The 115343-nt window shown below is 70.5% G+C and carries 101 protein-coding genes and 1 tRNA gene (2 of these 102 cut by a window edge); 68 read left to right on the top strand and 34 right to left on the bottom strand.

The window, feature by feature from the left end; all coding sequences use genetic code 11:
• Nucleotides 1–185, top strand: the 3' portion of a protein-coding gene (locus AB1285_RS09735; RefSeq protein ID WP_187663643.1) for a PH domain-containing protein. It extends 382 nt beyond the left edge of the window; only the last 185 of its 567 coding nucleotides appear in the window; its start codon lies beyond the left edge, outside the window; it ends in the stop codon at nt 183–185.
• Between the two features lie 7 nt (nt 186–192).
• On the opposite strand, the gene AB1285_RS09730 is transcribed toward AB1285_RS09735, so the two are convergent.
• Nucleotides 193–1026 carry a CPBP family intramembrane glutamic endopeptidase gene (locus tag AB1285_RS09730; RefSeq protein WP_370428702.1) on the bottom strand — a complete coding sequence of 278 codons (834 nt, stop codon included), beginning with the start codon at nt 1024–1026 and terminating at the stop codon, nt 193–195.
• Nucleotides 1027–1127: 101 nt separating this feature from the next.
• On the opposite strand from AB1285_RS09730, the gene typA reads away from it, so the two are divergent.
• The 4 genes from typA to AB1285_RS09710 all read left to right on the top strand — a co-directional run bounded on the left by typA (nt 1128) and on the right by AB1285_RS09710 (nt 6891).
• Complete coding sequence (typA, locus tag AB1285_RS09725; RefSeq protein WP_187663645.1) at nt 1128–3041, top strand: translational GTPase TypA; 1914 nt, start codon at nt 1128–1130, stop codon at nt 3039–3041.
• Nucleotides 3042–3227: 186 nt separating this feature from the next.
• Nucleotides 3228–4112, top strand: coding sequence for a phospholipase (locus AB1285_RS09720; protein WP_370428703.1), 885 nt, complete (start codon nt 3228–3230; stop codon nt 4110–4112).
• Between the two features lie 107 nt (nt 4113–4219).
• The gene (gene glsA, locus AB1285_RS09715) at nt 4220–5269 is read left to right on the top strand and encodes a glutaminase A (protein ID WP_370428704.1); all 1050 of its coding nucleotides are present in this window, start codon (nt 4220–4222) and stop codon (nt 5267–5269) included.
• Nucleotides 5266–6891 (top strand): MFS transporter, encoded by a 1626-nt coding sequence (locus AB1285_RS09710; protein ID WP_259962796.1) that lies wholly within the window; start codon nt 5266–5268, stop codon nt 6889–6891. The genes glsA and AB1285_RS09710 overlap by 4 nt, the downstream gene beginning before the upstream one ends.
• Before the next feature lie 3 nt (nt 6892–6894).
• Here AB1285_RS09710 and AB1285_RS09705 read toward each other — a convergent pair whose 3' ends face one another.
• Nucleotides 6895–7443 (bottom strand): helix-turn-helix domain-containing protein, encoded by a 549-nt coding sequence (locus AB1285_RS09705; protein WP_187663649.1) that lies wholly within the window; start codon nt 7441–7443, stop codon nt 6895–6897.
• Nucleotides 7444–7548: 105 nt separating this feature from the next.
• On the opposite strand from AB1285_RS09705, the gene AB1285_RS09700 reads away from it, so the two are divergent.
• The 6 genes from AB1285_RS09700 to AB1285_RS09675 all read left to right on the top strand — a co-directional run bounded on the left by AB1285_RS09700 (nt 7549) and on the right by AB1285_RS09675 (nt 11953).
• Nucleotides 7549–8259, top strand: a complete 711-nt coding sequence (locus AB1285_RS09700) for an AzlC family ABC transporter permease (protein WP_280571781.1) — start codon at nt 7549–7551, stop codon at nt 8257–8259.
• Nucleotides 8256–8570 (top strand): AzlD domain-containing protein, encoded by a 315-nt coding sequence (locus AB1285_RS09695; RefSeq protein WP_187663650.1) that lies wholly within the window; start codon nt 8256–8258, stop codon nt 8568–8570. The genes AB1285_RS09700 and AB1285_RS09695 overlap by 4 nt, the downstream gene beginning before the upstream one ends.
• A gap of 40 nt (nt 8571–8610) precedes the next feature.
• Nucleotides 8611–9021, top strand: a complete 411-nt coding sequence (locus tag AB1285_RS09690; protein ID WP_232089204.1) for a histidinol dehydrogenase — start codon at nt 8611–8613, stop codon at nt 9019–9021.
• 9 nt (nt 9022–9030) lie between these two features.
• Nucleotides 9031–9351 carry a ferredoxin gene (gene fdxA / locus AB1285_RS09685; protein WP_017203330.1) on the top strand — a complete coding sequence of 107 codons (321 nt, stop codon included), beginning with the start codon at nt 9031–9033 and terminating at the stop codon, nt 9349–9351.
• Nucleotides 9352–9360: 9 nt separating this feature from the next.
• On the top strand, nt 9361–10473 hold the full coding sequence (dapC, locus tag AB1285_RS09680; protein WP_187663651.1) for a succinyldiaminopimelate transaminase: 1113 nt from the start codon (nt 9361–9363) through the stop codon (nt 10471–10473).
• Nucleotides 10474–10663: 190 nt separating this feature from the next.
• Nucleotides 10664–11953 carry a citrate synthase gene (locus AB1285_RS09675; protein ID WP_259953090.1) on the top strand — a complete coding sequence of 430 codons (1290 nt, stop codon included), beginning with the start codon at nt 10664–10666 and terminating at the stop codon, nt 11951–11953.
• Between the two features lie 79 nt (nt 11954–12032).
• Here AB1285_RS09675 and AB1285_RS09670 read toward each other — a convergent pair whose 3' ends face one another.
• A complete protein-coding gene (locus AB1285_RS09670; RefSeq protein ID WP_370428705.1) occupies nt 12033–13406 on the bottom strand; it encodes a DEAD/DEAH box helicase in 1374 nt (457 codons plus the stop codon).
• A gap of 237 nt (nt 13407–13643) precedes the next feature.
• On the bottom strand, nt 13644–14597 hold the full coding sequence (gene dapD, locus AB1285_RS09665; RefSeq protein ID WP_370428706.1) for a 2,3,4,5-tetrahydropyridine-2,6-dicarboxylate N-succinyltransferase: 954 nt from the start codon (nt 14595–14597) through the stop codon (nt 13644–13646).
• A gap of 66 nt (nt 14598–14663) precedes the next feature.
• Here dapD and dapE point away from each other — a divergent pair, with 66 nt between their 5' ends.
• The 3 genes from dapE to AB1285_RS09650 all read left to right on the top strand — a co-directional run bounded on the left by dapE (nt 14664) and on the right by AB1285_RS09650 (nt 17202).
• On the top strand, nt 14664–15737 hold the full coding sequence (gene dapE / locus AB1285_RS09660) for a succinyl-diaminopimelate desuccinylase (RefSeq protein WP_187663654.1): 1074 nt from the start codon (nt 14664–14666) through the stop codon (nt 15735–15737).
• Nucleotides 15719–16936, top strand: a complete 1218-nt coding sequence (locus AB1285_RS09655) for a hypothetical protein (RefSeq protein ID WP_292793596.1) — start codon at nt 15719–15721, stop codon at nt 16934–16936. The genes dapE and AB1285_RS09655 overlap by 19 nt, the downstream gene beginning before the upstream one ends.
• 92 nt (nt 16937–17028) lie before the next feature.
• Nucleotides 17029–17202, top strand: a complete 174-nt coding sequence (locus AB1285_RS09650) for a DUF3117 domain-containing protein (RefSeq protein ID WP_071328210.1) — start codon at nt 17029–17031, stop codon at nt 17200–17202.
• Between the two features lie 81 nt (nt 17203–17283).
• Here the strand turns inward: AB1285_RS09650 and AB1285_RS09645 are convergent, their stop codons facing one another.
• A complete protein-coding gene (locus AB1285_RS09645; protein ID WP_268777750.1) occupies nt 17284–17922 on the bottom strand; it encodes an O-methyltransferase in 639 nt (212 codons plus the stop codon).
• 89 nt (nt 17923–18011) lie between these two features.
• Between AB1285_RS09645 and AB1285_RS09640 the strand changes: the two genes are divergently transcribed.
• Nucleotides 18012–18386, top strand: a complete 375-nt coding sequence (locus tag AB1285_RS09640) for a twin-arginine translocase TatA/TatE family subunit (protein ID WP_268777749.1) — start codon at nt 18012–18014, stop codon at nt 18384–18386.
• Nucleotides 18387–18396: 10 nt separating this feature from the next.
• On the opposite strand, the gene AB1285_RS09635 is transcribed toward AB1285_RS09640, so the two are convergent.
• Genes AB1285_RS09635 through AB1285_RS09620 form a run of 4 tightly spaced genes read right to left on the bottom strand, consistent with a single transcriptional unit; the run spans nt 18397 to nt 21821 of the window.
• A complete protein-coding gene (locus AB1285_RS09635) occupies nt 18397–18891 on the bottom strand; it encodes a YcxB family protein (protein ID WP_268777748.1) in 495 nt (164 codons plus the stop codon).
• A gap of 22 nt (nt 18892–18913) precedes the next feature.
• Nucleotides 18914–20035, bottom strand: coding sequence for an Mrp/NBP35 family ATP-binding protein (locus AB1285_RS09630; protein WP_315638447.1), 1122 nt, complete (start codon nt 20033–20035; stop codon nt 18914–18916).
• Entirely contained in the window at nt 20032–20553 is a 522-nt protein-coding gene (locus AB1285_RS09625; protein WP_259953101.1) for a DUF1003 domain-containing protein, read from the bottom strand. Before AB1285_RS09625 ends, AB1285_RS09630 begins: the two co-directional genes overlap by 4 nt.
• Nucleotides 20553–21821, bottom strand: a complete 1269-nt coding sequence (locus AB1285_RS09620; RefSeq protein ID WP_259953103.1) for a magnesium transporter MgtE N-terminal domain-containing protein — start codon at nt 21819–21821, stop codon at nt 20553–20555. Before AB1285_RS09620 ends, AB1285_RS09625 begins: the two co-directional genes overlap by 1 nt.
• 87 nt (nt 21822–21908) lie before the next feature.
• On the opposite strand from AB1285_RS09620, the gene AB1285_RS09615 reads away from it, so the two are divergent.
• Nucleotides 21909–22625, top strand: coding sequence for a general stress protein (locus AB1285_RS09615; RefSeq protein WP_370428707.1), 717 nt, complete (start codon nt 21909–21911; stop codon nt 22623–22625).
• Nucleotides 22622–23299 carry an alpha/beta hydrolase family protein gene (locus AB1285_RS09610; protein ID WP_370428708.1) on the top strand — a complete coding sequence of 226 codons (678 nt, stop codon included), beginning with the start codon at nt 22622–22624 and terminating at the stop codon, nt 23297–23299. The genes AB1285_RS09615 and AB1285_RS09610 overlap by 4 nt, the downstream gene beginning before the upstream one ends.
• A 30-nt stretch (nt 23300–23329) precedes the next feature.
• Here AB1285_RS09610 and AB1285_RS09605 read toward each other — a convergent pair whose 3' ends face one another.
• The gene (locus AB1285_RS09605; protein ID WP_370428709.1) at nt 23330–24751 is read right to left on the bottom strand and encodes an aminopeptidase P family protein; all 1422 of its coding nucleotides are present in this window, start codon (nt 24749–24751) and stop codon (nt 23330–23332) included.
• Between the two features lie 36 nt (nt 24752–24787).
• Nucleotides 24788–25810, bottom strand: coding sequence for an endonuclease/exonuclease/phosphatase family protein (locus AB1285_RS09600; RefSeq protein WP_268777745.1), 1023 nt, complete (start codon nt 25808–25810; stop codon nt 24788–24790).
• Between the two features lie 115 nt (nt 25811–25925).
• Here AB1285_RS09600 and AB1285_RS09595 point away from each other — a divergent pair, with 115 nt between their 5' ends.
• Both AB1285_RS09595 and AB1285_RS09590 read left to right on the top strand, forming a co-directional pair.
• A complete protein-coding gene (locus tag AB1285_RS09595; protein WP_259953115.1) occupies nt 25926–26789 on the top strand; it encodes a PHP domain-containing protein in 864 nt (287 codons plus the stop codon).
• Nucleotides 26790–26851: 62 nt separating this feature from the next.
• Nucleotides 26852–27781 (top strand): DUF817 domain-containing protein, encoded by a 930-nt coding sequence (locus tag AB1285_RS09590; protein ID WP_370428710.1) that lies wholly within the window; start codon nt 26852–26854, stop codon nt 27779–27781.
• On the opposite strand, the gene AB1285_RS09585 is transcribed toward AB1285_RS09590, so the two are convergent.
• The gene (locus AB1285_RS09585; protein WP_259953118.1) at nt 27768–29288 is read right to left on the bottom strand and encodes a DEAD/DEAH box helicase; all 1521 of its coding nucleotides are present in this window, start codon (nt 29286–29288) and stop codon (nt 27768–27770) included. The genes AB1285_RS09590 and AB1285_RS09585 overlap by 14 nt on opposite strands.
• A gap of 196 nt (nt 29289–29484) precedes the next feature.
• Here AB1285_RS09585 and AB1285_RS09580 point away from each other — a divergent pair, with 196 nt between their 5' ends.
• On the top strand, nt 29485–30198 hold the full coding sequence (locus AB1285_RS09580) for a ferritin-like fold-containing protein (protein WP_060923156.1): 714 nt from the start codon (nt 29485–29487) through the stop codon (nt 30196–30198).
• Nucleotide 30199: 1 nt separating this feature from the next.
• Here the strand turns inward: AB1285_RS09580 and AB1285_RS09575 are convergent, their stop codons facing one another.
• Together AB1285_RS09575 and AB1285_RS09570 are read right to left on the bottom strand one after the other, a co-directional pair.
• On the bottom strand, nt 30200–30487 hold the full coding sequence (locus AB1285_RS09575) for a hypothetical protein (protein ID WP_187663666.1): 288 nt from the start codon (nt 30485–30487) through the stop codon (nt 30200–30202).
• A gap of 7 nt (nt 30488–30494) precedes the next feature.
• Nucleotides 30495–30719, bottom strand: a complete 225-nt coding sequence (locus AB1285_RS09570) for a DUF3107 domain-containing protein (protein ID WP_025102974.1) — start codon at nt 30717–30719, stop codon at nt 30495–30497.
• Nucleotides 30720–30870: 151 nt separating this feature from the next.
• Between AB1285_RS09570 and AB1285_RS09565 the strand changes: the two genes are divergently transcribed.
• Entirely contained in the window at nt 30871–34080 is a 3210-nt protein-coding gene (locus tag AB1285_RS09565) for an ATP-dependent helicase (protein ID WP_370428711.1), read from the top strand.
• Nucleotides 34077–37550, top strand: coding sequence for an ATP-dependent DNA helicase (locus AB1285_RS09560; protein WP_370428712.1), 3474 nt, complete (start codon nt 34077–34079; stop codon nt 37548–37550). Before AB1285_RS09565 ends, AB1285_RS09560 begins: the two co-directional genes overlap by 4 nt.
• On the opposite strand, the gene AB1285_RS09555 is transcribed toward AB1285_RS09560, so the two are convergent.
• Nucleotides 37496–38848: a phosphotransferase gene (locus AB1285_RS09555; protein ID WP_370428713.1), complete on the bottom strand. Its 1353-nt coding sequence runs from the start codon at nt 38846–38848 to the stop codon at nt 37496–37498. The two genes, AB1285_RS09560 and AB1285_RS09555, sit on opposite strands and share 55 nt — an antisense overlap.
• 64 nt (nt 38849–38912) lie before the next feature.
• On the opposite strand from AB1285_RS09555, the gene nudC reads away from it, so the two are divergent.
• Nucleotides 38913–39794: an NAD(+) diphosphatase gene (nudC, locus tag AB1285_RS09550; protein WP_259953135.1), complete on the top strand. Its 882-nt coding sequence runs from the start codon at nt 38913–38915 to the stop codon at nt 39792–39794.
• Nucleotides 39791–41512 carry an ATP-dependent helicase gene (locus AB1285_RS09545; protein ID WP_187663671.1) on the top strand — a complete coding sequence of 574 codons (1722 nt, stop codon included), beginning with the start codon at nt 39791–39793 and terminating at the stop codon, nt 41510–41512. The genes nudC and AB1285_RS09545 overlap by 4 nt, the downstream gene beginning before the upstream one ends.
• 826 nt (nt 41513–42338) lie before the next feature.
• On the opposite strand, the gene AB1285_RS09540 is transcribed toward AB1285_RS09545, so the two are convergent.
• Nucleotides 42339–43751 carry a zinc-dependent metalloprotease gene (locus tag AB1285_RS09540; RefSeq protein WP_187663672.1) on the bottom strand — a complete coding sequence of 471 codons (1413 nt, stop codon included), beginning with the start codon at nt 43749–43751 and terminating at the stop codon, nt 42339–42341.
• Nucleotides 43752–43869: 118 nt separating this feature from the next.
• On the opposite strand from AB1285_RS09540, the gene AB1285_RS09535 reads away from it, so the two are divergent.
• The 3 genes from AB1285_RS09535 (at nt 43870) to AB1285_RS09525 (ending at nt 49118) form a co-directional block, all read left to right on the top strand.
• Nucleotides 43870–44961: a YlbL family protein gene (locus AB1285_RS09535; RefSeq protein WP_280569061.1), complete on the top strand. Its 1092-nt coding sequence runs from the start codon at nt 43870–43872 to the stop codon at nt 44959–44961.
• Nucleotides 44962–45034: 73 nt separating this feature from the next.
• Entirely contained in the window at nt 45035–47938 is a 2904-nt protein-coding gene (locus tag AB1285_RS09530) for a UPF0182 family protein (protein ID WP_187663674.1), read from the top strand.
• A 337-nt stretch (nt 47939–48275) separates the two neighbouring features.
• Nucleotides 48276–49118 carry a universal stress protein gene (locus AB1285_RS09525; protein WP_259953142.1) on the top strand — a complete coding sequence of 281 codons (843 nt, stop codon included), beginning with the start codon at nt 48276–48278 and terminating at the stop codon, nt 49116–49118.
• 22 nt (nt 49119–49140) lie between these two features.
• On the opposite strand, the gene AB1285_RS09520 is transcribed toward AB1285_RS09525, so the two are convergent.
• Entirely contained in the window at nt 49141–50016 is an 876-nt protein-coding gene (locus tag AB1285_RS09520; RefSeq protein ID WP_370428714.1) for an aminoglycoside phosphotransferase family protein, read from the bottom strand.
• Between the two features lie 87 nt (nt 50017–50103).
• Nucleotides 50104–50177: transfer RNA gene (locus AB1285_RS09515), tRNA-Met, on the bottom strand.
• Between the two features lie 78 nt (nt 50178–50255).
• On the opposite strand from AB1285_RS09515, the gene AB1285_RS09510 reads away from it, so the two are divergent.
• Nucleotides 50256–51065 (top strand): carbon-nitrogen hydrolase family protein, encoded by an 810-nt coding sequence (locus AB1285_RS09510; protein WP_366236494.1) that lies wholly within the window; start codon nt 50256–50258, stop codon nt 51063–51065.
• 10 nt (nt 51066–51075) lie between these two features.
• Here the strand turns inward: AB1285_RS09510 and AB1285_RS09505 are convergent, their stop codons facing one another.
• Nucleotides 51076–52278, bottom strand: a complete 1203-nt coding sequence (locus tag AB1285_RS09505) for an aminotransferase class I/II-fold pyridoxal phosphate-dependent enzyme (RefSeq protein WP_370428715.1) — start codon at nt 52276–52278, stop codon at nt 51076–51078.
• Nucleotides 52279–52373: 95 nt separating this feature from the next.
• On the opposite strand from AB1285_RS09505, the gene AB1285_RS09500 reads away from it, so the two are divergent.
• Genes AB1285_RS09500 through AB1285_RS09490 form a run of 3 tightly spaced genes read left to right on the top strand, consistent with a single transcriptional unit; the run spans nt 52374 to nt 56677 of the window.
• Nucleotides 52374–53945, top strand: a complete 1572-nt coding sequence (locus AB1285_RS09500; protein ID WP_259953155.1) for a S1C family serine protease — start codon at nt 52374–52376, stop codon at nt 53943–53945.
• Nucleotides 53946–53990: 45 nt separating this feature from the next.
• Nucleotides 53991–55244, top strand: a complete 1254-nt coding sequence (locus AB1285_RS09495; RefSeq protein ID WP_370428716.1) for a CDP-glycerol glycerophosphotransferase family protein — start codon at nt 53991–53993, stop codon at nt 55242–55244.
• Nucleotides 55241–56677, top strand: a complete 1437-nt coding sequence (locus tag AB1285_RS09490; RefSeq protein WP_370428717.1) for a CDP-glycerol glycerophosphotransferase family protein — start codon at nt 55241–55243, stop codon at nt 56675–56677. Before AB1285_RS09495 ends, AB1285_RS09490 begins: the two co-directional genes overlap by 4 nt.
• A gap of 10 nt (nt 56678–56687) precedes the next feature.
• On the opposite strand, the gene AB1285_RS09485 is transcribed toward AB1285_RS09490, so the two are convergent.
• The gene (locus AB1285_RS09485; RefSeq protein ID WP_280569657.1) at nt 56688–57713 is read right to left on the bottom strand and encodes a glycosyltransferase; all 1026 of its coding nucleotides are present in this window, start codon (nt 57711–57713) and stop codon (nt 56688–56690) included.
• 146 nt (nt 57714–57859) lie between these two features.
• Here AB1285_RS09485 and AB1285_RS09480 point away from each other — a divergent pair, with 146 nt between their 5' ends.
• The 6 genes from AB1285_RS09480 to AB1285_RS09455 all read left to right on the top strand — a co-directional run bounded on the left by AB1285_RS09480 (nt 57860) and on the right by AB1285_RS09455 (nt 63779).
• Nucleotides 57860–59143, top strand: a complete 1284-nt coding sequence (locus tag AB1285_RS09480) for a CDP-glycerol glycerophosphotransferase family protein (RefSeq protein ID WP_370428718.1) — start codon at nt 57860–57862, stop codon at nt 59141–59143.
• Nucleotides 59140–59910 carry a biotin--[acetyl-CoA-carboxylase] ligase gene (locus tag AB1285_RS09475; RefSeq protein ID WP_370428719.1) on the top strand — a complete coding sequence of 257 codons (771 nt, stop codon included), beginning with the start codon at nt 59140–59142 and terminating at the stop codon, nt 59908–59910. Before AB1285_RS09480 ends, AB1285_RS09475 begins: the two co-directional genes overlap by 4 nt.
• A gap of 94 nt (nt 59911–60004) precedes the next feature.
• Nucleotides 60005–60517, top strand: a complete 513-nt coding sequence (locus AB1285_RS09470; protein ID WP_259953269.1) for a PH domain-containing protein — start codon at nt 60005–60007, stop codon at nt 60515–60517.
• Between the two features lie 94 nt (nt 60518–60611).
• On the top strand, nt 60612–61736 hold the full coding sequence (locus tag AB1285_RS09465; protein ID WP_259953161.1) for a 5-(carboxyamino)imidazole ribonucleotide synthase: 1125 nt from the start codon (nt 60612–60614) through the stop codon (nt 61734–61736).
• 124 nt (nt 61737–61860) lie between these two features.
• Nucleotides 61861–62328, top strand: coding sequence for a 5-(carboxyamino)imidazole ribonucleotide mutase (purE, locus tag AB1285_RS09460; protein ID WP_259953271.1), 468 nt, complete (start codon nt 61861–61863; stop codon nt 62326–62328).
• Nucleotides 62325–63779 (top strand): LCP family protein, encoded by a 1455-nt coding sequence (locus tag AB1285_RS09455; RefSeq protein WP_370428720.1) that lies wholly within the window; start codon nt 62325–62327, stop codon nt 63777–63779. Before purE ends, AB1285_RS09455 begins: the two co-directional genes overlap by 4 nt.
• A gap of 176 nt (nt 63780–63955) precedes the next feature.
• On the opposite strand, the gene AB1285_RS09450 is transcribed toward AB1285_RS09455, so the two are convergent.
• Together AB1285_RS09450 and AB1285_RS09445 are read right to left on the bottom strand one after the other, a co-directional pair.
• Nucleotides 63956–64522: a hypothetical protein gene (locus tag AB1285_RS09450; protein WP_187663685.1), complete on the bottom strand. Its 567-nt coding sequence runs from the start codon at nt 64520–64522 to the stop codon at nt 63956–63958.
• Nucleotides 64523–64664: 142 nt separating this feature from the next.
• Nucleotides 64665–66428 carry a DUF4012 domain-containing protein gene (locus tag AB1285_RS09445; RefSeq protein WP_187663686.1) on the bottom strand — a complete coding sequence of 588 codons (1764 nt, stop codon included), beginning with the start codon at nt 66426–66428 and terminating at the stop codon, nt 64665–64667.
• A gap of 122 nt (nt 66429–66550) precedes the next feature.
• Here AB1285_RS09445 and AB1285_RS09440 point away from each other — a divergent pair, with 122 nt between their 5' ends.
• The 13 genes from AB1285_RS09440 (at nt 66551) to AB1285_RS09380 (ending at nt 82709) form a co-directional block, all read left to right on the top strand.
• Nucleotides 66551–67624 carry a glycosyltransferase gene (locus AB1285_RS09440; protein WP_370428721.1) on the top strand — a complete coding sequence of 358 codons (1074 nt, stop codon included), beginning with the start codon at nt 66551–66553 and terminating at the stop codon, nt 67622–67624.
• A gap of 101 nt (nt 67625–67725) precedes the next feature.
• Complete coding sequence (locus AB1285_RS09435) at nt 67726–70800, top strand: hypothetical protein (protein ID WP_259953167.1); 3075 nt, start codon at nt 67726–67728, stop codon at nt 70798–70800.
• A 51-nt stretch (nt 70801–70851) separates the two neighbouring features.
• Entirely contained in the window at nt 70852–71847 is a 996-nt protein-coding gene (locus AB1285_RS09430; protein ID WP_187663690.1) for a GDP-mannose 4,6-dehydratase, read from the top strand.
• Nucleotides 71844–73001: a LegC family aminotransferase gene (locus AB1285_RS09425; protein ID WP_187663691.1), complete on the top strand. Its 1158-nt coding sequence runs from the start codon at nt 71844–71846 to the stop codon at nt 72999–73001. The genes AB1285_RS09430 and AB1285_RS09425 overlap by 4 nt, the downstream gene beginning before the upstream one ends.
• Entirely contained in the window at nt 72998–74167 is a 1170-nt protein-coding gene (gene neuC, locus AB1285_RS09420) for a UDP-N-acetylglucosamine 2-epimerase (protein WP_187663692.1), read from the top strand. Before AB1285_RS09425 ends, neuC begins: the two co-directional genes overlap by 4 nt.
• The gene (neuB, locus tag AB1285_RS09415; protein ID WP_187663693.1) at nt 74157–75254 is read left to right on the top strand and encodes an N-acetylneuraminate synthase; all 1098 of its coding nucleotides are present in this window, start codon (nt 74157–74159) and stop codon (nt 75252–75254) included. The genes neuC and neuB overlap by 11 nt, the downstream gene beginning before the upstream one ends.
• Nucleotides 75247–75891 (top strand): acetyltransferase, encoded by a 645-nt coding sequence (locus AB1285_RS09410; protein WP_187663694.1) that lies wholly within the window; start codon nt 75247–75249, stop codon nt 75889–75891. Before neuB ends, AB1285_RS09410 begins: the two co-directional genes overlap by 8 nt.
• Entirely contained in the window at nt 75888–76931 is a 1044-nt protein-coding gene (locus AB1285_RS09405) for a nucleotidyltransferase family protein (protein WP_259953168.1), read from the top strand. Before AB1285_RS09410 ends, AB1285_RS09405 begins: the two co-directional genes overlap by 4 nt.
• Entirely contained in the window at nt 76928–77626 is a 699-nt protein-coding gene (locus AB1285_RS09400) for a cytidylyltransferase domain-containing protein (protein WP_268776552.1), read from the top strand. The genes AB1285_RS09405 and AB1285_RS09400 overlap by 4 nt, the downstream gene beginning before the upstream one ends.
• Entirely contained in the window at nt 77623–79098 is a 1476-nt protein-coding gene (locus tag AB1285_RS09395; RefSeq protein WP_370428724.1) for a hypothetical protein, read from the top strand. The genes AB1285_RS09400 and AB1285_RS09395 overlap by 4 nt, the downstream gene beginning before the upstream one ends.
• Nucleotides 79099–79150: 52 nt before the next feature.
• Nucleotides 79151–80086 carry an ABC transporter permease gene (locus AB1285_RS09390; protein WP_232089212.1) on the top strand — a complete coding sequence of 312 codons (936 nt, stop codon included), beginning with the start codon at nt 79151–79153 and terminating at the stop codon, nt 80084–80086.
• Nucleotides 80083–80817, top strand: a complete 735-nt coding sequence (locus AB1285_RS09385) for an ABC transporter ATP-binding protein (RefSeq protein ID WP_187663698.1) — start codon at nt 80083–80085, stop codon at nt 80815–80817. Before AB1285_RS09390 ends, AB1285_RS09385 begins: the two co-directional genes overlap by 4 nt.
• Nucleotides 80814–82709, top strand: coding sequence for a DUF6541 family protein (locus tag AB1285_RS09380; protein WP_268776550.1), 1896 nt, complete (start codon nt 80814–80816; stop codon nt 82707–82709). Before AB1285_RS09385 ends, AB1285_RS09380 begins: the two co-directional genes overlap by 4 nt.
• 3 nt (nt 82710–82712) lie before the next feature.
• Here the strand turns inward: AB1285_RS09380 and AB1285_RS09375 are convergent, their stop codons facing one another.
• Together AB1285_RS09375 and AB1285_RS09370 are read right to left on the bottom strand one after the other, a co-directional pair.
• Nucleotides 82713–83078 carry a DUF2304 domain-containing protein gene (locus AB1285_RS09375; protein WP_187663700.1) on the bottom strand — a complete coding sequence of 122 codons (366 nt, stop codon included), beginning with the start codon at nt 83076–83078 and terminating at the stop codon, nt 82713–82715.
• A gap of 3 nt (nt 83079–83081) precedes the next feature.
• Nucleotides 83082–83780 carry a glycosyltransferase family 2 protein gene (locus AB1285_RS09370; RefSeq protein WP_187663701.1) on the bottom strand — a complete coding sequence of 233 codons (699 nt, stop codon included), beginning with the start codon at nt 83778–83780 and terminating at the stop codon, nt 83082–83084.
• 76 nt (nt 83781–83856) lie between these two features.
• Here AB1285_RS09370 and AB1285_RS09365 point away from each other — a divergent pair, with 76 nt between their 5' ends.
• Genes AB1285_RS09365 through AB1285_RS09350 form a run of 4 tightly spaced genes read left to right on the top strand, consistent with a single transcriptional unit; the run spans nt 83857 to nt 87755 of the window.
• Nucleotides 83857–85020, top strand: a complete 1164-nt coding sequence (locus tag AB1285_RS09365; protein WP_187663702.1) for a glycosyltransferase — start codon at nt 83857–83859, stop codon at nt 85018–85020.
• 46 nt (nt 85021–85066) lie between these two features.
• On the top strand, nt 85067–85678 hold the full coding sequence (locus AB1285_RS09360; protein WP_232089213.1) for an acyltransferase: 612 nt from the start codon (nt 85067–85069) through the stop codon (nt 85676–85678).
• Nucleotides 85675–86772, top strand: coding sequence for a DegT/DnrJ/EryC1/StrS family aminotransferase (locus tag AB1285_RS09355; protein ID WP_370428725.1), 1098 nt, complete (start codon nt 85675–85677; stop codon nt 86770–86772). The genes AB1285_RS09360 and AB1285_RS09355 overlap by 4 nt, the downstream gene beginning before the upstream one ends.
• The gene (locus tag AB1285_RS09350) at nt 86769–87755 is read left to right on the top strand and encodes a Gfo/Idh/MocA family protein (RefSeq protein WP_187664128.1); all 987 of its coding nucleotides are present in this window, start codon (nt 86769–86771) and stop codon (nt 87753–87755) included. Before AB1285_RS09355 ends, AB1285_RS09350 begins: the two co-directional genes overlap by 4 nt.
• 54 nt (nt 87756–87809) lie before the next feature.
• Here AB1285_RS09350 and AB1285_RS09345 read toward each other — a convergent pair whose 3' ends face one another.
• The gene (locus AB1285_RS09345; RefSeq protein WP_370428726.1) at nt 87810–89042 is read right to left on the bottom strand and encodes a glycosyltransferase; all 1233 of its coding nucleotides are present in this window, start codon (nt 89040–89042) and stop codon (nt 87810–87812) included.
• Between the two features lie 47 nt (nt 89043–89089).
• On the bottom strand, nt 89090–90865 hold the full coding sequence (locus AB1285_RS09340; protein ID WP_187663706.1) for an ABC transporter ATP-binding protein: 1776 nt from the start codon (nt 90863–90865) through the stop codon (nt 89090–89092).
• Nucleotides 90866–91031: 166 nt separating this feature from the next.
• On the opposite strand from AB1285_RS09340, the gene AB1285_RS09335 reads away from it, so the two are divergent.
• The 7 genes from AB1285_RS09335 (at nt 91032) to AB1285_RS09305 (ending at nt 98573) form a co-directional block, all read left to right on the top strand.
• Nucleotides 91032–92336, top strand: coding sequence for a glycosyltransferase (locus tag AB1285_RS09335; protein WP_370428727.1), 1305 nt, complete (start codon nt 91032–91034; stop codon nt 92334–92336).
• 50 nt (nt 92337–92386) lie between these two features.
• A complete protein-coding gene (gene wecB / locus AB1285_RS09330; RefSeq protein ID WP_370428728.1) occupies nt 92387–93454 on the top strand; it encodes a non-hydrolyzing UDP-N-acetylglucosamine 2-epimerase in 1068 nt (355 codons plus the stop codon).
• Between the two features lie 54 nt (nt 93455–93508).
• Nucleotides 93509–94456: a glycosyltransferase family 2 protein gene (locus AB1285_RS09325; RefSeq protein ID WP_370428729.1), complete on the top strand. Its 948-nt coding sequence runs from the start codon at nt 93509–93511 to the stop codon at nt 94454–94456.
• A 72-nt stretch (nt 94457–94528) separates the two neighbouring features.
• The gene (locus AB1285_RS09320) at nt 94529–95824 is read left to right on the top strand and encodes a nucleotide sugar dehydrogenase (RefSeq protein ID WP_259953199.1); all 1296 of its coding nucleotides are present in this window, start codon (nt 94529–94531) and stop codon (nt 95822–95824) included.
• 49 nt (nt 95825–95873) lie between these two features.
• Nucleotides 95874–97010, top strand: a complete 1137-nt coding sequence (gene glf / locus AB1285_RS09315) for a UDP-galactopyranose mutase (RefSeq protein ID WP_187663711.1) — start codon at nt 95874–95876, stop codon at nt 97008–97010.
• Nucleotides 97011–97020: 10 nt separating this feature from the next.
• A complete protein-coding gene (locus AB1285_RS09310; protein WP_187663712.1) occupies nt 97021–97839 on the top strand; it encodes an ABC transporter permease in 819 nt (272 codons plus the stop codon).
• On the top strand, nt 97839–98573 hold the full coding sequence (locus tag AB1285_RS09305; RefSeq protein WP_187663713.1) for an ABC transporter ATP-binding protein: 735 nt from the start codon (nt 97839–97841) through the stop codon (nt 98571–98573). Before AB1285_RS09310 ends, AB1285_RS09305 begins: the two co-directional genes overlap by 1 nt.
• 22 nt (nt 98574–98595) lie before the next feature.
• On the opposite strand, the gene AB1285_RS09300 is transcribed toward AB1285_RS09305, so the two are convergent.
• The 3 genes from AB1285_RS09300 to AB1285_RS09290 are packed head-to-tail and all read right to left on the bottom strand — an operon-like array spanning nt 98596 to nt 102066.
• Nucleotides 98596–99195: a hypothetical protein gene (locus AB1285_RS09300; RefSeq protein ID WP_259953201.1), complete on the bottom strand. Its 600-nt coding sequence runs from the start codon at nt 99193–99195 to the stop codon at nt 98596–98598.
• Nucleotide 99196: 1 nt separating this feature from the next.
• Nucleotides 99197–100159 carry a glycosyltransferase family 2 protein gene (locus AB1285_RS09295; protein ID WP_187663715.1) on the bottom strand — a complete coding sequence of 321 codons (963 nt, stop codon included), beginning with the start codon at nt 100157–100159 and terminating at the stop codon, nt 99197–99199.
• The gene (locus tag AB1285_RS09290) at nt 100156–102066 is read right to left on the bottom strand and encodes a glycosyltransferase (RefSeq protein WP_187663716.1); all 1911 of its coding nucleotides are present in this window, start codon (nt 102064–102066) and stop codon (nt 100156–100158) included. The genes AB1285_RS09295 and AB1285_RS09290 overlap by 4 nt, the downstream gene beginning before the upstream one ends.
• A 147-nt stretch (nt 102067–102213) precedes the next feature.
• On the opposite strand from AB1285_RS09290, the gene galE reads away from it, so the two are divergent.
• The gene (gene galE / locus AB1285_RS09285) at nt 102214–103203 is read left to right on the top strand and encodes a UDP-glucose 4-epimerase GalE (RefSeq protein ID WP_187663717.1); all 990 of its coding nucleotides are present in this window, start codon (nt 102214–102216) and stop codon (nt 103201–103203) included.
• Between the two features lie 13 nt (nt 103204–103216).
• Here galE and AB1285_RS09280 read toward each other — a convergent pair whose 3' ends face one another.
• Together AB1285_RS09280 and AB1285_RS09275 are read right to left on the bottom strand one after the other, a co-directional pair.
• Nucleotides 103217–104512 carry an O-antigen ligase family protein gene (locus tag AB1285_RS09280; protein WP_259953211.1) on the bottom strand — a complete coding sequence of 432 codons (1296 nt, stop codon included), beginning with the start codon at nt 104510–104512 and terminating at the stop codon, nt 103217–103219.
• A complete protein-coding gene (locus AB1285_RS09275) occupies nt 104509–105924 on the bottom strand; it encodes an O-antigen ligase family protein (RefSeq protein ID WP_370428730.1) in 1416 nt (471 codons plus the stop codon). Before AB1285_RS09275 ends, AB1285_RS09280 begins: the two co-directional genes overlap by 4 nt.
• A gap of 68 nt (nt 105925–105992) precedes the next feature.
• Between AB1285_RS09275 and manA the strand changes: the two genes are divergently transcribed.
• The 4 genes from manA to AB1285_RS09255 all read left to right on the top strand — a co-directional run bounded on the left by manA (nt 105993) and on the right by AB1285_RS09255 (nt 112094).
• Complete coding sequence (manA, locus tag AB1285_RS09270) at nt 105993–107114, top strand: mannose-6-phosphate isomerase, class I (protein WP_370428731.1); 1122 nt, start codon at nt 105993–105995, stop codon at nt 107112–107114.
• Nucleotides 107115–107275: 161 nt separating this feature from the next.
• Entirely contained in the window at nt 107276–107593 is a 318-nt protein-coding gene (locus AB1285_RS09265) for a WhiB family transcriptional regulator (protein WP_149084934.1), read from the top strand.
• A gap of 80 nt (nt 107594–107673) precedes the next feature.
• Nucleotides 107674–110715 (top strand): glycosyltransferase, encoded by a 3042-nt coding sequence (locus AB1285_RS09260; RefSeq protein WP_370428732.1) that lies wholly within the window; start codon nt 107674–107676, stop codon nt 110713–110715.
• Nucleotides 110712–112094, top strand: coding sequence for a DUF5719 family protein (locus tag AB1285_RS09255; RefSeq protein WP_370428733.1), 1383 nt, complete (start codon nt 110712–110714; stop codon nt 112092–112094). Before AB1285_RS09260 ends, AB1285_RS09255 begins: the two co-directional genes overlap by 4 nt.
• Before the next feature lie 9 nt (nt 112095–112103).
• Here AB1285_RS09255 and AB1285_RS09250 read toward each other — a convergent pair whose 3' ends face one another.
• Entirely contained in the window at nt 112104–112529 is a 426-nt protein-coding gene (locus tag AB1285_RS09250) for a hypothetical protein (RefSeq protein WP_259953229.1), read from the bottom strand.
• A 78-nt stretch (nt 112530–112607) separates the two neighbouring features.
• Between AB1285_RS09250 and AB1285_RS09245 the strand changes: the two genes are divergently transcribed.
• Entirely contained in the window at nt 112608–112814 is a 207-nt protein-coding gene (locus AB1285_RS09245; RefSeq protein WP_025103036.1) for a DUF3499 family protein, read from the top strand.
• Between the two features lie 21 nt (nt 112815–112835).
• Here AB1285_RS09245 and AB1285_RS09240 read toward each other — a convergent pair whose 3' ends face one another.
• A complete protein-coding gene (locus tag AB1285_RS09240) occupies nt 112836–113645 on the bottom strand; it encodes an RDD family protein (protein ID WP_187663722.1) in 810 nt (269 codons plus the stop codon).
• Nucleotides 113646–113661: 16 nt separating this feature from the next.
• Between AB1285_RS09240 and AB1285_RS09235 the strand changes: the two genes are divergently transcribed.
• Nucleotides 113662–114654, top strand: coding sequence for a stage II sporulation protein M (locus AB1285_RS09235; protein ID WP_292797254.1), 993 nt, complete (start codon nt 113662–113664; stop codon nt 114652–114654).
• A gap of 16 nt (nt 114655–114670) precedes the next feature.
• Here the strand turns inward: AB1285_RS09235 and AB1285_RS09230 are convergent, their stop codons facing one another.
• Nucleotides 114671–115343, bottom strand: partial view of a DUF58 domain-containing protein gene (locus AB1285_RS09230; RefSeq protein ID WP_370428734.1) — the 3' portion only. The gene runs 635 nt beyond the window's last position; only the last 673 of its 1308 coding nucleotides appear in the window; its start codon lies off the right edge, out of view; the stop codon is at nt 114671–114673.

The following is a 115343-nucleotide window of genomic DNA, read 5'->3' as shown; positions in this document are numbered from 1 at the left end:
AGGACGCCGAGCCGGAGGTGCCGTCCGCGCTCCGGGTGCTCACGGGCATCCGCGATCTGTGGACCGCGGCTCCCTCGACGGCGGACGCGCCGATCCGACGCAGCTGGGACGGCCCGGCCCTCATCGCCCTCGCGGTGATCGTGCTGTGGGCCGTCGCGGCGCTCGTCGTCGTCAACCTCGGCTGAGCGGGCCTCAGCCGGGAAGACCGAACAGGGCGGGCCAGGTGGCCGCGGCCCAGGGGTAGCCGACGAAGGCCGCCGCGTCGATGAGGAAGTGCGCCACCAGGAACGGCAGTAGCCGACCGGTGCGGTGGTAGAGCCATCCGAAGAGCAGCCCCATCGCGAGGTTGCCGATGAAGGCGCCGGGCCCCTGATAGAGGTGGTACGTCGCGCGGAGCACCGAGGTCGAGACGATGATCGTCCATGGCGACCACCCCAGCTGCCGCAGGCGGGCGAACAGGTACCCGAGCACGACGAACTCCTCCTGCAGCGACGCGCGCGCGGCGGCGAGCAGCAGGATCGGCACGGCCCACCAATGGGCGTCCAGGCCCGCGGGGTTCACGGCGACGAAGAGTCCGAGGGCCCGGCCGCCGAAGTAGAGCGCCAGTCCCGGCACGCCGATCGCGAGGACGAGGAGCGCGCCGCGGCCGATGTCGCCCGCCACCCGGGTGCCGTCGAGTCCCAGCCGCTCCAGGTGGGGGCGGCGGCGCTGCCACAACAGGAAGCAGACGAGGAGCACAGGCACCAGCCCGAAGCCGATCGACAGCACCTGATAGATGAGGTCGAACACCTCCCGGTCGCTGCGGGAGGGGTTGAGGGTGGCCGTCTGATCCGCGAGGGGCGTGTCGTCCGTGAGTCGATAGGCGAGCTGCACGATCGCGTAGATCGCGGACTGACCGAGACCCAGGGCCAGCACGATGGCGATCTCCCACCACAGCCGCCCTGAGCCTTCGCGCGGCTCGTCGCTCCGCCTCGGCGCGGTCGAGGACGTCTGCGGGACCGGGGGAGTCGGGTCGGGGAGGGTCACGGGACGATGGTACGACGTGCGTTCAGGAACCCGATCCGCGCGTACGTTATCCTGGAACGTCGGCTTCCCGGCGCAACCCCACACTCTTTGAGGACCCTTGTATGGCGCACGCCCTCCGCTCTGACCTCCGCAACGTCGCAATCGTCGCCCACGTCGACCACGGCAAGACCACGCTCGTCGACGCGATGCTCCGCCAGACGGGCTCCTTCGGCGACCACTCGCACGTGGAGGAGCGCGCGATGGACTCCAACGACCTGGAGCGCGAGAAGGGCATCACGATCCTCGCCAAGAACACGGCGATCACCTACAAGGGCAAGCACGCCGATGGCAAGGAGATCACGATCAACGTGATCGACACCCCCGGCCACGCCGACTTCGGTGGTGAGGTCGAGCGCGGCCTGTCGATGGTCGACGGCGTCGTGCTCCTCGTCGACGCGAGCGAGGGCCCGCTGCCGCAGACCCGCTTCGTGCTGCGCAAGGCGCTCGAGGCCAAGCTCCCCGTCATCCTCCTGGTCAACAAGACCGACCGTCCGGACGCCCGGATCGCCGAGGTCGAGGAGGAGGCGCACGACCTGCTGCTGGGCCTCGCCTCCGACCTCGTCGACGACGTGCCGGACCTCGACGTCGACGCGCTGCTCGACGTGCCGGTGGTCTACGCCTCCGGTCGCGCCGGCGCTGCATCGCGGAACCGTCCTGCCGACGGAGCGCTGCCCGACAACGACGACCTCGAGCCCCTGTTCGAAGCGATCCTCGAGCACGTCCCCGCTCCGGCGTACGACGACGAGGCTCCGCTGCAGGCCTGGGTCACGAACCTCGACTCCAGCCCGTTCCTCGGCCGCCTCGCCCTGCTGCGCGTCTTCAACGGCACGCTCAAGAAGGGCCAGACGGTGGCCTGGGTGCGTGCCGACGGCACCACGAGCAACGCGCGCGTCACCGAGCTGCTCAAGACCCGCGCTCTCGAGCGCTACCCGGCCGAGTCGGCCGGCCCCGGCGACATCGTCGCGATCGCCGGTTTCGAGAACATCACCATCGGCGAGACCATCGCCGACCCGGAGGACGTCCGCCCGCTTCCCGCGATCACGGTCGACGACCCCGCCATCTCGATGACGATCGGCACCAACACCTCGCCCCTCATGGGCAAGGTCAAGGGGCACAAGCTCACGGCGCGCATGGTCAAGGACCGTCTCGACAAGGAGCTCATCGGAAACGTCTCGCTCAAGGTCGTCGACATCGGGCGCCCGGATGCGTGGGAGGTGCAGGGCCGCGGCGAGCTGGCCCTCGCCATCCTCGTCGAGAACATGCGTCGTGAGGGCTTCGAGCTCACCGTGGGCAAGCCGCAGGTGGTCACCAAGAAGATCGACGGCAAGACCTATGAGCCGTTCGAGCACCTGACGATCGACACGCCGGAGGAGCACCTCGGCGCGATCACGCAGCTCCTCGCGAACCGCAAGGGCCGCATGGAGAACATGACCAACCACGGCACCGGCTGGGTGCGCATGGAGTTCATCGTCCCGTCGCGCGGTCTGATCGGCTTCCGCAGCGAGTTCCTCACCACGACCCGCGGCACCGGCATCGCGAACGCGATCTCGCACGGCTACGAGCCGTGGGCCGGTTCCATCACGACGCGCCAGAACGGCTCGATCGTCGCCGACCGCCAGGGTGTCGTCACCCCGTTCGCGATGATCGCCCTGCAGGAGCGCATGTCGTTCTTCGTGCAGCCCACGCAGGAGGTCTACGAGGGCATGGTCATCGGCGAGAACTCCCGCGCCGACGACATGGACGTGAACATCACCAAGGAGAAGAAGCTCACCAACATGCGTGCGGCCAGCTCCGACACGTTCGAGTCGATGACGCCCCCGCGCGTGCTGACCCTCGAGGAGAGCCTCGAGTTCGCCCGTGACGACGAATGCGTCGAGGTCACGCCCGAGGTCGTCCGCATCCGCAAGGTGATCCTCGACCAGACCGTCCGTGGTCGCGAGGCCTCGCGCCTCAAGCGTCAGGACGCGAACGCCTGATCGTCTCGCACTCCTCTCGAGAGGGCCCCACGCCGCCATCTGGCCGCGTGGGGCCCTCTCTCATGAAAATCCCAGGTGAGGGCTAGTTTTCGTTCAGGTTGATGGCGCAGACTCGTTCACTTGCGCCCGGGGCGAGCTCCCGATGAGTCCCCTGAAAGGGCGTACGACGACCCGAAAGTCACAGCCTTGCTTCAGAAGACCCGTGCGCTTCGGCGCGCCTCCGACGCGGCAGCCGCTCGCGCCACTGTCACCCGTACACCCCTGATCGCCCTCGGTGCCGCCACGGCCGCGCTCGTCGGCATCACCCTCAGCGTCGGCCTCGCCTCCGCCCCGGCAGCCGGGGCCGAGCGCTCCGACACCGCCTCTGCCGTCACGAGCCAGAACCTGGGCTCCGTGCCCCTCACCCGCATCGCCGACAAGGCCGTCATGACGGTCTCTGACGGAACCGACGCGGTCGCCGCGGCGAAGAGCCTGACCGCGGAGGTCGCCGAGTCGGGCCTCGACGTGAGCGCCGCGGCGCCCGTCGACACCACCGCGCTCGAAGACGACCTGGAGACCCTCGCCGACCGATCCACGCTCCCGCTGGTCCTGATCACCGTGACGGCCGAGCAGGCCGAGGCGGAGACCGAGAAGGTCGTGACCGCCACGGCTGACCTCCAGAAGGCCTTCACCGCCGCGCAGGAGAAGAAGGCGGCCGACGACGCCGCCCGCGCGGCCGCGGAGAAGGCGGCGGCTGCGGCGGCTGCACTCGCCTCCGCGAACACCCCGGACGGCGCTCGGGCCACGGCGCAGCAGATGATGGCGGACCGCTACGGCTGGGGTGGCGACCAGTTCTCCTGCCTGAACTCGCTGTGGAACAAGGAGTCCGGCTGGAACTACCAGGCGTACAACAACGACGGGGGAGCGACCGGCATCCCGCAGGCGCTGCCCGGCAGCAAGATGGCCACGGCGGGCGCCGACTGGCAGACGAACGCCGCCACCCAGATCGCCTGGGGCCTGAAGTACATCGCCGACGCCTACGGCACTCCGTGCAGCGCCTGGGGACACTCCCAGGCCATGAACTGGTACTGAGCCGCAGAGCCGGCTCCTCGCGGAGGATCTGCCCCTAGCCGTCACCCGACACGGGCGCTACCGTGTCAGGGAGACGGCTGGGGGCGTCGCGATTCCGAGGAGGAGTGGTGCTCGATCCCACCGTCTGGCTCGATGTCCCTCAGGAGGTCTCCACGGGCACGCTGCCCGGGTGGGAGCGGGTGGACGAGCTCGTCCGCGAGGCCCACGCCCGGTACGCGGACGAGGTGTCCGGCCAGGTGGCGGACTACATCCCCGTGCTCGCCGCGGTCGATCCGGAGCTCTTCGGGCTCGCGGTGATCGAGGTGGGCGGCGGCATCCACGACGCCGGAGACGCCCTGCACCCGTTCTCCATCCAGTCGATCTCGAAGATGTTCGTCTATGCGCTGGCCATCCAGGAGCACGGCCACGAGCGGGTCCGCGAGATCGTGGGTGTGAACAACACCGGGCTCGCCTTCAACTCGGTCGTGGCGCTGGAGCTCAACGACGGGCATCCGCGCAACCCGATGGTCAACGCCGGGGCGATCGCCACCACGGCGCTCATGCCGGGCGCCACGGCGGTGGAGCAGTGGGAGCGTGTCCGCGAGGGGCTGTCCGCCTTCGCCGGACGGCCCCTGAGCCTGGACGGGGAGGTCTACGCGTCCGAGGCGGGGTCGAACGAGCGCAACCGGGCCCTGGGCTGGTTGCTGCGCAGCTACGGCCGGCTCGCCGGCGACCCCGATGAGATCGTCGACGTCTACACCCGGCAGTGCGCGCTGGCGGTCACCGCGCACGACCTCGCCGTCATGGGGGCCACGCTCGCCGACGGCGGAGTGAACCCGGTGACGGGGGAGCGGGTGGTCTCCGCGGACGTCTGCCGTGACACGCTGGCCGTCGTCGCGGCGAGCGGGCTGTACGAGCGGTCGGGCGACTGGCTGTTCGAGATCGGTCTGCCCGCCAAGTCGGGTGTCGCCGGCGGCCTCGTCGCGGTCTCTCCTGGCAAGGGCGCCGTCGCCGGGTTCTCACCCCGCCTGGACGAGGCGGGCAACTCGATCCGGTCGCAGATGGCGATCGGACACCTGTCGCGGTCGCTCGGGCTGAACCTCTTCGCCTCCGCGCCCGCCCGTGAGCATGCCGGCGGGGCGGGCGCCTCGTCGTCGTCGGAAGGAGAGCGCTTATGACCCGCACGGCTCCCGCACCCGTGAAGACGTCCTGGCTGCCGATGGTCAGCCTGTTCCTCGCGCAGGTGCTCATGTCCTTCAACGTCGCGGCGCTGCCGATCTCGCTCGGCGGCATGGTGGCCGACTTCGGCGTACCGCCGACCATCGCGAGCACGACGATCGTGATGTACGGCCTCGCCGTCGCCGCGCTCGTGATGACCGGTGCCAAACTCGGGCAGCGCGTCGGCTGGGTGCTGATCTTCCGCGTCGTCGTCGCGCTCTTCGCCGGGTCCGCCGTGATGATGCTCCTCGCCCCGACCGTCTGGTGGGCCATCGCCGGGCAGGCTGTCGCGGGTGCGGCCGCCGCGATCATCGTCCCCTCGATCGTGGCCCTGATCGCCGAGAACTACCGGGGACCGCAGCAGGCGACCGCGATCGGAGCGATCGGCTCGGCACGCGCGATCTCCGGCGTCAGCGCCTTCCTCATCGGAGGGACGCTCGGCACCCTCGTCGGGTGGCGTCCGCTGTTCGTCATCGTGCTGGCGATCGCCGTGGCGGTCTTCGCCCTGAGCTTCACGCTGCGCGGCGACCGCGGGGACGCGGCGATCCGCATCGATCTCGTCGCCGCCCTCCTCATCGGCGCGGCGATCGTGCTGCTCACCCTCGGGTTCAACAACCTGAACAGCTGGGGAGCACTCGCGGCGGCGCCGTCCGCGCCGTTCTCCGTCCTCGGACTCTCGCCCGCCCCGATCTTCATCGTCCTGGGCATCATCCTGGGCCAGGGGTTCTTCCTGTGGACCCGGCGGCGGATGGCCGAGGGGAAGGTGCCGCTGATCGACCTGACCGTGCTGGGCTCGTCGCGGGAGCGCGCCGCGGTGTACGCCATGTTCATCGTCGTCGCCCTCGAGGCCTGCGTGAACTTCACGGTGCCGCTGTACATCCAGATCGTCCAGGGGCGCACGCCGTTCGATACGGCCCTGGCGATGATGCCGTTCAACCTCACGGTGTTCATCACGGCGACGCTCGTCGTGCGCTTCTACAGGCGATACCCGCCGCGGACGATCGGCGTGTTCGGGTTCATCCTCACCACGGCGGCGCTCGTCTGGCTGTCGGTCGTGGTGACGAACAACTGGGAGACGGTGCCGACCATCGCCGGGCTCGTCGTGTTCGGCATCGGCCAGGGCGCCCTCGTCACCCTGGTGTTCAACGTACTGGTGACGGCGGCGCCGCCCGAGCTCGCCGGCGACGTCGGGTCGCTGCGCGGCACCACGCAGAACCTGGCCTCCGCCGTGGGGACCGCGCTCGCCGGGGCGCTGCTGGTGTCCCTGCTCGCGCTCAACGTCGGCCGCGCGGTCGTGGAGCATCCCGAGCTGCCGCCGTCGCTGGTGTCGCAGGTCGATCTGAACGAGGTGAACTTCATCAGCAACGACGAACTGCGCGCGGTGCTGGAGACCACGGACGCGACGCCGGAACAGGTCGACGCCGCGGTCGCCGTGAACGAGGAGTCGCGGCTGCGCACGCTCAAGCTCGGCCTTCTGATCCTCGCCGCGGTGAGCGCGCTCGCGATCCTGCCCGCGTCGCGCCTGCCGCAGTACCGACCGCACGAGATCCCCGACCCGTCGCCGACGGGGCCGGGGGAGTGAACCTCAGCGCAGCTCGGAGATGAGGACGGCGCTCGTGCCGGGCTCGACCGCCTCGAAGACGTGCGCGACGTCGCCGGCATAGGTCAGGTAGTCGCCGGGGTTCAGCACCACGGCATCGTCGGGGGGACCGACCCGTGCCTGCCCGGCGATGAGGATCACGTGCTCGACCGTGCCCGCGTGGTGGGGGTCGGACCGGCGGGGGTCGCCGGGCTCCGCCTGGATCAGGTAGACGTCCCTCCGGGCACCCGGAGGGCTCGCGGAGAGCAGGGTGGCGCTGTAGGCCGCGGCGGAGGACGGCACGCCCGCGAGGTCGTCGGCGCGGATGAGGGTCGGGGCGTTGGCCTGCTGGTCGACGAGCACCGCGAAGGGCACGCCGAGCGCGACGCCCAGCGCCCACAGCGTCTCCACGCTCGGATTGCCGGCACCGCTCTCGAGCTGCGAGACCGTGGCCTTCGAGATCCCGGCCCGTCGGGCGAGTTCGGAGACGGACAGGTTCGCGGCCTCGCGCTCGCGGCGGAGCGTGCGGGCGATGCGGGTGCGGAGATCCTCCATGTGTTCATCATGGCAAACGATCGTTCGCTTGACTATACGGATCGCCATGTTCAGAATGATGATCGTGTGTTCAGTGAAGCGAACGTCGCGGTGGAGTGGGACCCGGTGACCGCTGAGCGTGAGGTATGGCGCGAGGCGCTCGGCGTCGTGCTCGCCACGAGCGCCTACGGCATCTCCTTCGGCGCGCTCGCCGTCGCCGCGGGACTCGACGTCTGGCAGACGTGCGTGCTCAGCCTCCTGATGTTCACCGGGGGATCGCAGTTCGCGTTCGTGGGGGTGTTCGCCGCCGGTGGCCTGGCCGCCCTGCCTTCGGCGATCGCATCGGCGGCACTCCTCGGCGTGCGCAACGTCGCCTACGGGATGCGCATGTCGCCGCTCATCGGGGGCGGACCGGCACGGCGAGCGGCCGCCGCGCACTTCACCATCGACGAGTCCACCGCCGTGGCGATCGCGCAGGACGATCAGCGCCTGCGCCGGGTGGGCTTCTGGGTCACGGGGGTCGGCATCTTCCTCGGCTGGAACCTCACCACCCTCGTCGGCGCGCTGGTCGGCGACGTGCTCGGCGACCCGAAGGCCTGGGGGCTGGACGCCGCGGCGGCTGCGGCCTTCCTCGCCCTGCTGTGGCCGCGTCTGCGTCAGCGGCAGGCCGTCGCCGTCGGGATCGCGGCCGCCGTGATCGCGGCAGCCCTCACGCCGTTCCTCATGCCGGGGCTCCCGGTGCTCGTCGCCGCTGTCGTCGCGATCGTCGTCGGGTGGTTGAACTGGCTGGGGACACCGCGTCCCGCGAGCGTCGGCGAAGGGGAGGGGGGCGCATGAGCCTCTGGAGCGCCATCCTCCTCGCCGCCCTGATCTGCCTCGCGCTGAAGGCCGTGGGCTATCTCGTGCCGCCGAAGGTGCTCGAGGCGCCGCGCCCCGCCCGCATCTCCGACCTCCTCACCGTCGCGCTGCTCGCCGCCCTCGTCGCGGTGCAGTCCCTCGGTGACGGGCAGGCGATCACCGTGGACGCGCGCGTGCCCGCCCTGCTCGTCGCGGCGGGACTCCTCTGGCTGCGGCAGTCGTTCCTCGTGGTGGTGGCGTCCGCCGCCCTCGTCGCCGCGCTGCTGCGGCTGTCCGGTCTCGCCGCCTGAGCCGTCGTCTCGCCGGGCACCGCCCGGGTAGGATCGGGGGGTGCGCGGGAAGTGGTTGTCGAGGGTGCTGTCCTGGGTGGCCGCTGCCCTGGTGGGCGGGGTCTACGGCGTCGCGGGAACCATCGCGCACAGCGTCATGTGGGGGCCGATCCCGATCGGCCTGATCGTCGCCGCTGTCGCATGTGCCGCGATCCTCATCGCCGTGCGGGCGCTCACCCACGACCGGGGGGCCGCGGTCGCCGCCGGTCTCGGGATGCTGGCCATGATCGTGCTCATCTCGGGCGTCGGTCCCGGTGGCTCCGTCGTCGTGCAGGACACCCTCGCCGGGCGCATCTGGACCTATCTCGCCGCCGGCATCGTGCTGCTCGTCATCGCGTGGCCGTCGTTCTCCCGGCAGCCGGTCCGCCCCGCCACGCCCTCCGCGGAGGAACCCGAGGTCCACGGGTCGTAGACTGAGGGGGTGACGTATGTGATCGCCCTCCCGTGCGTCGATGTCAAGGATCGCGCCTGCATCGACGAGTGCCCCGTTGACTGCATCTACGAGGGCGAACGGTCGCTCTACATCCACCCGGACGAGTGCGTGGACTGCGGGGCGTGCGAGCCGGTGTGCCCCGTCGAGGCGATCTACTACGAGGACGACCTCCCCGACGAGTGGCAGGACTACTACAAGGCCAACGTCGAGTTCTTCGACGAGATCGGCTCGCCCGGCGGCGCCGCCAAGGTCGGCGTCTACCCGTTCGACCACCCGATCATCGCCGCGCTCCCGCCGCAGGGCGAGTAGGCACGCTCCGTGAGCGTCCGCGACCTCGCCGACTACCCCTGGGACGCCGTGGTCCCCTACCGCGAGCGCGCCGCCCGGTACCCGGACGGTCTCGTCGACCTCTCCGTCGGCTCGCCGGTCGATCCCACGCCGGAGGTCATCCGTCAGGCCCTCGCCGAGGCGACCGACGCCCATGCCTATCCGCAGACCGTCGGCACCCCCGCGCTCCGGGAGGCGATCGTCGACTGGTACGCCCGCCGCCGCGACGTCCCGGACCTCCGGGTCGACAACGTGCTGCCGACGATCGGCTCCAAGGAGCTCGTCGCGCTCCTGCCCACGCTGCTGGGGCTCGGTGCCGGAGACATCGTCGTGCATCCCCGCGTCGCCTACCCGACGTACGAGGTCGGCGCGCGGGTGGCGGGGGCGACGCCCCTGGCGGCCGACGACCCGGCGGAGTGGCCGGAGGGCGCGAAGCTCATCTGGATCAACACCCCCGGCAACCCGGACGGCCGCACGTGGACCGTCGACGAGCTCGCCGTGGCCGTGCAGCGGGCTCGGGAGCTGGGCGCCGTGCTGGCGAGCGACGAGTGCTACGCCGAACTGGGATGGGACGGCCCCTGGGCGGACGAGCCCATCCCGTCCGTGCTCGACCCCCGGGTGACCGGCGGCACACGGGCGAACCTCCTCAGCGTCTATTCGTTGAGCAAGCAGTCCAACCTCGCGGGATACCGCGCGGCCTTCGTCGCCGGATGCGCCCGCGTGGTCGGCGAGCTCCTCACCGCGCGCAAGCATCTCGGCCTCATGCCGCCTGCGCCCGTCCAGCAGGCGATGGTGGTCGCCCTCGGTGACGAGGCGCACGTCGTGGCGCAGAAGGAGCTCTACCGTGAGCGGCGCGCCCTGCTGCTCCCCGCCGTCGAGGCGGCCGGCTTCCGCATCGACGGGTCGCAGGCCGGGCTCTATCTCTGGGCGACGGAGGGACGCGACGCCTGGGAGTCGATGGCGCGTCTCGCCGACCTCGGGATCCTCGCCGGACCAGGGCACTTCTACGGAGCGTCGTCCCCCGAGCATGTGCGGCTGTCGCTGACGGCGCCAACGGACCTCGTCGCCGAGGCGGCTCGGCGTCTGCGCGGAGCGGATCTGTAGGAACCCTCCCTGCTGTGCCGATCCCTTTGGCGGTTGTCACAGTAGGCCTGTGTGACGACTAGGCTGTAAAGGCGATTCGGTCGGCACCCGGCCAGGCGCTCAGCGCCCGAGAGATCGCCAGTTCCGGCTTGATCAAGAACTTGCTGACGCCCGCGACGCCGGGGCGATCAGACAGAAGGAGGAGGTCCGCGTGAGCGCTGCGGCAGACCAGACGGCGAAGCTGACGATCGGCGACACCACCGCCGAATTCCCCCTGGTCCGCGGCACCGCGGGCCACGACAGCATCGACTTCTCGACGCTGACCCGTCAGACCGGCCTCACGGGGCTCGACTACGGCTTCGTCAACACGGCCTCCACCAAGTCGGACATCACGTTCATCGACGGTGACAAGGGCATCCTGCGGTACCGCGGCTATCCGATCGAGCAGCTCGCCGGCAGCACCAGCTACCTCGAGGTCGCCTGGCTGCTCATCTACGGAGAGCTGCCGTCCGCCACGGAGCTGGCCGAGTTCGACGAGAAGATCCGTCGCCACACACTGCTGCACGAAGACCTCAAGCGCTTCTTCTCCGCGCTGCCGCACACCGCGCACCCCATGTCGGTGCTGTCGTCCGCCGTCGCCGCTCTGTCGACGTACTACGAGGGCCAGACCGACCCGCACAACCCCGAGCACGTCGAGCTGAACACCATCCGCATGCTCGCCAAGCTCCCGGTGATCGCCGCCTACGCGCACAAGAAGAGCGTCGGCCAGGCGTTCCTCTACCCGGACAACTCGCTCGGCTTCGTGGAGAACTTCCTGAAGCTGAACTTCGGCGTGAACTCCGAGCCGTACGAGATCAACCCGACGATGGTGAAGGCCCTCGAACTGCTGCTCATCCTGCACGAGGACCACGAGCAGAACGCCTCGACCTCCACCGTCCGTCTCGTCGGCTCGACCGGCGCCAACCAGTTCGCCTCCGTCTCGGCCGGGATCCAGGCCCTGTCCGGACCCCTGCACGGCGGTGCGAACGAGGCGGTCCTCACCATGCTCGGCCAGATCCGCGACTCGGGTCAGAGCGTCTCCCGGTTCGTCGAGCGGGTGAAGAACAAGGAAGAGGGCGTGAAGCTGATGGGCTTCGGGCACCGGGTCTACAAGAACTACGACCCGCGCGCCAAGCTCGTCAAGGAGGCCGCAGACGAGGTGCTGAGCTCGCTCGGCGTCACGGATCCGCTCCTGGACCTCGCGAAGGAGCTCGAGGAGATCGCCCTCGCCGACGACTACTTCCGTGAGCGGCGCCTGTATCCGAACGTCGACTTCTACACCGGCGTGATCTACAAGGCGATGGGATTCCCCACGCGCATGTTCACCGTCCTCTTCGCGATCGGCCGTCTTCCCGGCTGGCTCGCCCAGTGGCGCGAGCTGCAGCTCGACCCGCAGACCAAGATCGGCCGCCCGCAGCAGCTCTACACCGGGTCGCCGGAGCGCGCGTTCCCGACCCGCTGAGCGCTGCGCCGCAGACGCTGAAGGCCCCCTCGCACCGGAGTGCGAGGGGGCCTTCGCTGTTGTCAGGCACGAGCCGGGATCAGCGTCCCTGGGCTCCACGCGTGCCCTGACGGCCCTGGCCGCCCTGACGCTGCGAGCCCGGCGCGCCGCCCTGGCCCGCGGGGCGGGGACGACGACGGCGGCGGGACGGCGGGGTGGTCGCGGTGCTCCTCTCGCCACCCGCCGGCCGCTGCTTCGCGGAGCGCTGCTGCTGCTGCGGCTGCGGGGGCGCGGGCCGCACGTGCGGTGCCCGCTCCGGGACGAGCTCGGTGACGGCGTCGGTGGTGAGGTTCTCCAGCGGTGCCGTGATCGCGGCCTTGCGCAGGAGATCCTTCACGTCGCGGCGCTGCTCGGGCAGGACGACGGTGACGACGGTGCCGGCCGCGCCGGCCCGAGCCGTGCGTCCGGAACGGTGCAGGTACGCCTTGTGCTCGACGGGCGGGTCGACATGGACGACGAGGTCGACGTTGTCGACGTGCACACCGCGGGCCGCGACGTCGGTCGCGACGAGGACGCGGACGCCGCCGTCCTCAGGAGCGGCGGAGAAGGCGCCGAGGTTGCGCTCGCGCGCGTTCTGGGACAGGTTGCCGTGCAGGTCGACGGCCGGGATGCCGGCGGCGGTGAGCTGCTTGGCGAGCTTCTTCGCCTGGTGCTTGGTGCGCGTGAAGAGGATGCGGCGGCCCGTGCCGGAGGCGAGGTCGCGCACCAGCACGGTCTTGTTCTCCGGGGAGTCGACGACGAGCACCCGGTGGGTCATCTCGCCGACGGGCACGCTCGCCTCGTCGACCTCGTGGCTGACGGCGTTCGTGAGGAACCGGCGGGCGAGGGTGTCGATGCCGCGGTCCAGCGTCGCGCTGAACAGCAGGCGCTGACCGTCGGCGGGGGTCGCTGAGAGGATGCGGGTGACGCCGGGGAGGAAGCCGAGGTCGGCCATGTGGTCGGCCTCGTCGAGCACGGTGACCTCGATCGCGCTGAGACGCACGATCTGCTGCTTCATGAGGTCTTCCAGACGGCCGGGGCAGGCGACGACGATGTCGACGCCGCCCTGCAGCGCCTGCTCCTGCGGACGCTGGCTGACGCCGCCGAACACGGTGGTGACGCGCAGCCCGACGGCCTCGGCCAGGGGGGCGACGGTCGCGGCGATCTGGGTGGCCAGCTCGCGGGTGGGGGCGAGCACGAGGCCGCGCGGCAGGCCGGAGCGGCGCTTGTGGCCGGACGCAGCCAGGCGGGCGACGAGCGGGAGCGCGAAGGCGATGGTCTTGCCGCTGCCCGTGCGTCCGCGGCCGAGGAGGTCACGGCCGGCGAGCGAGTCGGGCAGGGTGTCGCGCTGGATGGCGAACGCCTCGGTCTTTCCGGAGGCGGCGAGAACGGTGGCGAGCTCGGCGGGAACGCCGAGATCGAGGAAGGAAGACATGCAGAGAACTCCGTCAGCGCACGAGAACGGCGCGGGATAGTGGGGTGAGGTGGGCGAAGACGCAGCGAGTGCGCGTCCGTTCGCCGTGCGAATGGCCAGTTCGGGCTGGAGAGGGGAGCGCAGGCGCTCGCTTCGGTCCTCGGAGACCCCTAGACGACGACGATGCTGACCGGCCGGCGGCGCGGGCAACGACCCCAGTCTACCAGCGGCGACCGGTCGAAGGCTGCAGGTGCGCTGTCAGGCGTGGAGCGCTTCGTTGAGCGTCACGCCGACGCCGGCCCGGCGGACGGCCTCGACGGCGCCCGTGAGGGAGTTGCGACGGAAGAGCAGGCCGTCCTCACCCGAGAGATCGGCGCCCTTGACGGTCTTCCGTCCGCCGTCGGCGGTCGCGGGGCCGTCGGCGAGGACGATCTTCGTGCCGGCGGTGACGTAGAGCCCGGCCTCCACGACGCAGTCGTCGCCGAGGGAGATGCCGATGCCGGCGTTCGCGCCGAGCAGCGTGCGGGCGCCGATCGACACACGGTGCGACCCGCCACCGGAGAGCGTGCCCATGATCGAGGCCCCGCCGCCGATGTCGCTGCCGTCGCCGACCACCACGCCCTGCGAGATACGACCCTCGACCATCGAGGCGCCGAGGGTTCCGGCGTTGAAGTTCACGAAGCCCTCGTGCATGACGGTGGTGCCCGGGGAGAGGTGGGCGCCCAGCCGCACGCGCGAGGCGTCGGCGATGCGCACCCCGGCGGGCTGCACGTAGTCGGTGAGGCGGGGGAACTTGTCCAGACCCTGGATCTGGATCCCGGCGCGCTGGAGCTGCGGGCGCAGGCGCGCCGCATCGGCGGGGCGCAGGGGGCCGGCATTGGTCCAGGCGACGTTCGGCAGATGACCGAAGATGCCGTCCAGGTTGAGGGCGTTCGGCCGCACGAGCAGGTGCGACAGGGCGTGCAGGCGCAGATAGGCGTCCGCCGTGGAGGCCGGAGCCGCGTCCAGATCGATCGTGAGCTCGACGACCGCGATGGTCACGTCGCGCCGCTCGTCCTGGCCCGTCTGCGCGTCGAGCGCGGTGCGGGCGGTGGCGACCTGGTCCGCGGACGGCGCGGACGAGCGGACCTCCGGGTACCACGCGTCGAGGACCGTGCCGTCGCTCGCGGTGGTCGTCAGGCCCAGTCCCCAGACAGATCGTGCGTCGCTCATGCCTCCACGGTATCGCGCCGACGACGGTGTCCCGTCCCGCATGACGGGCATCAGTAGGCTGGGGGCATGGTGCTCGATCTGACCGCGTCCTCCGCCGACATCACCCGCGCGATCTGCGACGTCCCGAGCGTCTCCGGCGATGAGAAGACCCTGGCCGACCTGATCGAGGAGGCCGTGTCCGGTCTGCCGCACCTGGAGGTCATCCGCCACGGCAACACGGTGGTCGCCCGCACGGATCTCGGCCGAGCGCAGCGCGTGGCGATCGCCGGGCACATCGACACCGTGCCCCTCAACGACAACCTGCCCACGCGCGACGTCGAGATCGACGGCGTGCCGCATCTGTGGGGAAGGGGCACCGTCGACATGAAAGCCGGGGTCGCGGTGCAGCTCAAGCTCGCCGCCGAGCTCACCGACCCCGCGATCGACGTGACCTGGATGTGGTACGACAACGAGGAGGTCGCGGCCTCCCTGAACGGCCTCGGGCTTCTCGCCGCGGCACGGCCCGACCTGTTCCAGGCCGACTTCGCCATCCTCGGGGAGCCGTCGAACGGACAGGTCGAGGGTGGGTGCAACGGCACGCTGCGGGCGATCGTGCGGACCACGGGCGTCCGCGCGCACAGTGCCAGGGCCTGGATCGGCGAGAACGCGATCCATCGCGCGGCCCCCATCCTCACGCGACTGTCCGAGTATCGGGCGCGCGAGGTGATGGTCGAGGGTCTGCTCTACCGGGAGGGGCTCAGCGCGGTCCGCATCGCAGGAGGGGTCGCGGGCAACGTCATCCCGGACGCCTGCGAGGTCGAGGTCAACTACCGCTTCGCGCCGAACAAGTCCGCGGCCGACGCCGAGGCCCACGTCCGGGCGGTCCTCGCCGGATTCGACGTCGAGATCACGGATGCCGCCGAGGGCGCGCGCCCCGGTCTGGACGCCGACATCGCGCGCCGCTTCGTCGCGGCCGTCGGCGCGGAGCCGCAGCCGAAGTACGGGTGGACCGACGTGGCCCGCTTCTCGGCCCTCGGCATCCCGGCCGTGAACTACGGACCCGGCGACCCGCATCTCGCCCATCACGACGAGGAGCGCGTGCCGCTCGCCCAGATCGACGCCGTCGAGCGGGGTCTGCGCGCATGGCTCACGTCGCACTGACGCTCACGCGGCGCTGGGCGCGGATGCCGCTCGCCCTGCGCATCGGCATCGTCTACGTCCTCGCACGGGTCGTGACGACCGGATTCCTCATCGCCGCGGCCTCCCTGTCCACGGTGTTCTCCCGCTTCGGCGACGACGCGGGACTCATCGACTTCGTCCTCGGATGGGATGCGCAGTGGTACTGGCAGGTGGCCGTGCACGGCTATCCCTCGGACCTCCCGCTGACCGACGACGGGCAGGTGGCCGAGAACGCCTGGGCGTTCATGCCGGTGTTCGCGTACGCCGCGAAGGCGTTGGGCTTCGTGCTCGGTTCCTGGGCGGCCGGCGCCCTCGTGCTCTCGCTCGGTGCCGGCTACCTGGCCTGTCTCGCCCTGCATCGGCTGCTCCGCGACCGCGTCGGGAACGCGGCCGCGTTGTGGGCCGTCGTCTTCTTCGCATCCGGTCCGCTCGCCGCCCTGTTCCAGGTCGGATACGCCGAGACGCTCTTCCTGCTGCTGCTGTTCCTCGCCCTGGACGCGACGATCCGGCGGAACTACGCCTGGCTGTACGTGCTGATCCCCGTTCTGGGGTTCACCCGTCCCGGCGTGCTCGCCTTCGCGCTGTACCTCGGCCTGCACGGGATCCTTCGCTGGAGGCACCGCCGCACCGATCCGCTGGGCGCCAGGGAAGTGGTGCACATCGTGGCACTCGGCGCGCTGGCGACGGCCACCGGATTCGCCTGGCAGCTGATCGCGGGCGTCGTGACCGGAGACCCCGGCGCCTACCTCGCCACGGAGCTCGCGTGGCGACGGCACTGGATCGTCGGCGGCGTCGAGGGCTTCGTGCCCTTCGAGGGATGGGTGCAGGCGTCGCACTTCTGGTTCGAGCTGTGGGGTCTGCCGTCGGGATGGGGGCCGGTCGCCCTCGTCGTGCTCGTGGTCGCCGCGGCCGCCGCGCTGCTGCGGTCCCCGCAGGTGCGCGCGCTCGGCCCGGATCTGCGTCTCTGGAGCGCGAGCTACCTGCTCTATCTACTCGCGGTGTTCTTCCCCCAGTCGAGCACCTTCCGCCTCTTGCTGCCGCTCAGCCCGGCGTGGGGAGCGGTCGCGGTACCGCGCTCCCGTGCCTGGCGGCTCGGCGTGCTCGCGCTGTGCCTGCTGGGTCAGTGGGTCTGGATCTATCACGTGTATGCCCTCGGCAGTACGTTCTGGCAGGTGCCCTGACGACGCGGCGACGCGGATTGTGTCCGGTGACGTCCACGGCGCGGCCGCACCCGATAAACTCGTCCCATACCACCGGAGGAAAGGGAGCCACGATGGCAGCGATGAAGCCGAGGACCGGAGACGGACCCATGGAGGCCGTGAAAGAGGGACGACTCATCATCGTGCGTGTTCCGCTCGAAGGAGGAGGCCGCCTGGTCGTCTCCGTGAACGACGCCGAGGCCAAGGAGCTTCACGACGTGCTCGGTGCCGTCGTGGCCCCGGCCTGATCGAATCTGGTCCGCTGCGGCGGAACCGAGAGGGCGATGGATCCGCGGATCCCTCGCCCTCTTCGCGTGAGCGGCGTCCGATCAGGCGCGGTCGTCGAGGCGGATCAGCTGCAGCAGACCCTCGCCCGCGGGGGAGACGGTCGCCAGCACCGCCGACGACTCCTGGGTCTCCTGCACGAGCGACCGGTAGGCGGATGTGATGTCGTCGCGCTGGACGGGGTCGGCCACGCGGCCCCCCGCGAGGATGCGGGGCACGAGCACCAGGCCGCCCGTGCGGGCGAGGCGGAGGCCGTGCGAGACGTACTCGATGACGTTCTCGGGGTCGGCGTCCACGAAGACGATGTCGTACGACGCCTCGTTCATCCGGGGGAGCACGTCGATCGCGCGACCGGCGATGAACCGGGCACGAGTGGCGGGCACCTTCGCGTCCGCGAACGCCTGGCGGGCGGCGGCGAGGTGCTCGGGCTCGTTGTCGATCGAGGTCAGCACCGCGGTCGGCGCGCCGCGCAGCAGCCAGAGTCCGGAGACGCCGGCGCCGGTGCCGATCTCGACGATGGAGCGGGCGGTGCCTGCGGCGGCGAGCACGGCGATCTGCGAGCCGACGACCGCGCTGATCGGGGCGGCCCCCAGCTCGACGGCGTGGGCGCGAGCGCGGGCGATGGTCTCCGGCTCGACGATGGACTCCCGAAGGAAGCGCGCGTTGGCGTCGTGCTCGCTCATGACCTGCCTCTCCTGCGTGCATGGCTGATGTGTCCAGGGTATTCGCTCACCGCGCGCAGAGCCTGCAGGCGCGGCGGTAGCCTGGTCACATGACGTTCGGCCTCACCTTCGAGAAGCTGCTGCTCATCGGCCTGATCGCCGTGCTGATCATCGGCCCCGAGCGTCTGCCGCGTGCCGCGGAGGGCTTTGCGCGGATCGTGCGCAAGGCCGGTGAATACCTCCGCGACACGAAGTCCCGCGTGCGCGAGGAGATGGGTCCGGAGCTCGACGACGTGGACTGGCGCAAGCTCGACCCGCGGCAGTACGACCCTCGGCGCATCATCCGCGACGCGCTCCTGGAGGAGCCGGAGCCCGCGACCCCCGCGCAGGCCACGGCGACGATCGCGGAGCCGGTGGCCCCGCGCACCGCGCCGCCGACCTTCAGCGCGGAGAACCGTCCGCCGTTCGACACCGAGGCGACCTGAGCCGCCCGGGTCACGAGATCCGCGTCCGCAGCGTCGCCAACTCCTCGTCGCTGAAGAGGGAACGCGGAATGGCGGTGGCGACGGAGGCGTCGCGGACTTTGAAGATCACCGCGTCCCGGCCGACGCGCAGGCTCTGGAACGTGCGGTAGGGGATCTCGGAACGGCGGCGATCGCTGCCCAGCTGCAGACGATCCTCGTCGAGCGCGACCCACACCACGCTCTCCACCGGCATTGCGGCGCGCACGGCCCGACGGGCGCTCGAGGTGGTGAGGATCACCGCATACGCTCCCAGAGCGATGGTCACCGCGGGCATCCAGGCGACGAGCGCGCTCACCTCCTCTCCGGCGGCGAGACGGTCGTTGAGGGTGAGGACGGAGAGCACGAGGCCCGCCGTCAGCGCGACCCACATCACGATCGCGACAGGCCTGGTCAGCGCGTAGACGGCCGCGTCTCTGGCCATCCTCCGCAGAAGCCCTTCATCCACGGTCACGGAGCGATGCGGCATCCGTCCATCCTCCCACGCGCCCTCACCCGATCGACATGGGCAGCGTTCGGCCGGCCAGGCCTCGCCCTCGACGCGCGAGCGCCTCCGCCAGCGCGCGGATCGCCCCCGCGGCGGCATCGTCCGGCGCAGAGGTGACGACCGGAACGCCCTCGTCCCCGCCCTGGCGGAGGGCCGGGCTGAGCGGGATGGAGGCCAGCAGCGGCACCGCAGCGTCGGGCACGGACAGGGCCTCCGCGACAGATGCGCCGCCGCCGGCCCCGAAGAGATCGACGACGGTGCCGTCGGGGAGCGTGTATGCGGCCATGTTCTCGACCACGCCGATCACGCGCTGTCCGGTCTGGCGTGCCACGAGCCCGCTGCGGATGGCCACGTCGGAGGCCGCCGCCTGGGGTGTGGTGACCACGAGCACCTCGGCGTGGGGGAGGAGCTGCCCGATCGAGATGGCGATGTCCCCGGTGCCAGGGGGCATGTCGATGAGCAGGACGTCGAGGTCGCCGAAGAAGACGTCGGTGAGGAACTGCGAGACCGTGCGGTGCAGCATCGGTCCGCGCCAGGCCACCACGGACTCCCCGTCGCGCAGGAACATCCCGATCGAGATGGTCTTCACCCCGTGGGCCACCGGCGGCAGCATGAGGTCGTCGATGCGCGTCGGCTGCGTGCCGGAGGGGATCCCGAGCAGTCCGGGGATCGAGAAGCCGTGCACGTCCGCATCCACCAGGCCGACGGCGAGGCCCTGGTCGGCGAGGGCGACCGCGAGGTTCGCGGTGACCGTCGACTTGCCGACGCCGCCCTTCCCGCTGGAGACGAGGATCACGCGGGTGAGCGAGTCGGGCCCGAACGGCATGTGCCGCGCCGGGCGGCCGGCGCGGAGCCGTTCGGTGAGGGCCTTGCGCTCGGCAGGCGTCATCACGCCCACCTCGACCGCGACGTCCGTGATGCCGGGGACCGCGGCGGCGGCGCCGCGCACGTCGCGCTCGATGCGGTCGGCGGCGGGGCATCCGACGATCGTCAGCACGATGCCCACACGCGCGACCCCGTCCTCGACCGAGATGTCGCGCACCATGTCGAGGTCGCCGATCGGTCGCCGCAGCTCCGGGTCGGTCACCGCCGCCACTGCGGCTCTGACGTTCTCGGCCGCGGTCATGAGGCGGTGCCGCCCGCGGACTTCTCCTCGGTGTCGCCCAGCTCAGCCAGCAGGGCACGGAGCTCCTGCCGCAGCACGTCGCGGGTGACCACCTGCGCGTTGCGCTCCTCCAGCGACATCCGCAGCGCGACGATCTCGCGGGCCAGGTACTCGGTGTCCGCGAGGTTCCGCTCGGCGCGCTGCCGGTCCTGCTCGATCTGCACGCGGTCGCGGTCGTCCTGGCGGTTCTGCGCGAGGAGGATGAGCGGCGCGGCGTACGACGCCTGCAGCGACAGCATGAGGGTGAGCGCGGTGAAGCCGAGCGCGGCGTCGTCGAAGCGGACCTCGCGCGGCATCAGCGTGTTCCAGCCGATCCAGAGGATGCAGAAGAGACTGAGGATGACGAGGAACGCGGGAGTTCCCATCGCGCGGGCGACCCACTCCGTGAAGCGGCCGAAGCGGTCGCGCGAGGTGGAACGGGGGCGGGTGCTCGTCCGTCCTGGCGCGTCGAGGCGGGCGGCCCGCTCCTTGCGCGCCATCAGTGCGCCTCCGTCACGGGCGGCGCCACGTCGTCGCTGTCGTGGGTGCGCCAGTCGTCCGGCAGCAGGTAGTCGAGGACGTCGTCGATGCTGATCGCGCCGACGAGGCGGTGCGCGGCGTCGATGACCGGCAGCGAGACGAGGTCGTAGCTGGCGAGCATGCGGGCGACCTCGGCCGCGGAGGCGGTGACCGGCACCGGCTCGAGGCTGTCGTCGAGGATGGCGCCGAGACGCTCGTGCGGCGGGTAGCGCAGCATCCGCTGGAAGTGCACGAGCCCGAGCAGGCGGCCGGTGGGGGTCTCGAACGGCGGGAGCGTGACGAACACGGCCGCGGCGAGGGCCGGATGCAGCTCGTGACGGCGGATGAGCGCCAGCGCCTCGGCGACCGTGGCGTCGGCGGAGAGGATGATCGGCTCCGGGGTCATCAGACCGCCCGCCGTGTCCGGGCCGTAGCGCAGGAGCATCCGCACGTCCTCCGCCCTCTCCGGCTCCATCCGCTGGAGCAGCTCCTCCAGCTGGGTGGGTGGGAGCTGGGCCAGGAGGTCGGCGGCGTCGTCCGGCTCCATCTGGTCGAGGATGTCGGCCGCGCGCTCCTCGCCGAGGCGGTCGAGGATGTGCACCTGCTCGTCCTCGGGCATCTCCTCGAGGGCGTCGGCGAGGCGGTCGTCGGAGAGCTCCTCCGCCACCTCGATCATCCGCTGCTGCGGGAGGTCGAGGAGCGTGTTGGCGAGGTCGGCGGCGTGCAGCTCGGAGTAGGAGGCGACGAGCTGCTCGGCGGACTGGGACTCGCCCGGCGCCTGTTCCTCGGTCACCTCGCTCCAGGCGGCGAACGTCGTCGGGCCCTTGGCGAACGGCGACGCGCCGGTCTTCGGGCGACGCAGGAAGAGCTGGCTGATCGCCCACTCGCCGAGGCGGTTGGGTTCGATCGCCACGTCCTCGATCACGGCCGTGCCGCTGCCGTCGGTGAGGCTCACCCGTCGGCCCAGCATCTCGGCGAGGACGCGCACTTCGCCGGCGCGCGGGGAGAAGCGGCGCACGTTGATGAGGCCGGTGGTGATGACCTGCCCGGACCGGATGGACGTCACCCGGCCGATCGAGAGGAACACGTGCCGGCGGCCGGGGATCTCCACGACCAGCCCGATGACACGCGGGGCCGCGGTACTTCGATAGACGACGACGACATCCCGGACCTTGCCGAGGCGGTCGCCGACGGGATCGAAGACGGCGCACCCTGCCAGGCGCGCGGCGAAAACCCGTTGTGTGCTCACTCGACCAGCGTAGCCCGCGGCGTGCCGGGGCGGCGGCTGCGGCGGTCGCTCGGCCGGCCGCGGGGCACGACGTGGAAGAATAGCCGGATGAGCATGCTGAATCGCCCCGCGAGCGGCACGGACACCGGTGAGATCGTCGCCTCCATGCGCGACTACGAGAGCGCGCAGAAGGCGGTGTCGAAGCTGATCGCCGGAGAGGTCCCCGCGCGCGACATCGCGATCGTCGGGCAGAGCGTGCGGACGGTCGAGCGGGTGACCGGACGACTCGGCTACGCCGCCGCCGCGCGCTCGGGAGCGATCAACGGGGTGCTCATCGGACTCTTCCTGTCGGCGATCCTCGTCCTGGGTAACCCCGAGGTGCCGATCCAGCTGTTCGTCGGCTTCGTCCTCATCGGCGTCGCGGTGGGCATGCTGCTCAGCCTCATCACCTACGCCATCGTGCGCCGCCGCCGGGACTTCGCGAGCGTGACGCAGTTCGCCGCGGATCACTACGAGGTGACCGTGCAGCCCGGCTCGCTGGCGAAGGCGCGGCAGGTCCTCGGCGCGCAGCGGGTCGCCCCCGTGCGTCCTCCGGTGAACCTGGACGAGCCGCCGAAGTACGGCGAGCGGATCCCGCAGGGCGCTCCGGCTCCCGCTCCTGAGCCTGCTCCCGCTCCCGCTCCCGACCCGGCACCGGCTCCCGCTCCCGAGCCTGCCCCCGCTCCGGAGCCGGCACCGTCTCCGGAGCCGGCACCGGCTCCCGAGCCGGGTCTTCCGCCGCGGCCGGCCGACCCGGAGACGGGCACCCCCGGGTCCGTGCGGTGACCACGGGGGCCACCGCCCTGCGCATCGAGGTCGCTCTGCCCGCCGGGGCGACCACGGTGTCCGCCGAGTGGACGCCGGGTACCCGTGATGACGTCGTCCTGATCGCGCACGGGGCGGGGGCCGCGAAGGACCACCCGTTCCTCGTCGGGTTCGACCGCGCACTCGCGGCGCTCGGGTACTCGACTCTGCGCTTCAACTTCCCGTACATCGAGCAGGGGCGTCGCATGCCCGGTCCTGCCGCCCACGCGGTCGCGGCCTGGGAGGCCGCGGTCGCCGAGGCCCGCGCGCGGGCGCCGCGATCCGCCGTGTGGGCCACCGGGAAGTCCTACGGCGGCCGCATGGCGTCCATGGCCGTCGCCGAGGGCCTTGCCGTGGACGGCCTCGTCTACCTCGGCTATCCGCTGCATCCGCCGGGCCGCCCGGATAAGCCCCGCATCGCCCACCTGCCATCGATCACCGTCCCGCAGCTCTTCGTGGAGGGCACCGCGGACCCGTTCATCCAGCCGATCGCCCAGCTCGACGAGGCCGTCGCCGGCTGTCAGGACGCGCGGGTGCACTGGGTCGAGGGCGGCGGGCACTCCTTCGAGGTGAAGGGGCGGAGGCGTCCGCCGGCGGAGGTCGCTGCGGACCTCGCACCGGTGGTCGACGCCTTCGTCACCGGGCAGCGGGACTGAGCGGGGCCGCCGCCCCGCTCCCGCCCGTCGTCAGCCCTGCAGACGCGCCATCCACGCCTCGACCTCGTCGGCCGTGCGGGGGATGCCCGCGGAGAGATTGACCGGGCCGTCCTCGGTCATCAGGATGTCGTCCTCGATCCGGACGCCGATCCCGCGCAGCTCGGCGGGAACCGTGAGGTCGTCGATCTGGAAGTACAGTCCCGGCTCGATCGTGAAGACCATGCCGGGCGTGAGGATGCCGTCGTAGTACATCTCGCGGCGCGCCTGCGCGCAGTCGTGCACGTCGATGCCGAGGTGGTGCGACGTGCCGTGCACCATGTAGCGACGGTGCTGGCCGCCCTTGTCCGCGTCCAGGGCTTCCTCCGCGGTGACGGGGAGGAGGCCCCACTCCGCGGTGCGCTCAGCGATCACGGCCATGGCCGCCGCGTGCACGTCGCGGAAGCGGACGCCGACCTTCGCCGCCGCGAGAGCCGCGTCCGCGGCCTCGCGCACCGTCTCGTAGACCCGGCGCTGCACCTCGGTGAACGTTCCGGACACCGGGAGCGTGCGGGTGATGTCGGCGGTATAGAGGCTGTCGGCCTCCACACCCGCATCGACGAGGATGAGGTCTCCTGGCACGACGGCGCCGTCGTTGCGCGTCCAGTGCAGGTAGCAGGCGTGCGGTCCGGACGCGGCGATCGTGTCATAGCCTTCGCCGTTGCCGTCCTCGCGGGCGCGGCGGTGGAAGACGCCCTCGACGACGCGCTCGCCACGGGCATGTGCCACCGCGGCGGGGAGCTCGCGGATGATGTCGTCGAAGCCCTGCGCCGTGATCTCCACGGCCCGACGCATCTTGGCGATCTCGAAGTCGTCCTTGATGAGGCGCAGCTCCGAGACGACACGGGTGAGGGTCTCGTCCTCCTCGAGGACCAGCTCGCCCTCGACCGGGGCGAACTCGTGCAGGTGCGCCGTGGCCAGCTGCAGGTCGGCGGCGACACCGGCGAGCGACGGACGCGGCCCGATCCAGAACTCGCCGACCGTGGCGTCGGCGTAGAACTCCGTCGTGGTGCGGTCGGCGCGCTCGCGGAAGTACAGCGTGACGTCGTGCCCGTCGTCGGTCGGCTCGAAGACGAGCACCGAGTCCGGTTCGGCGTCGGACGCCCAGCCGGTGAGGTGCGCGAAGGCGGAGTGCGCACGGAAGACGTAGTCGGTGTCGTTGCTGCGCTGCTTGAGCGAACCGGCGGGGATCACGAGCCGCTTGCCGGGGAACGCGGCCGAGACGGCAGCGCGGCGGCGCTCGGCGTACGGAGCCTGGGCGCGCGGCGCGGGCAGCGTCTCCGGACGCTCGGCCCACCCGGTGGAGATGGTGTCGAGGAAGCCCTGCGGGAAGGGCTGCTTGCGATTGGTCGAGCTGTTCTCGACGGGGGTTTCGACGGTCTCGTCAGCGATCGTGTCGTTTTCTCCGGTGCTCATCCGTCCAGTCTCTCACCTGGAGGCCGCGCAGCGTGATCAGCCGGCCGGCTCGAGCTGCACGATGAGGGCGCGGTGGTCGCTCCCGCCGGCATCCTCGAGGACGGCAGAGCCGGTGGGGCGCCAGTTGGCGGACGCCATCACGTGATCGATGGGGGCACCGGCGAGGGCGGGGAACGAGCTCGGCCAGGTGCCGGACATCCCGTTGCCGGTCCGGGAGGCGACGTCCCGGCAGTAGCCGATGTCGCCGCCGTCGACGCCGAGGGAGGCCATGTGATCCACGGTCGCGTTGAAGTCTCCGGCGAGGATGAAGTCACCCGCAGGGCACTGGTCGGCGATCCACTGCAGATCGCTCTGCCATTGCTGCATCTCCTCCATGCGCGGCGCGACGGCGTGCACGGCGACGATCGTGGGGCCGTCCCCGTCGATCGGCATGAGCACGGCGCTCGGCACGGATCCGGTGTTGTTGCTTCCGTCCTTGGAGGACTCGATCACGGAGTACTCGCCGAGCTCGGGAGCCACCAGGACCGTGGTCTGCCACGACTGCGGGCCGTCCTCCACGTCCGGGCGGAACTGCACATGGTGCACCCACATCGGATGGCCCTGCTCGCGCAGCATGAGCGCGATCCGCTCGCCGACCTCTTCGGTGGTCTCCGGCAGCGCCACCACGTCGGCCTCCTGCTCGAGGATCTCCCGGGCGATCTGCTCGGCGGAGACGGCCTCACCCGCCGTGTTCCAGGTGAGCACCCGCAGACTCGTGTCCGTCCGCTCAGGCAGGGCCGCCACCCCGAAGCCGCGGGTCGCTCCGATCGCACCCGTCGCCGCAGCACCGAGGAGGGCGACGATCAGGACCGAGGCCGCGAACCCTCGCAGCGGTCGGGCGAGGAGCAGCAGCAGCGCCAGCACCGCGATGACCAGGAACCCGCCGAGCACGAGGCCGCGGGCGGCGACGAGCTGAGCGAACGGGTAGGTCTGCTCGAGGTGGAAGAACTGCGGCCACACCACGATCGCCGACGCGATCGCGAAGAGCACGGTGAGCAGGATCCCCAGGAGACGAAACATCCCCTCCAGCCTAGAAGCGCCGCCTGTGAAGTCCCTGCCTCGCATCGCCGGTCCGTCCACGCGATCCGGGTCCGGTTTCCGCGCCACGCGCGTCGACGCTCGGTACGCTCGGAGGATGCCCGTTCCACCCGCCGGTCCTGCCGACCTGCACCTGCACTCCAACCACTCCGACGGCACCGAGTCGCCCGCCGAGGTCATGAGGCAGGCGCATCGGCACGGCGTACGGACCGCCGCGCTCACGGACCACGACCGCACCACGGGCTGGACGGAGGCCGGCGACGCCGCCGTCGCGCTCGGCATGACCTTCCTCCCCGGGATGGAGCTGTCAGCCAAACACGAGTGGCGCAGCGTGCACGTGCTCGGCTATCTCTTCGATCCGGAGGATGCGGCGCTGCGGGCGGAGACCGACCGGATCCGGAACGACCGGATCGGACGAGCGGAGCGCATCGTCCGCAACATCGGCCGCGATTACGACCTGCACTGGGATGACGTCCTCGCCCAGACGACGCTCGACGCGACGGTCGGTCGGCCCCACATCGCGGACGCGCTGGTGGCGCGCGGCATCGTTCGGGATCGGGGCGAGGCCTTCGACGGCATCCTCCATCCGCGGGAGGGCTACTACGAGCCGCACTACGCCCCGGACCCGCTGACCGCCGTGAGGCTTCTCACCGAGGCGGGCGGCGTGGCGATCATCGCGCACCCTGTGACGGCGGGCCGTGATCGGATGATGCCGGTGCCGTACATCGAGCGTCTGATCGACGCGGGGCTGGCCGGATTCGAGGTGGACCACCGGGAGAACACCGCCGCCGGCAAGCGGCTGCTGCGCGAACTGGCAGCCCGGCACGACCTCATCGTCACCGGGTCCAGCGATTACCACGGCACCGGAAAACCGAACGTGCCGGGGGAGAACACCACCGCGGCGGACATGGTCGCCCGGATCATCGATCGCGCCTCCGGCTCCGGCCCGCGGCGTCCCTGACCCCGGCGGACTGTCGGCGGTCTCCCGGCATTCTGTCGAGGCGGACCGATACGGTCCGAGGCATGCAACGTGCCACCTCCCTGGAGCGCCGCGTCGACGCGATCGCTCGCCGACTCCTCCGTGCGGTGCCGACATCGGGCTTCCGCGCCGGGCTGGCCGAGTTCCTCGTCTTCGTGCTGAAGCAGGCCTGGGCCTGCGTGTTCGGTGCGGCGCTGCTGGTGGTGATCGTCGCCGCCCGCCTCTGGTACCCCGACGACGCCGCGCTCGCCCGCAACGATGCGCTGACGATCGCGGCCGTGCTCATCCAGGTGGCCATGCTCGTGTTCCGCCTCGAGAGCGGGCGGGAGCTCTGGGTGATCGTGCTCTTCCACATCACCGGCACGGCGATGGAGCTGTTCAAGACCGACGTCGGTTCCTGGGCGTATGCCGCGGACGGCATCCTCCGCATCGGGGGAGTCCCGCTGTTCAGCGGGTTCATGTACGCGGCGGTCGGCTCCTACATGGTGCGCGTGTACCGGCTGTTCGACCTCGGGTTCACCCGCTACCCGCGCCGGTGGTTGACGGCCGTCCTGGCCGCCGCCATCTACGTCAACTTCTTCACCCACCACTGGTGGTGGGATGCCAGGTGGCTGCTCCTCGCCGGGGTGGTGGTGCTGTGGCTGCCCACCGTCATGCACGCCCGCGTATGGCGCCGCACCATCCGGCTGCCGCTCCTCGCGGTCTTCGCCGGGGTGGCGGTGTTCATCTACCTGGCCGAGAACATCGGCACCTGGGCAGGCGCGTGGGCGTATCCCGACCAGGCGGCGGGGTGGCAGCCCGTGTCCCTGAGCAAGCTCAGCTCCTGGTTCCTGCTGATGATCATCTCGGTGGTGCTCGTCGCCTGGGTCTACCCGCCGCAGGTTCCGGCCGACCTCCTGCACGACGAAGGGCGCCCCACGGTAGACCGTGCGGGCGCCCCTCGGACGACGATGACGCGGGTCAGGCGCCGGTGACGGGTGCCGCCCCGGTGCCGGAGCCGCCGCGACGACGGCGGCGACGGCGGGCGGGGGCGGGCTTGCCGTCGTGGTGCTCCTTGCCGGCGCCGTCGTGGGTGCCGGCACCCTCGGCGCCGCGGTCGGCGGTCTGCGCGGCGGAACCCTCGCCGGACGACCCTTCGGGCGTGCCCTCCGCGAACGTGGAGCCGACAGACGACGAGCCGGTGCGGCGGCGGCGACGGCGGCGCGTGCCGCCCTCTCCGGTGCCCTCTTCGGCGGCGTCCGCGGCGCGCTCCGGACGACGGGTGCGCTCCGTCTTGACCGCTTCCTTCTTCGGCGCGCTCACGAGCCGCCCCTTCGTCCCCTCGGGGATGTCGAGGTCGGTGTACAGGTGCGGGCTCGACGAGTAGGTCTCGACCGGCTCGGGCTGACCGAACTCGAGCGCGCGGTTGATGAGGGCCCACTTGTGCAGGTCCTCCCAGTCCACGAACGTCACCGCGATCCCGGTCTTGCCCGCGCGGCCCGTGCGTCCCGCGCGGTGGAGGTAGGTCTTCTCCTCGTCGGGGATGGTGTGGTTGATGACGTGGGTGACGTCGTCGACGTCGATACCGCGGGCTGCCACGTCCGTCGCCACGAGGACGTCCTTCTTGCCGGCCTTGAACGCGGCCATGGAGCGCTCACGCTGGTCCTGTCCCATGTCGCCGTGGACGCCGCCCACGTTGAAGCCGCGGTCGCTCAGCTCGTCCACCAGACGCTGCGCTGCGCGCTTCGTGCGCGTGAAGATGACCGTCTTCCCCCGGCCCTCGGCCTGCAGGATGCGAGCGATGACCTCGTCCTTGTCCAGCGAGTGGGCGCGGTAGACGAGGTGCTTGATGTTCGCCTGCGTCAGGCCCTCGTCCGGGTCGTTGGCGCGGATGTGGATCGGGTTGGTCATGAACCGCCGTGCCAGCGCGACGATCGGACCGGGCATGGTCGCGGAGAACAGCTGCGTGTGCCGCACCGCGGGGACCTTCTGGAAGATCTTCTCGATGTCGGCGAGGAAGCCGAGGTCGAGCATCTTGTCGGCCTCGTCGAGCACGACCTCGGTCGCGTTCGAGAGGTCGAGGAGGCGCTGGCCGGCGAGGTCGATGAGACGCCCCGGCGTGCCGACGACGATCTGCGCTCCGGCCTTGAGCTGGTCGATCTGCCCTTCGTACGCCTTGCCGCCGTAGATGGCGACGACGCTGGTGGAGCGGTTGCTCGTGAGCAGATCGATGTCCTCGTAGACCTGCACCGCGAGCTCGCGGGTCGGGACGACGATGAGGGCCTTGACCCCGTGCTCCGGATCCTTCCCGAGGCGCTGCACGACCGGGATGCCGAAGCCGAAGGTCTTGCCGGTACCGGTCTTCGCCTGTCCGATGATGTCCTGCCCCGGGAGCCCGAGGGGGATGGTCTGCTCCTGGATCGGGAAGGCATCGACGATGCCCTTCGCGGCCAGTGCGTCGACGATGTCCTGATCGATGCCGAGTTCGGCGAAAGTTGTCACTGTTGTTCAGATGCCTGTCCGGCGACCATGCGCGATCGCCTCGTAAACGGAGCCACGCCGTCTCGTGTGCCACAGGCGCGGGGCCCCGCTCCGACGGCGGGGACACGCCCAGCCTACCGGAGGGGCGGCTCCGGGCAGGGAGGACGTCTTCTGCCGAGTATTGTGAACGACGTGGCCGACTCGGGAGGAACACCTCGTGGTTAAGTGGTTCTGGCAGCGCGACGCCGCGCCGCGACGCACCCTGGCGCTGCGCAGCCGCGGCGAGCAGAGCGATGCGACGCGTGTCGACTTCGCGGAGCTGGCGCCGGAGCTCGACCGATTCCTCGGCCAGGCGGCCTACCTCCAGCTCGGCTACTTCGAGACGCTGACGCGGCTCATCCGCGCGACTCCCGAGCTGGCCGAGAAGGAGTCGCTGTCCCGGGCCGCCGGTGCGGCGCTCACCAAGCACCGGGGCATCGTCGACATCATCGCGGCGCGCGGTCAGGACCCGACGCAGCTCATGCTCCCGTTCCGCGAGCACCTGGACGCGTTCCGGCGCAAGACCATCGGGGCGCGCCCGCGCGAGACCCTGCTCGCGGTCTACATCACGGCGGGCATGCTCGACGACTTCTATCTCGCGCTCGCTTCGAGCTACGGCGAGACGGGGCGGCGGGTCGCGGAGATCCTGCGCGAGGACGACGCGCGCCACGAGATCGTCGCGATCATCCAGGAGACGATCGAGAGCGACGAGGAGTGGCGCTCGCTGCTGTCCATGTGGGCGCGGCGTCTCGTGGGCGACACGATCCTCGTCTGCCGCGCGGCCCTGCGGCCGGAGCTCCTCGCCGTGGAGGAGGCCCGCATCGAGCCGGTGTACACCGAGCTCATGGGGGCGCACGCCCGGCGCATGGACGCGATGGGCCTCGCGTCCTAGCTCAGATCCCGAGCGCGGCTCTCCGCTGCTCGTCGCCGCGTCGACGCGCTGCGGTGAGAGCCGCGGCGGCGAGCGCCGCGACCGCGGCGGCTCCGAGGGTGCTCGCCAGCCACAGCCAGACGCTGTCCTCGCCCACGCCGGACCACTGCAGAGCCGTGTAGACGATCGCCGAGACGGCCGTCGCGATCGCCGGGGCGAGTGCGACGCCGCGCCGTTCGCGACCGCCGATCAGGAAGTGCGCGGCGATGCCGAGCACGCAGGCGCCGACGAGGGCGAGGAGGATGTACATGCGCGGGTCAGGCGACGAAGCCCACGCGACGCGACTCCTCGGTGCCCAGCTCGATGTAGGCGAGGTTCGCGGTCGGCACGATGTAGGAGTTGCCCTTCACGTCGGCGAAGCTCAGGTGCGAGGCGCTCTGCTCGAGCGCGGCGGAGACCTGGGTGCGGACCTCGTCCGCCGTGGCAGCGGTGTCGAAGCTCAGCTCGCGGCCGGTGTTGATGATGCCGATGCGGATTTCCACGGGTGCTCCTTGCAGGTCGTCGGACTCGGCCAACTCTATCGCGCACCGAGCGGGGGAGACCGGCGGCGTCGGTCGTTTCGCCCTGAGCGCACAACCCGCGAGGAGGTTCGCCCTCGACGCCGATGTCCGCGCCTCCCGATAGCGTGGAGGGATGATGTCGGATGCCGCGCAGCGAGCCGTGATCACGGCGCCGCCGACCGCGTCGGGCGTCGTGATCGGTGCCCCCGGCACCGGTAAGACGCGCACGCTCGTCGACCGTGTGGTGCAGCTCCTCGAAGTCGAAGGGCTGCGGCCGGAAGAGGTGCTGGCGCTCACGCCGAGCCGACAGGCGGCCACCGCGCTGCGCGACCGGATCGGCGTGCGCATCGGCCAGGCGACGCCGGGACCGCTGGCCCGGTCGCTCGGGTCGTTCGCGTTCCAGCTCGTCCGCGGCGCGATGGTGAGGGAGGGCGCGGAGCCGCCGGCTCTGCTCACCGGCGCCGATCAGGACCGCATCATCGCCGAACTGCTCGCCGGCGATGCCGAGGACGCCCGCATCGCCTGGCCTCCGGCGCTCAGCGAGCCCGTCCGCGCCTCGAAGGGCTTCCGCTCCGAACTCCGCGCCTTCCTCGCGGAGTGCACGGAGCTGGGGGCGAGCCCGGCCGAACTGCGCGCCACCGGCGATGCGGTGTGGACGGCGGCGGCCGACTTCGTGGAGGAGTACCGCGCAGTGCTCGATGCCCTACGGGCCGCGCACCGCGACGCCGCCGATCTGCTCAGCGAGGCAGCGGGGATCCTCCGCACGGCTGACAGCGCGACCCTCGGGCCGCTGTCGCCCCTGCGGGTGGTGCTCATCGACGACGCCCAGGAGCTGACGCGCGGAGGCATCGGCGTGGTGCAGGCGCTCCTCGACCGGGGCATCGCGGTCCACGCATTCGGCGACCCGGACATCTCCTCCGGTGCCTTCCGCGGAGCCAGCCCCGAGCTGTTCGCGCAACTCGCCGGCGCGCTCACCACCGTGCACGTGCTCGACGGCGCCCACCGTCAGCGCCCGCTGCTGACCGCGTTGACGCGCACGGTGACGCAGGCGATCGGCGTCTCGGGACGCGTCGAGCATCGGCGCGCCCCGGCGCCCACCGCGGGGGACGACAGCGCGGAGGTCTCGACCTTCCTCGCGCCGTCGCCCTACGAGGAGTTCGACCGCATCGCGGGAGTCATGCGCGACTGGCATCTGAGCGCCGGCATCCCGTGGGAGCGGATGGCGGTCATCGCCCACGACACCCGTCAGGTCACAGCCTTGGAGACCGAGCTGGCCGCGCGCGAGATCCCGACGAGGGCCGCCGGGGTGCAGCGCCCGCTCGGGAGCGAGGGGATCGTGCGCGACATCGTCGGCATCGTGCGGCTCGCGCTGACTCCGGACGAGGACCGCACCGTGCAGGCCTGGGAGGAGGCGCTGCGGACGCCGTTCGGCGGAATGGACGCGATCGCGCTCCGTCGGCTGCGCGCGCGGCTCCGCCACCTCGAACTCGGTCAGGGCGGGTCGACTCCCGCGCGCGAGCTGCTGCGCGCGGCGATGTCGGCGCCGGCCACCCTCACGCTCATCGATGCACCGGAGTCGCGGACCGCCGAGCGCTTCGCCGAGACGGTCGCCGGCGTCGCTCGTGCGGCGGCGGAGGGGGAGACGATCCACGACCTCCTGTGGCGCATCTGGGAGCAGGCCAGGGCCGTCGACGGGCGGCGGCTGCAGGTCGCGTGGCGGGAGATCTCGCTGCTGCCGACCGGAGCCGAGACGGCGCGATCCCTGGATGCTCTCGTGGCTCTGTTCGACGCGGCCAAGCGCTTCGTCGAGCGCACACCCGACGAGCGCCCCGAGGTCTTCGTGCGCGACATCCTCGACAGCGAGGTGCCGGAGGACACGCTGTCGTCCCCGGACCGGCCGGGGACGGTCACCCTTCTCACGCCGGCCACCGCGCTCGGCACGGAGTTCGACGCGGTGGTCGTCGCCGGTGTGCAGGACGGCGTCTGGCCCAACGTACGGCTGCGTGGCGGGCTGCTCCAGACCTGGCGGCTCGCCGACGCGCTGACCGCGGCGCGCTCCGGCCTCCCGGCGGAGGTACCGGGCGTGCTCGACCGGCGTCGGGCGGCGCTCCACGACGAGTTGCGGCTGTTCGTGCGGGCACTCTCGCGGGCGCGCCATCGCCTCCTCATCACCGCGGTGGACGATGACGACCTGTCACCCAGCGCCTTCTTCGGATTCCTTCCCCCTCCGGAGCCGCCGGAGCGTCATGCCTCCGCGGAGCACCCGCTCACGCTGCGCGGGCTGGTCGCGCGGCACCGTCGGGTGCTCACCACGACACACGCCGAACCCGCGAGGCGCGAGGCGGCCGCCCAACTCGCCGTCCTCGCCCGGGAGGGCGTGCCGGGAGCGCATCCGCACGACTGGTACGGCGTCACGGCGCCCTCGACGGCGGCGCCGCTGCGCGATCTCGCTGCGAGCGGAGCCCGGGTGTCGCCCTCGGCGGTGGAGTCGTACGAGGAATGCGGGCTCAACTGGGTCGTCTCGGCTCTCGGCGGCGACACCGTCATGCCGCCGACGGCGGGCATCGGCACGATCGTCCACGAGGCGATGGAGCGCGTGCCGGACGGCGACCTCGCGCGCATGCGGGAGATCGTCGAGGAGCACTGGCCGGAGCTCGACTTCGAGACGGCCTGGATCGGGCGCAAGGAGCGCCGTCGCGCCGACCTGTTCGTCGACCGGCTGCACAGCTACCTCGGTGAGGTGACGAGGGACGGCGGGCGCGTCCTCGGCAGCGAGGTGGAGTTCCGGTTCGCCGTCGACGTGTCCGGCGAGACCGCCGAGCCGAGCGTCTACCCGGTGGGGGAGGACCGCGGTCACCGCGCCATCGTGCACGGCTACATCGATCGGGTCGAGGCGTATCCGCCCGGCGCGGGCGAACACGGACCGGCGCGCGGCCGCGGCTGGCAGTCGATGGCCGGCGGGCCGGAGGGGACCACGGTGGTCGTCGACCTCAAGACCGGGAAGACCGATCCGGAGGCGGACGGGGGCGTCGTCGACCATGCCCAGCTCGCGGCCTATCAGATCGCTGTGCAGGAGGGGCTCGTGCCCGGTGCCGCGCCCGGTTCGCTCGGGGGCGCGCGTCTGGTGATCGTCTCGAAGACCCTGGCGAAGAGCGACTACCGCGTCGCGCACCAGCACGCCTTGGACGCCGAGGCCCGGTCGCAGTTCCTGCACCGGGTCGCCGAGGTCGCCCGCGGCATGTCGGCGGCGAGCTTCACCGCACAGGTCGAGGCGCACTGCGCCGACACGCAGCGCCGGGTCCATCCCTGCCGCATCCACACCGTGCCGGCGGTGAGCGCATGACCGCAGGAGCCCCGGACGCCGTGCTCTCGGCGACCGACATCGCCGCCGCGCTCGGACTGCCGACCCCGACGCCCGCCCAGCAGCAGGTGATCGAGGCGCCGCTGGAGCCGGCGCTCGTCGTCGCCGGGGCGGGCAGCGGCAAGACGGAGACCATGTCGGCCCGGGTGGTCTGGCTCGTCGCGAACGGGCTCGTCCGCCGGGACGAGGTCCTCGGCCTCACGTTCACCCGCAAGGCGGCGGGGGAGCTCGCGGAGCGCATCGGCGCCCGCCTCGCCGTCGTCGACGAATACGGTCGGCGGGGCCTGCTCCCGCATCTCCCGGAGATCGTCGCCGGAGGGGCACTGCGTCGAGTGGCGGAGGCCGCGCCGGGGCGGCAGCGCGAACTCGTGCGCAGCCATGTCCTCGACGAGCTCGCCCAGCACTACGGCACGGCCGGGGAGCCCGGGGCGCTCCGCACCGCCGACGACCTCCTCATCCGTCCCCGCGTCTCGACCTACAACGCCTTCGCCGACGGCATCGTGCGTGAGCACGCCGCACGCATCGGCCGGGATCCCGATGTGGCGATGCTCAGCCAGGCGGCGTCCTGGATGCTGGCGCGGGAGGTCGTGCTCCGCAGCGATCTGCCGGAGCTGGAGGAGGTCGACTACGCCCTCGGAACAGTCATCGACGCCGTGCAGCGGCTCGCCGGCGCGGCGCTCGACCATCGCGTCGACCTCGCCGAGGCCGAGCGTCTCGCGGCAGCACAGGCCGCGGCGTTCGAGCCCTACCGCTCCCATGCCGATGTCGAGAAGGCGGCGGTCAACCTGCGCACCCTCCCGACTCTGACCAGCCTCGTGCGCGACTACATCGCCGAGAAGGACCGGCGCGGCGTGCTCGACTTCGCCGACCAGGTGTCCGGAGCGTACGACATCGTCGAGTCCGCGCCGGACGTCCGCGCCGAGCTCCGGGAGCAGCACCGGGTCGTGCTGCTCGACGAATACCAGGACACCTCGGTGATCCAGACGCGCTTCCTCGCGGAGCTGTTCCGCGACACGGCGGTCATGGCCGTCGGCGATCCGCACCAGTCGATCTACGGCTGGCGTGGAGCCAGCGCCGACAACCTCTACGCGTTCCCCCGATCCTTCTCTAGCGCCGGAGAGGTACGCACCTACAGCCTCATGACGAGCTGGCGCAACGACTGGCGGATCCTCGACGTCGCGAACCGGGTGCTGGGGCCCCTGCAGCGCCCCGGACTCGACGTCCCGCCGCTGGAACCGCGGCCCGGCGCCGGGGAGGGTACGGTCGCCGTGCGCTACCCGTTCACCGTCGACGACGAGGCCGCCGAGGTCGCGGCCTGGTTCGCGGAGCGTCGTGCCGCCCACGAGGAGACCTCCGACTCCCCGCACACCGGCGCCATCCTGTTCCGGTCCAAACGCCATATGCAGACCTTCGCCGGCGCGCTCGCCGCGCGAGGCATCCCGCACCGCATCCTCGGACTCGGGGGCCTGCTCGCCACGCCCGAGGTCGTCGACGTGGTCTCGACCCTGCGGGTGGTGCACGACCCGACGGCCGGTTCGGCGCTGATCCGGCTCCTGACGGGCCCGCGCTTCGGCGTCGGGGTGGCGGATATGGCGGCGCTGTACGAGCTGGGACGCGCGCTCGCGGAGCGCGACACCGCCCTCATGCCCCTGCCGGAAGAGGTGCGGGCGCGGCTGCGCTCCTCCCGCGGTGCCGACGAGGCCGTCTCCATCGTGGACGCGGTCGACATCGTGCGCGCGGTCCGCGACGACTATCGCCTGCTGGAGGGCATCACCCCGGAGGGCCGCTCACGGATCCGCGCCGCGGGGGAGATGCTGGAGCGCCTGCGTCGCGCGTCGTCCCAGCCGATCCCGGAACTCATCCGGCTCATCGAGCTGGAGCTGCGATTGGATATCGAGCTCGCCGCCAACGAGACCCGGGGACCCGCGCGGGTCGCAGCCACCCAGCTGCGGGCGTTCGCCGACGAGGTGCGCGCGTTCCTCGCCGCCGACGAGCGCGGCACGATCGGCAGCCTGCTGGCCTGGCTCGACAAGGCGGAGAGCACCGACGAACTCATGCCCCGACCGGAGCCCCCGGAGCCCGGGGTCGTGCAACTGCTCACGATCCACGGGTCGAAGGGCCTGGAGTGGGACGCCGTCGCGGTCGTGCGCCTCGTCGTCGACGAGCTGCCGGGGCGGGTGTCCGACACCTCGGGATGGTTCGGGTTCGGCGTCGTGCCGTTCGCGCTGCGCGGAGACCGCGACGCGCTCCCGCGTTTCGTCTGGGACCCGGAGGAGGCGATGGAGGGCGAGGCCGACCCCGGCAAGCGGCAGAAGCTCGCACAGGCGTCGCTGTCGGGCGGGGCGACGAAAGCGAACCCCCACGGCGGCGCGCTCAAGCGCTTCAAGGACGCCTACCGGGAGTATCAGCGCCAGGAGGAGCGTCGTCTCGCCTACGTGGCGATCACCCGCGCCAAGAGCGACCTGCTGCTGAGCGGCGCCCACTGGGCGGGTCAGAAGGCGCCGCGCACGCCGAGTCCGTACCTCCTGGAGGCCATCGACGTCCTCGGGCTCGACGCGATCCCTCCGGTCGACCCGGACGAGAACCCGTACGACGGTCCCGGCGCCACGCTGCACTGGCCGCTCGACCCGCTCGGCGGACGGCGCCCCGTGGTGAGCGCCGCGGCGGCGGTCGTCGAGGAGGCCCTCCAGGGCGATACCCTCGAGCCGACCGAGGAGTTGCGCCGGCTCCTCGACGAGCGCGCCGCCCGCCAGCGCGGGACGGACGCGGAGGCACCCACGCGAGTGCCCGCCTCCCGGTTCAAGGACTACGTCACGGACTACACCGGGACCCTGTCCTCGCTCGTGCGCCCGATGCCCGAACAACCGTACCGCCAGACCCGTCTGGGGACCCTGTTCCACGCGTGGGTCGAGCAGCGCTCCGAGCTCGTCGGTGTCGGAACCCGGGTGGACGAGGCGCTCTGGGAGGTCGACGAGGACGACGGTGCACCGGGTGCTCCGGCATCCGGTGCCGCTGCGGACGCCGCCGACCTCGCCGCACTGCAGGAGACCTTCGAGCGGAGCGAGTGGGGGCTGTTGCAGCCGCTCGCCGTGGAGATCGAGATCGACTTCGCGCTGGGAGCCGGTCTCCCCGGAGTGCGCCCCGACGCGACGGAAGCCCACATCGTCATCTGCAAGCTCGACGCGGTGTACCGACGCGCCGACCGCGGCGGACGGATCGAGATCGTCGACTGGAAGACCGGGCGGGCGCCACGCACACCGCAGGAGCGCGAGGAGCGCATGCTGCAGCTGGCCCTCTACCGGCTCGCGTACCACCGGCGTTTCGGCGTCCCGCTCGAAGAGATCGACGTGGCGCTGTACTACGTGGCCGACGACCTCGTCATCCGCGGGGACCGCGTCTACTCCGAGGAGGAGCTCTTCCAGCGCTGGAGCGCCGCCCGCGCCGCGCGCTGAGCCTCTTCGGAATCGTCGTCGTCCGCCGAGGGGGAGGAGGGGAAGGAAGTCTCGACCCGTCCGCTTCCGCGCGTCTCGGCGAACGCGTGCGCGACGCCGGAGAGGTCCTCGGTCTCGATGCTCGCCACGGCGGCACGATGTTCCGCGTCGGACTGCGACGGCGCGCCCGCGGGCTCGCCCGCCCCCGCCACCGACGACCCGGTGCGCGCGGCGTCGAGATCCACGTCGTCCGCCTCCGCCGCCCAGAGCTCTTCCGGGTTGTAGGCATCGGTCTGCATCGAGGTGTCCACCTCGGGAGCGGCCGCCACCGGCACGCGGTCGAGCGCGTCCATCGCCGAGTCCACGTCCGAGCGGCGATCACCGGGCACGCCGAGATCGTCGTGGCGCAGGCCGTCGGCGAGAGCCTCCAGCAGCGCGGCCGCGTCCTCCACGATGTCCTCGCGCCGCAGCGCGTCCCCGTGGACGAGCCAGCGGGCGAACTCCAGCTCGGCGAGCAGCCGCGCACGGATCTCGAGACCGGCGTCGGGAGTTCGATCCATCGCACGGGCGTACGCGCCGTGCACGTCGGCCGCGGCGTCGGGCGCGGCCGACAGCCAGGACAGGTCGAGCGCCGGATCGCCGACCGCGAGACCGTGCCAGCCGATCACGCCGGTGACCTCGGGGCCGCGCTCGGGATGATCGTCGAAGAGGAACGACGTGGCCTGCGCGCCGCCGAGCACGACCGTCGACTCGAAGCGCCACAGGTCGTCGTCGGCGACGGCCTCCCGCCACCGCACCGTGAGGCGGGCGGGGACGCGTCCCGTGGCTGCGGCGGTGTCGACGAGCCGTTCCAGCTCGGCGCGGCTCTCCTCCGCACTGCGCATCACGAGTCCGGCACCGCGGACGACCGACGTCGGCAGCGCGTGCACGGCGGCGATCGCGGCCCCCATGGACTCCGCGGCGCCGCGTCCGGCGGGAACCATCGACGCCTCGATCTGGAAGCCGGGGAGCAGTTCGGTCACGAGCGCTCGGCCCTCGCCCACCCTCGTCTCGCCGACGTATCCGGGAGCGCGGAACGGGAGCATGGCGCGCGCGCCGTCGGTGAGGGCGCGGAGCGCGAGGGCTTCGGCCGCCAGCTCGCGCGCGGCGTCATCATCGTCCGCCACGCGGATCGCGAGCTCCCGGCCGTCGGCGAGGGAGGCGACGGCGGAGTCGAAGCGCCCGTCGCCGTTCGCGGTGAGCGCCCGGGTGCCCGTGACCTCCGCGCCGGGAAGTGCGGCCGTCACCGCCGCGGCTAGAGTGAATGGAGAGCGTCCCATGCCCCCAGGGTAGGTCGGCTCAGGGGCGGTCCCGCCTCCGCCACGCCCGTGAGAGAGGGAGTCGATGAGCATTCCGCGCCCGTTCTTCGACCGCGCCGCCGAACTCCGCGAGGAGGAGGGCGTGATCGAGCGTCTCCGCGGCCTCGCGGCCTCGCGCGTCATCGTCGTCCGGGAGGGGCGTGTGCGCGTCGCGGCCTCGGCGCTGCTGCGCGTCTCGGCGGACGACGTCACGGACGGGACATGGGCGCTGCTCGGTCGGGAAGCCGACGGCTCCGCGCTCCTGCTCGCCGCGCTGCCGCCGGAGACCGATGCTCTCGACACGGCGCCGGACGAGATCTGGCTCGGCCTCCGCGACCTCGGCGGGCGCCTGGACGCCGGGGAGTCCGAGGTGCTCGTCGCCGCGGTCGCGCTGGCCGGCTGGCTCCGCGACGCCCCGTTCTGCCCCACCTGCGGCGGAGGGACGGAGCTGCGCAACGCGGGCTGGTCGCGGCGGTGCCTGGTCTGCGGCCGCGAGCACTTCCCGCGGACCGACCCCGCGGTGATCGTCGCCGTCGAGAGCGCGGACGGCGAGCGGTTGCTGCTCGGTGCCAATGCGAACTGGGGCGGTCGCATGTACTCCTGCTTCGCCGGTTTCACGGAGGCGGGCGAATCCCTCGAGGCCACCGTGCACCGGGAGATCGAGGAGGAGTCCGGCGTGCGCCTCTCGACGCTGCGCTACATCTCCTCGCAGGCGTGGCCCTTCCCCCGCTCGCTCATGGTCGGGTTCCGCGCCGCGGTCGAAGACGAAGCCGCGGCCAGACCCGACGGCGAGGAGATCATCGACGTGCGCTGGTTCACGCGGGAGGAGATCGGCTCCGCGCTCGCCGGGGACGGTCCCGTCGGGTTGCCGGGACCCGCCTCGATCGCGCGCGCTCTCATCGTCGACTGGTTCGAGGAGCGCCCGTGAGCGCACTCGATGCCCTCGACGAGCGGCAGCGAGCGGCGGCTTCGGTCCTGCGGGGGCCGGTGGCGGTGCTCGCGGGTGCCGGAACCGGGAAGACCAGAGTCATCACGCACCGCATCGCGCACGGGGTGGACACCGGTGCCTACTCGCCGTCCCGGGTGATGGCGGTGACGTTCACCGCGAAGGCCGCCGGTGAGCTCCGCGGACGCCTCCGTGCACTGGGCGTCGAAGGCGTCGCCGCCCGCACCTTCCACGCGGCCGCGCTCGCTCAGCTCAACTTCTTCTGGCCCACGCTGGCGGGGGCCCCCGCGCCGTCGATCATCGACAACAAGGTGCGCATGCTCGGTCAGGCCGCCGATGCCCTCCGCCTGCGTCCCCGCACGGCGACCCTGCGCGACATCGCCTCGGAGATCGAGTGGCGGAAGGTGTCGATGATCTCGATCGACCGGTACGCCGAGCTGGGCCGTCCGATCACCGGGATCGACCCCACCCAGCTCGTGGAGCTGATGCGCGGCTACGAGGCGCTGAAGGACGAGCGTCATCAGCTCGACTTCGAGGACGTGCTGCTCGCCTGTGCGGGGATGCTGGAGACCGAGCCACGGGTCGCAGCCGCCGTTCACGAGCAGTACCGGCACTTCACCGTGGACGAGTTCCAGGACGTGTCGCCGCTCCAGAACCGGCTCCTGGAGCTGTGGCTGGGCGATCGGCACGACATCTGCGTGGTGGGCGACGCCAGCCAGACGATCTACTCGTTCGCGGGGGCGGAGCAGCGGTTCCTCCTCGAGTTCGAAAGGCGGCACCCCGACGCGACGGTCATCCGGCTGGAGACGAACTACCGGTCCCAGGCCCCCATCCTGACGGCGGCGAACGCGCTGATGCACGGTCGCCCCGGGGCGCTGGAGCTGGTCCCCGCGCGGGAGCACTTCACCGCCGAGCCGCCGACGGTCACGGCGTACGACTCGGAGTCGGAGGAGGCCGCGGGGATCGCGGCCGGTGTCGCGGCCCGTATCGCCGACGGCGCCTCCCCGTCCGAGATCGCCGTGCTGTATCGGGCCCATGCGCAGTCCGCGGTGCTCCAGCAGGCGCTCGCCGCCGAGGGGATCGCCACCTCGGTGCTCGGCGGCACGCGATTCTTCGCCATGCCGGAGGTACGCCAGGCGATCCTCGCGCTCCGTGCGGCGGCGGTCGCGCCGACCGAGCACGGATTCCTGCCAGGGGTGCGGCGGGTGCTTCGCGAGCTGGGACTCACCGAGGAGCCGCCGGCCGCCGGGGGAGCTCAGCGCGACGGCTGGGAGGCGCGACGGGCCATCCTGCGGCTCGCGGAGGATGCCGGTCCGGAAGCGACCCTGCGATCGTTCAGCGACGAGCTCATGGCCCGCGCGAAGGATCAGCACGAGCCGACGATGCGGACGGTGACACTGTCGACGCTGCATGCGGCCAAGGGCCTCGAATGGCCGCACGTCTACCTCGCGGGGTGGGCGGAGGGGTCGCTGCCCATCTCGTATGCCACGACGTTCGAGGCCGTGGACGAGGAGCGTCGCCTCGCCTACGTGGGGGTCACGCGGGCTGCGCGCACGCTGGAGCTGTCCTGGGCACGATCGGCGGGGCGCGGCGAACGGGCGCCCTCGCGGTTCCTGGCGGAGATGGGGACGACGGGTCGCGGCACAGGCATTCTGCGCGAAATCGCACCGAACGCCACCCGATCACGCCGTCCGCGCTGATCCGGGCGATGCGGGCGGCCTCGGGGTCCGCGAGGAGACGCGCAGCGACCGCTCCGGCCGCAGCCACCCTGGCGAGTGTGATGCGCCCGGGGTCGCGGCCGACGAGCTGACCGTGGAGCAGCGGCCAGGCAGGGTCCCGAGCGGTGTCCTCGGCATCCCGGCAGGTCAGACACGGCGTGAGCCCCGGCACGACCAGCGGTCCCACGGTGATGCGCGCCGGCTCGACGGCGATCGGCAGGTGCGGGGAGTCCGTGCGCAGGAACGGCGCGAACTGCACGGCGGCCGCCGCACCGGGAACGAGGACGACGGCGACCACCGTCGATGCCGGCGCCGAGGTCGTCGCGAGCGACACCCCTTCGTCGGCGAGCGCCTCGCACAGCCGCCCTTCGGCGCGGGTGTCGGTGAGCCCGAGCGTGGACACCCGGGCGGCGAGCGGGCGGGCGGGCTCGTCCTGCAGTGCCGGTTCGACGATGGCCAGCAGCCGTCTGGCCTCCTCCCGCGGCGCTCCCGCGCGGTGCGCGATGACATCGAAGGCGCTGCGTCGGAACCCTCGGCGCATGCGGCTGAGGAGCCGTTCGACCCAGGGCTCGGACGCCGGGACCCGGATGGCGGGATCGTCGCCGACCTGGAGGGTCATCCCGTCGCGCCAGAGCAGCGGGAATGCGGGGTCGAGACGGGTCAGGGTCGTCGGGGTGAGCGGCACCCCTCGATTCTGCGGAGCATCGTGGAGCCGCAGGCCGATTCGGGGGATCGGTGGAGAAGTCGGCGGTCCGTCCGTGGTCGGGGAGGGAGAGTGATCGTCCGTCCCCGACCCGGATGGCCGGACTCAGACCGGGCGCTCGCCCTCCGGAGTGTCGTCGTCGCCGTCGGTGCGCGGATCCGTGTCGCCGTCCTCGGCGGGCGCCTCCGCGGAGAAGTCGTCGCCGTCCAGCAGGCGGGCGAGCGCCTCATCGAATTCGTCGGCCTCGGGCTGCTCCCCGCGCTCCGCGGCCTGCAGACGCGCGATCAGGGCCGTCGGGTCGTCGATGTCCTCGGCGGTGGGCATGAGGTCCGGGTAGTCCCAGAGGGAGTCCCGGGCGGCGACGCCGACCGCGTCCGTGACCGCCCGCCACATGGCCGAGGCCTCGCGGATGCGTCGCGGTCGGAGCTTGAGCCCGACCAGCGCACCCAGAGCGTCCTCCGCGGGGCCGCCGACGGCACGGCGACGACGGGCCGCCTCGGCGATCCGGCCGCCGTCCGGCAGTCGGGAGGTGGCCTCCGCCGTGACGACGTCGACCCACCCGTCGATCGTCGCGATGAGGTTCTCCAGGCGGGCGAGGGCCTCGCGCTGCGCCTCGGTCTGGGTCGGGAGCAGGGCTCCGCCCTCGATCGCCGCGCGCAGCTCCTCGGGGTTCGAGGGGTCGAGGCGGCTCGCCACGTCCTCCAGGGCATCGACATCCACCGTCACGCCGCGGGCGAAGTCGGTGATCTGCGCCATCACGTGCAGGTGCAGCCACTTGGCGTGCCGATACAGGCGGGCGTAGGCGAGCTCGCGCGTCGCGACGTAGAGGGCGATCTGGTCTGCCGGGATCTCGAGCCCCTCGCCGAACGCGGTGAGGTTCTGCGGGATCACGGCGGCCGTACCCGCGGGGAGCACCGGGATGCCCACGTCGCCCCCGGAGACGACCTCGAGGGAGAGGTTGCCGAGGACCTGACCGAACTGGGCGGCGAACACCGATCCGCCGAGGCCCCGCATCAAGCGTCCCGCGCCCTGCACCACGCCGCGCATCTCCTCGGGCACCTGGGTGTCGAGGGCGGACGTCAGCGCGTCGGCGATGCTCGTCGAGACGGGGCCGGCGATCTCCTTCCACACCGGAAGGGTCCTCTCGACCCACTCGCCGCGGGTCATCGCCACCGGCGGCTCTGCGAGCTCGGAGATGGTGGTCGCCTCGCTCAGCCAGAGACCTGCGAGTGCGAACGAGTCTGCGAGGGAGGAGCGGGAGCCGTCGCCGATGCCCTGACCCTCGCGGTTGGCGATGTGCAGGGCCTGCCGGAGCGAGTTCTCCCAGGGATCACCGCCGAAGGCGCCCTGGAGCTGCGACATGATCGTCTGCATCATCGCCGGGTCGAAGGCGAAGCCGTCCATCCCCTGGAAGGCGCCGCGCAGCGCCTCGGGGTCGATGTCTCCACCGCCCTGGTTCGAGAGCATCCGTCGCAGGAACTCCTGGAAGTCCTCCGGGTTCGGTTCGTTGTCTGCCATGTCGCTCGCCCTCTCAGCACGTCTGAAGCCGTGGCATCTACGCTAGTCACAGGTTTCAGTGCGCGTCCCCGAAGCGGGCAGATCGCTGTACGCCGCTCGCGAACGACGGAGGATTGCTGTGGAACGACCGCGTGCAGGGAAGCTCGGACTCGGGGTCTGGGCGCTGGTGGTCGCGCTCGCCGCGCTCGCCGTCCTCACCTTCCTGCCCTCGCCGTACGTGATCCAGCGTCCGGGCCCGGTGTACGACACCCTCGGTACCGCGAAGAACGCGGACGGCGAGCAGGTCCCGCTCATCAGCGTGGAGGGGACCGAGACGTACGAGACGGGCGGCACGCTCGACCTGACGACCGTCCAGGTCGTCGGCAACAGGGAGCGCACGCCGAGCTGGTTCGAGCTCGCGCTCGCCTGGACGGACGCCTCGCGCGCCGTCGTGCCGCTGGACGCGGTGTTCCCCGAGGGCGTCACGACCGAGCAGCGCGACGAGCGGAACGCGATGCTCATGGTCGACTCACAGCACGAGGCGACGGCCGCTGCGCTGAACGAGCTCGGCTACGACACCGGAGCCGAGGTCGTGGTGGTCGACGCGGTCGAGGGCTCTCCTGCCGACGGCCTGCTCGAGGCGGACGACGTGATCACGGCGATCGACGGCACGCCCGTGACCTCGGCGACCGCGCTGCGCGAGGCCATCCAGGAGGCGGGCGGGGATCCGGTCGCGCTCACGGTGCGCCGCGACGGCGCGGAGCAGACGGTCGAGATCACGCCGGAGGAGCAGACCCAGGACGGCACGACGACGTGGCTGATCGGCATCACGCTGCGCACCGATTACGACTTCGAGGTCGACGTCACGATCCAGCTCGACAACGTCGGCGGCCCCAGCGCGGGCATGATGTTCGCCCTCGGGATCATCGACACCCTGACCCCGGGCGAGCTGAACGGCGGCAAGGAGGTCGCGGGCACCGGGACGATCGACGCCGAGGGGACCGTCGGACCGATCGGCGGCATCCGCCAGAAGCTCTACGGCGCCCGTGACGCCGGCGCGGACTACTTCCTCGCACCGGAGGCGAACTGCGACGAGGTCGTGGGGCATGTGCCGGACGGCCTGCAGGTCATCCGCACCGCGACCCTCGACGAATCCCTCGCGGCGCTCGAGGTCATCGCGGAGGACGGCGACGTCGACGCGCTGCCGACCTGCGACGTTCCCGCCACCTGAGCCCGCGCGGTCGTGACCCCGCCGTGACCGGTGTGACAGCCCGCCCACAGCGAGCGGTGCCTAGGATGGAGGGGTGACCTCGACCCCAGCCCAGCCCCCGGCCACGCCTCGAACCTCCCGACGCATCCTCGGCATCTCCCTGGTGATCATCGCCGCGCTCATCGCGGCGTTCTTCGTCTTCGCGTCGCTCTACACCGAATTCCTCTGGTTCGACCAGGTCGGGTTCACCGGCGTGCTCACCACGCAGTGGATCGCGACGGCGGTGATGTTCGTCATCGGCTTCCTCGGCATGGCGGTTCCGCTGTTCGTCGTCATCCAGCTCGCCTACCGGCTCCGTCCGGTCTACGTGCGGCTGAGCTCCCAGCTCGACCGCTACCAGGAGGTCATCGAGCCGCTGCGCCGCCTCGCGATGTGGGGCATGCCGATCTTCTTCGGCCTCTTCGCGGGATTCGCGGCGGCCGGCAACTGGAAGACCGTGTGGCTGTGGGCCAACGGCGTCGCCACCGGTGAGGTCGACCCGCAGTTCGGCGTCGACACCGGTTTCTACATGTTCGCGATGCCGTTCTACTCGATCCTCCTCGCGTTCGTCTCGGCGGTCCTGCTGCTGAGCCTTCTCGTCACCGCGCTCGTGTCCTACCTCTACGGCTCCGTGCGCATCGGCCAGGGCGAGCTGCGCATCTCGAAGCCGGCCCGCATCCAGCTCGCGGTCATCGCAGGGCTGTACCTGCTCGTGCAGGCGGCGAGCCTGTGGCTGGACCGCTACAAGACCCTCGTCGAACCGGACGACCGGATCACCGGTGCCGCCTACACGGGCGCCAACGCGACCATCCCCGGCCTCGGCATCCTCGCGATCATCGCCGCCGTCGTCGCCATCCTGTTCTTCATCACGGCCGTCATCGGCCGCTGGCGCTTCCCCCTCGCGGCGACCGCGCTGCTGATCGTGGCCTCGCTGGTCATCGGCATCGGCTACCCGTGGGTGGTCACGACCTTCCAGGTGAAGCCGAACCAGAACGCCTATCAGGCCGAGTACTACCAGCGGAACATCGACGGCACGAAGGAGGCCTACGGCGTCGCCGACCTGGAGACCACGGCCTTCGAGGCTGAGACGGACGCCGAGGCCGGTCAGCTCCGCGCGGACGCGGAGACCACGGCGTCGATCCGCATCATGGACCCGAAGGTCATCCCGCCGACGGTCCGCCAGCTCGAGCAGTACCGCGGCTACTACCAGTTCCAGACGACCATGGACGTCGACCGCTACGAGATCGACGGCGTGAAGCAGGACACGGTCGTCTCCGTCCGTGACCTCGACATGTCGGGTCTGGGCGACGGTGACAACTGGAACAACCGCGTCGCGGTCTACACGCACGGCTATGGTCTCGTCGCCGCGGCCGGAAACCAGCGCACGACGGACGGCGAGCCCGTCTTCCTCGAGCGCGGCATCCCGACCTCGGGCTTCCTGTCCGAGCAGGGCGACTTCGAGCCGCGGGTCTACTTCGGCGAGAATTCCCCGGAGTACTCCATCGTGGGCGCCCCCGAGGGGGCCGACCCGGTCGAGATCGACTACCCGCGGGGCAAGGACGGTTCGAGCGAGACGAAGACCACGTTCTCCGGGAACGGCGGACCGAAGATCGGCGACAGCTTCACCAAGCTGCTCTACGCGCTGAAGTTCCAGTCGGAGCAGATCCTCTTCTCCAACCTCGTCAACGACGACTCGCAGATCCTCTACGACCGCGACCCGAAGACCCGCGTGCAGAAGGTCGCGCCGTACCTCGAGCTCGACAGCGACCCGTACCCGAGCGTCGTGGACGGCCGCATCGTCTGGATCGTGGACGGGTACACGACCAGCTCGACGTACCCGTACTCGACGAGCGTGAGCCTGTCCGACGCGATCGCCGACTCGAACGTGCCGACGCCGTCGCTCGCGATCGACGACATCAACTACATCCGCAACTCGGTCAAGGCCACGGTCGATGCCTACGACGGCTCGGTCACGCTGTACGCCTGGGACGAGGAGGACCCGGTCCTGAAGACCTGGCAGAAGGTCTACCCGTCGACCCTCAAGCCGATCAGCGAGATGTCCGGGGAGCTCATGAGCCACGTCCGGTACCCGACCGACCTGTTCAAGGTGCAGCGCGACATCCTCGGCATCTACCACGTCGACAAGGCCGGCTCGTTCGCCCAGCAGGACAACCGCTGGCAGACGCCGAACGACCCGCGCAGCGACGCGATGCTGCAGCCGCCGTACTACCTGACCATGCAGATGCCAGGGCAGGAGGAACCGCGGTTCTCGATGTTCTCGACGTTCATCCCCGCCTCCCAGGGCGCGGGCGGCAGCCGCGACGTGTTGATGGGCTACCTGGCCGTCGACTCGGATGCGGGCGCCGAGAAGGGCGTCAAGGCCGAAGGTTACGGGCAGCTGCGCATGCTGGAGATCGACACCGACACCACGGTGCCCGGTCCCGGCCAGGTGCAGAACACCTACAACTCGGATACGGCCGTGGTGCCGCAGCTCAACCTGCTCCAGCAGGGGGAGTCCGAGGTCATCTACGGCAACCTGCTGACTCTGCCCGTCGGTGGCGGTCTGCTCTACGTCCAGCCGGTCTACGTGCAGTCGTCCGAGGGGACGCAGTTGCCGCGTCTGCAGAAGGTGCTCGTCGCCTTCGGTGACCGGGTGGCCTTCGAGAACACCCTCACCGAGGCGCTGGACACGCTGTTCGGCGGCGACTCCGGCGCGACCGGTGGCGATGACGAGGTCGAACCCACCGACCCGGAGGCGACCGATCCCGACACGGGGGAGACGCCGACCACGCCGACGCCGACGGATGAGCAGGCCGACGCCCTGGCGAAGGCGCAGCAGGCGCTCCTCGACCGCCAGGCGGCCCTCACCGAGGGTGACCTGGAGAAGTTCGGCGAGGCGGACAAGCGGCTCACCGCGGCCGTCGAGAAGCTCCTGGAGCTGGAGGCCGCTGCAGAGTAATCTCGCCACGCACACGAAAGGGCACCCCCACGGGGTGCCCTTTCGCATTCCCCGTCGCTCCCGCGTCTCTGACGCGCGTCCGCCGCATCAGGCGCTCGCGCCGTTTCAGGCGACATCCTGCAGGCGTGCCTGCTGTCGCGCGGGTGCCTGCGTGCGCGCGTGGCGCGCCGGGACAGGCGTTCTCGCGGCAGCAGGCGGGCGCGCGAGGTCAGGCGCCCTCCTGATAGGAAGCCTGATCTGGCGCGAGTGCCTGAGCCGGCGGAGGGTTTTGTCCGGGACGAACCGTCGCGCGAGGAGGGGCTGGCATGGGAGGGTGGAGGCGAACAGGGAGGTCGCCGTGGCTGAGCGCATCGTTGTAGGAGTGGTGGACACGTCGGCGGGACGACGAGCACTGGAGTGGGCCGCACATCGCGCACGGTCGCGGAAGGCCACTCTGCTCCTCGCGAGCGTCGTCGGCGGAGCGGTCGGTGCCGTCGGGGAGGGCCCTGTGGTGGACGCGGCGATCGCGGCCGCGCGGAGTCTGCTGGAGGAGCACGCGGAGACGCTGAAGGCCCAGGGCCTGGACGTCGACATCGTCGTGCTCCGCGGCGACCCGGTCCGCCAGCTCGTCTCGACCACCGCGGGCGCGAACCTCCTGGTGATCGGAAGCGACTTCCGACCCGATGACGCGGACAGCCCGCGGCGCGGGGCGCACGGGCTGCGCATCGTCGCCGACTCGTCCTGCCCCGTCGTGGTGATCCCGGATATCGAGGCGGGAGACCGCCGCGGTGTCGTCGTCGGAGTGGACGGGTCGCCGATCTCGGAAGCCGCCGTCGCCTTCGCCGCTGCCGAAGCCGACCGCCTCGGCGAGCCCCTCATCGCGGTGACGGTATGGACGCCCGTGCCCCTTCCGCGCGGAGCGAGGTCGTACCCCGAGCAGTACCTCTCCTCCATGCAGGAGCTGGCCGAAGAGACTCTCGCCGTCGCTCTCGCCGGGCTGCGCCAGACGTATCCGGATCTCGAGCTGCAGCCCCGGGTCGAGCGCGGGTACCCGTCCGAGGTCATCAACCGGGCGGCCGCCGCCGCGAGCCTCGCCGTGGTGGGCTCACACGGGCGGGGGGCCGTCGCCCGGTTCCTGCTCGGGTCGATCAGCCACGAGGTCCTCGCGGCGCTCGTCGCGCCCACCGCCGTCGTCCGCTGACCGGCGGGACGGCATCCGCGGCCTAGAGCGGGCTGGTCAGCACCTCGTGAAGCACGCGTCGGCTGTCGTCTCCGCCCGGTCCTGACCCGCCCGAGAGGGTCACCAGCGCTTTCCAGAGCGCCCAGCCGCGAGCCCGTCGCCACGTCGCGTCGTCGAGTCCGACAGCGTCGCGGAACGCGTCACGCGCGTCCCCCTCGAAGTACGTCCACGCCATGACGAGGTCGCAGGCAGGATCGCCGACGCCGCAGGTGCCGAAATCGATGATCGCCGACAGGCTGCCGTCGCTGATGAGGAGGTTCCCGACGGCGACATCGCCGTGGAACCAGACGGGCGAGGACTCCCAGACGCTGCTCGTCGCCGCGAGCCAGACGCTCCGGCAGTTCTCCGTGTCCACGGTGTCGTCCAGCCGCTGCAGCGCGGCGTGGACGTCATCGCTGTAGACGCTCGGATGCGAACCGCGCAAGAACGAGTGCCGGCCGGCGGCCTGCCCCGCGTGCACGGGAAGAGACCTCAGGACGCGGAGGAGGCCCCCGAGATCGACGGCGAGGCGGACACGATCGAGCCCCGCGACGCGGTCGACCGTGTCGCCGTCGAGCCACCGGCGGATGGACCACGGAAACGGATAGCCGCGGCCGGGTTCGCCGAGCGCAACGACGGAGGGAACGGCGACCGGGAGCCGTCCGGCGAGGAACTCGAGCGCTCTGCTCTCCTTCTGCACGGCCGTCGCGTAGGAATCGGCAACGGGAAGGCGAACCGACAGATCCTCACCCAGGCGGAAAGTCCTGTTGTCCCACCCCTGACGCGCCACGGCGCGGACGGGCAGGTGCGCCCAGCGGGGGAACTGCTCTTCGACGAGCTCAGCTACCACGGCTGCATCGATGTCGACTGGTCGGCTCACCCCTCGATACTCCCAGAGGTCGGCTCCCGCAACATGCGAAAGGCCCTCTGGCCTGGGATTTCTCCCGGCCAGAGGGCCTTCCATTTGTTGCGGGGACAGGATTTGAACCTGCGACCTCCGGGTTATGAGCCCGGCGAGCTACCGAACTGCTCCACCCCGCGGCACAAGAGATAACTTATCACGGATCTGGAGAGGCGTCGAATCGAGCGCGGCAGCGACGGGTGCGAGAGGATGGCGTCATGCCTGAGAACGCCGCCGTCCCCGTCGCCGTGTGCCAGTTCGCTCCCACCGATTCGCGCGAGGCCAACAGGGAGCGGATCGCCGAGCTCGCGACGGACGCCGCCCGACTGGGGGCGAAGCTCATCGTGTTCCCGGAGTACTCGAGCTTCTTCGTCGATCCGATGGACGAACGCCTCGCGGCGAATGCGGAGGGTCTCGACGGTGAGTTCGTGACCGGACTGATCGGCCTGGCCGCGGAACTCGCCGTCGTCATCGTCGCGGGCGTCACCGAGAGGGCCTCGGACGAGGGGCGCGTGCGCAACACGGTCGTCGCCGTGCGCGGCGACGGCATCCTCGCGGTCTACCGCAAGCAGCACCTGTACGACGCGTTCGGGCAGAGCGAGTCGGACTGGGTGGAGCCGGGGGAGATCGGCGAGCCCGCGGTCTTCGAACTCGGAGGTCTGCGCTTCGGGCTGATGACCTGTTACGACCTGCGGTTCCCCGAGCTGTCGCGGCGCCTCGCGGTCGCCGGTGCCGACGCGCTCGTGGCGCCGGCGGAATGGGTGCGCGGGCCGCTCAAGGAGCACCATTGGACCACGCTGCTCGCCGCGCGGGCCATCGAGAACACGGTGTTCGTCATCGCCGCCGACCACCCGGCGCCGATCGGTGTGGGGCACTCGCGCATCGTGGACCCGCAGGGCGTCGTCCGCGCGGGGGTCGGGCCCGAGCCGGGGGTGGCACTCGGAGTCGTCGACGGAGCGGCGATCACCAGGGTCCGGGAGACGAACCCCTCGCTGCGTGCACGGCGTTACGACGTGGTCCCGCGCTGACCGACCCGCTTCAGGCGCGCAGACCGGAGAGACGGGCGGCCGCCTCCTCCAGGACATCGGCGCGTTTGCACGCCGCGAAGCGGACGAGGCCCGCGTACGCCGGGCGTCGCGCGGGGGACACGAAGGCGGTGAGGGGGATCGCCACGACCCCGGCCCGTTCCGGAAGCGCGCGGCAGAAGGCCGCCGCATTGGCGCCGCCGAGAGCCGTCGCGTCGGCCACCGTGAAGTAGCCGCCCTGTGGGGCATGGACGGTGAAGCCGGCCGCGCGCAGACCGTCGCCGAGGATCGCGTGCTTGCGGGCGAGCAGGGAGGCGGCATCGGCGAAGAACGCATCGTCGAGGCGCAGGCCCACGGCCACGGCGGGCTGGAAAGGCGCGCCGTTGACGTAGGTGAGGTACTGCTTCACCGTCAGCACGGCCGTGATGAGCGCGGCGGGGCCGTGCACCCAGCCGATCTTCCACCCCGTGGTCGAGAAGGTCTTCCCGGCCGAGGAGATGGTCAGCGTCCGCTCCGCAGCGCCGGGCAGCGTGGCGATGGGCACGTGCGGGCCGCGGAAGGTGAGGTGCTCGTAGACCTCGTCGGTGACGATCACGGCATCGTGCTTCTCGGCCAGACGCACGACCTCCCGGCGGACCTCCTCGTCGAAGACCGCTCCCGTGGGGTTGTGCGGGTCGTTGACGAGGATGATCCGCGTCCGATCCGTGACCGCCTCCGCGAGCTGCTGCAGGTCGGGCTGGAAGTCCGGCGCCCGCAGCGGCACGGTCCGGAGCCGAGCGCCCGCGAGCGCGACCGCGGCGGCGTACGAGTCGTAGTAGGGCTCGAAGACGACGACCTCGTCCTCCGGCCCGTCGATGAGCGCGAGCAGGGTCGCCGTCAGCGCCTCGGTCGCCCCGGCCGTCACGATGACCTCGGTACCCGGGTCGACGGCGAGCCCGTAGAACCGCTGCTGATGCTCGGCGATCGCCTGCAGGAGATCGGGGGAGCCGCGCCCCGGCGGGTACTGGTTGACGCCCTCGGCGATCGCGGCGCGTGCGGCGGCGAGGACCACCTCCGGGCCGTCCTCGTCCGGGAAGCCCTGCCCCAGATTGATGGAGCCGGTTCTGACCGCCGCGGCGGACATCTCTGCGAAGATGGTGGGCGCGACGGTACCGTCCGCGTCGAGCAGACCGGCACCGGCCGCCGTGCGACGCCATGCGCCGGGGATGACACTCATGAAGAACAGGCTAAGGCCATAGCTGAAACTCAAGCTCGGCATAAGGAACGCACAGGGATGCGGGGCATCCTGGAGGAGCGTTGAAGGAGCACACCATGAACCAGGACAACCCGCAGGACCGCCCGGCACCGGCGTCGGACGACGCCGTGTCGGCCGGACACACCCCCCAGACCCCTCAGACCCCCGAGGCCGCGCCGAGCGCGCCGTCTCCGGCCGCCGACGGCACCCTCACGGGCACCCCGGCCGCTTCCGCCCCGGTCGCCCCGCAGGGCCACCACATGCCGCCGACGTTCGCGTCGCACGCCGCCGGTGCCCCGACCGTGGCACCCGTGCCGCACGGGCTGGCCGCGCCCGGTCCCGCCGCGGCGGGCGTCCCCGGCGCCGCATTCGGCGTCCCGGCGCACGACACCCGGCCGCTCGACGGCACGGTGCCGCCGGCCGAGGGCACCCCGACCGCGACGAAGGAGAAGTCGCGCGGCGGCACCCGCGTCGCGGCGTTCATCGTCGCAGCCGCCCTCGTCGGCGGCGTCGCCGGCTTCGGCGGAGGCGCGTTGCTCACCGGGCTGCAGGACTCCCCGTCCTCCGGCACGGCGCAGGGACCGCAGACCGTCACGGTCAACAACCCCGGCTCGGTCAACGAGACCACCGCGGTCGCGACCGAGGCGCTTCCCTCCGTCGTCACCATCGAGGTGGCCGGGTCGCAGGAGGCCGGCAGCGGCTCCGGCGTCATCATCAGCAAGGACGGCTACGTCCTCACCAACACCCACGTCGTGACCCTCGGCGGCGCGGCGGCTGATCCGACGATCCGCGTCACGACCTCCGACGGCCGCATCTACGAGGCGACCGTGGTCGGCACCGACCCGATCTACGACCTCGCGGTGATCAAGCTCACGGACGCCGAGGGCCTGACTCCGATCGAGTTCGCCGACTCGTCGAAGCTCAACGTCGGCGATACCGCCGTGGCGCTCGGCGCCCCGCTGGGCCTGGCCAACTCGGTCACCACCGGCATCGTGAGCGCGCTGAACCGCAGCATCCAGATCGCCTCCTCCGCGCTGCCCGACTCCTCTTCCGAGGACGCCCCGCAGGAGCAGGCACCGGAGGACGGCCAGGGCGAGGGGCCCTTCCAGTTCGATCTGCCCGGCAACAGCGGGCAGCAGGCCACCGAGTCGATCTCGATCGCCGTGATCCAGACCGACGCGGCGATCAACCACGGCAATTCCGGCGGTGCCCTCGTCAACAGCAAGGGCGAGCTGATCGGCATCAACGTCGCGATCGCGAGCTCGGGCAACTCGGAGGAGTCGGGTTCGATCGGCATCGGCTTCGCGATCCCGTCCAATATCGCCCAGCGCGTCGCTGATGAGATCATCGCCGATGGCGCGGCCACGCACGGCCTCCTGGGCGCCTCGGTCCGCGATGCCTCCGGCGTCGAGGGCGCGACGGTGGCCGGCGCCTACATCGCCGAGGTCACCGACGGGGGCGCCGCCGAGGCCGCCGGTCTCCAGGCCGGTGACGTCGTGACGCGTTTCAACGGCGTCCCGATCACGAGCGCGACCGATCTCACGGCGCAGGTGCGCGCAGCGGCCGCCGACAGCAAGGCCGACGTGACCTACGTCCGCGACGGCAAGGAGAGCGACATCGAGGTGACGCTCGGCACGCTCGCCGGCTGATCCCCACGTCAGAGAAGGACGCCACCTGCGCGATAGGCTCGCCGGGTGGCGTCCTTCTCTTTCGGCACCGGCAACGCGGCCAAGCTGCTCCGGATCCCGCTGTACGCCCTCGGCCGTCTCGGCACCCTTCTCGTGCCGCGCGGTCCGCGCTGGGTCTTCGGATGCGGCGCCGGCGTCGGGGACGGCGCCCTCGCCCTGCAGCGGTACGCAGCGGAGGCGGGCCATGACACCCTGTGGCTGGCCGGGTCCCCGCGCGAAGCGGCGGACGCCGCGGCCCTCGGTCTGCGGAGCGTGCCACGGGGCGGTCTGCGCGGCTGGTGGGCGACCGCGCGCGCCGGGGTGCTGATCGTGACCCACGGCCTCGGCGACGTGAACCGCTACGGCAACGGCGGCGCGTTCGTGGTGCAGCTCTGGCACGGCATCCCGCTCAAACGCATCGGCCTCGACTCTCCCGCCACGACCCAGGTGCCGGCCGTGCCCGGTGCACCGGTCCTGCGTCGGCTCGTCGGCTGGATGTACCGGGGTGCCGCGCAGCGCATCCGGGTCCTCCCTGCCGCCTCGCACCGCGCCAGAGCACGCCTCGAGTCCGCGTTCGGGCTGGGCGATGATCGCGTGGTGGTGACCGGGGAGCCGCGCGTCGACGTGCTCTCGAGCGGTTCGCCCGAGGAACGCCGCGCCCGTGCACGGGGGCTGCTCGCCGAGGCCGTGGGCGCGATCGGCGACACCGACCGGGTCGTCCTCTACGCGCCGACCTGGCGCGACGGCGCTCCCGACCCCTCCGTCCCGACGGCCGAGGAATGGGTGCGGATCATCCGGGTGCTCGAAGACCACGACGCCGTTCTCCTCGTGCGCTCCCACCCCCTCGGCGACGGCAGCTACGCGCCGCCGGTGCCGACGACGCGGGTGCGGGCGCTGCCCAGCACGGTCGTCAGCGATGTGACGCCGGTGCTGCCCGCCGTCGACATCCTCATCACGGACTACTCGTCGCTCGCGTACGACGTGGGGCTCCTCGCCCTGCCGGTCGTCTTCCTCGCACCGGATGTCGCCGAGTACGCCCGCACCCGCGGCTTCTACGGCCGCTTCGAGGAGGTCGCCGCGTCCGGCGTCGCCACGGGGTGGGAAGACGCCCTCGTCCGGCTGGCGTCGCTGCTCGGCGATGCGGCCGCGTTCGACGAGGCCGCCGAGCGTTCCGCTACGCTCAGCGCGGAGATGCACGCGTTCCGTGACGGTCAGAACACTCGTCGGGTATACCGGGCGATCCGTGCGCGGGGGGTCCCCGCGCCGAAGGGAGCAGCATGACGACGGCCCGCATCGATGACACGGCACAGGCGCTGGTCATCGCAGGGACCGGGCAGCGTCCGGAGAGCGCCGAGCTCACCGGACCGCGGGCGCGGGTGAAGGCCCGCCTCACCGGTGGGGGGAAGACCTGGAAGGCGACGTTCGCGCTCCGCGCGTCGCGATGGGGCGGTCCGGAGCTGCCTCTGCCGTCCGGGGAGTACGACCTGCGGATCGACGGCGTCGATCTGGCCGAGCTGCGTCTCGCGCCGGTGCTCCTCCCGGGGGTGCGGATCGCCGTCGACGGTGCCGTCGTCCACATCGCGGCGCCCGTGGACCCCGTGTACGACACCGCCGAGGGGCGTTCCACGCTCGAGGAGCGCTACGTGGCGCAGGCAGGCGGCACCGAGAACGCCGTGTTCTTCGAGAGCTTCTACGGCCGGAGCGTCGGCTGCAACCCGCGCGCCATCGATCGGGAGCTCGCACGGCGCGCGCCGGGAGTGCGCCGGTATTGGAGCGTCGCCGACCTGTCGGTCGAGGTGCCGGACGGAGCGATCGCCGTGATCGAGGGCAGCCCGGAATGGTGGCACGCCCGCGGGGCCGCGCGCCTGCTCGTCGTGAACGACTGGCTGCGACGGCGCTTCGCGCGGAAGCCCGGGCAGAAGGTGGTGCAGACCTGGCACGGCACGCCCCTCAAGCGCCTGGCGCTGCACCGCCCCGGGTTCGATCCCCGGCGGATGGCGGCGGTGGTCAAGGAGTCCCGGCGGTGGGACGTGCTGCTCGCGCAGAACACGTACGCCGCGCGGATCCTGCGCAAGGCTTATGCGTTCTTCGGGCGGCCGATCTGGGTCGACGGCTATCCGCGCAACGATGCGCTGCGTACCGGGGACCCGGTCGCCGTTCGCGCGGCGCTCGGCATCGGGGCCGACGAGCGCGTCCTCCTCTACGCCCCGACCTGGCGCGACGACCGGGCGGAGATGGTCGACTTCGTCGATCCCGAACTCCTCGCGCGGCAGACGAACGCCGTCGTGCTGGTGCGCGGCCACTCGCGCACGCTGGGCGAGGGCAGGGATCGCGCCGGCGCCCGGGTGATCGATGTGACGGGCTACCCCGAGACGTCGCAGCTCCTGCTCGCCGCCGACGCCCTCGTCACGGACTACTCCTCCGTCATGTTCGACTTCTCGGTGACCGGCAAGCCGATGTACTTCCTCGTGCCCGACCTCGACCACTACCGCGGTCAGCTCCGCGGCTTCTACTTCGATCTGGCGGAGCGGGCGCCGGGGCCCTTGCTCGGTACGCAGGACGAACTCGTGGCCGCGCTGGAGGATGCGGGGCACCGGGAGAGGTACGCCGAGCGCTATGCCGCCTGGCAGCGGCAGTTCAACACCCTCGACGACGGTCGGGCCGCGCAGCGGGTGGTCGACCGGATCCTCGACCTCGGATTCGTCACGCCGTAGTCGTCGGACGTCAGGGCAGGGGGGTGTTCCGCGTGCCGAGCCGGGACGCGTCCACCGTGTCGCCGGCTCCGCGCAGCACGCCGCCGAGGAAGCCGAGACCCCACGAGAGGTGCATCGTGGGCAGCACGAGGAGCGTCCACAGGCGTTGCCGCACGCCGCCCCCGCCGGGAGCGAGGGCCACGCCGACCACGAGCAGCACGTAGAGCGCGAGCGGGACGTAGACCAGGCACGAGGCGATGAGGGAGGCGGTTCCCGACACCGCACCGGACAGCTGCAAGGCCCCGAGGACCACGGCGAGTGCGACGAACAGCAGCAGGACCGGCGGCGCGAAGTAGCGAAGACCGTTGCGACGACCGAAGCGCCGCACCAGCTCCCCTCGCCAGGCGCCGGTCGCGCGGAACTGCCTGGCCAGGCGCGGCCAGCTCTCGCGGGGCCAGTAGGTCACCGACAGCTCGGGGTCGAACCACACGCGGTGCCCGGCCTGGCGGATGCGCAGGTTCAGCTCCCAGTCCTCGCCGCGGCGGATCGTCTCGTCGAACAGACCGACCTCGTCGAGGACGTCCCGACGGATCACGCCGAGGTAGGCGGACTCCGCCTCTCCTTCGACGCGGCCGCCGTGATACGCCCCGCCGCCGAGGCCGACGGGGGAGTTGTACAGCCGGGCGACGGCCTTCTGGAAGGGCGTCCGGCCCTCGGCGTGCATGACGCCGCCGACGTTGGCGGCCCCCGTGCGCTGCAGGGTCTGCAGGGCCCTGGCCGCGTAGCCGGGAGCGAGCTCGGAGTGGGCATCGACCCGGATGACCGTGGGGTAACGGCTGGCCCGGATCGCGGCGTTGAGGCCGACCGGGATGTGCGCGGCCGGGTTGTCCACGAGACGGATCCGGTCGTCGGCCGCGGCCAGTCGGCGGGCGAGGGCGGTGGTGCCGTCCGATGACGGTCCCAGCGCGAGGATGAGCTCGGCGGGGACGCCGACCTCCTGGGCGAGCACCGACGCGACGGCGTGCTCCAGGTAGGCGCGTTCGTTGAGCACCGGCATCACGAAGGACACCCCGGTGACGGGGGTGGGGGATCCGTTGGCTGGCACACGTCGATCATGTCACGCCGCTCCTGCCGCTCTCTCTCAGGCGGCGTCCGCCTGTCCGCCGCCGCGGATGCCGGGACAGGACGAACTATCCTGGAGGGATGGGTGCACTGTCTGACGCGAAGAAGGCCTACCGTCTCCTGCAGCGGGCGCTCGCTTCGCGCTCGGCGGTGCAGCGCGTCCGCCGCCGGCTGGCGGATCAGGTGCTGTACCCGGCCGAGCACTTCCAGGTCGCGGTGTACTTCGCGGACGGCGCCGTGAACATGTACCAGATGCGGCAGTGGTACCGCCCGCTGGCCGCGCTCGCCGAGCGGTGGCCCGTCGTGGTGCTGGCACGCCAGGCGACCGGCGCGGAGAAGCTCCTCGAGGAGGACGGCCCGCCCGTCGCCTTCGTGCCGAAGGTGCGCGATCTCGAGCGCTTCCTGGCCACGCAGGACATCCGCGTGGTGCTGTACGTGAACCAGAACACCCGCAACTTCCAGATGTTCCGGTACGGCCGCCGGTGGCACGTGTTCATCAACCACGGCGAGTCCGACAAGATGTACATGACCACGAATCAGTACAAGGCCTACGACTACGCCTTCGTCGCCGGTCAGGCGGCGAGGGACCGGCTGTCGCGGACGCTGTGGGACTACGACGTGGAGAGCCGGACGATCGAGATCGGACGCCCCCAGGCGGACCACTACTCCGGCTCGCTCCCGTACACACCGGACGACCGTCTCGTCGTGCTGTACGCGCCGACCTGGGAGGGAGACCGGCCCAGCGCGCACTACGGCTCCATCGCCTCGCACGGCGAGCGCCTCGTGGCGCGACTCCTCGCGACGGGGGAGCACCGCGTCATCTACCGTCCGCACCCGCGAAGCGGTGTCGTAGACGAGGCCTACGGGGCGGCGCACCGGCGCATCATCGCGGCCATCGCCGCCGCGAACGCGGCCGATCCGACCGCCCAGCACGTGTACGACGACGGTCCGGAGCTCGGATGGCAGCTGGCCGCCGCCGACGTCGCCGTCGTGGACATCTCGGCCATGGTGTACGACCGCCTCGCGGCGGGAAAGCCGCTCATGATCACGCGACCGGTCGACGAGGAGGCCGCCGTCGACACCACCGGCTACCTCTCGGACTGCGAGTGGCTGTCCGCGGAGGCGGCGGACGACATCGTCGCCGAGGTGGAGCGCGTGCGGCAGGACGAGGCGGCCGTCGCGCGGCTGCAGATGTGGGTGCGCCACTACTTCGGCGACACCACCCCCGGTGTCGCGACGCAGAAGTTCCGCGCGGCCGTCGACCGTCTCATGGGGGAGTGGGAGCGGTGGCGCGATCGCGAGATCGGCGCCGTCCGCGGTGACGCGGACGATGACGACGACGAAGCCGACGACGAGGACGTATGAGCGGCGACCTCCCGCGCTCCGCCGCGCTCGCACCGCGTCTCGAGGTGGTCGACGCGGCGGGGTCGACGAACGCCGACCTCCGTGGGCATGCGGACGACGCCCACGGCTGGCCGCACCTCTCGGTCCTCCTGACCCGGCACCAGACCGCCGGACGGGGGCGACTGGATCGCCGGTGGGTGGCCCCGGCGGGGTCGGCGCTCGCGGTGAGCGTCCTCCTCCGCGATCTGCCCGCCGAACCCGCGGCGCGAGGCTGGATCCCGCTCGCCGCCGGAGCGGCCATGACCGAGGCCGTCGCCGCGCAGCTGCCCGCCGCCACCGTCGCCCTCAAGTGGCCGAACGACGTCCTCGTCGACGGCCGCAAGATCTGCGGCATCCTCGCCGAGGCGACCCCGCACGCTGTCATCGTCGGCGCGGGGGTCAACACGTCCATGACCGCGACGCAGCTTCCGGTGCCCACGGCCACCTCGTTCGCGGTGCACGGCGTGGTCGTCGACGAGGACGAGCTGCTCCGCTCCTACCTCTCGGCGCTCGACGGTCACCTGACCGCGCTCACCGCGGCGGACGACGCGATCGCGAGCGGTCTCCATGCGGCGGTCGCCGCACGGTGCGCGACGGTGGGACAGGCCGTGCGGGTCTCGCTCCCCGGCGGCTCCCTGCTCGACGGCACGGCCGTCGGCATCGACGCCGAGGGACGCCTGCGCGTCGAGGCGGAGGGCACCGTGCACGCGGTCTCGGCCGGCGACGTCGTGCACGTCCGCCCCGCGTGAGGCGGGGACACGCCGCCGCACGGACGGTGTTGTCGGCGATCCCGGGCACAATGGGGGTGTGACCCAGCCCGTGACGCTCGGCGGACGCCCGCTGATGCCGCCGCCCGGCACTCCCGCCGAGGAGTTGCTGATCGCGCGCTTCCGTGGCCACGCGCGTCGGCTCTTCTGGTCGGCGCTCGTGCTCATCGCCGTCTTCGGGGCCACCGCCTACTTCTACGGCAACCTGCCGGCCGGCTTCGAGGACTGGATGCTGCTCGCGGCTGCCGGGACCGTCGTCCTCGTCGCCGTCGTGATCCCCTTCATCGTCTGGTACTCCCGGACGACGACGATCACGACCCGTCGCGTCATCGCCGCCCAGGGCCTGGGCGCGCGCAACCGCCGCGAGATGTCGCACGCACGCGGTTACACGATCGGCGTCCGTCGCGGCCCGCTGCAGCGGATGTGGGGCTGCGGGACCATCACGCTCTCGAACGGCGTGGACGCGCCTCTGCGTCTGGTGAACGTGCCGAACGTCACCCTCGTGCACGAGACCCTCGCCGACCAGATCGAGGTCGGTCAGATCCTGGCCCACCGCGACGCCCAGGCGAGCGGCGACGACTTCGCCTGAGCTCGGCCGACGTGCCCGGTCCGTCCGGGGCGTACCTGCGTTCCCCGGGCGCTCGCGCGTGCGGAAGAATGGGCATGACGAATGGAGGCGGCACATGGCGCTGCGCGTGGGCGTGATCGGCGGAGGACAGCTGGCACGGATGATGATCGCTCCGGCGGTCGAGCTCGGTCTCGATCTGCGGGTGCTCGCCGAAGAGGAGGGTATGGCCGCGGGCCTCGCCGCCACAGCGGTGGGTGACTACCGGGACCTCGAGACCGTGCGTGCCTTCGCCGCCGACGTCGACGTCATCACGTTCGACCACGAGCATGTGCCGCAGGACGTGCTCCGCGCTCTCGTCGCCGAGGGCGTCGCCGTGCACCCCGGCCCGGATGCGCTCCAGTTCGCCCAGGACAAGCTCGTCATGCGCTCCCGGCTGGCGGAGCTCGGCGTGCCGCAGCCCGAGTGGGCTCCGGTCCGCTCCGCTGACGACCTGCAGCGCTTCCTCGACGAGCACGACGGTGCCGCGGTGGTCAAGACGCCGCGGGGCGGGTACGACGGCAAGGGTGTGCGGGTGGTGCGCTCGGGCGCCGAAGCGCAGGACTGGCTCGATGCGCTGCAGGGCTCTGACGCCCTGCTCGTCGAGGAGCTCGTCCCCTTCGTCCGCGAGCTCGCCCAGCAGGTCGCACGCCGACCCGGGGGAGAGATGATCCCGTATCCGGTCGTCGAGACGGTGCAGCGCGACGGCGTCTGCGCCGAGGTGATCGCCCCGGCGCCCGCGGCGACCGAGCGTCTCGCCGAGGTCGCTGAGGACATCGGCCGTCGTATCGCGGAGGGCCTGGGCGTGACCGGGATGCTCGCGGTCGAGCTCTTCGAGACGGACGACGAGCGCATCCTCGTGAACGAGCTCGCCATGCGACCGCACAACAGCGGACATTGGAGCCAGGACGGAGCCGTCACCGGACAGTTCGAGCAGCATCTGCGTGCCGTGGCGGATCTGCCCCTGGGGAACACCCAGCCCCGCGCGGCCTGGTCGGTCATGGTGAACATCCTCGGCGGCCCGACGGACGGCACTCTCGGAGACCGTTTCGAGGCGGCGATGACCGCGCACCCCGATGCCAAGATCCACACGTACGGCAAGGCGCCGCGGCCCGGCCGCAAGGTGGGGCACGTGAACGTCGCCGGGGACGACCTCGACGACGCGGTGTACGAGGCCAGGGCCGCCGCAGCGGCCTTCGCCTGAGGATTCCCGCGGCGGCACACGGAAAAGACGTGTGCCGCTCGGGGGTTCTCCCAGCGCGAGACCGTAGCCTGATCTGGTGACCGAGCCACTGCACTCCTCCGCCGCTCCTCTGGTCGGCGTCGTCATGGGATCCGACTCCGACTGGCGCGTCATGAGCGACGCGTCCCAAGCGCTCACCGACTTCGGGGTCCCTCACGAGGTCGAGGTGGTCTCGGCCCACCGTACGCCGGACAAGCTCATGTCGTACGCGCGTGAGGCGCGGTCTCGTGGCCTGCGCGTCATCATCGCGGGCGCCGGCGGTGCCGCCCACCTGCCCGGCATGCTCGCGTCGATGACGGCGCTCCCGGTCATCGGCGTCCCCGTGCCGCTCGCGTACCTGGACGGCATGGACTCCCTGCTGTCGATCGTGCAGATGCCCGCGGGTATCCCGGTCGCGACGGTGTCGATCGGCGGCGCGCGCAACGCCGGCCTGCTCGCGGCCCGGATCCTCGCTGCCGCGGACGACGATCTGGCGGACCGCGTCGAGGCCTACGCCGCCGACCTCGAGGCGCAGGTCGAGGAGAAGAACGATCGGCTGAAGGGCTCGCTGTGACCCTTGCGCCCCCGCGCGCGACACGACGTCCGCTCATCGAGACGCGGCCGCTGCGACACCCGGACCCGGCCGATCCGGGCCTCATGTCGAAGCGCGCCTGGTGGCTCGTCGGGCTCAACCTCCTCATCCCGGGCTCCGCGCAGGTGCTCGCGGGCAATCGCCGCCTGGGCAGGTTCGGACTCGGCGTCACGCTGACGACGTGGGTCCTGGCCGTCGTCGCCCTCGCCCTCGCCCTGTTCGCGCGCCCCGTCTTCCTCTGGCTCACGATCGGCGGTGGCTTCGTGTCGGCGGTGCTGCTCACCCTCGTGCAGGTGCTGCTCGTGGGTGTCGTGGTGCTCTGGATCGTCCTCACCTTCGACACGCTCCGGCTCGTCCGTCTGGTCAAGGTCCCCGCGCCGTCGCGCTTCGTCCTCCCGGTCGTCGCCCTCCTCCTGTTGGGGCTGGTCGGCGGCATGACCGGGTACGCGGCCACGGCGGTGGGCTCGGTGCGGGGCAGCGTCGGGGCCATCTTCGGGCAGAGTGGGCCGAGCCTGCCACCCAGCGACGGCTACTACAACATCCTGCTGCTCGGCGCGGACAGTGGAGACGGTCGCGACTCGATGCGGTTCGACAGCATCTCCGTCGTCTCCGTCAATGCCGAGACCGGCGCGGTCACCATCACCGGCATCCCCCGTGAGCTCCCGCATGCGCCGTTCAGCGACGGCAGCCCGATGCAGGAGCTGTATCCCGACGGCTTCCAGGGACAGGGCTCGTCCACCTGCGGCTGGAACGGCTGGATGAACCATGTGCGCAACGCCGCGGAGGTGTGCCGGGAGGACAAGGGGACCGGGCTCTATCCGGACGCGGACGCCACGGGCTCGGCACCGGGCATCGAGGCGACCAAGGACGCCGCGGAGGGCGTGCTCGGCATCGAGATCCCGTACTACGTGTTCGTCGACATGCACGGCTTCGCCGACCTCGTGGACGCCCTCGGCGGCGTGGACATCACCGTCACCGAGCGCCTCCCCAAGGGCGGTCCGCCCGAGGGGTGGTCCGGGACCGACGTGAACGAGTGGGCGATCGGGTGGATCGAGCCCGGGCAGCAGCACATGGATGGCGACACCGCGCAGTGGTACGCCCGCTCGCGGTACACGACCAGCGACTGGGACCGCATGAAGCGGCAGCGCGAGCTGCAGGAGGCGATCCTCGCCCAGTTCACGCCGCAGACCGTGCTCACGCGTTTCAACGAGGTGGCTGCCGCGGGCACGGCGCTCATCGACACGGATCTTCCGCAGGGCAAGCTGCCGGAGTTCTTCGATCTCATGCTCAAGGCCAAGGAGCAGCCGGTCCAGACGGTCGAACTGACGCCGGAGAACGGTGTCGACGAGTTCGACCCGAACTACGACTTCATCCACGAGCTCATGCAGCAGAAACTGCATCCGCCGACGGACACCCCCACCCCCGCCCCGTGAGTCCGCGGGGGACGACGCAGCCCACGGGCGATGTTCCCGGGAACATCGCCCGTGGGCCGTCCGGTGCATGACCGGATTCGCCAGACGACGGTGATCGGAGGGGGAGGGATCACCGTCGTCCAGCCGGCCACCGCACAAGGCGGCGACCTGGCTCAGGCGCGCGTGCGGCGCGCGACTCAGGCGCGCTTGCGGCGCGCGGCTCCGACGGCGACGAGGCCACCACCGGCGACCAGAGCGACTGCGGCGCCGCCGACGATCCACGGCGACACCGATCCGCCGGTGAGGGCGAGCTCCGTGCCGCCCGTGAGCGGCAGCTCGGTCCCGGCGGGAGCAGCGGTGCCGGGGTCGTGGTCGCAGCTGGAAGCGGCGGCGTTCCCGTGCGAGACCGTCACCGTGGCGGTGTATGCCCGAGAACCGGCGAAGTCGAGGGCGTAGGCCCCCTGCCCGTCGGAGGGCGGGCGGAACGTGACCCTCAGGCTGCCGTCGGACGCGGCGGTGTTGCCCGAGATGGCGGCGGCGCCGGCGTTCTGTCCCGAGACGGACACTCCGACGGTCTCCGAGGGCTCGAAGTACCCGGCGCCGAAGGCGACGGTCGAGACCTCACAGGTGTCGATGATCGCGTCGCCCACCTTCGCGCCCGGAGGCGAGGGGTAGGAGTCGCTCGGTGCCGCAGAGGCGACGGTCGGCGCGGCCAAGATGAGCGCGCCAGCGGTAAGGCTGATGGCAGCCAGTTTCTTCAGCATGATTTCTCCCCAGAATTTCACGCGGAATCGCCTCCGGACACACCCCTGCGTCCGACTGCGCGAGATCCTCTGCCCCCACGGCAGGTTCACGGACCCCGGTTATTCCCCAGTGAGATGACAGTACCTCATCCGTCGGCGATTGTCACGAGCCGCACTGCAGGGTGTCGCGGGTCAGCTTCGGACCCACGATCAGCGGGGTGTGCTCGACCTCGGTGAGACGTGCTCCGGCGCCGTCGCCCTGGAACTCCACGGTGATCGTCGTGGAGGCGCCGGGGGCGAGGAGCACCTCGTGCTGCACGACGGAGCGATCGCCGATGGTCGTCGTCTGCACGCCCTCTTCCGAGCCGTCCCGGTCGATGTGCGACGGCAGGGCGCCTTCCGGACCGTAGACGGCGATCAGAGTGCGCACGCTGCCGGCCGGCACGCCGTACACGCCGTCGCCGGTGACGTACGGGGGCAGGGAGGTGGCGGCGTCGGCGGGGGCCGTGTTCGACCACGTGACGCGCACCTGGGTCGTCGGCACCCCTGCGCAGGTGCCCACCGCCGTCGCGATGGACGCGCGGGTGTAATAGTCCATCTTCCCGCCGGTGCCGTCGTTCATCAGGACGCCGACCACCGCGGCGTCCTCGTCATCCTGCGGCATGGCGCCGCCGAGCGCGCTGGCGGCGAGGAGCGACTCCTCCGCCTCATGCGCGCTCCAGATCCGGATGCGGCCTTCGCCGGCGGCGTCGGCGAGCGCGCGGACGAGGGCCTGCGGCTCGGCATGGGACAGAGCAGCCGAGAACAGTCCGCCGGCGGCCTGAGCGAAGATCGCGTCCTGAGCCGCGGGATCGGGGATCGCTGCGTAGATCTCGGAGAGGAGCAGGTCGGTCACGGTCTCCGCGGTCGCCGTGAACGGCCCGAAGGACAGGTCTCCGGTGGCCCGCATGAGGTGCGCGGCCACCACGGCGTCCACCGCGATCACCCCGTCGACCTTTCCCCCGTACCGCCCTTCCCACCGGGCGGCGATGGTCTGCCCGGCCTCCCGGAAATCGGGGATGCTGGTGATGTTCTGCAGATAGCGGCCGGGGCGGTCCTCGAAGAGCGCGACGGTGCTGTCGCTGAGCGGGAGCGCCGTGTCCAGCGGGGGGAAGTCGCGCGTCGACGCCTGCCGCTGCAGCGTGACCTTGCCGTTCTCCGCGCGCAGGAGCGCGATCGATCCGATGATGCCGCCCGACGACCGCAGCTCGGCGTTGTTCTGCATCGCGAGCACGTAGGTGCGCGGGCCCTCACCGCCGAGCATGGTCGGCAGCAGGACCGAGGCGCCGTGCAGCGCCCCGACCGCCGTCGCGGCCTGGGTGACGGCCCCGCGCATCTCCCGGACGGCGTCGGCCAGAGGGGGGAGGGTGGCGTCGGCATCGATGCGCCGCGCCCGCTCCTCCGCGGCAGCCAAGGCCGAGCTCGCGGTGCCGAGTGGCTTCTCGACGGTCGCGAAGGGGGCGAGGTCGATCGCCCCGCCCGAGAAGCCGAGGCTCGTGATGTCGACGTCGGCGGCGACGTCGAGCAGCGGACCGAGCGCGTCCGTGGAGACGTCGTCGGCGATCTCGGCGACATCGCTCACCGCGCGGAAGTTGGGCCCGATCCAGGGCAGCACCCCGAAGGCCTGCCAGACCGGGTCCCCGGTCAGCGACCGGGCCGACTCCGCGTTGCGGGAGATGCGGTCGGCGATCGGGGCCGCCCCGTCGAGATCTCCGTCGGCGATGGACTGCTTGAGCTGACTGGTCGCCTTCGCGATCTGCTGCAGGTTGTCGACCGCGCCGATGCCGCGCACCGTGACCCAGCCCAGTGCGAGGACGAGGAGCACGAGGACGAGGCCGACGGTCCACCCGACCCATCGGCGGCGGACGGGAAGGCGACCATCGCTCACCCTGGCATTCAAGCACGGCGAAGCTGCCGGGCGCGCTCCCGATGCTGTGGGAACGCTGAGTAGCGGTGCGGACAGGTGATGCGCTCCCGGGGTCGTCGGCATCCCGCGGCTAGCCTGATCGCATGGGTGCTCGACTGCGTGTTGTTCTGGATCAGCTCGTGCACGTCGTCGACCCCGATCAGGCGGCGGCATCGCGAGATCTCGCCGCCGGGCTCGTCCAGACGGCGCCGCCGAACTGCACGGTCGATGCGATCGTGCCCTCGGGGGCAGAGGTGCCGCTCCGCGGGATCGGAGAAGTGCGCACGCTCGCGGTCGGACGGCGCGAGCTCGCCGCGTCCTGGCAACTCGGTATCGCCCCTGGCGTCGGCGGCGGCCTCATCCACGCGCCGACGCTACTCGCCCCACTGGTCCGCCACGACCGGGTGCACGACAACGATCAGACCACCGTCACGCTGTGGGACCTGCGGGCCTGGGAGGCGCCGTCTCAGCTGTCGCGCGGCGCCGTCGCCTGGCAACGAGGCATGCTCCGACGTGCCGTGAAACACGCAGATGCCGTGGTCGTTCCGTCCCACTCCATGGCGGAGCGCCTGTCCGGTCTCGCGAAGCTCGGTGACCGCATCCGCGTGATCGCCGGCGCGCCACCTCAGGACCTCCGGCGTCCCGCGGACGTCGCCTCGCGTCGGGACGACCTCGGTGTCCCCGCGGACTACCTCGTCCTCTCCGGGCCGGAGGACGCGCTGGCCGCCGGTTTCCGCGGCGCCGTCGCGGCGAACCTCGACGCCGTGGTGATCGGAGCGGCCGAGGGGGCGGAACCGCGAATCGCCGAGATCGCCGCCGCCGCCGGGCTGCCCGAGCGGCGCGCGCACATCCGGGGGACGCTCGAGGTCTCGGATCGCGCCGCCGTCGTCGCCGGGGCGCGCGTCTTCGTGTCGACCGATGCCGTCTCCGGATGGCCGTGGCGTGCCGTGGAGGCGATGTCGCTCGGCGTCCCCGTGGTCGCCGTGGAGTCCGGGTGTCATCACGACGTCCTCGCCGACGGGGGAGCGGTGGTCAGCGAGAGTGCTCTGCCGGAGGCCGTGGAGGACGCGGCGACGACAAGGAGGGAGCGCCTGCGCGTGCTCGCCGCCGACCGGTCGCGGGCGTTCTCCTGGGCGAGTTCGGCGGAGCGCGTGTGGAGTCTGCACGCGGACCTCTGATCACCTGAACGCCAGCTTCGCATCGGCGCGACACGCCGAGAGCTGATCGCATTTCTGTGGCAACAGTGGCATCATCCCGCAACTTCCGTCACACTGGTCACATGTCTCGACGTGCCCCACGCTCTCGAAACACCACGAAGGTCACCCGCCTTCTCACCTGTTTCCTCGCTGCCTCCGCCCTGGTGATCGGCACGGTGGTCCCCGCCACCGCCGCCTCCGCCGCGACCTCCGTCGCACCGACCGTCGCGCGTACCGCCGCCGATCCCGCGCAGACCGGGCTGGCCAAGACCACTCTGGTCGGGTTCACGCCGGGCAACATCATCAGCGACGCCGTGTTCACCAACAAGAGCACGATGACCGAAGCGCAGATCCAGACCTTCTTCAACAGCAAGGTCTCCCGCTGCCTCGGCGGACGGGACGAGAACAACGAGCCGATCGTCTGTCTCAAGGACTTCCGCATGAACACGGTCACCCGTCCGGGGGACCAGTACTGCAGCGGATACTCCGGTGCTGCGAACGAGTCCGCTGCGCGCATCATCTATCGCGTGGCCCAGGCCTGCAACATCAACCCGCAGGTGCTCATCGTCATGCTCCAGAAGGAGCAGGGGCTCGTGACCCACACCTGGCCGAGCGCCTGGCGGTACCGGATCGCGCTCGGGCAGGGCTGCCCGGACACCGCGCCGTGCGACCCGAACTACATCGGCTTCTTCCACCAGATCTACGGTGCCGCGCGCCAGATGCAGATCTACATGGAGGGCAAGTGGTTCCAGTGGTACGCGCCGGGGCGCACCTGGAACATCCTCTACAACCCCAACAGCTCCTGCGGATCCTCGCCGGTCTACGTCGCGAACAAGGCGACGTCCGCGCTGTACTACTACACGCCGTACCAGCCGAACGCCGCAGCGCTGCGGGCCGGCTACGGAAAGGGTGACGGGTGCTCCGCGTACGGTAACCGGAACTTCTACAACTACTTCACGGACTGGTTCGGCTCGACCCAGAAGCCGGTGGTGGACCCGCTCGGCGACATCCGTCGCCTGCACACCTCGCTCGGCGGGGCGACCGGCGTTCTCGGCGCCGCGAAGACGACTCCGGCCTGTACGGCAACGACCGCGCGGTGCACCGTGACGTACGTCAACGGCATCATCACCTGGACGAAGGCGCTCGGCGCGCGACAGGTCTACGGTGAGGTGTATAAGGAGTACACGGCTCAGGGCGGTCTCGGGGGAAAGCTCGGATACCCGAAGACCACGCCCACGGCTGTCACGGACCCGAACGGCAACGGGACCGCGCAGCAGTTCGACGCCGGGTGGGTTCATTCGTCGGTGGCGGGGACGTTCGCGTCGTCGAACACGATCATGACCGCGTACAGCAAGGCGGGATGGTTGCGTGGCAAGCTCGGGTGGCCGGCGGGTGTGGAGACGTGCTCGGCGACGTCGTGTGTGCAGGCGTTCCAGGGCGGCTCGATCGGTTATCAGAAGGGGAAGGCGGCGGTTCCGCTGGTGGGCGTCGAGGCGGACGCGATCGATGTGGTGTTCGCGGCGCAGGGCGGCAGCTCGGGGGCGCTGGGTGCGCCGGTCGGGCAGTTGACGGTGGTGTCGGATCCGCAGGGCAATGGTCTCGTCCGTCAGTTCGCGAACGGGTGGATTCACGCGTCGGCGGCCGGGGCGTTCGTGACGTCGAACGCGTCGATGAAGGAGTACAGCGCGTCGGGGTGGCTGCGGGGGAAGCTGGGATGGCCCACGAGTGCGGAGTCCAAGGTGACGGATCCGAACGGCGACGGGGTCGCGCAGAGCTTCCGGGGTGGGTGGATCCACTCTTCTGCAAAGGGTGCGTTCGCGACCTCGACGCGGATGATGTCGGGATATAGCAAGGCCGGTTGGGTGAGGGGTTCACTCGGATGGCCGGTGAGCGCTGAGGTATGCACGGGCGCTTCGTGTACCCAGGCGTTCGCCGGGGGTGTCCTCTCGTTCACGGGCACCGCTGAGCCGACGAGTGCGGTGGGTGTCTCGGCCGCGGCCATCGCGAAGGTTCGCGCTGATCCGGCCAGCAGTCCGGTCGCGCTCGGCGGAGCTGTCGATCCCGTACCTTCGCTCGTGGCGGACCCGAACGGTGGCGGTATGGCGCAGAAGTTCTCCGGTGGGTGGGTTCATTCGTCGGTGGCGGGGACGTTCGCGTCGTCGAACACGATCATGACCGCGTACAGCAAGGCGGGATGGTTGCGTGGCAAGCTCGGGTGGCCGGCGGGTGTGGAGACGTGCTCGGCGACGTCGTGTGTGCAGGCGTTCCAGGGCGGCTCGATCGGTTATCAGAAGGGGAAGGCGGCGGTTCCGCTGGTGGGCGTCGAGGCGGACGCGATCGATGTGGTGTTCGCGGCGCAGGGCGGCAGCTCGGGGGCGCTGGGTGCGCCGGTCGGGCAGTTGACGGTGGTGTCGGATCCGCAGGGCAATGGTCTCGTCCGTCAGTTCGCGAACGGGTGGATTCACGCGTCGGCGGCCGGGGCGTTCGTGACGTCGAACGCGTCGATGAAGGAGTACAGCGCGTCGGGGTGGCTGCGGGGGAAGCTGGGATGGCCCACGAGTGCGGAGTCCAAGGTGACGGATCCGAACGGCGACGGGGTCGCGCAGAGCTTCCGGGGTGGGTGGATCCACTCTTCTGCAAAGGGTGCGTTCGCGACCTCGACGCGGATGATGTCGGGATATAGCAAGGCCGGTTGGGTGAGGGGTTCACTCGGATGGCCGGTGAGCGCTGAGGTATGCACGGGCGCTTCGTGTACCCAGGCGTTCGCCGGGGGTGTCCTCTCGTTCACGGGCACCGCTGAGCCGACGAGTGCGGTGGGTGTCTCGGCCGCGGCCATCGCGAAGGTTCGCGCTGATCCGGCCAGCAGTCCGGTCGCGCTCGGCGGAGCTGTCGATCCCGTACCTTCGCTCGTGGCGGACCCGAACGGTGGCGGTATGGCGCAGAAGTTCTCCGGTGGGTGGGTTCATTCGTCGGTGGCGGGGACGTTCGCGTCGTCGAACACGATCATGACCGCGTACAGCAAGGCGGGATGGTTGCGTGGCAAGCTCGGGTGGCCGGCGGGTGTGGAGACGTGCTCGGCGACGTCGTGTGTGCAGGCGTTCCAGGGCGGCTCGATCAGCTATGTGAAAGGCAAGGCGGCGACGGTCGCCTATCGCTGAGGCGCGGCCGTCGCCGCGGGCAGTTCGCGGGGATCGGATAGACTCGAACGCATGAAGGTACTGCTCACAGGAGCTGACGGATTCATCGGATCGCACCTCGCGGAGCAGCTCGTCAGAGATGGTCACGACGTCCGAGCCCTGGTGCTGTACAACTCGTTCGACTCGCGCGGTTGGCTCGATGGCATCGCGGACGAGGTCGCCCAAGAGATCGAGTTCCTGCCTGGTGACGTCCGTGATCCTGCGCTGATGATGTCGGCGGTGAGTGACCGTGATGCGGTCCTGCACCTCGCCGCGCTCATCGCCATCCCCTACTCGTACGCGGCTCCTGACCTGTATGTGCAGACGAACATCCAGGGCACGCTCAACCTGCTCAATGCAGCGCGTGCCGCCGACGTGAGCCGCTTCATCCACACGTCGACCAGCGAGGTCTACGGCACCGCCCGGTACGTGCCGATGGATGAGGGGCACCCGCTGCAGGGGCAGTCGCCGTACTCCGCATCCAAAATCGCGGCGGACCAGATGGTGAACGCGTACCACTCGTCGTTCGGGCTCCCCGCGGTGACGATCCGCCCGTTCAACACCTTCGGGCCGCGGCAGTCCGCCCGCGCCGTGATCCCCACGATCATCAGCCAGCTCGCCGCCGGCAAGCGGGAGGTCCAGCTCGGGGCACTCACTCCGACCCGCGACTTCACCTATGTCCCGGACACGGTCGCCGGATTCACGACGGCGCTGACCAGCACCGCCGGCGTCGGAGAGGTGATCAACCTCGGTGTCGGCTTCGAGGTATCCATCGGGCAGACGTTCGATCTCATCGCCGAGGTGATGGGCGTCGATGCTGTGGCCACCGAGGATCCCGCGCGGCTGCGCCCGGCGAACTCGGAGGTGGAGCGGCTTTTCTCCGACAACGCGAAGGCGCGCGAGATCCTGGGGTGGGCGCCCCGGTACGACGGTGTGGACGGCTTCCGCGAGGGCCTGCGCGCCACCGCCGAGTGGTTCACCGACCCGGGCAACCTGGCGCGCTACCGCACCGACGCGTACGTCGTATGATCACCCCCGCAGATTTCGTCCGCACGATCCGCCGCGTGGTGGGCGATGAGCCTTTCGTCGGCCTGCACGTCCCCGACATCACCGAGGTCGAGAAGGTACGGGTGCAGGAATGCCTCGACTCGACCTTCGTCTCGAGTGTCGGCGCTTTCGTGACCGAGTTCGAGCGGGGCATCGCCGAGTTCACCGGTGCCCGTCACGCGATCGCGGTGTCCAACGGAACGTCGGCCTTGCAGGTCGCGCTCGAACTGGTCGGAGTCGGCGCGGGCGACGACGTGATCGTCCCGACCCTGTCCTTCGTGGCCACCGCGAACGCGGTCTCGCATGCGGGCGCCCAGCCGTACTTCGTCGACAGCGATGAGATGTCCGCTGGGTTGTCTGTCGATGCCGTCTCGGACGTGCTCCGCTCCGCGCGATCCACGTCCGAGGGCCTGGTGAACGCCGTCACCGGACGACGCATCGCCGCCATCGTGCCGATGCACACGCTCGGCCACCCGATGCGCATCGTCGAGCTCGTCGCGCTCGCGACCGAGTACGGCGTTCCCGTGGTCGAGGATGCCGCCGAGTCGCTCGGCAGCCGGGTCGACGGCGTCCACACAGGCAGGTTCGGCCGGATGGGCATTCTCAGTTTCAACGGGAACAAGATCCTCACGACCGGTGGCGGCGGGATGATCCTCACCGACGACGACGAGCTCGCCCACAGGGCGCGCCACCTCACCACGACGGCGAAGCTGCCGCACCGCTGGGAGTTCGAGCACGACGAGGTCGCGTACAACTACCGGATGCCCAACCTCAACGCCGCCCTCGGCGTCGCGCAGCTCGAACGCCTGCCTCGCTTCCTCGCCGACAAACGCCGGCTGGCGGCTCGCTACCGCTCCGCCTTCGCCGACGTCGATGGCATCGAGTTCCTCGACGAGCCGGAGGGGACCGTGAGCAACTACTGGCTGTGCGCGGTTCGCGTGGACGGCGACATCGCGCGCCGCGATGAGTTCCTCGAGGCGACCAACGACGCCGGCCTGCAGTGCCGGCCGTTCTGGAATCTGCTGCACGCCCAGGCGCCCTATCGTCAGCTGCCCCACGCCCGGGTGCCCGTGGCTGAAGCCCTGCACGCGTCCGTCGTGTGCATTCCGAGTTCGCCGGCGCTGGCAGCGGCATGAGGACGATCGCCGTCGTCACCGGCACCCGTGCGGACTACGGGCTGCTGCGCGGATTGCTCCGGGCGATCGATGACGACCCGCAGCTCGACCTGCGGATCATCGTCACGGGCACTCATCTCACGGATTCCTTCGGGAGGACGGTGTCCGAGATCGAGCGGGACGGGTTCACCGTCGCCGCGGCGGTTCCGATCTGGTCGGGCGACGATAGCGCTCTCGCCGCCGCCGCGGACGTCGGCCGCGCCCTGCCCGAGTATGCGCGGGCGCTGGCGGATATCGGCCCCGACGTGGTCGTGGTGCTGGGGGATCGTCTGGAGGCCTACGCCGTCGCGACGGCCGCGACGATCCTCTCGGTTCCGGTCGCGCACATCCATGGCGGGGAGCTCACCGAGGGGGCGATGGACGACGCACTCCGCCACTCGATCACCAAGATGTCGTACCTGCACTTCACCTCGACACCTGAGCACCGCACGCGGGTCATCCAGCTGGGGGAGGACCCGCGACGGGTCTTCTTCTTCGGCGCGCCGATCGTCGACATCCTGGAGACCTTCGAGCCGATGCCGCGCCGTGACGTCGAGGAACGGTTCGGCATCCGGCTGCCCGAGCCGACGGCGCTCGTCACCTTCCATCCGGCGATCATGGACGTGGCACCGGCCGAGCACCTCGTCGAGGAGCTCCTCGACGGATTGCTCGCGGTGGACGAGCTCCACATCGTCATCACGGGGTCAAACTCGGACATCGGCACGGATGCGGTCCGGGAACGGATCGCGCGCTTCGTGTCCGAACACCCCGAGCGCGTCGACTATGTCGAATCGTTCGGACAGCGCGGCTATCTCAGCGCCATGAGGGCGGCTGCCGTCGTCGCGGGGAACTCGTCCAGCACCGTCTTGGAGGCGCCGGTCCTCGGGACCCCCTCTGTGCTGATCGGCGATCGCCAGAAGGGCCGACCGATCGCCGCGAGCGTGGAGGTGCCAGAGCCCACCGCCGCGGCGATCGCCGCCGCCATCCGCCGGCAGCTCGCCGCCCCGCCTCTCGCCGATCCGGAGAGTCCGTTCGGTCGGCCGGGCTTCGCCGCCCGCACGGCGGCGACGTTGCGAGACGCGGAGATCCCCCGCCCGCCGAAGAAGTCCTTCCACGATCTCGAACAGGGAGATGACCATGGCCGCTGATGTGTTCGTGATCGCAGAGGCGGGGGTGAACCACAACGGTTCGCTCGACGTCGCCAAGGAGCTCGTGGACCTCGCCGCCGACGCGGGGGCGGACGCGGTGAAGTTCCAGACCTTCTCCGCCGATGCGCTCGCGCTCGAGACGGCAGAGCTCGCGGACTATCAGCGGGTGTCCGACCAAGACGCGCGCAGCCAGCATGACCTCCTCCGCGGGCTGGAGCTGAGCCGTGAGGAGTTCCGAGCCCTGCGGACGCACTGTGACGAGCGCGGAATCCGGTTCCTGTCCACGGCCTTCGATCTCGACGGTCTCGACTTCCTCATCGACGAGCTCGGCATCCCTCTCGTGAAGATCGCGTCGGGTGATCTCACCTTCGCCCCGCTCCTGGTCAAAGCGGGCCGAAGCGGGCTGCCGGTGATCCTGTCCACGGGGATGGCCGATCTGGAGGAGATCGCCAGGGCGCTGCGCTTCCTCGCCGCGGGACTGGGGCAGCGTCACGGTGTGCTTGAGCCCTCGGAGCGCCTCACCGAGAGCGCGCTCGCCAGGGCGTGGGAGGCACGGAACGAGCGCATCCGGTTCGACGAGCACGTGACGATCCTGCACTGCACGACTGAGTACCCGGCAGCGGACGAGCACCTGAACCTGAGAGCGATGCCGACGATCGCGAGCACGTTCGGGCACAGGGTCGGCTACTCCGATCATTCGCTCGGCTCGCTGGCCTCCGTGCTCGCCGTCGGGCTCGGCGCGACCGTCCTCGAGAAGCACTTCACATTCGACGTCGCCGCGGAGGGACCTGATCACGCGGCCTCGCTGGATCCCGACGGCCTGCGCGACTACGTCGCGGCGGTCCGCCGCGTGCCGGCGATGCTCGGATCGCCGGAGAAGCGGGCGCAGAGCGTCGAGGAGGGGAACCGCGCGGTCGTGCGGCGCAGTCTGGTGGCCGCGCGGGACATCCCCTCCGGCGCCGTGATCAGGGAGCAGGACCTCGCGTGCTTCCGCCCCGCGACGGGTCGCACCTCCTTCGACTTCTGGGAAGTCGTCGGCGGCTTGGCGTCCCGGGCATACCGACGCGGTGAGCTCATCGATGAGTGAGCTGGTCCTGCTGGGCGGCGGGGGACACGCGAAGTCCGTGCTGGCGGCCGCACGCGCTCTGGGGCTCGGAGTGCGCGGGTATCTCGCGCCGGAGGCCGGAGATCTGGGCGAGGACTGTCCGTACCTCGGCGACGACGACCTGCTCTCGTCGCTCCGCGCGGATGACGTGCTCTTCGTCAACGGGCTGGGCTCGACAGCGTCGACGCGGGCCCGGCGCGCTCTGTATGAGCGGGCCGTCGCATACGGTTTGCGGGCGGCGCAGATCGTCCATCCTCGAGGTTTCGTCGACCCGGGGGCCCGCCTGGCGGCGGGGGTTCAGGTGCTCGCCGCGGCGCTCGTGAACAGCGGGGCCGTCATCGGGGAGAACGTGCTGATCAATTCCGGGGCGATCATCGAGCACGACGTCCTGGTGGACGCCCACGCGCACGTCTCTCCCGGTGCGGTGATCGCCGGCGGTGTCCGGATCGGCGAGGGTGCCCACGTCGGTCTCGGTGCCCGTGTCAGCCAGGGACTCACGCTGGGACCCGGGAGCGTCATCGGTGCCGGCGCCGTCGTGATCAGGGACGTCCCGGCGGGGGCTGTGGTCGCGGGCGTGCCGGCCAGGGTCATCGAATCCGAGAGAAGGGAACCGGCATGAGCTCGAACGCCGACCTGTCCGTGCACCCGGAGACGAGCATCCGCGACGCGCTCTCCCAACTCGACCGGAGCCGACGCCAGGTCGTCTTCGTCGAAGATGACGGAGGGCGACTGGTCGGAGCGGTGAGCGACGGCGACATCCGTCGTGGCCTCCTCGCCGGAGCATCGCTCGAGGACCGTGTCGACCGGGTGATGAACGCGAGCCCGGCCACGGTGCCTCCGACGGCGACTCAGGACGCCGTCGACGAGCTGAAGGCGAGACGCGGCATCCGCGTCGTCGCGGTGGTCGACGACGGGCGCATCGTCGACGTCGTCGGCGAGGGCGAGCGCATCGCCACGCCGCTTCCGACGTCCGTGGTACTCATGGCCGGCGGCCGGGGGCAGCGGCTCTACCCGATCACGAAGGACATCCCGAAGCCTCTCGTCCCCCTGGGCGACAGTCCGATGATCGACATCATCCTCGGCAGGCTCCGCAGTCAGGGGTTCCGCCGCGTGCACGTGTCCGTCAACCACCTCGGGCATCTCATCGAGGAGCATCTCGGCGACGGCAGCGCGCACGGGTTGGACGTCACGTACCTGCACGAGCCGATGCCGCTCGGCACAGCCGGCGCGATCGCCCAGCTGCGCGGCGAGATCACCTCGCCCTTCGTGGTGATGAACTCGGACCTGCTCACCGACGTCGATCTCCGGCGCATGCTCGGCTTCCATCGCGATGCGCGGGCGACCGCCACGATCGGAGCGCGCGAGTACGGCTTCGAGATCCCGTACGGCGTCATCCGTCGTGACGGCCACCGTGTCACCGGGCTCGCCGAGAAGCCGTATCACAGCGAGCTCGTCAGCGCCGGGATCTATGTTCTCGATCCGGACGCCCTGCAACTGCTCGAACAGGACGAGTACTGCGACATGCCGACGCTGTTGTCGCGCCTCATGGAGGTCGATCGTTCGGTCGCCGCCTATGAGATCCGCGAAGAGTGGATCGATGTGGGCAGACCGGAAGATCTCGAACGCGCCAGGGTGGCGTGGGAACGGAGAACCAGATGAGGATCTGCACGATCACCGTGCGCGCCGGTTCGAAGGGAGTCCCGGGGAAGAACCTCCGCATGGTCGCGGGGCGGCCGATGTTCGCTCATTCGGTGGCGCAAGCTGCGGCGACAGGACTCTTCGACGAGGTCGTCGTCTCCAGCGACTCGGAGGAGATCCTTGCTCTCGCCCCGCAGTACGGCGCGACGGGCGTCGTGCGCCGACCCCCGGAGATGGCTACCGACACGGCGGGCAAGGTCCCCGCCATCGCCCACGCCGTGCGCACCACGGAGCAGCGCACCGGTAGGACCTACGACGTGTGCGTGGACCTCGACGCGACCAGTCCGCTCCGCACCTTGGACGACATCCGCGCGGCCGTGCGGATGTTCGAGGAATCGGAGGCCGCGTCACTGATCACGGGTGCGGAAGCGCGGCGCAATCCGTACTTCAACCTCGTCGAGGAGCAGCCGGACGGCACCGTCGCCGTGAGCAAGCAGCCCGACGACGCGGTGCTCCGGCGGCAGGACGCGCCGCGGTGCTTCGACATGAACGGCTCCATCTACGTGTGGAAGCGGCAGGCGCTGGTGGAGGACCAGGTCGTCTTCCTGCCGTCGACCATCCTGTACGAGATGCCCGCTGAACGTTCCGTCGACGTGGACAGCGAGTTCGACTTCCGCATCGTCGAGTGGCTGATGGAGCAACGGGAGGATCTGTGACCGCCGATTCGCGCAGCCTCGACGCGCGGACGTCCGATGCGGTACGCCGGTTGCTCGACCTCGAGGACGATGCCCCCGACGTAGTGCGGGAGACGCTGCCCGGAGCATCGGTGCCCTTCTGGGCCCAGGTCCGCATGCGGGTGGCCTGGGCGCTCTCCGCACAGCAGACCGGCAGTGTCGATGTGACACCCGGTACGTGGAACCGATGGAAGCAGGCCCGGCGCATCGCGAGGGCCCAGCTTCCGGACCGCTGGGATGCGCCGCGGCGCGCTCGACGCCACGATGTCTGCTTCTACGTCGGAGGCGGCACGCTGGCCGCCTCGGACGGCACAGCGCTGAACTGGCTCGTCGACGATTTCGCCGGGGCGGCCGGGGATGCGGTGGTGGTGCAGCAGCAACCTCTGCCGTCCCCTCTGGGACGGCCGTCGTTCCGTCCGACGCTGACCATGGATGCCGCGAACGCGCGGGTGACCATGCGGGTGCGCGGCGCGCATCCGTCCGATGCGGTAGGGCGGTCGATAGAGTCGCTGCTCGCCGATTTCGCCCGACGGCTGGGGCAAGAGCCCGGTGCGTTCGCGAAGATCGCGCAACGCGCGGTCCGGGATGAGAACTATCGCCGACCGCAGCTCGACGAACTTCGCCGCCTGATCGACAGGGTCCGTCCGCGCGTCGTCCTCTTCGACAACGGCTCGTACACGTATCACGGCGAATCGGTGGGATTGTTCAAAGACGCGGGCGCGTACGTCGCCGAGCCGCAACACGGCTGGATCGGCCCGTCCCACGCCGCATACAACTACGGGCGGTTGTTCCGGGAGCCTGCGCTCCGCCGAGCGCTGCCGGACGAGGTGCTGACGTTCGGCGATTTCTGGTCCGACTCGATCCGTCATCCCGGGCGGGTGACGGCGATCGGAAAGCCGCATCTCGAGCGGCAGGCCGCATCCGCGCCGGCGTCCCGACGCCCGCAGGTCCTCGTGGTCTCCTCTCGCACGGACCCTGAGCGGACCGATGCGCTCGTCATCGAGCTGCGGGGGCTGCTCGATGACAGCTGGTCGGTCGTCTTCCGTCCGCATCCGGGCGAGCGCTACGAGACCGGGGGGAGGTACCCGCGGCTCTCTGCGCACCCGGGAGTGACGGTTGACGAGCAACCGGACGTCTACGAATCGTTGAAGCAGACGACGGTGGTGGTCGGTGAGGCGAGCACGGTGCTGTTCGAGGCCCGGGCCTTCGGGTGCGAGGTGATCCCGCGGGACAGTGCGTTCGCGGCCGCAGTAATCGGCGATGCGTTCGGGGATCGGGTGCAGGACGCGCGACAGATCGCAGATCGCATCCGCAGCAGTGTGGGGCATCGGACGGCGGCGAGGGTCGACGACAGCATCTGGGCAACGCACGCAGTCCAGAACTTCCGAGACTGGCTGGCCGCAAGCCTCGACTCGGAGGACAGTCCGCGTGCAGGAAGCTCCGAACCCGCCTGATCTAGAATGATGGAGTCGCGGCACAGGCCGCCGTGCGTCGAATGAGTGGACTGTGACTGAAACCCGAGATCTCTTCGCTGCCATCCCACGCACCGAGTTCGACACCCCCGGCACGAGCCACGGGCTGATCGATGTGGTGCGCTGGCGGTATCTGCTGAGCCTCCTCGTCCGTACCGGCGTGACGACCCGGTACCGCAACTCCGTGCTGGGCTGGGTGTGGTCGTATGTCCGCCCAGCGGCGCAGTTCCTGGTCTTCTGGGTCGTCCTCGGGATATTCATGAACCTGGACCGTGTCCCGAACTACGCCGTGTACCTCTTCTCCGGCATCGTCGTCATCAACCTCTTCTCCGAGGGGTTCAAGAACGCGACGGGGTCGATCGTCGGGAATGCGGCGCTGGTGCGGAAGGTGTTCCTGCCGAGGCAGCTCTTCGCGGTCTCGGCGGTGCTGGTGTCTTTCGTGCACTTTCTCCCTCAGGTCGGGCTCCTCCTGCTGGTGTGCGCGCTCATGGGCGGATTCGCGCACATGACGGTGCTCGGCGTGCTCGCGGCGATCGCCGGAATGCTCATCGTGATGGTCTTCGCGCTCGGCACCGGTCTCTTCTTCGGAGCAGTGAACGTGAGGTTCCGTGACGCGGAGAACATCGTCGAACTGCTTCTCCTGCTGGCGACGTGGGCGTCGCCAGTGCTCTATGCCTGGACCATGGTGTACGAAGCGGTGGTCGACAAGCTGGGCTGGCCGTCCTGGCTCGTCGAGGCCTACATGCTCAATCCGATCACCCAGGGCGTGGAACTCTTCCACTACGCGTTCTGGCGCCCCGCGAGTCAAGACCTCGTCCAGTCCGCCGGGTACGCCGGTGAGGCGCTGACCCCGATCCCGCCCGACCTCGGCATGAATACGCTGTGGACCGCGCTCATCGCCGTCGGCGCGCTGCTGCTCGGGCAGCTCGTGTTCCGACGCCTGGAAGGAAAGTTCGCACAGGACCTATGAGTGATACCGCGCTCCGTCCGAGCATCATCGTCGAGGGTGTTCGCAAGACGTTCACGTTGAACCATGCGTTCTCGCTGAAGGACACCGTGGTGTCCTGGATCCGGCGCCGGAAGTTGACGTCGACGTTCGAGGCTCTCCAGGGTGTCGACCTCGTTATCCAGGAAGGTGAGTCGGTCGCCATCCTCGGGATGAACGGCTCGGGGAAGTCGACACTGCTCAAGATGATTTCCGGCGTCATGGACCCGGACGCCGGTGAGGTGCTCACCCGAGGACGCGTGGCGGGGCTCATCGAGGTCGGGGCGGGTTTCCATCCCGAGCTCTCCGGCCGAGAGAACGTGTTCTTGAACGCTGCGATCCTCGGGATGAAGAAGCACCAGATAGAGGAGCGCTACGACGAGATCGTGGCGTTCAGTGAGATCGAGGAGTTCATCGATCAGGAGGTCAAGCATTATTCGTCAGGGATGTTCCTCCGCCTGGCGTTCGCCGTGGCGATCCACGTGGAATTGGACGTGCTCCTGATGGATGAGATCCTCTCGGTCGGCGATGTGCCGTTCCGGGAGAAGTGCCGACAGAAGTTCGAAGAGCTCGTGGCTGCAGGCAAGACCCTCGTCGTGGTGAGTCACGACATGGAGATGGTCCGCCAGCTGTGCACGCGGGGCGTGGTCATCAGCAAGGGCAGGGTCGTCTACGACGGCGAGCTCGAGGGCGCCATCGCGCTGGTGGACGCGTGAGCGCCGACTGGCTCGGGCAGATCCCGGCCTTTCTCGTCGCATGCGCGCTGCTGACCCTCCCCGGTCTTCCCTCCGCGTTGCTGCTTCGTCTCCGAGGCGTGACGGCTCTCGGAGGCGCGATCGTCCTGTCGTTGGCGAGCGTCGGTGCGGCCACGCTGTTGGCACCCGTCCTCGGTCTGCGCTGGTCGCTTTTGCCCGTGCTCATCGCGGCGGCAGCAATCATGGTGGTGGCCGCTGCGCTCTGGTTCGTCCGGCGATCGGCCGTCCAGCCGTTGGGTGGGGGTGCCGGCCGGAGTGTATGGCTGGGGGTCGGCGTCGGCGCACTCGGCTGGATACTGATCTTGATCGTGGGCATGTCGGGTGCGGGACATCCGAGTCAGCTCTTCGACGGCCTGTTCCATCTCAACGCCGTCGAGTTCGTCATGGAGAACGGCGATGCATCGCCGTTCCACATGACCATGGTGATGCCGGGCGTCGCGAGCACGTTCTACCCGACCCTGTGGCATGCGCTGGTCTCTCTGGTCGTACCCTTCAGCTCTGGAATCGTCCCCGCGACGAACGTCATGACGATCGCCGCGATCGCCGTCGTGTGGCCGGTCGCCCTCGCCACCCTGACGAACGTTCTCTTCGCGCGCTATCGCGCCGCGGCGGCGTGGGCTCCGCTGGTCGCATTCGGCTTCAGCGTCTTCCCCCTCGGTTTCCTGAACTGGGGAGTGCTGTATCCCAACCTGATCGGGACGCTTCAGATCCCGCTGTTGCTCGCGTTCGTCGTCCTGGCCTGCCGTCCCGGCCTGACGTGGGGCCAGCGCACCGGTCTCGTCCTGACCGCCATCGCCGCGATGGGCGCGACCGCCCTCGGCCACCCTTCCGCGCTGCTCGGGGCGATCGCTCTGCTGGTGCCGTTCGCCGTATGGGGCGCTTGGAGGGTGGCGAAGGCGGGGAGCACCCGTACGAGGGTGCTCGTCGTGATCGCGGTCGCCGTCGCAACGGTGGCACTGGTTGCCGTGTGGAGACTCGCCAACGTGACGACTCACGAATGGCTCCCGGGCTCGACCCTCGGCGCGGCCCTCGGCGAGGTCGCCTTCCTCAGCCCCGTCGGTCGGGCGACCGGTCTGCTCGTGGGACCGCTGGCATTCGTCGGGATCTGGACCGTCGCGAAGAGCCGTCGATGGTGGATCCTGGGGAGTTATGGGGTCGCGATCATCCTGTTCCTCGTGTCGACCTCGCTCTCGATTCTCGGGCTCCGAAGCGCGTTGGTGGGAATCTGGTACGACGACACGACTCGTGTGGCAGCGCTTCTCGGAGTGCTGGGCGTGCCGCTGGCAGCACTCGGGGCAGCCGTGGTCTGGAGCTGGATCCGGACACAGTGGAAGCAGAGGCGCAGCGTGCGCGCTGTTGCGGTGGTCGTCCTCGGTGTGCTGCTCGCCGCCACACACCTGAGCGCGCTGGTCAACGATCTGCGGTACATGCGCAATGTGAGTTTCCGCTTCGACGCTCATTCGCAGGGGCTCTCCGCGGACGAGGCCGAGCTCTTCGCCGAAGCATCCTCTCTGCTCGGACCGGACGCTCTCGTGCTCGGTGATCCGCTCACCGGCGCGGCACTGCTCTATGCATACACAGGCCACGACGTCGTGTTCCCGCACGTCACCGGGCGATACGACGCCGACGCGTTGCTGCTGGCTCGATCGTTGAACACCGCCTCGACCGAGGTCTGTTCATCGATCGACCGCCTGGGGGTCACGCACGTGCTCGATTTCGGGGACAGGCAGCTCTATGAGAACCACTACGTCACGTACAACGGTCTGCACGACCTCGCCGGGTCCCCGATCCTGACCGAGGTCGCCAGCGTCGGCGACAGTGCTGCGCTCTATCAGGTCACCGGCTGCCCGTAGACCTCAGGGGCGATCGCCCTCGACCGGGTGCTCTCGTGACTCGTGTTCCTCGGCCTCCAGCAGAGCGATCTTGCGCGAGAGTCGTGTCAGCTGACGCTGCTGTTGGGCGTTTCGCCGATACTGCGTGTATACGAATGCGAGGAACATCACGATGAGTCCGTACAGCACGAGATCGGTGCCGCGTCCGACGCCGACGAGCTGAGCGAGCCACGAGAGCCACTGGGGGAAGAGTACCGAGAGCACCGCGACGACAACGAACAGGCCCATCAGGATGCGGCGGATGGCCAGATGGCTGTCGGCGCCGGTGCGCCGCATCATGAAGGCGGCGAGCACGACGATCGCCGCGATGAGAAGGAACTGGATCCACATGGGTCACCTCACCACCAGATCGACGAGGATGTTGACCGAGTTCAGCACACTCTGTCCTTTGGCTTTCGAGTAGTCGGTGTAGAGCAGCTCGACCGGATACTCCCGCCAGGGCAGGCCGGTGCGGCCGAGCTCGAGCACGATCTCTGTGGCGTGCGCCATGCGGTCCTGCTTCAGATCGATCTGCTCGGCGGCGTCGCGGCGGATCACCCGGAGGCCGTTGTGCGCGTCGGTGAGCTTCAGACTGGTGGTGAGGTTCGTCACCCACACTGCGGTCTTCAGCATGACCTTCTTGATCCAGCCGGGGTTGGTCCGGTCGTCGAGGAAGCGCGAGCCGAAGACGATCGCGAGGTCCTCCGCACGCGCTAGCTCGAGCATCCCGAGGGCATCTTCGATACGGTGCTGGCCATCGGCGTCGAAGGTGACGATGTACTCGCACTCCGAGTGGCTGAGCGCGTAGGTGATGCCGGTCTGCAGTGCGGCACCCTGACCCAGGTTGACGGGGTGCTGGACGAGCATCGCTCCGGCCTCCGTGGCGATCCGTGCGGAAGCGTCGCTGGAGCCGTCGTCGACGCAGATGACGTGGGCGAACTCCTGACGCAACTGGGTGATCACACTGCCGATGACGCTGGCTTCGTTGTACAGGGGGATGACGATCCAGGCTCGCCGATCGGGCGTTCGAGGTGAGGGGACGCTCGGGGACATGATTCCATTGTGTCAGGTGTCTTTCCGGTCACCGTGAACCCCGAGCCCGTTGGACGAGATGACGAAACGAAACAGAGTGATCGTCGCGACCCGGCTGTACACCCCGGAGGTGACCGCCGCGAGCTTCCGGATGGAGGCGCTCGTGCAGGCCATGACGACGAGCGCGGACGTGACCGTGCTCACCACCCGGCCGCCAGCCGGCAGCGTCGCGCGCGCTGAGGACACCGCAGCCAGGATCAAACGGATGCCCGTGCTGCGTGACCGCTCCGGCGCGATCCGCGGGTACGTGCAGTACCTGTCGTTCGATATCCCTCTGTTCTTCCGTCTGCTCGTGAACCGTGCCGACGTTATCGTCGCGGAGGCGCCACCTACCACGGGGTTGGTGGCTGCCGTCGCCGGCATGCTCACCAGGCGACCGGTTGTGTACTACCCGGGGGACGTGTGGTCGGATGCCGTGGCCTCGACGGAGGCGCCAGGACTGGTGGTGCGACTGATGACAGCGGTCGAGCGCTTCGTGCTCCGGCGTTCCGCGCGGTCGATCGCCGTGTCGGCGGAGGTCGCCGAACGTCTGGTCGCGGTCGGTGCGCTGCCCGAGCGCGTCGTCGAGGTGGGCAACGGCATCGACACGGATGTGTTCCGCCCCGATGTGTCACCCGCCGCCGCCGAGCGTCCGTACTTCGTGTACACGGGAACGATGTCGGAGTGGCAGCAGCCCGACGTGTTCGTGCGCGCATTGGCCGAGCTGGACGACGTCGACGTCGATATCCGGTTCTTCGGCCAGGGATCCGTGGAGGCGGAACTGAAGGCGCTGGCGGACACGCTGGTGCCCGGCCGCGTGCACTTCGGTGGGCTCGTGCCGCCTGCAGGCTCGGCGTCCTGGATCAGGGGAGCGGTGGGTGCGCTCGTGAGCATCGTGCCCGGGATCGGCTACGATTTCGCGCGACCGACGAAGACGTACGCTGCGGCCGCCGTCGGCACCCCCGTGCTCTTCGCGGGGGCGCAGACGGGCGCCGAGGTCGTTCGGGCCGCGGGTCTCGGTGAGGCCAGCGACTTCACGGTCTCCGAGGTCGCGCAGGCGATGCGACGACTCGTCGCCCAGGCACAGGACGGGACGACGGAGCGCGAGCGTCCGCGTCGAGCGCAATGGGCCGTCGACACGGTGTCCTGGAGCACGGTCGGTGGGAAGGCCGCCGATGTCGTGCGGAGCGTGCTTGACGGTCTGCGCGGCCGACGCCGGTAGAATCGCCTGTGGTGCCGCCACGTCCTGGCATCATGCAAGGAGCGCTGTGACCGAATCATCCCGCGTGCGGATCGTCGAATCCGCTGATGTCTCCTCGGATGCCTCCATCGGCGACGGCTCCTCGATCTGGCATCTCGCACAGGTGCGGGAGCAGGCGCAGCTCGGCGAGAACTGCATCATCGGGCGGGGGGCCTACGTCGGCACCGGCGTCGTCATGGGCGACAACTGCAAGGTGCAGAACTACGCGCTCGTCTACGAGCCGGCGCGGCTCGGCGACGGTGTCTTCATCGGGCCGGCCGTGGTCCTCACCAATGACACGTATCCGCGGGCCATCAACCCGGACGGCTCGATCAAGAGCGCGCACGACTGGGAGCCCGTCGGCGTCACGATCGAGACGGGCGCGGCGATCGGTGCCCGGGCGACGTGCGTCGCCCCGGTCACCATCGGCGCGTGGGCGACGGTCGCCGCGGGAGCGGTGGTCGTCAAGGACGTCCCGGCGTATGCACTCGTGGCGGGTGTGCCCGCCAAGCGGATCGGCTGGGTCGGCGAGTCCGGCGTACCGTTGACCGCCGGTGCCGAGGCCGGTGTATGGATTTGCCCGCAGAGCGGCGAACGCTATGCGGAGAACGATGGAACCCTGACCAAGGAGGCAGTGTGAGCGAGTTCATCCCCCCGGCGAAGCCGATCATCGGCGACGAGGAGCGCGAGGCCGTCGACCGGGTGCTCCGCAGCGGCATGGTCGCCCAGGGGCCGGAGGTCGCTGCCTTCGAGGCGGAGTTCGCCGATCACTTCGTGCAGGGGCGTCCGTCCGTCGCCGTCAACAGCGGCACCGCCGGCCTGCACCTCGGGCTGCTGGCTGCGGGCGTCGGTGCGGGCGATGAGGTCATCGTTCCGTCGTTCACATTTGCCGCGACCGGCAACTCCGTCGCACTCACCGGCGGCACGCCGGTCTTCGTCGACATCGAGCCGGAGACCTTCTCCCTCGATCCGGCCGCCGTCGCCGCCGCCATCACCCCGAGCACCAAGGGCATCCTGCCCGTGCATCTTTACGGGCACCCGGCCCGCATGCGCGAGCTCGAGGCGCTGGCCGCTGACCGCGGTGTCGCGCTGTATGAAGACGCCGCGCAGGCGCACGGCGCTTCGCTGGACGGCCGCCCTGTCGGCACGTTCGGACAGTTCGCCATGTTCAGCCTCTACCCGACGAAGAACATGACCAGTGGTGAAGGTGGCATGGTCACGGCGGAGAACGCCGAGATCGCCCGGATGCTGAAACTGCTCCGCAACCAGGGCATGGAGCGTCAGTACGAGAACGAGATCGTCGGCTTCAACGCCCGTATGACCGACATCCACGCCGCCATCGGGCGTGTGCAGCTGACGAAGGTCGACGCGTGGACGGCTCAGCGCCAGGCGAACGCCGCGTTCCTGGATGCCGAGCTGCGAGGCGTCATGACGCCTCCGGTCGCCGAGGGCGCCGTGCACGTCTACCACCAGTACACGATCCGCGTCCCCGAGGACCGTGACGGCTTCGTCGCGGCTCTCAAGGCGGAGCACAATGTGGGCTCGGGCGTCTACTATCCGATACCGAATCACCGCCTGCCGTCGCTCGCACCCTACGCACCGGATCTGGACCTGCCCGAGACCGAGCGCGCCGCCCGCGAGGTGGTGTCGCTGCCGGTGCACCCGTCGCTGTCGCAGGACGACCTCGATCGCATCGTCACCGCAGTGAACACCCTCGCGGGAGCGGGCGCCTGATGGTGTTGCGGGCGGGTCTGCTCGGCGTTGGGATGATGGGACGCCATCACGCGCGCGTCCTGCGTGAGGTGGACGGCGTCGACCTGGTCGCTATCGCCGACCCCGGAGGAGACCCGCACGGTGTCGCCGGCGACCTCAGCATCCTGCCCGACATCGAAGCCCTCATCGATGCGGGCATCGACCTCGCCGTCGTCGCCGTGCCGACGCGTTTCCACGAGGACGCGGCGCTCAAACTGGCCGCCGCCGGAGTGCACACGCTGGTGGAGAAGCCCATCGCGCACAGCATCGAGGCCGGACAGCGCATGGTGGACGCGTTCGAGAGCGCGGGCCTGGTCGGCGCGGTCGGTCACATCGAGCGCTTCAACCCCGCGCTGCAGGAGCTGCGCCGTCGGATCGAGGCCGGTGAGCTCGGTGCGGTCTACCAGGTGGCGACGCGCCGGCAGGGGCCGTTCCCGTCCCGCATCGCCGACGTCGGAGTGGCGAAGGACCTCGCCTCGCACGACGTCGACCTCACGGCCTGGGTCGTGCAGTCCGACTACGAACGCGTGTTCGCGCAGACGGCGTTCAAGAGCGGCAGAGAGCATGAGGACATGATCACGATCACCGGGCGCACCATGTCGGGTGTCATCGTGAATAACATCGTCAATTGGCTCTCGCCCATGAAGGAGCGGTTGACCGTGGTCACAGGCGAGAAGGGCGCGTTCGTCGCCGACACCTCGACCGGCGATCTCACGTTCTACGCGAATGGCACCATTCCGCTGGAGTGGGAGTCCGTGTCGACGTTCCGTGGCGTGTCCGAGGGCGACGTCACCCGCTACGCCTTCGCGAAGCGGGAACCCCTGCGCGTCGAGCACGAGGCGTTCCGCGACGCGGTCCTGGGAGCCGACAGCGACGTGGTGACGATGGCCCAGGGCTTGCGCACGCTCGCAGTCGTCGAGGCCGCGCTGGAGTCCGCGCGCACGGGCAGCTCGATCACGATCTGAGGCCCGAGGGGTCCGGAGGGATGACTCCGCACGAGCTCCTTCCGGATCTCGGGCTCAGACGATCGCTTCCAGAGCGTCCAGGAACACCCGGCTCTGGGCGTCACGCGTGAACTGCGTGCCCTCGGCGAGCGATGGGGCCTGTACGCGTCCGGTGCGCGACTTCTCCTCGGCCATCGCGTATAGAGCGTCCGCGATCGCCGCGGGGTCATTGCTGACGACGCCGAGCCCGTTGTCGCGTATCAGGTCGCCGGCGGCGCTGTCCTCGAGCCCGGTCATGATGATCGGGCGCGCAGCTCCGATGTACTCGAAGACCTTGCCGCTCAGCACGCCCTTCTCGCCGGGGTCGTTCCACAGCAGAAGCAGCAGCGCGTCGGAGTCGGCTTGGATCTGCAGCGACTCCGCGTGGCTCACCTTCCCGTGCTGGCGGACGGCGGCATTGAGCCCCAGCGACTCGATGGCGGCAGCGACCTCGGCCGAATGCGGACCGTAGAAGTCGACGGAAATGCGGGTGTCCGGGTGCGCACGCAGCAGCTCCGCAACGCCGCTGAGGAACGGCAGGGGATCGCGTCTTTTAGGGATCACCCAGCCGCAGTAGGCGATGCGCAGTTCGGAAGAGGACGGGTGGTACTCGAGATGCGCGAAGTCCTGGGGGTCGTAGCCATTGGTGACCACGACCGTGGGGACCCCATACGCAGCTTCGAGTTCGTCCGCGAGGGGGGCGCTGACCGTGGTGAGCAAGGCAGCGTCCGACACGTGCCGACGCTCGACAGACGAGTCCAGGCGACGTCGGAGCGCGCCGTACGGGTAGTAGGTGCTGTTGGAGAGCAGGTCACGGTAGTCGACGGCGAGCTTGGCCTCGAAGTGCTTCGCCAGTCTGGAACCGAGCATCAGGGCGCTGAACGGGCCGACGCTGGTCACGACCACGTCAGGGCGCCAGTCCCATGCGGCGGCGTGGCGCCCTGCGGCTTTCGCCCACCGGCCGTAGATGTCCGGCCAGACGAACTTCATCGCGATGGCGTAAGCGACCGACGCGGCACGGTGCCACGGCCGCGGCTTCTTCGGTTTGAGGCTCTGCACGCCGGAGACGGCCTTCATCATCGGGTCCGCCACGCGGTGGATGGTCAGCCCGGCGTGCTCGGGGACGATGAGACCCTCGTCCGCGCCGTCGCGGGTGAGCACACGCACCTCGTGCCCCGCGGAGGCCCAGAACGAGGCGAGCTTCGAGATCCGCACGGCGGCGATCTTGTTCTCGGGCGGGAAGAACGGGCAGATGAGCAGGATTCGCATGTTCCGGGTCTCCTGGGAAGGGCGGACGGGGGAGGGAGCGGACGAAGCTACGGCACAAGTCCGGCGAGCGACGCTTGGAACCGGAAGTCGGGTACCTGCGCGACGACTTCGTCGAAGGTGCCGAAGCCCAGGACGCGACCCTGATCGAGGTAGCAGACCTGGTCGTAGTGCCGGATGGTGGCGAGACGGTGCGCCACGGTGATGAAGGTCACCTTGCCGTGCAGCTCGTTCATCGATTCGACGACTCGGTTCTCGGTGGCCGTGTCGAGCGAGCTCGTTGCTTCGTCCATGACCATCACCAAGGGATCGGTGTAAAGCGCCCTGGCGATCCCGAGTCGCTGTTGCTGCCCTCCGGATACCGAGGAGCCGCGTTCGCCGAGACGCTCCTCGAGTCCGCCGGGACGCTCGGCAATCTCGCTGATGTGCGCTCGTCGAAGAGCCTGGACGACACGGTCGGGATCGTAGTCCTGCTCCCACGTCAGCGCGACGTTCTGCGCCACGGAGCCGTCGAACAGTGCCACCCGCTGCGGCACATACCCCACGCGCTGACGCCACTGATGCAGGACACGGTCCACGGGGTGCCCGTCGATCTCGAGAGTTCCCGACGTCGGTACGCTGAGGCCGAGGATGATATCGATCAGCGTGGACTTCCCGGCGCCCGAAGGACCGACGATAGCGAGGCTGGATCCGAACGGGACGCTCAGATCGAGGTCCTTCAAGACCGGTCCGCGGTCACCGTCGTAGCTGAAGGAGACGTTCCGCAACCGCAGCTCGCGGGGGTGCAGGGGCAGGCTCTCGGAGTCGCTCGGCTCGGTCTGCACGGCCGTGTTCGTCTGCGTGAGCTGTCGGATCACGTCCCTCGCGTAGACCTCGTTCGAGGATGCGGCTGTGAGGCTGGCCTGCACAGCGTTCATCGAGGGGATCATCCGGAATCCGGACGCGGCGAACAGCGATATGGCCACGACAGCCTCCGCGGCGCCGCCGGTCAGGAATGCCGAGGCGCCGATGAGGACGAATCCGCCGATCAGGGCGGCCTCGAAGGCGTAGCGCGGGACGATGGTCATGAAGGCGAGGTTCGCCCGCGATCGGGTCGCAACCGCTCGGTTCTTCGAGATGACGCGCCCGGCCTCGTCAAGCTTGCCCCGCAACGTGACCTCTTTCAGCGCCTCCACCATCTCCGTCATCACAGTCGCGACCCGATAGGAGTAGTCACGACTGCGTTGGCCTTCGGATTTCGAACGACGGGAGAGCGTGAGCGAGATGGTTCCGGACACGATCGAGAGGTAGACGAAGGCGATCAGTGCCGTCAGCGGCTGAGCGATCACGAGGATGAGCAGTGCCGCGAGGAACGTGAACAGGTTGCCGGGCACTTGGGAGAGCGCGAGAAGGAATCCGCGGTTCGCGCTGCCCACCGAGGAATCGACCACGCGCGTGAGCTCCGCAGTGCTGATCCGCGAACGGTCCTCCCAGCTTGAGTGGGTGTACGCGGCGAACAACCTGTCGCCGAGGTCCAGCTCGTACCTGGCGAACCGGCGCGTGGCGCGCCAGTGCAGCGTCGCCGCGAGCACTCCCTTGAGGATGAACAGCGCGGCGACGGCGACCACGACCCAGGCCGTGGCCGACTCGGGGAGCGGGCCGAAGAACGGGATCTCGATCGGTTTGTCGGTGACGAAGGTGTTCACCGCGAGGACAATCAGAGCCAGCGCCGCGGTGTCGAGGATCGCGAGCAGGCCTGTGGCGATCGAATACCAGAGATAGAACGGGCGGGCATCGCGCGGAAGCACGCGGAACAGATCGAGCAGTGTCCGCCAGATGCTTCTCATCGGGGTGAGTCTCCTTGCTGTTTCACAGGGCTACGCCGACGCGGGAAACCCTCATGGATCCTACCCGTTGGCATTCGGGCGGATCTGTGGGCGTGCGCAGAGACGCGGAGGCGTCGCTCTTCACCCGTGTGCGAGGATGGACGGCAGCTGAACCGACGGGAGACCGATGCGCCACGCCGCCGCCAGAGAGCAGGCTTCGGAGACCTGCCTGATCCTCCTCACGAACTGCTTCCCGTTCGCCCCCGGCGAGGAGTTCCTCGAATCGGAGATCGGCCACCTCGCGGCGGCATTCGATCGTGTGCTCCTCATCCCGGTCGTCCGCAGCGTCGGACAGACACGGAGACGGGCGACTCCGGAGAACGTCGAGGTGATCCTCCCCGAAGCCGTCAGCACGGCGAAGGCTGGCATCCGGAGAGCTCTTCGCTATGTGGTCCGGCACCCCGTCAGAGCCGCGGCGGCTTTCGGGCGCGCATTGCGATCCTTCCCCCATCCGCGGCGGATCTTCGTAGACCTCCGTCTCGATCTGCTCGCCTGCACGGTCGCCGACGAGGTGGCAGCACCGGTCCGCGCGCGGCTCGCTCCGGGAACGCGCGCCGTGTTGTACAGCTACTGGATGATGGTGCCGGCGCGGACGGCGGTGCGACTGGCTGACCGGTTGGGCAGTCGGACGGTGCCGGTGATCAGCCGCGCACACGGCTACGACGTGTTCTCCGAGCGTAGCCCTGGCGACTTCCTGCCTCAGCGCGAGCTGCTCCTCTCCAGCGTCTCGGAGGTCTTCACCGCTTCAGAGCACGGGGCGGACTACCTCCGGACGAAGTACCCGGACTACGCCGACCGCATCAAGACTGGCCATCTCGGTGTCGCACCGGCGAGGTCGGCAGGCAACGTGGTGCAACACCCGCTGAAGGTGTACACCTGCGCCTACCTGGTGCCGGTGAAGCGCATCCCGCTGCTCATACAGGCGCTTGCCGTCGCGCAGCGTCGGGGGCTGAAGGTCACCTGGACCCACATCGGCTCAGGGGGCGGGGAGTATGCCGCTGCTGTCGAGAGACAGGCGGGCGAACACCTGGAGTCCGGAACCTTCGAGTTCCTCGGCGACCTCACCAACGACGAAGTCCGCGCGCAGTACACAGCACAGCCGGGCGGTGTGTTCGTCAACGTTTCCGAATCGGAGGGGGTTCCCGTGTCGATCATGGAGGCACTCGCACAGGGGTTTCCCGTGATCGCCACGGACGTCGGGGGCAACAGCGAACTGATCGACGTCGATGGCGGGATGTTCGACGGACTGCTCCCGGCTACGCCGACCGCCGAGGAGATCGCCGACCGACTCGAGCTGCTGACCGCTGCGGAGACGGACGACTACCGACGGTACGTGGAGGCGAGCATCGCGCACTGGCAGCGGGCATGGTCGAGCGATGCGAACTACTCCGCGTTCAGCGCACACCTGCTCGGCGCGGCGCGCGCAATCTGACAGCCTGTCCGCGCGCATCGCCCCGCAGCGGCTTGCCTAGGATGGGTGTCGTGAAGATCATGAGTGTCGTGGGCGCGCGCCCGCAGTTCGTCAAGCTCGCCCCCATCGCCCACGCCATGCAGGCTGCCGGCCACGAGCACGTCATCGTGCACACCGGCCAGCACTACGACCCGATGCTTTCGGACGTTTTCTTCCGCGACCTCGGCATCCCCGAGCCGGACGCGCACCTGGGTGTCGGTTCCGCTTCACACGGTGTTCAGACGGGCGCGATGCTCGCCCAGATGGATGAGGTGCTTGCGCGTTTCGAGCCGGACAGTGTCCTCGTTTACGGCGACACGAATTCCACGCTCGCGGCGGCCATCAGCGCGGTGAAGCTGCACTACCCCGTGGCGCATCTGGAGGCAGGGTTGCGGTCCTTCAACAGGGCGATGCCCGAGGAACACAACCGCGTACTCACCGACCATTCCGCCGATCTCTGCCTCGCACCCACTGAAGTGGCGATGGGCCACCTCGCAGAGGAGGGACTCTCCGCGCGGTCGGTCTTGGTTGGCGACGTCATGACCGACGTGCTGTACCAGGTTCGTGATGCTGTGATCCGCGAGGGCTCGACCGCCGCTGCAGACATCAGTGGTCCGGGGGAGTACTACGTGGCCACCATTCACCGCGCCGAGAACACGGATAGCCCTGAGCGGCTGCGCGAAGTCGTTGCGGCCTTGGCTGCCGCGGACAAACCGGTGATCCTGCTGGCGCATCCGCGCGTGCGCGCCAAAGCGGCCGAGCACGGCATCGCGCTCGACGCGGGCGCGTTGCGAACGCGGGATCCACTCGCGTACCCGGAGCTGATCGCCGCGGTTCTCTCGAGCGCCGGCGTCGTGACTGATTCCGGAGGCCTGCAGAAGGAGGCCTTCCTGCTGAGGGTGCCGTGCACCACAGTCCGGCGTGAGACCGAGTGGGTGGAGACGGTCGATCTCGGATGGAATGTGCTGGCGAACTCCGCGGAGGAGATCACCGCCGCACTGACGAGGCCGGCGCCCGAAGCGACCGAGGCGGCCCCGTACGGCGACGGGCATGCCGCGACACGCGCGGTGAACGCGATCGTCGCGGCTTTCGGCGGCTGAGCACTCGGCGCAGGGCGCCAGCGTGGCCATGTGGTTCTGCGATACGATTCGGCCGTGCTTCTGACTATCGGGATCCCCACCTACAACCGCGCCGAGGACGTCAGGAAGACCGTGACGGAGATCCTGGCGCACGAGGATTCTGAACTGGTCGACATCGTCGTCATCGACGACGGGGGAACCGACGACGCCGCTGAGCGCCTGCGCGCAGATCCGGCGGTCGTCGACAGGGTCCGCGTGCTGCGGAACCCGGAGAATCTGGGTTACGCAGGCACCTTTGCGAGGTTGTTCCGCGAGTGCGAGACCGAGTACCTCATGCTCACGGCCGATGACGACCGTGTCCTGATGGAGAACATCCGAGCCCTTGTGGAATACCTGAGCGACCACGCCCCGGTTTTCGTCTCTCCCCAGTTCCTCAGAGATGGGCGAGTTTCCCGGGGACGCTCGTTCACCGGGGCGATCGCCCCCAGGGATTTCCTCGCGGCATCCGCGCACGCGCCGGGCCTGGTGTATCGCGTGGAGGACTGCCTGCCCGCGCTGGGGGAGCTCGCGGAGCGGGCGGAGGCCGAGGAGGTCGACGCCCTCGTATACCCGCAGGTGCACATCGCCATGCGCCTGATGCTGGCTGGCGAACGCTGCACCTGGCTCGCGCTGCCCACCGTCGCCGAAGGTGCGTACCGGCCATCGGGTATCCGGGATGCGGCAGGGGGCCAGTACTGGTCGGTCGAGTCGCGTTGGAAACAGCTGCAGGCATACGACGCTCTTCTCTCCCGGTGGACCGCCGACGATGCGAGCGGGCGGGCGCAGGAGATGCTCACAGCGCAGCGGGACCGCGCCTTCCATGCGATCGCGAGCGCTATCCGCATGGAGCACCCTGACCTCGGCGCCGCGTTCGACGAGGGTGCTCGTCGGCGTTGTCAGAGAACCCTGCGAAGCCGCATCCTTGCCGTGCCGATCGTCGGGTGGGTGGTGCACCTGCGCCGGTCTTTCGCACGCCGATCATGACGGTGCTCCCCCTTCCGAGGGGTCTGTCGCGCGCGGGCATCATCCGCCGAATCGCCCCATAGACTGGACCCCATGCGTATCGCCGTCGTGGCCCTCGGAAAGATCGGGCTTCCCCTCGCCGTCCAGTTCGCCTCCTCCGGTCACGATGTGATCGGCGTCGATGTCAACCAGAAGGCGGTCGACATCATCAACGCCGGGCAGGAGCCGTTCCCCGGCGAGGCCCACCTGGCGGAGAAGCTGCAGGAGCTCGTCCCCTCCGGCCGTCTGCGCGCCACGACCGATTACGCCGAGGCGATCCCGGGAGCCGACGCCGTCGTGCTCGTCGCACCCGTGTTCGTGAACGACGAGACATGGGAGCCGGACTTCCAGTACATGGACTCGGCGACGCGATCGCTCGCCGAGCACCTCACGCCCGGCACCCTGGTGTCGTACGAGACGACGCTGCCCGTGGGGACGACGCGGAACCGGTGGAAGCCCATGATCGAAGAGGGCTCCGGCCTGACGGAGGGCACGGACTTCTTCCTCGCTTACTCGCCGGAGCGCGTGCTCACCGGGCGGGTCTTCGCTGACCTGCGCAAGTACCCGAAGCTCATCGGCGCGCTGTCCGACGAGGGAAACCGTCGCGCCCGCGAGTTCTACGAGTCCGTCCTGCAGTTCGACGAGCGTCCCGACCTCCCTCGCCCCAACGGTGTGTGGGACCTGGGAACGACGGAGGCCTCGGAGATGGCGAAGCTCGCCGAGACGACGTACCGCGACGTGAACATCGGTCTGGCCAACCAGTTCGGTCTGTTCGCCGCTGCACACGGCATCGACGTCTACAAGGTGATCGAGGCCTGCAACTCGCAGCCGTACAGCCACATCCACCGCCCCGGCATCGCCGTCGGCGGACACTGCATCCCGGTCTACCCCCGCCTGTACCTGTCCACCGACCCCGACGCCGACATCGTGCGCGTCGCGCGCCAGCTCAACGCCTCCATGCCGGAGCGCCTGGTGGCGCAGGCGGAAGGCATCCTCGGCGACCTGAGCGGTCTGCGAGCGGTCGTGCTCGGGGCCGCCTATCGCGGCGGCGTCAAGGAGACGGCGTTCTCCGGCGTGTTCCCGACGGTGAAGGCTCTCCAGGACCGCGGCGCGCAGGTCGTGGTGCACGATCCGCTGTACAGCGACGAGGAGCTCGGACGCCTCGGCTTCGACGCGTACGAGTTCGGCGGCGAGGCGGACCTCGTGATCCTGCAGACGGACCACGCCGACTACCGCGAAGTGTCGCCGGCGGACCTGCCGGGGGTCCGGCTGCTCGTCGACGGGCGCAACGCCACGGATGCGGCTCGCTGGGCGGGGACCCCGCGGATCGTGGTGGGCGCTGCGGCCTGATCGGCCCGGTGACCCGACCTCCCAGGCGCGCCCCGATACGATGGGGAACATGGATCTTCTCGTCGTCGGGTCGGGTTTCTTCGGCCTCACCATCGCCGAGCGCGCCGCGGAAGCGGGCCGCACGGTGACCGTCATCGACCGCCGCTCGCACATCGGCGGCAACGCCTACAGCGAGGCGGAGCCCGAGACCGGGATCGAGGTGCATCGCTACGGTGCGCACCTGTTCCACACGTCGAACGCGACGGTGTGGGAGTACGTCAACCGCTTCACGTCGTTCACGAACTACGTGCACCGCGTCTACACGACCCACAAGGGCGTCGTCTTCCCGATGCCGGTGAACCTGGGGACGATCAACCAGTTCTTCCAGGCCGCGTACACGCCGGACCAGGCTCGCGCTCTCGTCAAGGAGCAGGCGGGCGAGTTCGATGCGAAGTCCGCGACGAACTTCGAGGAGAAGGGCATCGCCCTCGTCGGCCGCCCGCTGTTCGAGGCGTTCTTCCGCGACTACACCGCGAAGCAGTGGCAGACCGACCCGCAGAAGCTCTCCGGAGACATCATCAGCCGGCTCCCGGTGCGCTACACCTACGACAACCGGTACTTCAACGACACCTGGGAGGGCCTGCCCACGGACGGCTACACGGCGTGGCTCGAGCGGATGGCCGACCACCCCCGCATCGAGGTGAAGCTGGACGTCGACTACTTCGACGAGTCCCAGCCGCTGAACAAGAAGGCGACCGTCGGTCAGGTCCCGGTGGTCTACACCGGTCCCGTCGACCGCTACTTCGACTACGCCGAGGGGGCGCTGAGCTGGCGCACGCTCGACTTCGAGCAGGAGGTGCTGGACGTCCGCGACTTCCAGGGCACCAGCGTCATGAACTACCCGGACATGGACGTGCCGTACACGCGCATCCACGAGTTCAAGCACTTCCATCCGGAGCGCAAGGACGTCTACGAGTCCGAGAAGACCGTGATCATGCGGGAGTTCTCCCGGTTCGCCGAGCGCGCCGACGAGCCGTACTACCCGGTGAACACCCCGGCCGACCGCGAGGGCCTGCTGGCGTACCGCGAGCTCGCGAAGGGGGAGAAGGACGTCCACTTCGGCGGTCGCCTCGGCACGTACCAGTACCTCGACATGCATATGGCCATCGGGTCGGCGCTGTCGCTCTGGAACAACACTCTCTCCTAGACTCGGAATCGTGAGTCACGCTGCTGTCGGGGCGCCCGGGACGCCCCGGCGCTATCTGCATTCGCTGTGGCTGCTGTCCGCGCGCGACCTCAAGGTCCGGTATGCGACCAGCTTCCTCGGTTACGTGTGGTCGGTTCTCGACCCGCTGGTGATGAGCGCGATCTACTGGTTCGTGTTCACGCAGGTGTTCAGCCGCGACGTCGGCGAGCAGCCGTACATCATCTTCCTCATCAGTGCGCTGCTGCCGTGGGTGTGGTTCAACAGCTCGGTGTCGGACTTCACCCGGGCGTTCAAGAAGGACGCCCGCCTCGTCCGCTCGACGTCGATCCCTCGTTCCATCTGGGTGAACCGCATCGTCCTCAGCAAGGGCATGGAGTTCCTGTTCTCCCTGCCGGTGCTGGTGCTGTTCATCGTCATCAACCTCCTGTTCGAGAGTCATGCCGACCAGGTCGTGCAGATCGGCTGGGGCGTGCTGTGGGTGCCGGTGGCCATCCTCATGCAGACCGTGCTGCTCGTCGGGCTCGGCTTGCTCGTCGCTCCGCTGTGCGTGCTCTACACCGACCTCGAGCGCACCACCGCCCTCATCCTGCGTGCGATGTTCTACGCGACACCGATCATCTACAACGTCACGGACCTGCCCGGCATCTTCCAGACCCTCGGCGCCTTCAATCCGCTCGCGGGGATCTTCATGCTGTACCGCATGCCGTTCTTCCCCGATCAGTGGAACCCGTTCACGCTCACCGTCAGCGCCGTGATGTGCCTGGTCATCCTCGCGCTCGGCGTCTGGGCGTTCCGACGTCTCGAGCGCCCCGTCCTGAAGGAGCTGTGATGGACGCCGCTATCGTCGTGCAGAACCTCGGCGTCCGCTTCCGCCGCAACCGTCGCGGGCAGCGGAACTTCAAGGACCTCTTCGCAGGAGCGTCCCGGCGCTCGCGTCCCGGCGAGTTCTGGGCGCTGCGCGACGTCTCCTTCACCGTGCAGCCGGGTGAGTCGATCGGCGTGGTCGGTCGGAACGGGCAGGGCAAGTCGACGCTGCTCCGCCTCGTGGCCGGCGTCCTCCTGCCCGATGAGGGCACGGTGAGTGTGAACGGCGGCGTCGCCCCGCTCATCGAGATCACCGGCGGATTCGTCGGCGACCTCACGGTCCGTGAGAACGTCCGCCTGACCGCCGGACTGCACGGCATGTCGAAGGACGAGGTCGCCCGTCGGTACGACGACATCATCGCCTTCGCCGAACTCGCCGGATTCGAGGAGACGCCCTACAAGCACCTCTCGAACGGCATGAAGGTGCGTCTGGCGTTCTCCGTCGTCTCCCAGCTCGATGAACCCATCCTGCTCGTCGACGAGGTGCTCGCGGTCGGCGACAAGGCCTTCAGGGAGAAGTGCTACAAGCGCATCGACGAACTGCTCTCGGACGGCCGCACGCTGTTCTTCGTCAGCCACAACGAGCGCGACCTGCGCCGGTTCTGCACCAGGGGGCTGTACCTGGATCGCGGCACGCTCGCCATGGACGCCCCGATCAAGGACGTCCTGGACCGCTACAACGCGGACTACTCCGTCTGAGGCGACGCACCGACCCGGAGTGTCAGAGGCCGACGAGGCCGCGCAGATCTGCCGCGGCGGAGCGTGCATCGGCGATCGCCCCTGACACTCCGGAGCCGCTCTCGATCGCCGCTCGCAGTGCTGCGAGGCGCTGCGCGTAGGTCTCCACGCCGGAGCGCCAGGGGTCCTGGATGGACGACGGCGGCAGTGCGTCGCCCAGGCGCTGCGCGTCCTGCTGGAGCGAATCCACGACAGGAAGCGCGTCCTGGCCGCTCGCTCCCGCGATGATGTCGAGTCCCCGGTCAGCGGAGTTCAGCCACCCGGACACCTTGTCGCGGAAGACCTCGACCGTCGGGTCGCCGACCGGGGGCGCGGTCGTGATCGGAGTCGGGTCCGGGGTCGCGGACGGGGCCGACGTGGCGGTCGGCGTGGGAGCGGACGTCTCGGACGGGCTTGCCGTCGGAGACGGACTCGCGCTGCCGGCGGGCTCGGGGCCACCATCGCGCGGCAACAGGAAGAACAGCAGGACCCCGACGATCGCGAGCGCCGCAACGCTCAGCCCGACGATCAGCCACACCCGGCCGGTGCGCTTCGGCGCGGGGGGAAGCGGGGCCCACCGTACCTCGGGCTGCGGCTCGTCCATGTCAGGCCTCCAGAGGGCTCATCGGCTCCCAGGTGCGATCGCGACCGATGCGGCCGCCGTCCCTGAGCCCGCGGAACAGGTTGCTCGTGCCGCGGACGGTGCGCTCCACGAAGACGAGCCGGATCAGCTCCTTGAAGAACGTCGCGGTCGTCCCGAGACCGAACAGCACGGGGTTGTAGACGCCGTGCACGCGATAGTACTGCTTGATGAAGGCCCGGTTGCGCATGATGTAGTAACGGTAGGCGTTGCTCGAGGCGTTCATGTGCCGGATGCCCATGTCCCACTGCCGGATCTCGCGGGTGCGGCGCAGCACGAACTCGTCGACGATGACCGCGGTGGTCAGGCGCGAGGCCAGCCACCCGTACATCTGGTCGTCCCAGTAGATGAAGAAGCGGGGGTCGGGGAGGCCGATCTGCTTCACGATCGAGCGGTGGATGAACATCCCCTCGAAGCAGCCGCTGTTCATCTCCTTGTAGCCGGAGGAATCGAAGCCTGCAGGGGCGAAGGGGATCGGGATGCCCATGCGCTCCGCGATGCGGTACTGCCAGTAGAACTCGCTGCCGTCGTAGTCGTAGCGCCGTCCCTGGATGCTCTTGAAGCGCGGTGCCCAGGCGCCCATTCGGGCGAGACCGTCCGGGAGCACTTCGACGTCGTCGTCCATCATCCAGATCCACTGCGCGCCGAGGTCGTACGCCGTGCGCATGCCCTCGCTGAATCCGCCGGACCCGCCGGTGTTGACGTCGAGACGGCGATACACGAGGTCGGTGCCGATGTCGTCTCGGAAGGACTCGACGACGTCGGTCGTATCGTCCGAGGAGGCGTTGTCGATCACGATCACGTGGCCCGGCTTCGGATCCATCGCGGTGATGCTCGTGAGCAGGCCGGTCAGCAGATGCGAGCGGTTGTACGTGACGATGACGATCGCGGCGGAAGAGGGATCGAAGGCAGGAGCCTCGGTGGTCATGCCTTCTCCTCGAAGACCTGCTGCCAGGATTCGGGCGAGACGAGCTCCGGCAGTGCTTCCCGGTACTGACGCTGCAGTTCGGGCCATCGACGTCGCAGCTGAGCGTGCAGACGCACGGTGTCTCGGAGCATGCGGCGGTACTTGGCACGGTCGCGCGTGTAGATGTTCTTCCCGGACCCGTCGGCGGCGCTCACGAGCGCGCTGTCGTACAGCGGGACGCGCCACCAGTGTGCGTCACCCTTCCCGAACTCCACCTCCGGCCGAGCGATGTTCGCCGGGTCAGGGCGGTGCACCCAGTGCGAGAGCAGCGTCTTCAGTGTGAAGATCCGCAGTCGCAAGCCGGTCGGGCTGTCGAACTCGTTCTTCGGCAGCCGCTTGTAGACCTGTCGTCCGCGGCGCGAGTGCAGCACGCGCGCAGGATCGCGATGGACCACCGTCTCCGGGTATTCCGCGGCCAGGGCGCGTGCGGCCGGCATCGCCGTGGCCAGGTTGCGGCGCATGTGGTCGGGTCCGGAGAGCACGTCGCGGAGGGCGCGATTGCGCAGCGCCACCGGGTAGTACTGCATCATCATGAGGTGCTTCAGATCCACGCGCCGGCTGTGCACGATGAGGCGGCCGCCTCGAGGTGCTCCGGAGTGCAGGAGCCCGGCGACGATCCGGTTGCGGGCGTGGAAGTAGGCCTGCCAGTCGATCGAGTCGTCCTTGTTCACCCAGGAGACGTGCCAGAGCGCGACGCCGGGCATCGACACGGTCGGGAAGCCCGCCTCGCCGGCACGCAGGCAGAACTCGGCGTCGTCCCACTTGATGAAGGCGGGAAGGGACAGCCCGACCTTGCGCACCGCGTCGAGCGGGATGAGGCACATCCACCAGCCGTTGTAGTCGGCGTCCATCCGCATGTGCAGCAGCGGCGACTGGCGCAGGTTGGCGACGCCGAAGTCGTGCGGCATCTTCTCCTGGTAGAGGTTGCGCCACATGAACGGCCCCTCGTCGACGACCTCCGCCCAGCCGTGCAGCTTCGGGCGGTCGAGGAGGTCGAACATGTGTCCGCCGACGAGCACGGGCGTCGTCGCGAACTGACCGAAGACGATGGAGCGCCGCAGGGACTCCGGCTCGATGCGGACGTCGTCGTCCAGCAACTGCACGAAGTCGCTCTCCGGGCGCTGCAGGGACTCGTGCATCGCTCGGGCGAAGCCGCCCGATCCGCCGAGGTTGCCCTGGCGGATGACCTGCAGCGTCTCGCCCAGGCGCTCGGCGACCTCGGCGTAGCCGTCCTGGTCCGCGACGAGCTGCGTGCCCTGATCGACGAGGAAGATGCGGTCGACGAACTCCAGCGCATCAGGGGAGGAGGCGAGCGCCCTCAGGGTCTCCACGCAGTAGTCGGGCTTGTTGTACGTCGTGATGCCGAGGGAGGCCTTCCCGGTGCGGGCAGGCTCCTGCTCGGTGGTCCACTCCGCGCCCTCGAGCACGGCCGGCTTCTCGTCGGCGACGATGTCGAACCAGATCCAGCCGCCGTCGCTGTACTGGGTGAGGTCGAGGTCGAACGAGGTCGTCGCCTCGCCGGTGACCTCGCGAGTGGCCACGCGCTGGCGGACTCCGCCGCCGTTGGAGCGGTAGACGAGGATGGTCGCCGGCCCCGTGGTCCGTACCGTGAGCTGCACCTCGCGGACGCTCGTCCAGTGCTGCCAGTACGACGCGGGGAAGGCGTTGAAGTAGGTGCCGAGGGAGACGCGCCGACCGGCCACGATCCGGGCGCGGTGCCGTCCCAGGATGTTGCCCAGGTGCGCGCGGCTGGAGACCCGGACCGGTTCCTCCTCGATCACCGACCACGTTTCCGGATCCGCGTACAGCGGGAGAAGATCGGGGTCGCGATCGAGCGGGAAGACGACGTTCTGAAGGACGTGGGCCACAGGGAGGTTCTCCGTTGTTGGTGCCGCGGTTGCTGCCTGAGGGGCAGCGCGCGACTCGACGAGCAGTGAGTAGCCTACCGGTGGTCGCCTGCGGATCTGCGGAGAGCCGACCCCCTGCGCTCGGCGCGTCTGGCTAGACTGGCCGCGATGAAGGTACTGATCACCGGCGGGGCCGGCTACATCGGATCGACCGTGGCGACGGCGTGCATCGAGGCCGGGATCGAGGTCGTGGTGCTCGACGATCTGTCCACCGGGCTGGCGGCCTTCGGGGAGGGACGCCACCTCTACGTCGGCGACATCGCCGACGCCGCCGTCCTCGACCGGCTGCTGAGCGAGCACCCCGACATCGACGCGGTCGTGCACTGCGCCGCGCGCATCGTCGTGCCGGAGTCCGTGGCCGATCCGCTCGGCTACTACGACAGCAACGTCGGCAAGACGATCACGCTCCTCCGGCGCCTCCGCGATGCGGGCATCCCGCGCATCGTGTTCAGCTCCTCCGCCTCGATCTACGCGGGGGAGACGGGCGACGGGGTCGACGAGAGCGGGCGTCTCGCTCCCTCGAGCCCCTATGCGACCACGAAGGCCATGGTCGAGCAGATCCTCTCCGATGCCGCCGCCGCCGGGGACTTCCGGGCCATCGCGCTCCGCTACTTCAACCCGATCGGTGCCGACCCGAAGCTCCGGACCGGACTGCAGAACCCCACGCCGTCGCACGCGCTCGGGAAGATCATGCAGGCGCGTGCGGCCGGTGAGCCTTTCACGATCACCGGCACGGACTGGGCCACCCGTGACGGGTCGGGCCTGCGGGACTACATCCACGTCTGGGATCTCGCGCTCGCACACGTCGCGGCGGTGACCCGTTTCGACGACGTCGCGACGCCGGAGCAGCCGTACCAGGTGATCAACCTCGGCACCGGAGACGGTGTCACGGTCCGGGAACTCGTGCAGGCGTTCGAGCGCGTGACCGGGGCACCGCTGCCTGTGGTCGAGACCGATCGTCGGCCCGGCGACCAGGCCGGGGCCTTCGCGATCGTGGATCGGGCGCGCGAGGTGCTGGGGTGGCGTGCGGAGCGCTCCGTCGACGACGGCGTGCGCGACGCGCTCGCCTGGGCGGAGAAGCTCCCCACCGTCCGCTGACCGCCCGCCGAGCTCACTCCTGTGGGCGCAGGGTGGGAATGGTCCCCGTGTGCGCCGCGTCGATGTTCTCGCGCCACGACCGGGACTGACCGGCGCGCAGGGCGCACAGGGCGAGCATGAACCACCCGGCTCCGACGAGGGTGAAGCTCTCGAACATCGAGTCCACCGCGAGGGTCACGAGCGTGATCGGGGTCCAGGCGTAGACGACCGAGCGGCGGACGCTCGCGACCAGCCAGGACCGGATCAACGCGATCCCGCCGAGCAGCAGGAACAGCACCAGCCCCGCCGCGCCGAGCTGCAGCAGCACGTCGAAGAAGGCGTTCAGCGCGCTCTGGTGCCGGTCGTCGAGCTGGAAGTTGATGAACGTGAAGGGGTACTCGCCTCGAGCCCAGTCGCCGAACCACCCCCACCCGGTGATGGGCTTCACGGCGACGAAGTCGAGGATCATGTTCCACAGCTCGGCCCGCATGGAGAAGTCGGAGCCGGCGTCGAGCAGCGCGATGATCTGGTGACGCAGGGCGAACGCGACGGTGAGGGCGAGAGCGACCAGGACCCCCAGCGCCCATTGCACCAGGTTCCGACGCGCCGGAGCGGTGTGGCGGACGATGGTGAGCGCGACGGTCACGATCCCCACGGCGACCGCCAGGACGAGCACCGTCGGTGAGGACGACAGGAACGCCAGGCCGCCGGCCAGGGCGACGGAGACCACGGCGAGCGGGGGGTCGACGGACTGGGTGCGCCACTCGATGACGAATGTGATCAGGGCGAGCACCGCGATGAAGCCGAGCATGTTGCGGCTGCCGAACAGCCCCTGGACCGGACCGCCGGCGGCGAGGTTGCCCTGGATGTCCAGGAACGCGAACGGGAGGTCGAGGAGCACCCCCGAGAGGATCTCCACGCCGAGGGAGACGCCGAGGAGCACGCGCAGGGTGTCGCCGAGTGCGCGGACGGTCTGGAGCGTGTCGCGGATGTGCCCGATGGTGATGGCCAGGAAGGCGTACCCGAAGAGCGACAGCCAGCCCAGCACGGTGTCGGAGCGGTCGGTCGTCCACACCAGGCTCACGAGCGCCCACGCGAGGAACGCCAGCAGGGAGGAGGGCGCGATGCGCAGCGGGGACAGCTCCTCCCTGCGCACCCAGAGGATCGCGGCTCCCAGGAGGCACAGGGCGGTGATGACGGTGGCGAGGGTGACCGGCGACGTCATCCGTCCGATGGCGAACGAGCCGAACACGGCGGTCAGTGCCGCGAGCGTGAAGGCCCTGGCCATCTCGGCCGAGCCGAGGAGGCGGGCGAGCGGATGCACCGTCACGGCACCCGCCGCGTCGCCGTGCCGCGCTCGAACACGAGGTCGCGCTCGCCGACGCCCACCAGCGGCACCGACTTGAGCTTGAACGACAGCAGCACCAGGAGCAGCCAGCCCCACAGCATGATCGGCGTGGACTCGGTGAGGCCCTGCACCAGGAGGACGACGGTGAACAGGCTCGGCAGCAGCGTCAGCGGGGAGTAGGGGCGGTGGGCATCGAGGTCCCACCGCGGGCGATCGACGGCGAAGAACCAGGAGCGCCACAGCAGGCTGCCGTACGCCACGGCCATCAGCAGGAGTCCGAGGACGCCGAGCTGCAGCAGCACGTCCAGCCACATGTTGTGGGCGTGGAACACGGTGATCCCGTGGTCGACGATCCAGCCGTCGAAGGCAGGGTCCGTGGGGACCCACGGGCTGGAGAAGCCGTTGCCGATGACCGGGTGCTCCCCGACGCGTTCCAGGACCGCCGCCCAGATCTTGTTCGAGCGGCCGGTGAGATCGGCGCTGCGGCCGAGGAGACCGAGGAGGGGCTCGCGCAGCAGCCACACGGCGAGGGCGAGGACGGCGGTGGACCCGATCGCGACGACGTAGATCCGGGTGCGGGCGGTCGGCGACGCTGCACGGCGCATCAGCAGGGCGACGACGAGGACCACGGCGGCTGCACCGGCGCACGCGAGCGCGGTCGCGGACGCGGTGCGGAAGAGGAAGTACGCCGCGAGGATCATCCACAGCGCGAGTGTCGTCCGCCAGCGGGCCCTCGCCGCGAACAGCACGCCGAACGTGATCAGCGCGAACAGCGAGACGATGCCGAGCAGATTCGCGTTGCCGAGGATGCCCTGGATGCGTCCCCCGTCGAACAGGTTGTCGCGGACCCAGTACCACTGGGGATCGATCTTCCCGGCGGGGATGTCCGCGAAGTTCGGCAGGAGAGGGCCGTGCAGGACCAACGACACCCACAGCTCGAGTGCGAGGGAGAGCCCGAGGATCCACTTGAAGGCGGACGACAGGGCGCGCACGATCTCGTGCCAGGTGAGCACGTGCGCGATGAACAGGCCGTTCACCGTGACGGCGGCCAGGAGCATGCCCGTGGCGACGGTGGGAACCCGCCACTGGGACCAGGCGACGGAGAGGAGGGCGAGCGCGGTGTAGCCGACGGCCGCCCAGGGGAGCCGGCGCCAGCGGAAGGGTTGCGGGCGGTTCCTCGCGAGCATCGGGACGCCGATCGCGAGGGTGGCCGCGCTGAAGAGCGCGAGCACGATCGCGGCGCCGATCTCGCCGAGCAGGTTGTACACCGCCGAGTGCGCGAACGCCACGAAGAGGACGGCGATGACGTATCCGCGCAGCAGGAGGTGCCCCGTGGACTCGCGCTCGGGCGCGGTGGGCAGGGCTGCCACCGGGTGCTTGGTGTACTGGGCCATCGCGACTCAGGCTACCGCGACGTGCCCGGATCCGACCTGTCCGTCGCACCGGGCTCTACGCTGGGGGCATGCTGCGCAGCCTCACCAACGTGCCCCGCGACTATGCCTGGGGATCGCCGTCCCTCCTCGCCGAGCTCGAAGGCCGCACCCCGACGGGTGCGCCGGAGGCCGAGGTCTGGTTCGGCGACCACCCGGGAGATCCCGCCGACCTCCCGGACGGGGGGACGTTGGACACGGTGACGGGCGGCACGCTGCCGTACCTGCTCAAGCTCCTCGCCGCCGCGCGGCCGTTGTCGATCCAGGTGCACCCGACCAGGGAACAGGCCCAGGACGGCTGGGCCAGGGAGAGCGCGCTGCCGCTGGACGACCCGCGGCGGAACTACCGCGACGCCAACCACAAGCCGGAGCTCATCGTCGCCCTGAGCGACCGCTTCGAGTCGCTCAGCGGCCTGCGTCCGATCGCCGACACGCTGCGCCTGCTCGAGGCCCTCGAGGACGGTCCGGGGGTGCGGTCCCTGCGGGAACGGCTCTCGGGTGAGGGCGATCCGCTCGGCGACGCGATCGGGTGGCTGCTCGGTGGAGGAGCGCAGGAGGAGGTCGCGGAGATCATCGGCGCCGTCGCCGCCGCCGGCGCCGCAGGGGAGGAGTTCCCGGCCCTGCGTGCGGTGGCCGCGATCGCCGAGAGCTCGCCGGGTGATCCCGGGGTCGTCGTCGCCCTGCTCATGAACCACCTCGTGCTGCGCCGCGGCGAGGGCGTCTTCCTTCGGGCGGGGCTGCTGCACGCCTATCTCTCCGGCCTCGGTGTCGAGATCATGGCCGCGAGCGACAACGTGCTCCGGGGCGGTCTGACCCCCAAGCGCATCGATGTGCCCGAACTGCTCGCCGTGCTGGACACCACGCCCGGCGAGGTCCCGGTCCTGCGGCCCGCGGGCGACGAAGCCGTGACGACGTACCCGGTGCCCGTGCCCGACTTCGCCCTCCGACGGGTCAGGATCGACGACACGGCGGTCACCCTGGACGTGTCCGGCCCGACCATGGTGCTGGCGACAGCCGGCTCCGTCCGGGTGACGGCGGAGTCGGGAGCGGAAGTCTCCGTCCCGATCGGCACGGTGGCGTTCGCCGACGCCGACGAGCGCTCCCTCACGCTGTCCGGGGCGGGCGAGGTCTTCGTCGCGACCCCCGGCCGCTGAGGGGTCGAGCGCAGGCGCGCGACACGCCGGTGGAAGCTCATGAACCTTCAAGAAACGCTTGAGGGTTTACGATCCGCGACTTGACCCGAGCGAATGACACGGGTGTAATTAGGTGAGCACGGCCCGCCAGGGGGGCGGTTTCTGAAGGGTTGGAGGTCGAGATGACGGGTTACCGTTCCGATGTGCCGGAGAACTGGTTCGTCGATCCGGTCAACCTCGGTGTTCCCGGGGTCCGCCGGTCCGACCCGGACGACGACAACGCCCTTGCCTGGCAGAGCGACGCGCTCTGCTCCCAGACCGACCCCGAGGCCTTCTTCCCGGAGAAGGGCGGCTCCACGCGGGATGCCAAGCGCATCTGCACGGCGTGCGACGTGCGTGGCGAGTGCCTCGAATACGCGCTGGCCAACGATGAGCGCTTCGGCATCTGGGGCGGGCTCTCCGAGCGCGAGCGGCGCAAGCTCAAGCGGCGCGCCAGCTGACGCCTCCACGGCGCGGCTTCGTGGGCGCGCCGGGAGCGGTGCGCTTCCTGGACTGACGCCCCGCATAGGCTGACCACGTCATGCCAGCCCGAGTTCATGCCCTCATCGTCGCGCGCCCCGGCCCCTCCGCCCGCGCCCAGCTCCTCCGCACGCTCGACGCCGTCCGTTCCCAGACGCTCCCGCCCGCGGCCGTCACGCTGATCATCTGCGGCGACGCCACCACAGCACGGGAGAGCGACGCCGTCGCCGCCACCGTCGAGGGCATCATCGAGGCGCGGTCGTCGACCTCGTTCGCCGAGGCCCTCGAGCTGGCGCGTCCACGCGTCCTCGACGGATCGGCGATCTGGATCCTCGCGCAGGACACCGCGCCGCACCCGCGGGCGCTGGAACGGCTCACGGGCATGTTGGAGCGTTCCCCGTCCGCGGCGATCGTCGCTCCGAAGCTCGTGGCCACCGACAACGAGCGCGAGATCGTCTCCCTCGGCGTGAGCATGACCACCTTCGGCCGCTCGGTCGAGCTGGCCGCCGGGGAGCTGGACCAGGGACAGCACGACCGGATGGACGACGCCCTCGGGGCGGACATCCGCGGCCTGCTCATCCGCGGCGAGGTGCGCGACGCGCTGCGGCCGGACCCCGCCCTCGGCGGTGCCGACGAGGGCCTCGACCTCGGCGTCCGCGCGCGGCTCGGAGGCGGGCGTGTGGTCCTCGCCCCGGCTGCGAGGGTCTCCGCGGCCCCGGATGGTCCGGCGGCGCTACCGGCAGGACGAGCCCGGAGGGCATTCGTCACCCGTCTCGCCCAGCTCCATCGGCGCCTCGCCTATGCGCCCGCGGCCGCCGTGCCGCTGCACTGGCTGACCTTCCTGCCGCTCGCGCTGTGGCGTTCCCTCACCCATCTCATCGGCAAGCGGCCCGAGGCGGTGTTCCCGGAGTGGGGCGCGGCTCTCCTCGCGATGATCCGCTTCGGCGCCGTGGCGCGATCGCGCGCCCGTATCCGCTCGTTCCGATCCTCCACCTGGGCGAGCATCGCCCCGTTGCGGGTCACCCCCGCGCAGCTGCGGCGCCGGCTCGACGACGGTCATGGCAGCGAACACGGTGCCGTCAGCGAGCTCCGCTTCTTCTCCGGGGGTGGGGCCTGGGCGGTGCTGGCCGCGCTCGTCGTGAGCATCGCCTCCTTCACCAGCCTCCTCGCCTGGCCGGCGCTGGGGGGCGGGGGCCTCCTGCCCCTGCGCGAGACCGTCGCCGCGCTGTGGCAGGACGCGGCGTGGGGGATGCGCGGGCTCGGCATCGACCTCGTCGGCCCTGCGGACCCGTTCGCCGCGATCGTCGCGGTGCTGGGATCGCTGTGGCCCGGGGCGCCGTCCTTCGCGATGGTGCTGCTGTGGATCCTCGCACTGCCGCTCGCCGTCCTCGGGGGATGGTTCGCCGCGACCCGCGTCACCGACCGAGCCGGCCTGCGCATCTTCGCCGGCATCGCGTGGGCGCTCGCGCCGACGTTCCTCACCGCACTCGTGGACGGTCGGCCTTCCGCCGTGCTCGTCCACCTGCTGCTCCCGTGGCTGTTCCACTCGGCGGTGGTCGCCCACCGTTCCTGGGGCGCGGCCGGAAGCGCGTCCCTGCTCCTGGCGGCGGTTGTCGCCTGCGCGCCGGTCCTCGCTCCGGCGCTCGCGGTGCTGTGGGTCGTGGCTCTGGGGATCGTGCTGGGAACTGCGCAGTTCCGCGGGGCCGGCCGCCTGCTCTGGCTCCCGCTGCCGACCGCGGCGCTGTTCGCTCCTCTGATCTTCTGGCAGTTCGCCCACGGCACGGCCCTCGGTCTGCTCGCCGATCCCGGACGGACGTGGCTCGGGCCGCAGGCGGCCGCCGACGCCGCCGGTCGCCTGGCGATCGCCGGTGGCTTCCCCACGAGCGATCTGGCAGGGTGGGCGACCGTCCTTCCCGGCACCTGGGCGGCGCTGCTGTGCGCGCCGCTCGCGCTGCTCGCACTGGGATCCGCCGTCTCGCCCCGGTGGCGTGCGGGGATCACCATGCTGGTCGTCGCGCTCAGCGGACTCGCCACGGCGTTCCTCGCCGTCGGTGTCAGCGTCGCCTCCGCAGGAGCGACCGCGGTCCCGCTCTGGCCGGGCACCGGTCTGAGCCTCGCCTGGATCGGCGTCGTCGGCGCGGCGACGATCACGCTGGACACGGCGCTCACGCTTCCCCGACTGCGCGTGGCCGCCACGGGACTGGCCGCCCTCGCGCTGGTGGTGTGCGCGGTCCCCGCCCTCACCGCGTTCCACGGCGACCGTTCCGCGCTGACCAACGGCCCCGAATCCACGCTGCCCGCCTACGTGCGTGCGCAGGCGGCCGGGGACCGTCCGATCTCCACTCTCATCCTCACGCCGCAGAACGACGGCGGTCTCGCCGTCGAGGTGGTGCGCGGCGCGAGCGAGACCCTGGGAGCGCAGACGACGATGCTCTCCACGGCGGTCGAACCGCAGGGGACGGACCTCGCCGTCCTCGCCGTCGATCTCATCTCCGCCCGCGACTTCGACGCGCCGGCGCAGCTCCTCGCGCAGGGGATCAGCTACGTCCTCCTCGCCGAGGTACCGGGCGAAGGGGATCGCGCACGCACCCTGCGCACGGCCTCCGTCGCCGCGATCGACCAGCGGGCGGGCCTCGTGCAGGCCGGTTCGACGGACCGCGGGGTCCTCTGGCGCCTCGAGGGCGAGCCGGCGGAGCCGGCAGCGCTGAGCGCGACGCAGGAGGGGACCGCCAGGGTCGTCGTGACGCTGCAGCTCCTCGTCGTGCTCGCCGCGCTGCTCCTGTCCATCCCGACGCGCGCGTCGCGTCGGGCCGCCAGAGCGCAGTCGAGGATCGTCGGCAGGGCGCCGGAGGAACCTCTGGTCCTGCCACGCCACGCGGAGGACTCGGTGCCGGACGCGGCCGTCGTGCCGCCGGTCGGTACCGTCGAGGACCCGCAGGACGAACCCGCGCTCGCCGACGAGGCACTCGCCCCGATCGCCGACGCCGAACCCGCTGACGACGGTGCAGACCCCCGCCCGACGGCGGACGGCGAGGAGGACCGGCCGGATGTCTCGTCCGCCGACCACCAGGGAAGCACCAGCTCCGAGGAGGACCACCGATGACGGGCACTCGCGCGTTCCGCGTCGCTGCGACCAGCGCACGGGTCGTCACCGGCGTCATGGTCGCCGCCGCCTGTGTGCTGGGCGTCGCGACCGCCGTGCACGCCCCCTGGCCGACCGTCACGCACGAGCCGGCGCAGGAGCGGGTGACCCCGCTCCCCGGAGACAGCGTCCTGGTGTGCGCCGGCGACTTCCGCGCGCTCGGTCGCAACACGGCCGCGCCGTCGGAGATGCGCCGGGCGGCGACTCCCGAGCTCACAGCGGGAGGCACGAACGGCGTCCCGTCGCAGACGGGGCTCGCGGTGCCTGACCTCGTGGACGGGCAGGAGGTGCCGGTGCTCACCGGACCCGTCGAGGGGCGGTCAGCACCGCTCATCGCCGGCGCCGAGTCGTCGACTCTCGCCGCGGAGGACCTCGCCGGCTTCGCCGCCTCTCCCTGCGGAGTGCCTCGGCTCGAGTCGTGGCTCGTCGGCGGGTCCGTGGGCACCGGAGCCGAGGACGTCGTCCTCCTCGCGAACACAGCCGACGTCCCCGCGACCGTGACGCTCGCGGTCTACGGAACGGCCCGCGGCGGACGGACGGTCATCGTCCCGCCGCGCACGCAGACGGCACTGCCGCTGACGTCCATCGCTGCGGGCAACGACGTCCCCGTCGTCAAGGTGAGTGCGGTCGGAGCGCCCGTCCGCGCCGTTCTGCAGTCGGCGCTGATGCAGGTGCTCGACCCGGTCGGGGCCGACCAGCAGGAAGCGGTGTCGGGCCCGCAGCAGCACGTCGTGCTCCCCGGTGTGCAGGCCTTCGCGGCAGCAGGGGACCAGGGCGACATGACGGTGCTGCGTCTGCTCGCGCCCGGAGCGGACGCGCTCGCCGAGGTCCATGTGACCGCCGAGGGCGGTGGCGCCGGTCTGGACGCGTTCACGGTGCCGCTCACCGCCGACGAGCCCGCGCAGGTCTCGCTCAGCGGTCTCGAGCCGGGGACCTACACCGTGGAGATCGAGGCCGATGCCCCCGTCGTCGCCGGGGTGCGGCAGCAGGACGGCTTCGGAGCGGACTCCGATTTCGCGTGGGTCACCCCCGCGCCGGAGATAGACGCGGAGGTCGCCTTCGCCGTGCCGTCCGGTCCGTCCCCGCGGCTGCAGCTGGCCAACACGTCCGATGAGGAGACCACCGTCTCCCTCTCGACCATCGACGGGGGCTCGCCGCAGGAGATCGTCATCCCGGCGGGGGAGACCCGTGGCCTCGACGTCGCAGCGGACACGACCTACGTGCTCCGTCCGGAGGGAGAGGTGCACGCCGCCGTCGCGATGACGGCGCCCGGCGCCCTCGCCGTGCTTCCGGTCCCGCCGTCGCCGGGGGTCGAGGCGTCGATCACCGTCTACCCCTGACGGGCGGGGTCAGCGGTCGTGGCCGAGATCCCACGGCTCCCGGCCGACGTACTCCGCCGCCGCACGGAAGACGGCACTCTCGATCGCCATCCGTCGATGCGCGGCGTCGTCGTGTCCCGGCGGGAGCAGCCGCTCGATCGGGATCCGGAAGAGGACGATCCTCCGCTGATCGCGGTCGAGGTGCCAACGCGGCACCTCGCCGTCGGCGTCGTACGTCGGCAGCGCACCGATCTCGAATCGGACGTCCTGGAGTTCCGGCCACGTCCCGCGCAGGAACTCGACCGCTGTGCCCACGGTGAGGTCGAAGCGATCGATGCGGCCGTCCAGCGGGGCAAGCGGCGGCTTCACGACTTCGCTGCGTCCGAGACGACCGTGCCGGCCGTGCCTGGCACCGCGGCGAGCGGCGGCGGCGGGGACGGAACGGCGACGGGGCATGCCGAAAAGTCTAGGCGCTGTGGCGGCTCCCGGCGCGGCAGCCCCGCCGCCGCCGGGAGGCGCCGTACGCTGACGGAGATGGACGGACGACTGTGCTCGAAGGTCGGCTGCGCGCGCGAGGCCGTGGCCACCCTCACGTATGACTACGGCGATCAGATGGCCGCGCTCGGGCCGCTCGGTGCGGCGAACGATCCGCAGGCGCACGACCTCTGTGCGCCGCATGCGGACCGCCTCTCCGTCCCTGCGGGATGGCTGGTCGTCCGCCACGAGGCCCTGCGCGCCTGACCGACGCGACCGGCGAGGTGGTCAGGCGCCCAGACGGCGACCCGTCAGTCGCTCCGCGCGTCGATCCGCGTTGTCCAGCGCGCGGCGTTCGCGCTCGCGCCGGAGGACGGTGACGCCGACCAGCACGAGCTCGGGCGGCGCCGCCGGTACGGGGGAGATGAAGGGTGCGGCCTCGGCGAGCAGGTCGCGGGCCACGCGTTCCCGAGCAGCCGGGAGCATGCGCGGGGCGCTCACGAGGAATTGGGAGATGCGGCGGGCGAGCCGATCAGGAAGCCGCGCCACGTCGGCGACCTGCGCCCATGCCGTCAGCGCCGGAGGCAGCGTCGGCGCGAGCGTGACCAGCTGCGGGGTGCGCACCCGCTGGCTGTACGTGCCGGCGACCAGGTCGCCGAGGCGCTGGGAACGCGCCGTGAAGGCCCCGACCAGGACGGCGAGGCCGCCGAAGGTGAGATAGATCTCGAGGACGCCGAGCAGGGCGCGGATGAACGCGTGGCGGAACCCGGCCGCTCCGCCGTCCATCCGTACGATCCTGCCGCCGACGGCGAGCTTTCCGAGGCTGCGTCCCTTCAGCGCCACCTCCATCGTGATCGGCAGGATCACGAAGCTGATGACGAGGGAGGCCACGAGGGCGATGCGGTCGGTTGCGGTGTCGAGCACGCCGATGTCGAGAAGCCAGATGCGAAGGAAGATCGACCCGACGAAGACGGCGTAGCCCAGCAGCATGTCGATGACGGCCCCGGCCGCACGGAGGAGGAACCCCACCGGCTGGACGTCGATCGCGACCGCCTCGCCGGAGAGCACCTCGTCGGAGACGTCGATCTGCGCGGACATGAGTACAGTAAATCAGGTGGATGCCGATGCCCTCACCGATGCGCGCCGGTCCGAATGGGAACGGCTGGACACCCTCAGCCGGGCCCGCCTGGACGGTGCCGGTGTCGACGAGCTCATCGTGCGCTACCGTGCCGCATCGGCCGACCTCGCGGAACTGAAGACGTCGGTCGGGGAGTCCCCGCAGGGCGCCTACCTCTCCACGATCCTCGTGCGTGCGCGGCTCCGGCTCACGGGGGCCGCGGACAGCATCCTCACCCAGACGTCGCGGTTCTTCCGCCTCCAGCTCCCCGCGGCGCTCTACCGCCTGCGTCGGACGACCCTGATCATCGCGCTCGCCTTCGTGGCGGTCGCCGTCGGCACGGCCGCGTGGATCGCCGGTGACCCGGCGCTCGTCGCCACGCTCGGTCCACCGGACGCCTTGGAGCAGTACGCCGACGAGAGCTTCACCGGGTACTACACCGAGAACCCGGCAGCGGTGTTCATGGGGATGGTCTGGACGAACAATGCCTGGATAGCGATGCAGTGCGTGCTGTTCGGGGTGACCGGCATCTGGCCCGTCTACATGCTCGTGCAGAACGCCATGGGGCTGGGCACGTCGGGGGCGGTCATGGCGATCCACGACAAGGCCGACCTCATGGTCCTGTACATCCTTCCCCACGGCATGCTGGAGATGACGTGCATCTTCGTCGCCGCGGCCGCCGGCCTGCACATGTTCTGGGCCTGGGTCGCGCCGGGCCACCGCACCCGCGGCGAGGCGCTCGCGGAGGAGGGCAGGGCGCTGGCCACCGTCGCCCTCGGGCTCGTGTTCGCGCTCTTCCTCTCCGGGCTGGTCGAGGGGTTCGTCACCGGATGGGCACTGCCCTGGCCGGTCAAGATCGGCATCGGTGCCGCGGCCCTCGCGGTCTTCCTCATCTACATGCTCGTGATCGGCAGGCGCGCCTATCGCCGCGGCGAGACCGGTGACCTCGTCGAGTACGAGTCCGGCACGCCGCGGCTCGTGGCGGGCTGAGGAACGGCGACCGCCGTCAGAGCCGCCCCGCCGCCTTGAGCTCGAGGTAGCGGTCGGCGATCCGCGGCGGGAGGTCCTCGGGGTCCGCGGCGATGGCTTCGCCACCGGCGCGGCGGATCGCGTCCGCGACGTTCTCGGCGTCCCGGAGCGTGCGCTCGGCGGCGGCGGCGAGATAGACGTCCTCCCGGGACTCCCGCGCGCGGGTGAGGGCGGCGATGCCGTCGTCCGTGACCGAACCGACCAGCACCGTCATGGCCCGTGAGGCGTCGGGGAAGGCACCGAGGAAGCCCCGTGCCGACTCGGCGGCGTCCTGCGCCGTGAGCACGACGAGAAGAGAGGGACGCGTGGTCAGCGTCCGCACCGACGCGAAGGCCCCATGCCAATCGGTGTCGACGAGGCGGGCGTGCACCGGAGCCATGGCGTCGGTGAGAGCCGGCAGGAGCGCCGCGCCGTCCACCCCGGTCACCCGTGCCCTGGTCACCCTGTCGTGCATGAGCAGGTGCACGTGGTCGCCTGCCCGTGCCGCGAGCGCGGAGAGCAGGAGCGCGGCCTCCAGCGCCGCATCGAGTCGTGTGCCGTCGCCCACCCGGGCTGCGGCCGTGCGCCCGGTGTCGACGATGAGGACCACGTGCCGGTCGCGCTCGGGGCGCCAGGTGCGCAGCATCGTCGTCCCCGCTCGTGCCGTCGCC

The sequence above is a fragment of the Microbacterium sp. NRRL B-14842 genome (assembly GCF_050470785.1).
Note: the sequence above shows the minus strand (reverse complement) of the source record. Positions and strands in the feature narration are given on the sequence as shown.

Excerpts from the sequence above, each read along its gene's own strand:
- typA (WP_187663645.1), top strand. The coding sequence starts at position 1,128 with ATGGCGCACGCCCTCCGCTCTGACCTCCGCAACGTCGCAATCGTCGCC.
- AB1285_RS09710 (WP_259962796.1), top strand. The coding sequence starts at position 5,266 with ATGACCCGCACGGCTCCCGCACCCGTGAAGACGTCCTGGCTGCCGATG.
- AB1285_RS09705 (WP_187663649.1), bottom strand. The coding sequence starts at position 7,443 with ATGGAGGATCTCCGCACCCGCATCGCCCGCACGCTCCGCCGCGAGCGC.
- AB1285_RS09695 (WP_187663650.1), top strand. The coding sequence starts at position 8,256 with ATGAGCCTCTGGAGCGCCATCCTCCTCGCCGCCCTGATCTGCCTCGCG.
- AB1285_RS09670 (WP_370428705.1), bottom strand. The coding sequence starts at position 13,406 with ATGTCTTCCTTCCTCGATCTCGGCGTTCCCGCCGAGCTCGCCACCGTT.
- dapD (WP_370428706.1), bottom strand. The coding sequence starts at position 14,597 with ATGAGCGACGCACGATCTGTCTGGGGACTGGGCCTGACGACCACCGCG.
- dapE (WP_187663654.1), top strand. The coding sequence starts at position 14,664 with ATGGTGCTCGATCTGACCGCGTCCTCCGCCGACATCACCCGCGCGATC.
- AB1285_RS09655 (WP_292793596.1), top strand. The coding sequence starts at position 15,719 with ATGGCTCACGTCGCACTGACGCTCACGCGGCGCTGGGCGCGGATGCCG.
- AB1285_RS09650 (WP_071328210.1), top strand. The coding sequence starts at position 17,029 with ATGGCAGCGATGAAGCCGAGGACCGGAGACGGACCCATGGAGGCCGTG.
- AB1285_RS09645 (WP_268777750.1), bottom strand. The coding sequence starts at position 17,922 with ATGAGCGAGCACGACGCCAACGCGCGCTTCCTTCGGGAGTCCATCGTC.
- AB1285_RS09640 (WP_268777749.1), top strand. The coding sequence starts at position 18,012 with ATGACGTTCGGCCTCACCTTCGAGAAGCTGCTGCTCATCGGCCTGATC.
- AB1285_RS09635 (WP_268777748.1), bottom strand. The coding sequence starts at position 18,891 with ATGCCGCATCGCTCCGTGACCGTGGATGAAGGGCTTCTGCGGAGGATG.
- AB1285_RS09630 (WP_315638447.1), bottom strand. The coding sequence starts at position 20,035 with ATGACCGCGGCCGAGAACGTCAGAGCCGCAGTGGCGGCGGTGACCGAC.
- AB1285_RS09625 (WP_259953101.1), bottom strand. The coding sequence starts at position 20,553 with ATGGCGCGCAAGGAGCGGGCCGCCCGCCTCGACGCGCCAGGACGGACG.
- AB1285_RS09615 (WP_370428707.1), top strand. The coding sequence starts at position 21,909 with ATGAGCATGCTGAATCGCCCCGCGAGCGGCACGGACACCGGTGAGATC.
- AB1285_RS09605 (WP_370428709.1), bottom strand. The coding sequence starts at position 24,751 with ATGAGCACCGGAGAAAACGACACGATCGCTGACGAGACCGTCGAAACC.
- AB1285_RS09600 (WP_268777745.1), bottom strand. The coding sequence starts at position 25,810 with ATGTTTCGTCTCCTGGGGATCCTGCTCACCGTGCTCTTCGCGATCGCG.
- AB1285_RS09595 (WP_259953115.1), top strand. The coding sequence starts at position 25,926 with ATGCCCGTTCCACCCGCCGGTCCTGCCGACCTGCACCTGCACTCCAAC.
- AB1285_RS09590 (WP_370428710.1), top strand. The coding sequence starts at position 26,852 with ATGCAACGTGCCACCTCCCTGGAGCGCCGCGTCGACGCGATCGCTCGC.
- AB1285_RS09575 (WP_187663666.1), bottom strand. The coding sequence starts at position 30,487 with ATGTACATCCTCCTCGCCCTCGTCGGCGCCTGCGTGCTCGGCATCGCC.
- AB1285_RS09565 (WP_370428711.1), top strand. The coding sequence starts at position 30,871 with ATGATGTCGGATGCCGCGCAGCGAGCCGTGATCACGGCGCCGCCGACC.
- AB1285_RS09560 (WP_370428712.1), top strand. The coding sequence starts at position 34,077 with ATGACCGCAGGAGCCCCGGACGCCGTGCTCTCGGCGACCGACATCGCC.
- AB1285_RS09555 (WP_370428713.1), bottom strand. The coding sequence starts at position 38,848 with ATGGGACGCTCTCCATTCACTCTAGCCGCGGCGGTGACGGCCGCACTT.
- nudC (WP_259953135.1), top strand. The coding sequence starts at position 38,913 with ATGAGCATTCCGCGCCCGTTCTTCGACCGCGCCGCCGAACTCCGCGAG.
- AB1285_RS09540 (WP_187663672.1), bottom strand. The coding sequence starts at position 43,751 with ATGGCAGACAACGAACCGAACCCGGAGGACTTCCAGGAGTTCCTGCGA.
- AB1285_RS09510 (WP_366236494.1), top strand. The coding sequence starts at position 50,256 with ATGCCTGAGAACGCCGCCGTCCCCGTCGCCGTGTGCCAGTTCGCTCCC.
- AB1285_RS09505 (WP_370428715.1), bottom strand. The coding sequence starts at position 52,278 with ATGAGTGTCATCCCCGGCGCATGGCGTCGCACGGCGGCCGGTGCCGGT.
- AB1285_RS09500 (WP_259953155.1), top strand. The coding sequence starts at position 52,374 with ATGAACCAGGACAACCCGCAGGACCGCCCGGCACCGGCGTCGGACGAC.
- AB1285_RS09490 (WP_370428717.1), top strand. The coding sequence starts at position 55,241 with ATGACGACGGCCCGCATCGATGACACGGCACAGGCGCTGGTCATCGCA.
- AB1285_RS09485 (WP_280569657.1), bottom strand. The coding sequence starts at position 57,713 with ATGCCGGTGCTCAACGAACGCGCCTACCTGGAGCACGCCGTCGCGTCG.
- AB1285_RS09480 (WP_370428718.1), top strand. The coding sequence starts at position 57,860 with ATGGGTGCACTGTCTGACGCGAAGAAGGCCTACCGTCTCCTGCAGCGG.
- AB1285_RS09475 (WP_370428719.1), top strand. The coding sequence starts at position 59,140 with ATGAGCGGCGACCTCCCGCGCTCCGCCGCGCTCGCACCGCGTCTCGAG.
- AB1285_RS09470 (WP_259953269.1), top strand. The coding sequence starts at position 60,005 with ATGCCGCCGCCCGGCACTCCCGCCGAGGAGTTGCTGATCGCGCGCTTC.
- AB1285_RS09465 (WP_259953161.1), top strand. The coding sequence starts at position 60,612 with ATGGCGCTGCGCGTGGGCGTGATCGGCGGAGGACAGCTGGCACGGATG.
- purE (WP_259953271.1), top strand. The coding sequence starts at position 61,861 with ATGGGATCCGACTCCGACTGGCGCGTCATGAGCGACGCGTCCCAAGCG.
- AB1285_RS09450 (WP_187663685.1), bottom strand. The coding sequence starts at position 64,522 with ATGCTGAAGAAACTGGCTGCCATCAGCCTTACCGCTGGCGCGCTCATC.
- AB1285_RS09440 (WP_370428721.1), top strand. The coding sequence starts at position 66,551 with ATGGGTGCTCGACTGCGTGTTGTTCTGGATCAGCTCGTGCACGTCGTC.
- AB1285_RS09435 (WP_259953167.1), top strand. The coding sequence starts at position 67,726 with ATGTCTCGACGTGCCCCACGCTCTCGAAACACCACGAAGGTCACCCGC.
- AB1285_RS09430 (WP_187663690.1), top strand. The coding sequence starts at position 70,852 with ATGAAGGTACTGCTCACAGGAGCTGACGGATTCATCGGATCGCACCTC.
- AB1285_RS09425 (WP_187663691.1), top strand. The coding sequence starts at position 71,844 with ATGATCACCCCCGCAGATTTCGTCCGCACGATCCGCCGCGTGGTGGGC.
- neuC (WP_187663692.1), top strand. The coding sequence starts at position 72,998 with ATGAGGACGATCGCCGTCGTCACCGGCACCCGTGCGGACTACGGGCTG.
- neuB (WP_187663693.1), top strand. The coding sequence starts at position 74,157 with ATGGCCGCTGATGTGTTCGTGATCGCAGAGGCGGGGGTGAACCACAAC.
- AB1285_RS09410 (WP_187663694.1), top strand. The coding sequence starts at position 75,247 with ATGAGTGAGCTGGTCCTGCTGGGCGGCGGGGGACACGCGAAGTCCGTG.
- AB1285_RS09405 (WP_259953168.1), top strand. The coding sequence starts at position 75,888 with ATGAGCTCGAACGCCGACCTGTCCGTGCACCCGGAGACGAGCATCCGC.
- AB1285_RS09400 (WP_268776552.1), top strand. The coding sequence starts at position 76,928 with ATGAGGATCTGCACGATCACCGTGCGCGCCGGTTCGAAGGGAGTCCCG.
- AB1285_RS09385 (WP_187663698.1), top strand. The coding sequence starts at position 80,083 with ATGAGTGATACCGCGCTCCGTCCGAGCATCATCGTCGAGGGTGTTCGC.
- AB1285_RS09375 (WP_187663700.1), bottom strand. The coding sequence starts at position 83,078 with ATGTGGATCCAGTTCCTTCTCATCGCGGCGATCGTCGTGCTCGCCGCC.
- AB1285_RS09370 (WP_187663701.1), bottom strand. The coding sequence starts at position 83,780 with ATGTCCCCGAGCGTCCCCTCACCTCGAACGCCCGATCGGCGAGCCTGG.
- AB1285_RS09345 (WP_370428726.1), bottom strand. The coding sequence starts at position 89,042 with ATGCGAATCCTGCTCATCTGCCCGTTCTTCCCGCCCGAGAACAAGATC.
- AB1285_RS09340 (WP_187663706.1), bottom strand. The coding sequence starts at position 90,865 with ATGAGAAGCATCTGGCGGACACTGCTCGATCTGTTCCGCGTGCTTCCG.
- AB1285_RS09335 (WP_370428727.1), top strand. The coding sequence starts at position 91,032 with ATGCGCCACGCCGCCGCCAGAGAGCAGGCTTCGGAGACCTGCCTGATC.
- AB1285_RS09320 (WP_259953199.1), top strand. The coding sequence starts at position 94,529 with ATGCGTATCGCCGTCGTGGCCCTCGGAAAGATCGGGCTTCCCCTCGCC.
- glf (WP_187663711.1), top strand. The coding sequence starts at position 95,874 with ATGGATCTTCTCGTCGTCGGGTCGGGTTTCTTCGGCCTCACCATCGCC.
- AB1285_RS09305 (WP_187663713.1), top strand. The coding sequence starts at position 97,839 with ATGGACGCCGCTATCGTCGTGCAGAACCTCGGCGTCCGCTTCCGCCGC.
- AB1285_RS09300 (WP_259953201.1), bottom strand. The coding sequence starts at position 99,195 with ATGGACGAGCCGCAGCCCGAGGTACGGTGGGCCCCGCTTCCCCCCGCG.
- AB1285_RS09295 (WP_187663715.1), bottom strand. The coding sequence starts at position 100,159 with ATGACCACCGAGGCTCCTGCCTTCGATCCCTCTTCCGCCGCGATCGTC.
- galE (WP_187663717.1), top strand. The coding sequence starts at position 102,214 with ATGAAGGTACTGATCACCGGCGGGGCCGGCTACATCGGATCGACCGTG.
- AB1285_RS09275 (WP_370428730.1), bottom strand. The coding sequence starts at position 105,924 with ATGGCCCAGTACACCAAGCACCCGGTGGCAGCCCTGCCCACCGCGCCC.
- manA (WP_370428731.1), top strand. The coding sequence starts at position 105,993 with ATGCTGCGCAGCCTCACCAACGTGCCCCGCGACTATGCCTGGGGATCG.
- AB1285_RS09265 (WP_149084934.1), top strand. The coding sequence starts at position 107,276 with ATGACGGGTTACCGTTCCGATGTGCCGGAGAACTGGTTCGTCGATCCG.
- AB1285_RS09260 (WP_370428732.1), top strand. The coding sequence starts at position 107,674 with ATGCCAGCCCGAGTTCATGCCCTCATCGTCGCGCGCCCCGGCCCCTCC.
- AB1285_RS09255 (WP_370428733.1), top strand. The coding sequence starts at position 110,712 with ATGACGGGCACTCGCGCGTTCCGCGTCGCTGCGACCAGCGCACGGGTC.
- AB1285_RS09250 (WP_259953229.1), bottom strand. The coding sequence starts at position 112,529 with ATGCCCCGTCGCCGTTCCGTCCCCGCCGCCGCCGCTCGCCGCGGTGCC.
- AB1285_RS09245 (WP_025103036.1), top strand. The coding sequence starts at position 112,608 with ATGGACGGACGACTGTGCTCGAAGGTCGGCTGCGCGCGCGAGGCCGTG.
- AB1285_RS09240 (WP_187663722.1), bottom strand. The coding sequence starts at position 113,645 with ATGTCCGCGCAGATCGACGTCTCCGACGAGGTGCTCTCCGGCGAGGCG.